Origin of the sequence: Cryptosporangium japonicum (assembly GCF_039524755.1) — a bacterium.
Lineage (GTDB): Bacteria > Actinomycetota > Actinomycetes > Mycobacteriales > Cryptosporangiaceae > Cryptosporangium > Cryptosporangium japonicum.
In genome coordinates this window covers 1-100,990 of record NZ_BAAAGX010000031.1, presented here as the reverse complement: position 1 = coordinate 100,990, position 100,990 = coordinate 1, and the positions used below count along the sequence as shown (strand labels likewise).

The window sequence follows — 100,990 nt, the reverse complement described above, 5'->3', positions numbered from 1 at the left end:
AGCTTGTGGGCAGCTGTTGTATCGGGGAAGGCCGACAACGCGGCCTGGCGGCGGCTGAGCGGAGCCGCAGCCGAGCATGGACTTGCAGGACCGGGCCTAGGTGGCAGGCGCGCGCCTAGGTGACAGGTGCCCCCTGAGCGGCAGGCGCACCGTGCGCCCCCGAGCAGTACGTGCACCTGTGGGTGGCAAGTGCGCCTGCGGTGGCCGATGTGTCCGCAGGGTGGCCCGGCATCCGTGGGATCCGGTGGCGAGTCCGGCCCGGTGAGCCATGGCGAGACCTACCTGAACACTGGAGCCCACGGGAGGCCACCTACGGGTTGTTCCCGGACTGCGAGCAGACGGGATCGGGGCGCATCCGTTCGGCCAGCCCGGCCCACCGCCGGGACTGATCACCTGGAACCTGTCGACCGAGCTCGGAACTCGCCGACATGGCTCACCGGGCCGGGCAGAAACCAACCGCTCGGAGGGGGCACCGCAGCCATAGCCCCGGATAGTCGCGCGGCGGGCTGAGCACACGGCCCACCTGGAAGCCGAGGCCGAGCGTTGTCGCTCGCCGCGCAACCGAACGTCGTAGCCCCACGGTCAACCGAACCGCAGCACCACATGATCGAAGGCCGAATCGACCGCCCGACGCGTTACCGCGGCACCGCCACACGCCGTCGACGAACCCCGCCGCCGACGAACCCCGCCGCCGACGAACCCCGCCGTCGACGAACCCCGCCGTCGACTACCTCGCGACCAGGCCGCGACCACGAGCAGCCGCCCGGCTCCGCACCCCACCCCAGGCGCGCCGACGAGCTAGTCAAACGTTTGCTCTTGTGAGGGCCGAAACACGCTGCTAACGTCCCGGTCAACCGATTGACCTGGAGGCCACGTGGCCATCGCCATCGATCTCGCTGGGCGCTGTGCGCTGGTTACCGGCGCTGCTGGTGGGTTGGGGCTGGCGTGCGCCGAGACGCTGCTCGAGGCCGGGGCGCGGGTGGCCATCAGCGACCTGCCCGGCCCTCGGCTCGACACCGCCGCCGACGCTCTCGTCGCCAAGCACGGCACGGAGCACGTGCTCAAGATCCCGGCCGAGCTCACCGCCGAGAACGCGCCCGGCGCGCTGGTGGACACCGCGGTCGCGGAGCTGACGAGCCTCGACACGCTGGTCAACTGCGCGGGCATCATGGAGACGGTCCCGCTGCCCGACGTCACCGAGGCGGCCTGGCGTCGCATCATCGACGTCAACCTCACGTCGACCTTTCTGCTGACGCAGGCGGCCGCGAAAGCGATGGAGCGGGGCGCGATCGTCACGTTGGCGAGCGTCGCCGGGCGGTCGGGGCGTCCGAACGCCGTGCACTACGCGGCGAGCAAGGCCGCTCTGCTGAGCCTCACGAAGTCCGCCGCGTTGGCCTACGGGCCGGAGATCCGGGTCAACGCGGTCTGCCCGGGCGTGTTCCTGACGCCGATGTGGGACGAGATCATCGCCCACCGCGCCCGCCAGTTCGGCGCCGGTGCGGGCGAGGAGTACCTGGCGCAGGTGAAGGCCGCCTGCGCGCTGGGCCGCGACGGTGACCCCGCCGAGCTCGCCGCGGTCGTGTTGTTCCTGGTGAGTGACCTTGCCTCGTTCGTGACCGGCCAGGCGGTCAACGTCGACGGCGGACTGGAGATGGACTGATGAGCGCGCCCACCCACGACGCTTCCACCCCGGGAAGCACTCCGGGCGCCACCGCTTCGGCGACGCCCCCCGAAGCCACCGCAACCGACCCGAACACCGCACCCGACCCCACCGGCACAGAAAACGCGACCGCCCCAGAAACCGCGACCGCCCCAGAAACCGCGACCCACAGCGCGCCCCCACTCTCCGGCGCACGCCCAGGACCGTTCCGGCTTCTCACCGCCCTCTACGCCGACACCGCGATGGCCGAGATCTTCGGCGAGGCCGCCACCATCGACGGCTGGCTCCGCGCCGAGCTGGCGCTCACCAAGGCCGAGGCCCAGGTCGGCGTCGTCACCGCGGCCGACGCCGACGCGCTCGCCGCGATCAGCGCCACCGACCGCATCGACCGCGACCAGCTCTGGGAGCAGGCCCGCAACGTCGGCTACCCGGTGCTCCCGCTCGTGCGTCAGCTCGCCGGCCAGCTCCCGGAGGGCCCCGACGGGCACATCCACTGGGGCGCCACCACGCAGGACATCATGGACACCGGCCTGGTGCTCCAGCTCGTCGCGGCCGGCGACCGCATGATCGCGCTGCTCACCGAGTTCGGCGACGCGCTCGCGGCCCAGACCGAAACGCACAAGAACACGGTGACGGCGGCGCGGACCCACGCCCAGCAGGCGGTCCCCACCACGTTCGGCACGAAGCTCGCGGTCTACCTGGCCCAGGTCACCCGCGACCTCGCGCGCGTCCGGAGAGCACGCGAGGAAGTCAGGACGCTCTCCCTCTACGGCGCCGGTGGCACGTCGGCCGCGCTGGGCGAGAACGCCGCCGCGGTACGCCGCCGGATGGCCGAAGAACTCCAGCTCGACGTCGACGACGTGCCCTGGCACGTCGCCCGCGACCGGCTCGTCGAGTTCGGCAGCGCGCTGGCCCTGGCCGCGGGCACCGCCGGGCGCATCGCCCGCGAGGTCGTCGACCTCTCCCGCACCGAGATCGGTGAGCTCAAGGAGGCCGACGGGCACCACCGCGGTGCGTCCTCGACGATGCCGCAGAAGGCGAACCCGATCTCGTCCGAGGCCATCCTCGGGTTCAGCACGTTCGCGGCGACGCTGCTCCCGGCACTGCACCGCGCGCTGGAGGCCGGCCACGAGCGGGCCGCCGGCGAGTGGCAGATCGAGTGGCTGGTGCTGCCCGAGCTGGCCTGCAGCGCGGCGAGCGCACTGGCCCTCGCCGCCGAGATCGTCCGTGACCTGCGTGTCTTCGAGGACGTCATGCGCGCGAACCTGGACGCCGACGGCGGCCTGGTGCTCGCGGAGGCGTACATGTTCAAGCTGGCGCCGCAGCTCGGCCGGGAACACGCCCACGACGTCGTGTACGACGCCGCCCGCGCGGCCCGCCAGAACGGCATGACGCTGAAGGCCGCCGTCGCCGACATCGCCGCGACGGACCCGGCCGTGAAAGCAGCGACCACAACCCCGATCACCCCCGAGCACTACCTCGGCGAGAACGAGCGGATCTGCGACGCCGCACTCACCCGGTGGGCGACCGCGAAGGAGAACCGGTGAACACGCTGCTCGACGATCTCCACCAGATGTGGCGGATCCGCCTGCTGGAGGAGAAGGTCCGCGAGCTCCGCGCGTCGAACGACATCGTGGGCTCGGTGCACCTGTCGATCGGCCAGGAGGCCGGTCCGGTCGGGGCCTGCTCCGTGCTGGGTGAGAACGACGCGCTCTTCGCGACGTACCGCGGCCACAACTGGGCCGTCGCGCGTGGCGTCCCCGTGGAGGGCATTCTGGCCGAGTTGCTGGGGCGGGCCACCGGGGTGAACGGCGGACGCGGCGGCTCGGCCTACTTCTCCGACTTCGCGCACGGTTTCCACGGCGAGAACTCGATCGTCGGCGCGGGAGCGCCACTCGCGGTCGGCGCGGCCCTGGCCGGCAAGTACGACGGCACGAACCGGGTGGCGCTCACCGTGTTCGGCGACGGCGCGATGAACCAGGGCGCGGTGCACGAGTCGATGAACTTCGCCGCCGCGCTCGACCTGCCGGTGATCTTCGTCTGCGAGAACAACAGCTGGTCGGAGCTGACGCCGATCGACGAGATGGTGCGCAACCCGATCCTGGCCGAGCGGGCCCGGGCGTACGGCATCCTCGGCGAGCGCATCGACGGCAACGACCCGTCGGTCGTCCGGGACCGGGTCGGCGACGCGATCGAGGCCGCGCGGGAAGGCGGCGGCCCGGCCCTGCTGGAGCTGATGACCCAGCGCCTGGTCGGCCACTACATCGGTGACCCCGAGCAGTACCGGCGCCCCGGCGAGCTGGAGGCGGCGAGAGAGGTCGAGCCGATCGCCGCGGCCACCCGGAAGCTCAGAGAACAAGGCACCAGCCAAGCCCGGATCGACGAGGCGGAGAGCAACGCCCGTAGCGAGGTCGAGGACGCGGCGACAGCGGCCCTCCAAGCCCCGCTCGCCGACGTCAGCACGGTCAAGGAGCACCTCTATGCGTAAGTTGAGCTACGCCGAGGCCGTGAACGCCGCGCTGCGCCGCTGCCTCGACGAGATCCCCGAGACCCTCCTCTACGGCGAGGACGTCGGCGTGCCCGGCGGTGTGCACGGCGTCTCGAAGGGCCTGCACAAGGCGTTCGGCGACCGGGTGTTCGACACCCCGATCTCGGAGTCGGCGATCCTGGGCTCGGCCGTCGGCGCCGCGATGTTCGGTCGCCGGCCGATCGTCGAGATCATGTGGTCGGACTTCTTCCTGGTCGCGCTCGACCAGGTCGTGAACCAGGCGGCGAATGTCCGCTACGTATCCAACGGCACCGTCAAAGCCCCGCTGACCATCCGCACCCAGCAGGGCAACTCCCCCGGCGCGTGCGCTCAGCACTCCCAGAACCTCGAGGCGTTTTTCCTGCACACACCCGGTATCCGGGTCTGCATGCCGAGTACACCGCAGGATGCCTACGACCTGACGCTCGCCGCCGTGCACTGCGACGACCCGACGATCGTCATCGAGAACCGGACGCTGTACCACGGCGCGAAAGCGGAGGTCGTCACCGACGGCGAGGTCCAGCCCATCGGCGGCCTCCGGAAGCGCCGGGACGGCGACGCGGTCACGGTCGTCACCTGGGGCGCGATCAGCCGGCGCGTCGAGGAAGCCGCGGAGAACGCCGAGGTCCTCGAGACCGTCTGGCTCAACCCGTTCCCCTGGGACGAGGTGATCGCGTCGGTGCGCCGCACCGGGCGGCTCGCCGTCGTCCACGAGGCGAACCGCACCGGTGGCTTCGGCGCCGAGGTGGTCGCCCGTGTCGTCGAGGCCGGTGTGCGGTTGGCCGCGCCACCGGTCCGGATCGCGGTGCCCGACATGCGGCTACCCGCCGCACCGGTGCTCGCGAACGCCCTGATCCCCGACGTCCGGAGCATCGCCGCGGCGATCAGCGACCTGGCGGCGCGCGGCTGACCGGCCGTGTAGTCAAACGTTTGACCAAACCCCCTGTGACGAGGAAAGGACCCCAGATGCGACGAGGCCTGGGCCTGAAGAGACCGATCACGTACGTGGCCCTCGCGGCATCCGTGGCCCTGGCCATGGCCGGCTGCGCGAGCGAACCGGAGAACACCGCGTCGAGCGGGTCGAAGAGCGACGGCTGCCGGATCGCCATCGACAACGGCTCCGGCACCGGGTTCCCGTTCCCGAACGCCGGCGCGCAGGGCATCGAAGAGGCCGCGAAGAGCATCGGCTGCGAGATCATCGCGAACCTGGACGGCAAGAACGACGTCCAGACCGAGGCGGCGAACGTCCAGAACATCATCGCGCAGAAGCCCGACGGCGTCGTGATGATCCCGGCCAACGCGGCCGAGGCGGCCAAGTTCGTCGACCAGTTCACCGCGGCCGGCATCAAGGTCGTCAGCTATCACAGCATCATCGGCGCCGACCGCAAGATCGACGACGTCTACCCGAAGCTGTCCGCGCTGGTCATCGAGGACGAGACCGGTGCCGGCGAGCAGACCGGGCAGGCGATGCTCAAGGCGCTGCCCAACGGCGGCAACGTCGCGGTGATCATCGGCGCACCCGGGTACGCCGAGAACACGCTGCGGGTGGAGAAGTTCAAGACCGCGACGGCGGGCAAGTTCACGATCGTCGCCGAGCAGCCGGGCGGCTGGGTCGCCGACCAGGGCCAGTCGGCCTGCGCCAGCATCCTCAACGCCCACCCCGACCTGGTCGGCATCTACGCGATCTCCGACGACATGGGTGTGGGCTGCCAGAAGGCGGTCGCGGCGGCCAAGTCCACCGCGCTGGTCTTCGGCGTCGGCGGCTCGAAGCTCGGCGTGGAGGCCATCAAGAACGGCGGCCTGACCGGGACGATCTGCTACAAGCCGGTCGACGGAGGCAAGAAGGCCGCCGAGGAACTGAAGAAGGCCATCCAGGACGAGAACTACGGCACCGCCAAGCTGGTCTTCTACGACACCCCGTCGATCGACAAGTCAAACGTCGCTGACTGCGACCCGCAGTGGTGAGCTGAGGTACCCATGGGTGAACTATTGGCGGTACGCGGAGTCTCCAAGCGGTTCCCGAACGGGACGGTCGCACTGCGGGACGTCGACCTCACGATCGCCCGTGGCTCGATCCACGGCCTCGTGGGCGCCAACGGCGCGGGCAAGTCCACCCTGTTCAAGATCATCGCCGGCGCTCACGAACCGAGCGCGGGCGAGCTGATCTGGCAAGGCACGACGGTCGATTGGTCCACTCCGGCGGCCCCCCGCGCCGCCGGAGTGGCGACGATGTACCAGCACATCCCGCTGGTGCCGACGCTGTCCGTGCTCGAGAACGTGTTCCTCGGCGAGATGTCGGGGCTGTTCCGGCGCGGCCGGCTGATGGAGCGGTACGACGCGCTCTGCGAACGGTTCGGCTATCGCGTCGACCCGAACAAGAGCGTCGGCGACCTGCCGATCGGTGAGCGCCAGATGGTCGCGGTCGCGCAGGCGCTGGCCGCCGGCGCGACCCTGATCTGCATGGACGAGCCGACGGCCTCGATGGCCTCGGCCGAGGTCGAGCTGCTGTTCCGGGCGGTCAACCGGCTCCGGGAGTCCGAGGGCACGTCGTTCGTCTTCTGCTCGCACTTCCTCGACCAGGTCCTGGAGCTCACCGACGAGGTGTCGGTGCTCCGGGACGGCCGGATGGTGTTCACAGGGGCCACCGCGGAGCTGACCGAAGAGCGGCTGGTCGACCTGATGGTCGGCCGGAAGCTCTCGGCGATGGAGAACGCGCGGATGGAGCCGGTGAGCCCGACCGCCGAGAACGTGCTGGAAGCGATCAACCTGCGCTCCCCCAGCGGCGTGGACGACGTGTCGATCACGGTGAGGGCCGGCGAGGTGATCGGCCTGGCCGGGATGCTCGGCTCCGGCCGCTCGGAGATCCTCGAGGCGATCTTCGGCGCGGACGAACGGTGCTCCGGCACCGTGAAGGTCCGCGGCCGGAACGTCGGAAAGCGCGTCGACCAGCGCGTGAAAGCCGGGCTCGCGCTCGTTCCCGAGGACCGCAACCGGCAGGGCCTGGTGGGCGGCTGGGAGATCTGGCGCAACACCACGCTGCCCGACGTCCAGAAACTCAGTAAAAAACGCATGCTGCCGGACGCCGAAGCCGAGCACGCGCGCGCCGGGCGGGCCGTCGCCGACCTGAAGGTCCGCACGCCCTCGGTGACCACGCCGGTGAGCGCGCTCTCCGGCGGCAACGCGCAGAAGGTCGTGTTCGCCAAGTGGATGTACGGCGACGCGTGCGCCTACCTGCTCGACGAACCGACGGTCGGCGTCGACGTCGGCGCCAAGGCCGACATCCTCGAGCTGGTCCGGGGGTTCGCCCGGGCCGGCAACGCGGTGGTGATCGTCTCCTCGGAGTTCGAGGAGCTGCTCGCCGTCGCCCAACGCATTCTGGTCGTTCGCGGCGGGCGGATCGTCGCCGAGCGGAACGCCCAGGACACCGATGAGGCCGAGCTGCTCGCGCTCTCGAGCGGGCTCGGCGCCAATGAAGGACGGACCGGATGAGCACTGTCAAAGAGCGGCTCGCGCCGTTCCGGCTCCAGCGCGCGGGCGTGGTCTACGCGTTCGCGTTGATCCTGGTGGTTTTCACCTCGGCCGCGGCCGGCACCGGTCGGCCGTTCTACCTGTCGGCGTTGAACAGCGCGAACATCCTCGACCAGACCGCACAGGTCGGGATCCTCGCCGTCTTCATGACGATCTGCCTGATCAGCGGCAACTTCGACCTGTCGATCGGGGCCACCGGGGCGCTGGCCGCGGGCGTCACCCTGACCGTGCTCAACAGCGGTCTCGGCGTCGGCGTGGCGCTGCTCCTCGGGCTGCTCACCGGCGTCGCGATGGGTGCGTTCAACGGCGTGTTCGTGCAGTACGTCGGCGTGAACGCGTTCATCGTCACGCTGGGGACGATGACCGGCATCCGCGGGCTGCTGTTCATCCTCACCGACGGGCGCTCGATCCAGACCACCGAGACGGGTCTCGCGGACCTGTTGACCGGCGACTGGCCGGTGAACCTCAAGGTGTGGGCCGCGGTCGTGGGCCTGGTGTTCGTCGGGGTGGGCGTCTTCTCGCTCCGCCGGGAACGGGCCGGGAAGGTCACCGACGGCCAGGGCTACTGGTACGTGATCGCCGGTGCGCTGCTGGCCGCGGTGTCGGTGATCTGGTTCCCCACCTACTGGGCACTGTCCAAGCAGGTCTGGATCTTCCTGGTGATCGTGCTCGTCGCCTGGGCGGTCCTGAAGTTCACCGTGGTCGGGCGACGGCTGTACGCGGTCGGCGGCAACGTGGAGGCCGCGCGGCTCTCGGGCATCCGGGTGGCGCGCTACAAGGTGATGCCGTTCGTGCTGAACGGGTTGTTCGCGGCGCTCGTCGGCATCCTGTACGCGTCGCGGTTCTCGGCGATCAACCCGCAGGCGCTGACCGGCATCGAGCTCACCGTGCTCGCGGCGGCGATCCTCGGCGGCACGTCGCTGTTCGGCGGGGCCGGCAACGTGCTGAAGTCGGTGATCGGTGCGCTGATCCTGTTCGTGCTGGCCAACGGGTTCGGCGTGCTGAACCTCGGCGCGAACTACCAGGACCTGATCAAGGGTGTCGTGATCATCGGTGCGGCCACGATCTACGTGCTCGCCGAGAAGCGCGGCGGCCGCCGGAAACTCACCGCGGCCGATGTACCCGCGGTCACCGCACCGGCGACGCCCGAGAAGGTGACCACCTCGTGAGCGGTCTGACCGGGCTCTGGCACTTCAGCTTCACGGTGGCGGACCTGGACGCCTCGATCCGGTTCTACCGTGACCTGCTCGGCCTGGTGCTGGTGCACGAGCAGCGCCAGGACAACGAGTACACGCGGAGGCTCGTCGGGTACTCCGACGCGGATCTCCGGGTGGCGCAGCTCGCGGTGCCACCGGCGTCGTCGACGAACTCGTCGCACGACCTGGAACTGGTGCAGTACCTGTCCCCCAGTGCGGAACCCACCGATCCGGAGCGCAACCGGGCCGGCGCCGCCCACCTGGCGTTCACGACGGACGACGCCCTCGGCACGTACGAGCGGCTGAACGCGGCGGGCGTCGAGTTCCTCTCCGCTCCGAACGAGATCACCGCGGGCGTGAACAAGGGCGGGTACACCTGCTACTTCTTCGGCCCCGACCGGGAAACCCTGGAGCTGGTCCAACCCCCGTCACGATGACGCCTTCCCGGGCCTACGACGTCTTCCCGGGGTCACCCGAGCCGTCGTAGGCCCGAGAACCCGTTCGATCTCCGCCGCGGCCGCGAGCAGGGCCTCGCCCGGCTCCGAGCGGCCGCGCACGGCACCGGCGATCGCGGCCGACAGCATCTCCGAGACCGCGGGCCAGGCCGTCACCGGCGGCGGGCTGACCACGGTGCGGTGCACCTCCTCCATCACCGCGTAACACGGGGACAGGGCCCGCACCCGCGGGTCGCGCCAGGTGGAGAGGCGCACCCCGTTCGCGCCCTCCAGCGACGTGATCACGTCCATCTCGGGGGTGGCCACGTGTCGCAGATACTCGTAGGCCCGCTCCGGGGACGAGCACCCCGCCGCCACCACCAGCACCCAGTAGATGTTCAGCGACACCCCGCCCGGCACCGGCGCGCACGCCACCGAGCCCGGCGCGCACATCGCCGCGTAGCCGGACCAGTTCACCATCATCGCCGCGCCACCGGCCGCGAACCGCTCCCCCGACGCCACGCTGTCCCACTCCAGCGAGGCCGGGTCGACGAGGTTCTCCGCGTGCAACCGGCGCAGGAACTCCAACCCGGAGACCGCTGCCGGGCCGGACGGCGAGGACAGGTCACCACCCCGGCTCCACAGTTGCAGCAGGAAGTCGTAGACGTCGTTGTGCCCGTCGGGGAGCCCGGCGAGCACCGTGCCGTGGAGCCCGGGCCGGGTGAACCACCGGGCGACGTCGAGGAACTGATCCCAGGTGACCGGCGGCGCCAGCGGGTAGCCGAACCGTGCGGCGAATCCCGCGCGCTCACCGGCGTCGGCGAAGAGGTCGGGGCGGTACAGGAGCATCATCGGACCGTCGTGGTACGGCAGGCCGTACACCCGCGATCCACGGGTCTGGAGCTGCCACATCGACGGGCTCCACCCACCGGGGTGGTCCGGGGGCAGGTGGCCCGAGAGGTCGCGGACCGCGCCGCGTTCGATCAACGCGGGAAGCCAGTCGCTGACCACGAGCGCCAGGTCCACGCGGCCGTCGAACAGCGCGTCGCCGTGGAGCACGGCCCGTTCGAGCTCCGGCAGCTCGAGCCACGAGGCCGTCAGCGCGAACCCGGCCGACTGGCGAGCGGTGGCTCTCGCGAACCCGTCGAAGGTGCGGCCCAGCAGGTGCATGGTCTTGCTCCGAGTCAATCGTTTGACCTACAGTTCGGGGACATCATGCCCCACGACGAGGGAGTCGCGCATGCCCGTGGTTGACGCGCACCAGCACTTCTGGGACGTCGATGCGCTCGAGTACGCCTGGCTCACCCCCGAGGCCGGCCCGATCCATCGCACGTTCACCTACCAGGAGCTGGAGCCGCAGCTCGACGCGTGCGGTGTGGACGCGACAGTGCTCGTGCAGGCCGAGGGCAGCTTCGCCGACACCGACTCGATGCTCGCGCTGTCCGACCGGCACCCCCGGCTGGCCGCGGTCGTCGGCTGGGTGCCGCTGCTCGACCCGGCGGCGACCGCCGACGCGCTCGAGCGGTACGGGAAGGACCCGCGGTACGTGGGCGTGCGGCACCAGGTGCACGACGAGCCCGACCCGGACTGGATCGGGCAGCCGGCGGTGCAGGAGAGCCTGGCCCTGGTGGCGGGGAAGAACCTCACCTGGGACCAGATCGCGACGATCCCGCGCCACCTGGAGCACGTGCCGTCGCTCGCCGAGCGGCACCCCGGCCTGCGCATCGTGATCGACCACCTGGCGAAGCCGCCGATCGCCGAGCACGGCTGGGAACCCTGGGCGAGCCTCCTCTCCCGGGCGGCGGAGCACCCGAACGTGTACGCCAAGATCTCCGGGCTCGACACCGCGGCGGCACCCGACTGGACCCCGGACGACCTGCGCCGCTACGTGGACCACGGGCTCGCGGTCTTCGGCGCGGACCGTCTGATGTGGGGCAGCGACTGGCCGGTGTCCGTGCTGGCCGGCGGCTACGAGCGCGCCTGGGCCGCCATCCAGGAGCTGCTGCCGGCCGAACACCGGGAGCGCGTGCTCGGCGGCACCGCGATCGACTTCTACCGCATCCCCGGTCTGGGCTGACGTGTTCGACGAACTGCAGCCGATCGTCGCGGCGACGGACCTGGGTGTCGCGGCCGAGCACCGGCGCCCGATCGCGATCGTCGGCGCCGGCGCGATCGTCGACGTGGCGCACCTGCCCGCGTACCGCCGCGCCGGGCTCGACGTCCGCGGCATCTACGACCTCGACCAGAACCGCGCTCGTGAGGTGGCCGCACGCCACGGCATCCCCACCGTGCACGGTTCCCTGGAGGAACTGCTCTCGTCCGACGTCGACGTGGTGGACGTGGCGGTCCCGGCGAACGTGCAGCCGGACATCGTCCACCGGGCGCTCGCCGCCGGGAAGCACCTGCTGTGCCAGAAGCCCTTCGCCGAGGATCTGGCCACCGCGCGGGAGATGGTGCGTGCCGCCGCGGCGGCGAACCGGAAGATCGCGGTCAACCAGCAGATGCGCTTCGAGGAAGGCATCGCGGCCGCGATCGCGATGGCCAGGGCCGGCTGGGTCGGCGAGGTCACGACGTTCAGCTTCGACGTCGACATCGTCACTGATTTCTCGTCCTGGGAGTGGCTCGCGAAGCGCGAGAAGCTCGAGGTCTGGTACCACTCGATCCACTACCTGGACTCGGTGCGTGCGCTGCTGGGCAACCCCGCGCGGGCGTACGCGGTGGGGTCGCGAACGCCGGGCCAGCGGGTCGCCGGTGAGACACGCACGATCACCACGCTGTCCTTCGCCGCTGGTGCGAACGCGATCCTGCACGTCAACCACGAGAACCGCACCGGCGACGCGCACGCCGCCTATCGCATCGACGGCTCGCGCGGCAGCATCAAAGGCACGATCGGGCTGCTCTACGACTATCCGCACGGGCGCCCGGACACCCTCGCGGTGTTCTCGGAGGAGCACACCGACGGGTGGCTGAACTACCCGGTCACGCGGCGCTGGATCCCCGACGCGTTCGCCGGGCCGATGGGCTCGCTGCTGCGCGCGATCGCCACCGACGGCGAACCGGAGACGTCGGGACGCGACAATCTCGGGACGCTCGCGCTCGTCGAGGCGCTGTATCGCGCTATGGACTCCGGCGACGCTCAGCGACCGGAAGAATCTGCGCCGTGAAACCAGGAAAACGCGTCACGCTCGCGGACGTCGCCGCACACGCGGGAGTCGACCGCTCGGTGATCTCGCGGGTGATGAACAGCGATCCGGGGCTGAACATCCGCCCGGAGACCCGCGAACGGGTGCTCGCGTCGGTGAAGACGCTGGGCTACCGGCCGAACGCGGCCGCGCGCACGCTGCGTACGCGCCAGAGCCGCACGTTCGGGCTGTTCATCCCGGACTACGCCAACCCGGTGTACGCCGAGATCATCAAAGGCGCGGAGGCCGCGGCGGCCGAGCGGGAGTGCGTGCTGGTGACCGGCTCCGGCCGGGTCGCCGGCTCGGCCCAGCCGTACCTGGATCTGCTGGCCGACGGCCGCGTCGACGGGCTGCTGCTCGCCGGCGGGGTGAAAGCGCCGGCGACGCTCGCGGCGCTCCGCGAATCACGCATGCCCTGGTTGCTGCTCAACTGGAGCATGACCGACGCCACCCGCCACATCGTCCTGGACGACGAGGGCGCCGCGGCGATGGCGGTCGAGCACCTGGTGAGCCTGGGGCACCGGCGGATCGCGCACCTGGCCGGTCCGGACGGGTCGGACACCGCGTCGCGGCGCGCGAGCGGGTACCGGGCCGCGATGCGGCTGCACGGCGCCGCGCCGGACCCGGCGCTGGCGGTGCGCGCGGACTACACGGCCGACGGCGGGTTCCACGCGATGACCGAGCTGCTCGGACGCACACCCCGCCCCACCGCGGTGTTCGTCGCGAACGTGGCGTCGGCGATCGGTGCGCTGCGGGCCGCGTACCGCTGCGGGGTGCGGGTGCCGTCCGAGCTGTCGATCGTCGCGGTGCACGACCTGCCGCTGGCCGAGTACCTGGTGCCGGCGTTGACGACGGTGCGGATGCCGCTCGAGGAACTCGGCCGGCGCGGCGTCGAGAAGCTCACCACCACTGACCCGGACACCCCGGTCGCCGAGACCGTCGGCGGCCCGATGGAACTGGTGCTCCGCGAATCGACCGCACCTCCTGGAGTGAACTGATGGCACGCGGTGTCCTCTACAGCACCCGAACCGACCCCGTGTCCGCCCCGTGGGTCACCCCCCACGTCCGCGCGTTGGCCGCGTCCACCGGGGTGGACCTCGCCTCCGTGACGGGCACCGGGGTGGGCGGCCGGATCCGCCCCGCCGACCTGCCCGCGGCCGGTACCGAGCGCGCCGCGGCGCGCTCCGTGTTCACCGTCGAGGTCGACGTCACGGCCCGGGGTGCGGGTCTGGCGCGGCTGATCAAAGCCGTGGTGGACGCCCCGCAGCTCGCCGATCGCCCGATCGTGACCCGCGTCGACGGCAGACTCGCCTACCTCCCGGGCGTCCGCGACCGGAACGAAGACGGCATCGAGAAGCTGCTCGCCGACCCGGCGTCGGCGAAGATCGACCCGGCGCGCACGCTGCTCGTGGTGACCGTGCCCGAGGCGCTGCTCGCGGTGCCCGCCTGGGAGGGGCCGGTGCTCGCCCTGGGCTCGCCGGTCCGCCGTCCCGCGGTGGTCCGCCTCCCGGGCGGCGGCGAGGGCCTCGGCGTCCGCACGCTCGCCCACCTGACGCTGAGCGTCGACGAGTACGAGACGGACGCCACCGCGTTCCTGACCGCGGTGGCGTCCGGCCTCGGTTAACGGCTGTCCGAGCCGCTCTCCTGGGCCACGGTGGCGCGTGCCGCTTCGAGGCGCGCCACCGGCACCCGGAACGGCGAGCACGACACGTAGTCGAGCCCGACCTGGTGGAAGAAGTGCACCGAGTCCGGGTCGCCCCCGTGCTCGCCGCACACCCCGACCTTGAGGTCGGGACGGGTCGCGCGCCCCTTCTCGGTGCCGATCCGCACGAGCTCCCCGACGCCGTCGACGTCGATCGTCTCGAACGGCGACACGCCGAAGATGCCGACCTCCAGGTACGTGGAGAAGAACGCCGCCTCGACGTCGTCGCGCGAGAAGCCCCACGTCGTCTGGGTCAGGTCGTTGGTGCCGAACGAGAAGAACTCCGCGCTCTCGGCGATCTGGTCCGCGGTCAGCGCCGCCCTCGGCAGCTCGATCATCGTCCCGACCAGGATCTGCAGATCGATGCCGGTCTCCTCGGCGACCTCGGCCAGCACCTTCTCGGTGTCCGCGCGGATGATCTCCAGCTCCTGCACCGAGCCCACCAGCGGGATCATGATCTCCGGCTTGGGTTCCTTGCCGAGCTTCACCAGCTGGGCCGTGGCCTCGGCGATCGCCCGGGTCTGCAGGTTGAACAGCCCCGGCACCACCAGGCCGAGCCGCACCCCGCGCAGGCCGAGCATCGGGTTGGCCTCGTGCAGCCGGTGCACGGCCTGCATCAGCCGCAGATCGTTCTCGTTCTTCTCCCCGCGCGACTCGGCCAGCGCGACACGCACCGACAGCTCGGTGATGTCGGGGAGGAACTCGTGCAGCGGCGGGTCGAGCAGCCGGATCGTCGTCGGCAGGCCGTCCATCGCGGTGAGCAGTTGCAGGAAATCCCAGCGCTGGAGCGGGAGCAGCGCCTCCAGGGCCTGGTCGCGCTGGTCGTCGTCCTCGGCCAGGATCAGCCGCTCGACGTGCTGGCGCCGTTCCCCCAGGAACATGTGCTCGGTGCGGCACAGCCCGATGCCCTCGGCGCCGAACCGGCGGGCCCGCTCGGCGTCCTCGGCGGTGTCCGCGTTGGCCCGCACACCGAGCCGGCGCTTCTCGTCGGCGTGCTTCATGATCCGGTCGACGGCCTGCACCAAGTCGTCCTCCCCGGCGGCCGCGCCCTCGAAGTACTCCACCACCGGCGAGTCGACGACCGGCACCTCACCGAGGTACACCCGGCCGGTCGAGCCGTCGATCGAGATCACGTCGCCCTCGTGCACCTCGGTGCCGTCGGGCGCCGTCAGGAACCGGCGTTTGGTGTTGACCTGGAGTTCCTCGGCGCCGCAGACGCAGGTCTTGCCCATGCCGCGCGCCACCACCGCCGCGTGCGACGTCTTGCCACCGCGGCTGGTCAGGATGCCCTGCGCCGCGATCATGCCGTTCAGGTCGTCGGGGTTGGTCTCCCGGCGCACCAGGATCACGTTCTCGCCCGACCGCGACCACTTGACCGCGGTGTAGGAGTCGAACACGGCCTTGCCCACCGCCGCACCCGGCGACGCCGACATGCCCCGGCCGAGCTGGTGCACCTTCGCCGACGTGTCGAACTGCGGGAACATCAGGTGGACGAGCTGCTCTCCGGTTACCCGCTGCACGGCTTCGTCGAGGTCGATGACCCCCTCGTCGACGAGCTGGGACGCGATCCGGAACGCGGCCGCCGCGGTGCGCTTGCCCACCCGGGTCTGGAGCATCCAGAGGTGGCCGGCCTCGATCGTGAACTCGATGTCGCAGAGGTCGCGGTAGTGCCCCTCGAGCGTCGCCATGATGTCCATCAGGCGGTCGTAGGAGGTCTTGTCGATTTTCTCGAGATCCTGCAGCGGCACCGTGTTGCGGATGCCGGCGACGACGTCCTCTCCCTGCGCGTTCTGCAGGTAGTCGCCGTAGACGCCCTGTTCACCGGTGCCCGGGTCGCGGGTGAACGCCACCCCCGTGCCGGAATCCATCCCCATGTTGCCGAACACCATCGCGACAACGTTGACCGCCGTACCGAGATCGGCGGGAATGCGCTCCTGGCGCCGGTAGAGCACGGCCCGGTCGGAGTTCCAGGAGTCGAACACCGCGTTGATGGCCGCGGTCATCTGCTCCCGCGGGTCCTGCGGGAAGTCCTCGCCGGTGTGCTCCCGCACGATGCCTTTGTAGACGTCGACGAGCTTCCGCAGGTCGCCGGCGTCCAGATCCAGGTCGTTCTGGGTGCCCTTCTCGCGCTTGATCTCCTCGATCGCGTCCTCGAACGCCTCACCCTCGATGTTCTGCACGGTCTTGCCGAACATCTGGATCAGCCGGCGGTAGGAGTCCCACGCGAACCGCTCGTTGTCGGCCTGGCGGGCCAGGCCCTCGACCGAGGAGTCGTTGAGCCCGACGTTGAGCACCGTCTCCATCATTCCCGGCATCGAGAACTTCGCCCCGGAACGGACGCTGACCAGCAGCGGGTCGTCCGGGTCTCCGAGCTTCTTGCCGCGCGCCTTCTCCAGGGCCTCCAGATGCGTGGCCACCTCGTCGTCGAGGCCGCCGGGCGTCTCGCCGGTCTCGAGGTAGACCGTGCAGGCCTCGGTGGTGATCGTGAACCCGGGCGGCACGGGTAAGCCGAGGTTCGTCATCTCGGCCAGGTTGGCGCCCTTGCCACCGAGCAGGTCTTTGAGGTCCTTGTTGCCCTCGGAGAAGTCGTAGACGTACTTCTGCTGGTCGTCCGTCATCGCGGCCTCCGTAGGGAGCGGGAGCGGGAATGGGCCGAGGTTAATGAGGGCGTACCCACCGCAGCACCCGTTGTGAGCAGTCGCACCCGACTTGGTCGGTCTGTTCCGATTCAGAGAACAGAGACGCGCAAAACCGCACGTGAAAGGCCCCACAGTTTCTCCCTGGTGGAGCCTCGCTACGCTGCGCGCGTGCAGCCGCTTCGCGACAAGGACCCGCGGCAGCTCGGTCGTTACCGGCTCACCGGACGGCTCGGTGCCGGCGGCATGGGAATCGTCTACGCGGGGGTCGCCGAGGAGGCGGACGGGCGGACGCGCCCGGTCGCGGTCAAAGTGATCCATCCGCACCTGGCCGACGCCCCGGAGTTCCGCACCCGGTTCCGGTCGGAGGCCACCCTCGCGGCGCGGGTGGCCCGCTTCAGCACGGCCGCGGTGCTCGACGTCGACGTCGAGGGCGAGCAGCCGTACCTGGTCACCGAGTTCGTCGACGGGCCGACGCTGCAGGACGTCGTGGAGGACCAGGGGCCGCTGCACGGCGGCGCTCTGGACGCGGTGGCGATCGGGATCGCGACCGCGCTGGTGGCGATCCACGAGGCCGGCATCGTGCACCGCGACCTGAAGCCCAGCAACGTGATCCTGTCGCGGTTCGGGCCGCGGGTGATCGACTTCGGCATCGCCCGCGCGGCCGACCTGGTGAGCGGGCTGACCAGCGGCCCGATCGGGTCGCCGCCGTACATGGCACCGGAGCAGTTCCGGGGGGCCGCGGTCACCCCGGCCACCGACGTGCACGCCTGGGGCGCGGCGGTGTGTTTCGCCGGCTCCGGCGTTCCGCCGTTCGGGGTGGGGCCACCGGAAGTGATGCTCTACCGGACGCTCGAGCGCGAGCCGGAGCTGGGCGAGCTCGACGCGCCGTTACGCGGCCTCGTCGCGGCCGCGTTACGCAAAGAACCGGGCGAGCGGCCGGGCACCCAGGAGTTGCTCGCCGCGCTGACGCTGCAGCGGCCGGGGGTGCTGCCGTCGGTGCCGCCGCCGGTGCGGGCCGCCGACGACGGCGCGAGCCGGGACACCGTCCACCTGAACACGCCGGACCGGTTGACGAGCGAGTTCGCGTCACTTCCCCCGACCGCCCCGTCCCCTTCGACCGCCTCATCCCCTTCGACCGCCTCGTCCTCTCCGACCGCGGATGTGGTGCCGGGCGCTGGGCGGCGACGGCGGGTGGTGGTGGGTACGGCCGCGGCGGCCGTGGTGCTGGCCCTCGTGGCCGGTGCCGGCGTGATCTGGGCGCGGTGGCCCGACCGGGAACAGCAGACGGCTCCGCCGCCGAAGCCCGACCTCACCGTCAAGCAGTACGCCGCCGACGACACCGCGACCGGCCCCGCCCCCGCCGTGCCCGGCGCCCGGCCCGGTGGCACCGTCACCGTGTACGCGCAGGCGCAGTACTGGGAACTCGACCCGGTGCAGAACCACTACCCCGACGGCATGATGGGCAGCTCCCGCCTGCTGGCCCGCACCCTCACCGGTTACCGCGAGGACGGCCTGCACGGCGTGACGCTCGTCGGCGACCTGGCCACCGACACCGGTCGCAGCACCGACGGCGGCCGCACCTGGGAGTTCACCCTCCGCCCCGGCGTCACGTACGACAACGGCGACCCGGTCACCGCGCCGGACGTCGCGAACGGCATCGCCCGCTCGTTCAGCGACCGGGCCACCGGCTTCACCTACCTGCAGCGCTGGCTGACCGGCCGGGCCGACTTCCGCTCCGTGTACACCGGCCCCACCCCGAAGGCGCCGTACCCGCCGGGCGTCGAGGCACCCGACGACCGCACGCTCCGGCTGACGTTCCCGACCCCGCACCCCGATCTCCCCACGGTCGCCGCGCTGCCCACCACCGCGGCCGTCCCGAGCGACTGGCGCTACTCCGACGCCGACCCGGTGCCGGTCACCGGCCCCTACCGTGTCGTCACGCACGAACTGCGCAAGAAGCTGACGCTGGAGCGCAACCCGGCCTGGAAGCCGGCGACCGACCCGATCCGCGTCGCCTATCCCGACCGCTACGACGTCCGCTTCCTGCCGGACCGGTCGGTGGTGACGAACCTGATGATGAGCGACGACCAGCCGAACAGCGTCCAGCTCAGCACCCTGGATCCGACCCAGATCGAGAAGGTCTACGACCGGCGTCAGACCGGCCGGCTGGTCGACGGCGTCGGCACCGGGCACCGCGACCTGTGCTTCAACTCCTCGCGGGTGAAGGACCCGGCGCGCCGCCGGGCGCTCTCGCTCGCGTTCGACCCGGAGGCCGCGCTCAACTCGACCGGCACGAACCTCGTCGGGGACTTCACCAACAGCCTGCTCTCCCCCCGGCTGCCCGGTTACCCGGTGAACCAGGACCGGACGAGAAGGTCGGGCGACCCGGCCCGGGCGCGTGATCTCCTCGGTGACGCCGAGGTGACGCTCGTCTACGCGTTCCGCGACACCCCGGACGGCAACCAGCTGGCCGTCGCGGTGAAGGAGGCGTTCGCCCGGGCGAACGTCACCGTGGAGCTGCGCCCGGTGATCGCGGAGCAGTTCCTCGCGGCCGTCGCGCGCCGGAGCAACCCGTACGACCTGTACCTGTGCGAGTACACGCCGGACTACCTGGACGGTAGCGCGATGCTCGGCCCGCTCTACTCCAGCCAGGGCATCCGTGCCGTCGGCAGCACGAACGTCAGCTACCTCAACGAGCCGTCCGTCGACGCCGAACTGGCGCGCATCGCGACGATGCCCGACCGCGCGAAGGCGGCCACGGCCTACGGGGCGCTCTCCCGCCGGATCCTCACCGAGTTCGCCCCGGCGATCCCGTACTTCGACCAGCGCCGGCTGGCCCTGCGCGGCTCGGGCGTGTCGGGGATGTTCGTGAGCACGTTCTGGGCCGTGCCCGACCTCTCTCGGGTCTGGGTCCGCGGCTGATCCGGCGATACGTTTGCCGGGTGACAACCGTGTACAAAATTCTCCGCGCCGACGAGTGGGCCGCCGCCCAGACCACCGAGCACTACGAGGGCTCCCCCGACGACCTCCGCGACGGTTTCGTCCACCTCTCCACCGCGTCCCAGCTGCCCGGCACCCTGGACCGTTTCTTCGCCGGCGAAACCGGCCTGATGCTGCTGGCCGTGAACGCCGATTCCCTGGGCGAGGATCTCCGCTGGGAGTCCTCCACCGGCGGCGACCCCTACCCCCACTACTACGGCGCCCTCCCGATGACCGCCGTCACCGAAGTAACCCCGGTCCGTTCGGACGACTGAGAACAAAGGGTTAGCCGCCGGAGACGTCGAGTTCGGCGTCGGTGGGGGCGGTGAGGGCGTCGGGGTCGTCGAGCCAGCCCTCCGGGAGCACCACGCGGCGGGCGCCGGTGGTGCGGCCGCGTGGTTCGCCGATCTCGGTCGCGGGGAACGGTGCGGCCGGGTCGAGCTTGGCCAGCAGGTCGTCGAGCTCGGCCAGGGTGCTCACCATGCCCAGCTCGCGCCGGATCGTCGACCCGACCGGGTAGCCCTTCAGGTACCACGCGACGTGCTTGCGGAAGTCGGGCAGGCCCCACGCCTCGCCCTTCCACTCCGCCAGCAGCTCGGCGTGCCGACGCATGGTGGCCGCGACCTCGCCGAGGTTCGGCCGCACCCGCTCCGGACGCCCGGCGAACGCGGCCGCGAGGTCGGCGAAGAGCCACGGGCGACCGAGGCAGCCGCGGCCGACGACCACGCCCGCGCAGCCGGTCTCGGTGACCATGCGCACGGCGTCGTCGGCCTCCCAGATGTCGCCGTTGCCGAGCACCGGCACCTCGAGCGCGGCGGCGAGCTCGGCGATCGGCTCCCAGTTCGCGCGGCCGCCGTAGAACTGCGCGGCGGTCCGGCCGTGGAGCGCGACCGCGGCCACGCCCGCGTCCTCGGCCGCGCGGCCGGCGTCGCGGAACGTGATGTGGTTCTCGTCGATGCCGATGCGCAGTTTGACGGTGACCGGGACGTTCGTGCCCGCGGTGGCGCGTACGGCACGCTGCACGATCTGCGCGAACAGCTTCCGCCGGAACGGCAGCGCCGACCCGCCGCCCTTCCGGGTGACCTTCGGCACCGGGCAGCCGAAGTTCAGGTCCACGTGATCAGCCAGGTTCTCCTGGACGACCATGTCGACGGCCCGCCCCACGACGTCGGGGTCGACGCCGTAGAGCTGGATCGAGCGGGGCTGCTCGTCGGGCGCGAACGTGATCAGGCCCATCGTCTTCGGGTTGCGCTCGACCAGCGCGCGGGTGGTGATCATCTCGCTCACGTAGAGCCCCGCGCCGTACTCCCGGCAGAGCCGCCGGAACGCCACGTTGGTGATGCCGGCCATCGGGGCCAGCACCACCGGTGGGTCGACGGTGTGCGGGCCTACGGTGAGCGGACGAGCGACGGTCGGAGCAGAAGACACGCTCTCCAGCGTCTCACGCGGTGGGCTCGGCCACCCGGTGGGCGGACGCCGGGCGGCCGATCGGCGCCGAAGACCGGCGCGCCGCCAGGCCGGTCAGCGCTCCGACCAGCGACAACGCCGCACAGGCCCAGAGCGCGGCCGAGAAACCGCTGACGAAGGTCCGCGGCGACGCGTAGCTACCGGCGGTGAGGAACGTCGCCACCACCACGGCGACGCCGAACGCGCCGCCGAGCTGGCGCATCGTGCTGTACGCGCCCGACGCGGCCCCGAGCGAGCGCGGCCCGACACCGCTCAGCGCGGCGGCCTGGGTGGCCGGCAGGGACAGGGCCACGCCGGTACCGGACACCACGAGCGGTGCGATCAACTGCCCGTACCCCAGGCCGTCGTCGACGAGGACCGCGATCCAGACCATCGCCGCCGCGTGCAGCCCCAGCCCGGCGACGACGAACGGCCGTACCCCGAAGCGCCCGATGAAGTGCCCGGCGATCGGCGGCACGAGGAACGTCGTCGCGCCCCACGGCACGCGGCGCCGACCCGAACAACCGGGAGCGGAGCACGTCGGCGGGGATCATCGGTTCGGCGGCCCGCCGCTGCCACCCGGCGAACCCGGCGACGAGCAGCACACCGGCCGCCAGCGCCGACACCACCTCGACGCTGGTCCAGCCGGCCGCGTCGCCACGCACCAGAGCCCAGACGAGGCCGAACGCCGCACCGGCCACCAGCAGCAGCGCCACCGGGCCCGAGCGCACCGGCCCGCCGGTCGGGTGGAACGGCCGTGCTCAGCAGCGCCAGCGCCAGCGGCATGACGAACGCGGCGCCGGCGCCCTGGAGCGCGCGGACCGCACCGCGGTCACGAGCCGCTGTCCGCGACGGCCGCCGGCTCCCGGCGGGGAAGCGGCCGGATCACGCCCTCGGGAAAGCCGATCAGCCCGTGGGCGAACATGCGCCGGTGCGCGATGCGCCAGCCGGTCGGCGTCCGTTCGAGCCGGTCGACGTAGCGGGCCAGTACGACCGGGTCGACGTCGGCTCCGGCGACGCCGTGCCACGCGTGCAGGTAGGAGGTGGTCTCGGCGTGGTCGGCGTCGGGGAAGGCGCGTTCGTCGACGAGCGCGCGTACGCGAACAGCACGTCGGTGACGGCGAAGCGGTCGTGCAGTTCGCGGATCGTGTCGGTGGGCATGGCTGGTCCTCTCAGGCCTGGAAGCGCAGGAAGGTGAGGTTGTCGCCGAGGGTGCGGCTCTCCTGGAGCCGCAGCGCCTTCGGAGCGCTGGTGTCGCCGAAGAGGCGGACACCCGCGCCGAGGACCGCCGGGAACACGACGAGTCGCACCTCGTCGACCAGGTCGTGCTCGAGGAGCGCCCGGCCGAGCTGATAGCTCGCGTAGACGAGGATCTCGCCGTCGACGGCCTGCTTCAGCGCCGCGACCTCCTTGGCGACGTCGCCGCGCAGCACGGTGGCGTTGGTCCAGGCCGGCTGTTCGAGCGTCGCGGAGACGACGTACTTGGGCATGGCGTTGAGCCGGTCGGCCCAGACGCCGGTGCGGGACGACCACCGGGCGCCGAACCACTCGTCGCTGCGCCGGCCGAGCAGCAGGGCCGCGGCCTCGAGCGCTTCCTCGGTCTCGACCCGGGCCCACTCCGCGAGGTCGGCACCACCGAAACGGTCGAACCAGCCACCGCGGTCGAACCCTTCCCCACCGTCGGGGTCCTGCACGATCCCGTCGAGCGTCGCGTTCGTCGAGATCACGATCTTTCCCATGGGGGTTCTCCCGTCGTGGTGTTGTCGCTACCACTGGGTAGACACCGCGGCGCCGGAAAGGGGGGCGCCCCCTTTTTCTTCCCGGCGGTGTCCATACGCGTGACGGCACGGAGGGAACGGGGAGCACGTGGAAGCGGATCTGATCACCAGGGCACGCAACGGCGACCACGACGCGTTCGGCGAACTGACCGGACCGCACCTGGCCGAACTACGGGTGCACTGTTACCGGATGCTCGGCTCGTTCCAGGACGCCGAGGACGTACTCCAGGAGACGCTGCTGGCCGCGTGGCGAGGGCTGGGCGGGTACCAGGAGCGCGCGTCGCTCCGTACCTGGCTCTACCGGATCGCCACCAACCGGTGCCTCAACGCGCGTCGGGCCACCGATCGGCGTCCGGTCGCGGAGTGGATCGTGCCCACCGCGGAGGCGCCCCAGCCGACCGGGCTGAGCGAGACGGTGTGGTTGCAACCGTTCCCGGACGCCCTGCTCGGGCCGGAGGCCCGGTACGAGCAGACGGAGACGATCTCGCTGGCCTTCGTCACCGCACTGCAGGTGCTGCCGCCGCGTCAGCTCGCGGTGCTCGTCCTGCGCGACGTCCTCGGGTTCCGGGCCGACGAGGTGGCACAGATGCTCGACTCGAGCGTCGAGTCGGTCAAGAGTGCGCTCAAACGCGCCCGGGCCGCGCTGGAGCAGCGCCGGGCGGCCGAGAACCCGCCCGCGCCGGGCTCGGCCACCGAGGACGCGATCACCGCGAGGTTCGTCGAAGCCTGGGAGTCGGCCGACGTCGAGGCGCTGGTGGCGCTGCTGACCGAGGACGTCTTCATCTCGATGCCGCCGACCCCGTTCGAGTACCAGGGCCGCGAGCTGGTGACCCGCTTCTTCGCCCGGATCTTCGCGACCGGCCGCCGGTTCGATCTGGTGCCGACGCGAGCCAACGGCCAGCCGGCGTTCGGTGCGTACCTGCGGACGCCCACCGGCGTCAGCCACGGCACCGGTCTCTACGTTCTCGACCTCGCCGGTGAACGGATCAGCGCGCTGACCCGCTTCGAGAACACCGTCCTCCCGTTCTTCGGGCTGCCCCGGTCAGTGGATCGCGACGTCCGACGCGCGTAGCGCCGCACCGCCGCGGCCGGAGCGGGTGGCCAGCACCTCGGCGACGATGCTCACCGCGGTCTCGGCCGGTGAGCGTGCGCCCAGGTCGAGCCCCACCGGGCCGTGGACACGCTCCACCGCGTCGGCGGGCACCCCGGCGGCGAGCAGGCGTTCGCGCCGCGCCGCCTGGGTGCGACGCGACCCCAGCGCGCCGAGGAACCCGCGTCCGTGGTGCAGGCCGACGCGCAGCACCTCGTCCATCGCGGGGTCGTGATCCAGCAGCACCAGCACGTCCGCCGGTCCGAACGCGGCCACCTCGGCGACCGCGTCGGACACCGTCGACACGTTCCGCGCCGACCATCCGAGCAGCTCGGCCTGGGCCGCGATCGCCGCGGCGAGCACACCCCCGCCGATCGTCACCACACTGGGCGTCGGCACCCAGGCGTCCACCAGCACATCGCCCACCACGGCCCGCCCGGTGGCCCCGGCCGCGAGCAACCGCGACGCCTCCTCGCCGGCCTCGGCGGACGAGACGACATCACCCGTGGTCAAGGACGTCGCCAGGGCCACCGGCGAGCCCTCGGCCAGCGCGGCCCACACCGAGGCGTCGGAGACCGCGTGGACGAGCACCCGGGCCGAACCCGCGCACGCCAGCCCGGCGGCCACCGCGTCCGACTCCCCCACCGGGGCGTTCACCACCGACGCCGAGCCGGACAGCGCCGCCGGCACGGCACCGGAGATCACCGGGTCGGCGACACCGCGCAACAGCTCACCGGCGCGCTCGCCGTCGTCGCGCACCGCCAGCACCTCACCGGCCGGCACCGCCCCGAAGCCGTGCACGTCCACGACGCGCGCCACCGCGACCCGGTGCCCCGCGCCCAACCACTCCGCCACCGTCCGCCCGAGTTCACGCATACGCCCATCCTGGCCCGCCCACCGCGCCGAGCGGAACCGCGAACCGCGCCCCCGCCCGCGCCCAGCTCACTCCAGGCCGCGCTTGCCCGGCGTCCAGTGGGCCGACACCTTCACCGCGCGGCGCGGCCAGCCGAGCGAGTTACGCAGGTAGTCCCGCACCTCCAGGCACGCTTTCTGCTCACCGGCCACGTACGCCACCCCCGGCGACGACGGCAGCTCCAGTGATCGCACCGCGTCCAGCAACGTGCCGGACGAGCGCCACGGCAGCGAGGCCCCGAGCGGCGGCATCTCCTCCCGCGACACGACCACGCCACGCACGGACGCCGAAGCCGGCAGCGCGGCACGCATCGCCAGCAGCGGCACGGCCCCCGTGTCGTCGCCGACGAAGAGGTGCCAGGGCGCCTCCTGATCCACGACGAACACCCCCTTCGGCGCGGTCAACGCCACCCGCGTGCCGGGCTCCGCCGACGCCATCCACCGGCTCCCCGGACCATCGGAGTGCGAGAAGCCACGCAGCACCACCGTCGACTCGCTGAGCGTCCAGAGGGAGTACGTCCGTAAGCTCAGCCCGTTCCCGAGGGCCAGCCGGACGCTCTGGCCGGGAACGTACCGCCAGTCGCCGAAGGCCGGTGCGGTCAGCGTCACCTCGTACATCGACTCTCCCAGCCGGGCCACCGCGACCACCGAAGCAGTCGTCAGGACGCGCTGGACCAAGGACTCCACCAGGTTGACCATGCGCAGCAGCGTGGACCCTAATGTGCACATGAGGTCAATCGGCGAGGTCGCCGCGGTCTGCGGGGTGAGCCCGCACCTCCTGCGGCAGTGGGAGGACGCCGGTCTGCTGGAACCGGCCCGCGAGCACGGCCAGCGGCGGTACAGCGAACTCGACGTCCGGCTGGTGCGGTTCATCCGGTTCGGACGCGAGCTCGGCCTGGGGCTGGCCGAGCTGCGTGAACTGTTCGCCACTCGCAGCGTGGAGGAGCGCGCGGTGCTGCTGAAACGGCGCAAAGCGATGCTGGAGCACCGGATCGCGGTCGCCGCGCGGCAACTCGAACTGATCGAGGAGGGGCTGGCGTGCCCCTACCCCGATGTTCGCTACTGCCCCGATCTGATCGCGCTGGCCGAGCAGCCGGAGCTGGCCGACCTGCCTAGCAGCCGATGAGCCGCTGCGCCAGGTAGCCTTCGACGGCGTCGAGACCGACCCGCTCCTGCGACCGCGAATCGCGCTCGCGGATCGTCACGGCCTGGTCCTCGAGCGTCTCGAAGTCGACGGTGATGCAGTACGGCGTCCCGATCTCGTCCTGGCGGCGGTAGCGCCGGCCGATCGCGCCGGCGTCGTCGAAGTCGACGTTCCAGTGCTGACGCAGCTTCGCCGCCAGATCGCGGGCCTTCGGCGACAGGTCGGTGTTGCGCGAGAGCGGGAGCACGGCCGCCTTCACCGGCGCGAGCCGCGGGTCGAACTTCATCACGGTGCGCTTCTCCAGCACACCCTTGGCGTTCGGCGCCTCGTCCTCGGCGTACGCGTCGAGCATGAACGTCAGCACGGTGCGGTCGACACCGGCCGCGGGCTCGATGACGAACGGCGTCCAGCGCTCGCCCTTCTCCTGGTCGAAGTAGGAGAGGTCGGCGCCGGAGGCCTTCGAGTGGGCCTGGAGGTCGAAGTCGGTGCGGTTCGCGATGCCCTCGAGCTCACCCCACTCGGTGCCGGCGAACTCGAACTTGTACTCGATGTCGACAGTGCGCTTCGAGTAGTGCGAGAGCTTGTCCTTCGGGTGCTCGTAGAGCCGGAGGCGCTCCTTGTTGATGCCCAGGTCGACGTACCACTGCAGGCGCGTGTCGATCCAGTACTGGTGCCACTCCTCGTCGGAGCCGGGCACCACGAAGAACTCCATCTCCATCTGCTCGAACTCACGCGTGCGGAAGATGAAGTTTCCCGGCGTGATCTCGTTGCGGAAGCTCTTGCCCTGCTGGGCGATGCCGAACGGCGGCTTCTTCCGCGCGGTCTGCTCGACGTTGCGGTAGTTGATGAAGATGCCCTGCGCGGTCTCCGGGCGCAGGTAGGCCAGGCCGGTCTCGTCCTCGACCGGGCCGAGGTAGGTCTTGAGCAGCCCGGAGAACTGGCGCGGCGCGGTGAACGCGCCCTTCGTGCCGCAGTTCGGGCAGTTGACGTCGGCGAGGCCGTTCGCCGGCGGCTTGCCGTGCTTGTGCTCGTACGCCTCTTCGAGGTGGTCGGCCCGGAAGCGCTTGTGGCAGCTCTGGCACTCGGTCAACGGGTCGGAGAACGTCTCCACGTGCCCGGATGCCTTCCAGACCTCGGGCGCGAGGATCACGCAGGAATCGAGGCCGACGACGTCGTCGCGACCCGTCACCATCGTCTTCCACCACTGGCGCTTGACGTTGGTCTTCAGCTCGACGCCGAGCGGACCGTAATCCCAGGACGCCCGGAGACCTCCGTAGATCTCGCTCGACGGGAACACGAAGCCCCGTCGCTTACTCAGGTTGACGATGACGTCCATACGATCGGCGGACACCGGGATTCTCCATCCGGACTGGCAGTTCGGCGGGTTGTGACGTGCCAGGCTACCCCGCCGGGTCGGGGCCGCCGCCACCCCATTTCGTCCCTGTGGATACCGAATCGACCCGGATCAGGGGCAGACCTGGGCCGTGTTTCCGGTGGCGAACGTGACGGGAAACAACTCCGAACGGGGCGGGTTGCCCTGGCGGGACACCTGCGCGGTCAGCACCCAGTTGCCGTCCTGGTCGTTGCCGACCCGGTCCTCGATCGTGTACGACACCACCTGGCCGGCGGTCTGCTCGGCCTGGGTGAACTCGTCGAGGCTGCGGTCGGAGCGGGCCTCCAGGCACAGGCGGCCGTAGGCCTGCTGGTACCGGCCGTCACGCAGGTCGCCGAGGTAGGTCTCGACCGCGTCGACGGCCGAGTTCTGCGCGTTGTCGTACGTGACGTAGAAGAGGCCGCCGACGACCGTCACGCCGCCTCCGCCGCACACCAGGAGCACCGCGCCGACCACCAGCGACACGATCAGCACGGTGTGGCTGCGCCGCGGCACCGGCGGCGCGAACGCCGGTTTCGCACCCATGCCCGGCGGGGGGCTCGGCGGTGGCGGAAGCGCGCGCAGGGCACGCTCCCGTCGCAGCTCCCGCTCCGGAACCGCCTTCGGCCCGACGCCAGGAGGCGCACCGCCGGGAGCGGGCCCCGCGGGCACGGCACCGCCGTAACCGGGCGCGCCATGACCGGGTGCCCGGTAGGGCGTGGTGCTCTCCGGGGGCGAGCTGGGGACAGGCGGGCCATACGGCGGATCGCCGGATGGTTGGCGGCCGCCGCCCCCGCTAGAGGGGGGAACCCAGGTCATGACCGTTCGCTCCGCACTCCCTCAGCCTGCCTCACCCCGACCGGAACGGATAGCCGAGGTTGCTACCCGCGCGTAACGGGCCGCTCACCGACCCGGGTGGTGTCCGCGTCGACGGCCCGGTCGGTGCGCCCGGCCGTCTCCACCGGGCCGTCCCAGCTGCCCATCAGCTCGAACGCGCTCGGCTCGTCGCTCGACTCGGCCAGCAGCGTGCTGGCGTGCACCTTCACGTCGAAGTCCGAGAGCGCACGCCGGAAGCTGCCCACCGACTCCCACTCGGTGGTCAGCGCCCAGGCCGTCGGCACGTCGGCCGAGCGTCCGATGCGTCCGCGGACGAACCCGGGGCGCGCCGCGAACGCGCCCAGCGCCGCCCTGGCCCGCTCGAGGAAGCCATCCCCGTCCGTCTCCGGCACGTCGAACCGGCTGATGACCAGCAAGGCGTCTCCTCCGAATGCCACGATGATGTCCCCCACACGCTACTCAGGAGGCAATCCCCCGTGCCCGAGCTGGGATCCCGCTCCACCACCCTCCTGACGTTCCTGCTGCGCCTGCCGCGGCTCGTGCTCGTCCTGGGGGTGGTGGCGCTCGTGCTGGCCGGCGCGTTCCTGCCCGGCGTCCTCGGTGCGCTCTTCATCGTGCTGATCGCCGCGCTCGTCGGCTGGCTCGCCTGGCTGGCCTGGGACTCGGCCGCCCCGATGGCGCGGGTCGTCCGAGCGGCGGTGGTGGCGGTCCTGCTCCTGCTCGCGGTCCTCAAGATCTGACCGAACGAGGCACAATCACTCAACGTAACAACGCAAGTACCCCCGCCTCGAGATTGACATTCGTTGTCGTCAGTAATGAGAATCGTTGTCATGTACAGCGGACCCCTCCGCGCGGCCCTCACCGCGCTGCTCGCTGTCGGCGTCGCTACGGCGGCAACCGGCTGCTCCTCCACCGACTCCAGCGCTGCCGCCGCGGACGGCAAGCTCGACGTCGTCGCCGCCTTCTATCCGTTGCAGTACGTCTCGCAGCAGGTCGGCGGCGACCGGGTGTCGGTCACCAACCTCGTCGAGCCGGGCACCGAGCCGCACGACCTCGAGCTCAGCCCGAAGCAGGTGGCCGAGGTCACCGACGCCGACGCGGTCGTCTACCTGCGCAACTTCCAGCCCGCCGTCGACGACGCGGTGGACGGCGGCGCGAAGGACAAGTCGCTCGACGTGGCGACCGTCGAGCCGCTGAAGGAAGGCTACGTGCCGCTGGAGGAGGGTGAGCTGCACGAGGACGAGAAGGGCAAGGACCCGCACGTCTGGCTCGACCCCACCCGCCTGGCCGGCATCGCGGACGCGGTGGCGAAGAAACTCGGCGCCATCGACCCGGACCACGCGTCGGAATACACGGCCAACGCCAAGGCGCTGGACACGAAGTTGGGCACGCTCGACCAGGAATACAAGACGGGCCTGGCGAGCTGTCAGGAGAAAACGATAGTCGTGAGCCACAACGCGTTCGGTTACCTCGCTGCGAGGTACGGTCTCACGCAAGTGGCGATCACCGGGCTCACCCCGGAAGAGGAGCCGTCCGCGGCCCGCCTCGCCGAGGTGGCGAACTACGCGAAGCAGAACGGGGTGAAAGTGATCTTCTTCGAGACGCTCGTCAGCCCCAAGATCGCCGAGGCACTCGCCGCCGAGGTGGGCGCGAAGGCCGAGGTCCTCGACCCGATCGAGGGCATCGAGAAGAACAGCGGCGACGACTACTTCTCCGTGATGCGCACCAACCTGACCACCCTGCGAGGCGCGTTGCAGTGTCAGTGACAGAGTCAGCCCCAGTAGCCGCCGCCGAGCACGCCACGGTCGTGCTCGGCGAGCGTCCGGTGCTCCGCGACGTCTCGCTCTCGGTCACCGCCGGTGAGGTCGTCGCCCTGCTCGGTTCCAACGGTTCCGGCAAGTCGACGCTGGTCCGGACGCTACTGGGGCTGGTTCCGCTGTCCGGCGGCTCCGTCTCGCTGTTCGGCACCCCCACCGCACGGTTCGGCGACTGGCAGCGCATCGGGTACGTGCCGCAGCGGGCCGGTGCCGCCACCGGCGTGCCGGCCACCGTGCGCGAGGTGGTCACCAGCGGCCGGCTGGCCCGCCGCGGTTTCCTGCGCTTCGCGTCCGCCGCCGACCGGGCGGCCGTGACCGACGCGCTGGAGACCGTGGGGCTCGCCGAGCGCGCCCGCGAGCGGGTCTCGACGCTCTCCGGCGGCCAGCAGCAACGGGTCCTGATCGCGCGTGCGCTGGCCGGCTCCCCCGATCTGCTGGTGCTCGACGAGCCGAACGCCGGGGTCGACGCGGCCAGCCAGCGCGCGTTCGCCGAGACCGTCGAGCGGCTGGTCGAGCGCGGCACCACGCTGCTGGTCGTCCTGCACGAAGTGGGGCCGCTGGCCGAGCTGATCACCCGGACGATCGTCCTCGACCACGGCCGGATCACCCACGACGGTGCGCCGTGGGCCGACGGGCACGTCGGCGGGTACTGGATCGACACCGATCGGCACCACGTCCACGGCAACCCGACGGCGAGCCCACATGGCGAGTGGGACGGCGTTCCCGACCACGCCGGTCCGGCCAAGGCGGTGAACCGATGAGCATCCTGCACTACGACTTCATGGTCCGCGCGCTGATCGCGTCGGTGCTGGTCGGGCTGACCGCGCCCGCGGTGGGCATCTACCTCGTGCAGCGGCGGATGTCGCTGGTCGGTGACGGCATCGGGCACATCGCGCTGACCGGTGTCGCGCTCGGCTTCCTCACCGGCCAGTCCCCGGTGATCAGCGCGGTCGTCGTGGCCGCGCTCGGCGCCGTGGCGGTGGAGCTGATCCGCTCCCGCGGCGGCGCGTCCGGCGACGTGGCGCTGTCCCTGCTGTTCTACGGCGGTATCGCCGGTGGGGTGCTGCTGATCAGCCTGGCCCCCAGCGGCGGGAACGTGAACCTGCTCGGGTACCTGTTCGGCTCGCTGCTGACCACGGCACCGTCCGATCTGATCGTGATGGGCGTGCTCGCGGTCGCGGTGCTGCTGTTCACCGTCGGGCTGCGGTCGTGGCTGTTCGCGATCTGCCACGACGAGGAGTTCGCGCGGGTGTCGGGCGTGCCGGTGCGGCTGCTCAACATCCTGCTCGCGGTCTCGGCCGCGGTCACCGTCACCGTCGCGATGCGAGTCGTCGGGGTGCTGCTGGTGAGCGCGCTGATGGTGATCCCGGTGGCCACCGCTCAGCAGGTGGCGCGGGGGTTCGTCGCGACGATGGCCGGTGCGATGGGGCTGAGCGTCGCGGTCGCGTTGACCGGCGCGGTCGGCTCGTTCTACCTGGACGTCCCGTCGGGTGCGTCGATCGTCGTCCTCGCCGTCCTGGTGTTCGTGGTCGTGACCGCGGTGGCCGCGGCCGTCCGGGTCTGGCAGCGCCGCTCCGCCGCCTCCCGGTCCTCGCTCCCGGCTCCCGCTCCGCTGCCCGACCCGGTCGCGGCCGAGCCCACCGGCGCGGGCCTCCCGGGCCGATGACCGCCGACGGCGTCGCGCCGGACGTCACGTTCACCCCCCTTCCCGGCCCCGCCGGGGCGACCCAGCCGCCGGTGGACGAGGTCGGTGGGTACACGCCGGCGGCGGAGTTGCTGCGTGCGCTGGCGTCGCCGCTGCGCATCGCGATCGTGATGCGGCTCGACCAGGGAGCGCTCTGCGTCCACGAGCTCGTCGACGCGCTCGGCGTGCCGCAGCCGCTGGTCTCCCAGCACCTGCGTGTCCTCCGCGCCGCCGACGTCGTCACCTCGCACCGGCGCGGCCGTGAGGTGGCCTACTCGCTGGCCGACTCCCACGTGGCGCACGTCGTGCGTGACGCCGTCGCCCACTCCGCACATTCCCCTACCTGATCGGTTAGGGCTGGGGACACATCGCGGTTATGGCATATGACCTGAGAGGATGGGTGGGAGCCCGTCCGGCGGGCCGGAGAGGATGCCCCAATGCAAACGAGTGTCGGCCGAACCACACGTCAGCGGACGGCAGTCATGGCATTGCTCGGCGAAGTCGAAGAGTTCCGTAGCGCACAGGAGCTGCACGAGCTGCTGCGCCGGCGCGGCGAGTCCGTCGGCCTCACCACCGTGTACCGCACCCTCCAGGCCCTCGCCGACGCCGAGGAGATCGACGTCATGCGCCCGCCGGGCGGCGAGCACCTCTACCGGCGCTGCTCCAGCGGGCACCACCACCACCTGGTCTGCCGGGTGTGCGGCCGCACCGTCGAGGTGGCCGGCCCCACCGTCGAGAGCTGGGCCAACCGGGTGGCGTCCGAGCACGGCTTCGCCGACGTGTCACACACCCTGGAGATCTTCGGTACCTGCGCCGAGTGCGCCGCCCGCGGCTGAGCCCCGGTTCGGCAGCACCACCGCTTTGCCGGTGATCCGGCCACCGACGAGCGCGTCCAGTGCCTCCGCCGCCCGGTGCAGACCAGCCGGCCACCGGGCCGGAGCAGCCGCCACATGTCGCCCAGGGCGTCACCGCCGACCGAGTCGAGCACGACGTCCACACCGCCCGGGCCACCGCGCGGATCCGGCCGGGCAGATCGGGCCCGCGGTAGTCCACGCCCCGAACCGCCGCACGACGTGGTGTTCGGCGGTCGACGCGGTGCCGAGCACGGTGGCGCCGGCCGCGACGGCGAGCTGCGTGGCCAGCGTCCCCCGCCGGAGGCGCCGAGGACGGGCACGGTCTCCCCGGAGCGCACCCGCGCCGACCGGTGGAGCAACTGGTACACCGTGACGCCGTTGGTCACCAGCACGACCGCGTCGGCCGGGTCGCGGGCGGCCGGCACCGGCACCAGCCGGCGGGCCGGTACGACCACCTGCTCGGCCCAGGCGCCGGTGCCTGTCATCGCCGCGACGCGCTGCCCGACGCGGGCACCCCGGCCTCCACGACCGTGCCGACGAGGTCGTAGCCGGGGACGAACGGGAGCGCGGGCTGACCCGGGTAGCGCCCCATCGCCATCCGCACCTCGGCCGCCATGACGCCGGCCGCCTCGACGCGTACCACCGCGTCCCGGGTACCGGGCGGGGGCAGGTCCCGGTCGTCGATCGTCAGCGTGTCGGGGCCGGTGACTTCGCCAACCGGGCCGCGCTGGTCACCGACGATTTCGACGCGATCGGCGACGCACTGGAGCGCGCGGCCGCCCGCACCGCCGGCGGCTCGCCGGAGGAACGTCTGCGTGCCGTGCTCGGCGCGTTCCGGACGTGGGCGATCGCCGAACCGCACCGGTACCTGCTGCTGTTCGGGACGCCGGTGCCCGGGTCCCGCGCCCCGGACGGGACGACCACGGCCGCCGGACGCCGGACGCGGCTGCACGGTGTGTTCAGCCTCGATCCAGGGCGCGTTCATCCCGACGCGCTTCGACCCGGCGCTGCTCTACGAGTCCGAGGTGGACACCCTCGCGACGAGCTAACGATCGTAGGGCTCGGGGGGTGGGGGGATGCGGGTGAGGGTGCGGACCGCGATCGTCGGCACGGTTTCGTTGCTGACCGGGTCGGTGTGGCGGGTGGGGTCGTAACCGCCGACCACCGTGATCCACACGTCCCGTTCGAGCGTCGCCGGCGGCACCCCGGCCAGCGCGACCTTCAGCGGGCGCCCGTCGGCGGCGCAGCAGCTCAGCACGATGCGCGTGAGATAGGCGGTGCCACTGTCGTCCACCGTGACGAACCCGGTGAGCCGCACCTGACGCCCCCGGAACGAGGCCCCGTCCTCCCAGAGCGCGCGCGTGACGTAGTCGAGCACGGAGAGCCGCACCGGGTCGCCGCCCGGCAGCGGGGGCAGGTCCGACCGGGGTTGCTGCACCGCGGCCGCGCCCTGCTTCTCCACCGCGTAGGAACCGAGCGCCGGTGGCCCGATCAGGAAGATCGTGAGCACCGGCAGGAGCAGCAGCCAGGCGACTTTCGGACCGGCGTGGGGCCGCTCCTCGCCGAACAGGTCGCGCCAGAGCGTGATCGCGCCCGCGACGACGAGCACCGCCCCGGCCGCGACCAGGTACCACCGCAGCCCCGGTTTCACGTACCGCAGGTAGACGTCGGAGAACACGGTGAGGCGGAGCAGCGCGCCGCCGATCAGCAGCAGGACGATGCTCTGCGCCTCGCGGTTCATCGGTCACTCAGCACAGCAGCACGCTCCCGACGACGACGCTGATCAGCACCGCGGTGGTGAACACCAGCGGGGCGAAGCGCAGCGCGAACCCGCGGCCGAACGTACCGGCCTGCATCGCGAAGAGCTTCACGTCGATCATCGGGCCGACGACCAGGAACGCCAGCCGCGCGGTGAGCGAGAACTGGCTCAGCGACGCGGCGACGAACGCGTCGGCCTCCGAACAGATCGACAGCAGCACCGCCAGCAGCGCGAGCGCCAGCACCGCGAGGACCGGCTGCTCGGCGAGCGCGTCGAGCCACCGGCGCGGCACCGTGACGTTCAGGAACGCGGCCGTGAGCCCGCCGACGACGAGGAAGCCGCCGGCGTGGATCGCGTCGTGCCGGACGCTCAGCCAGAAAGCCGTCCACTTCGGCATCGTGCTCAGGTCGGGACGCTGCGGTAGCCGGATCCAGTCGGTGCGGCCGAACCGCAGCCAGAGCCAGCCCACGGCCGTCGCGGTGAGCACCGAGGCGACGAACCGGGCGGCGACCATCTCGGGACGCCCCGGGAAGGCGACCGCGGTGGCGACCAGCACGACCGGGTTCACGGCCGGCGCCGAGAGCAGGAACGTCAGCGCCGCCGCCGGAGCGACCCCACGTCGGACCAGACCGCCGGCGATCGGCACCGAACCGCACTCGCAGCCGGGCAGCGCGACCCCGGCGACACCGGCGACCGGCACCGCGAGCGCGGCCCGGCGCGGGAGCGCACGGACGAAGAACGACGCCGGGACGAAGACCGCGATCGCGGCGCTGATCAGGACACCGAAGACCAGGAACGGCAGGGCCTGGACGACGATCGAGACGAAGATCGTGGCCCAGGTGCGCGCCGCCGGACTGTCGAAGGCCGCGACGAGCGGACCACGGAACACGATGACCGCGATGAGCGTCGCCGCGAGGAGCTCGACCGAGCCGAGCCGCCAGCGGCTCGCGAGAGTCGTGGGCGCCACGCCAGGAATCTATCCGCGCGTCGGGCTGGACGACGGGTTACCCACAGGCCCATAGATGAATAAGACATTCATTTTTACTGAAACCAGCGACCGCCGATCCGCCATGAGCTGCATCGCCCTCAGCCCATGGCGGTCGGCGGGTCCGCCCGGGCGCAGCGGCTTCAGGTGGGGTTTCCGTAGCCGCCGCGCCCGGATCATCACCCGGCGTCCGAAGGGCCCGCAACGAACGCCGGGGAGAGCGGACCGCGACCAGCGGCGTCCGGAGTAGCCGCCGCCGGGCGCCGATCGCGCGGTCGGGCACCAGACCGGGAACCGGTGCCCGACCGCTCTCCACCCGACGCTCCCCGGCGAGGCGTACCCCGCGACCGTCGGGCGAGACCGCCCGACATCCATAGGACCTTGCGGGATCGACGTTCGGTAGAGTGACGCAGCGTTCACTCACTTTCACCTAACGTCAGTTAATTCGCTTGCCCCAGCGTGTCTTCGACCGCCACCGGGTTCGGGATCGCGCCGCCGTACCGGCGGTCACGCGACGCGTAGACCTCGCAGGCCCGCCAGATGTTGCGCCGGTCGAAGTCCGGGAACAGCGTGTCGTCGAACACCAGCTCCGCGTACGCGGACTGCCACAGCAGGAAGTTCGAGATCCGCTGCTCACCGGAGGACCGCACGAACAGGTCGACGTCCGGAATCGACGGTTCGTCGAGGTAGCGCGCGAACAGCTTCTCGTTGACCTTCTCCGGGTTCAGCCGCCCGGCGGCCACCTCACGCGCGATCGCCGCGGCCGCGTCCGCGATCTCGGCCCGCCCGCCGTAGTTGACGCAGAACTGCAGGGTCAGCACGTCGTTCCCGCGGGTCATCTCCTCCGCGTCCTCGAGCTCGGCGATCACGCTCCGCCACAGCTTCGGACGACGCCCGGCCCAGCGGACCTTCACGCCCATCGCGTGCAACTGGTCGCGCCGGCGACGGATCACGTCGCGGTTGAACCCCATCAGGAACCGCACCTCGTCCGGCGACCGCTTCCAGTTCTCGGTCGAGAACGCGTACGCGGAGAGGTACTCGACCCCGACCTCGATGCATCCTTCGATGACGTCGAACAGCGAATCCTCGCCGCGCTTGTGACCCTCCGTACGCGGCAGGCCGCGCTGCTTGGCCCAGCGCCCGTTGCCGTCCATGATCAACGCGACGTGACGCGGCACCAGGTCGGCGGGGATCGCTGGCGGCCGCGCACCGCTCGCGTGGGGGGTCGGAGGACGCACCGGCCCACGCCGCTTGATCATCGCGAGTTCTCCCCTACGTTCGTGCGGTCCACCAGCGGCAACGAGCGTAGGCCCCGCTCCAAATGCCACTGCAGGTGGGCCGCGACCAACCCGCTCGCCTCGCGCCGGGTGGGCGGTTCGGTGCGCCCGGCGTGGTTCCAGTCGCCGTCGAGCAGCGCCACCATCAGCTCCAGCGCCTCCACCGACGGCGACGCCGAACCGGGCGGACGACAGTTGCCGCAGACACATCCGCCGGCCTGCACCGAGAACGCACGGTGAGCACCGCGCAGACCGCAGACGGCGCACTCCATCAGCGTGGGAGCCCAGCCGGCGTAACTCATCGCGCGCAGCAGGTAGGCGTCGAGCACCAGCGGGGCGTCGTGTTCGCCGGCCGCCAACGCACGCAGCGCGCCGACCGTGAGCAGGTGCAGACGCAGCGCCGGTTCCCGTTCCTCGGCGGTCAGGCGCTCGGCGGTCTCGGCGATCGCGCTCGCCGTCGTGTACCGGGTGTAGTCGTCGACGAGGTGCTTGCCGAACGGGTCGAGCGTCTCCACCTGGCTGACGACGTCGAGCGAGCGGCCCTCGTAGAGCTGCAGATCGACGTGACTGAACGGCTCGAGCCGCCCGCCGATGCGGCTCTTGGTCTTGCGGACGCCCTTCGCGACCGCCCGGATCCGGCCGTGGCGCCGGGTGAGCAGCGTGATGATGCGGTCGGCCTCACCGAGCTGCTGCACGCGGAGGACGACGCCGATGTCCCGGTAGAGGGGCAATTAGAAGCCCAACCGCCGCAGCTGACGCGGATCGCGCTGCCAGTCCTTGGCCACCTTCACGCGCAGGTCCAGGAAGACGCGAGTGCCGAGCAGCGCCTCGATCTGGCGCCGCGAGGTGCTTCCCACGTGCTTGATGCGTTCACCACCGGCGCCGAGCACGATCGCCTTCTGACTCGGCCGCTCGACGAACACGGTCGCGTGGACGTCGAGCAGGTCGTCGCGGCCCTCGCGCGGCTCCATCTCCTCGACGACGACCGCCAGCGAGTGCGGCAGCTCGTCGCGTACACCCTCCAGCGCGGCCTCGCGGATCAGCTCGGCGACCATGACCATCTCGGGCTCGTCGGTGAGCTCGCCGTCGGGGTAGAGCGGCGGGGACTCCGGCAGGTACTTGGCCAGCAGGTCGGCGAGCAGGTCGACCTGGTCGCCGGCCTTCGCCGAGACCGGCACGATCTCGGCGAACTCCCCGAGCTGGGAGACCGCGAGCAGCTGCTCGGCCAGGCGCTTCTTGTCGACCAGGTCGGTCTTCGTGACGATCGCGAGCACGTTCTTCTTCTTGAGACCGGCGATCTCGTCGGCGATGAACCGGTCACCGCGACCGACCGGCTCGTCGGCGGGCACGCACAGCGCGACGACGTCGACCTCGGACCAGGTGGTGCGCACCAGGTCGTTGAGGCGTTCGCCGAGCAGCGTGCGTGGCTTGTGCAGCCCGGGGGTGTCGACGAGGACGAGCTGCGCGTCCGGGCGGTGCACGATGCCGCGGACGGTGTGCCGCGTGGTCTGCGGCTTGCTGCTGGTGATGGCGACCTTGGTGCCGACCAGAGCGTTCGTCAGCGTGGACTTACCCGCGTTGGGCCGACCGACGAAGCACGCAAAGCCCGCATGAAAATCGCTCACGCGTTCATTCTCCCACCCGGACGGTCGGCACGATCCGCCGGAGCGCGTCCTCGCTTCCGTGAACGGTGACTCCGGCCGCGACCGCCCGGGTGAGGTCGAGCGTTCCCTGCAGCAGGCCGACGAGCACCGGGCCGGGGCCGTCGACGGTGGCGTCGGGGGTCTCGTCCGGCCGGCTCGGCGCGACGGTGACGACCCCGGCCGAGGCCGTGAGGTCGAAGCCGTCGGCGGGCGAACCGAACCGGACGGTGACGTCCGGCCCGGCCGGGTCGCCGTCCCGGGCCAGGTATCGCGCGGGCAGGCTCAGCCAGTGCGTCTGGAACTCGGCGTCGGCCGGGGCGTCCGGAACCGTCGGCGCACCCCAGCGCAGGAGCTCGCGCAGCACGCCCTCCAGCTGCTCACCTCGCTCGGTGAGGCGGTACCGGACGCCCGGCACCCGGTGCACCACGTCGTGCTGCTCGAGGTCACGCAGCCGCTGCGTGAGCAGGGTCGGCGGGACGCCGGGCAGCCCGCGCTGGAGCTCGGTGAACCGCAGCGGCCCGGAGATCAGCAGCTCACGCACGATCAGGAGGGTCCACCGGTCCCCGACGACGTCCAAGGCACGCGCCACCGCGCAGAGCTGACCGTAGGACTTCATCGATTGACAATCTCCCGGGGTTACTACATTTTTTGTAGCGTAGCCGACGACACGAGATGCGGTGGCCCGTGGACACATTTGCCGAGATCGCCGACGAGCGCCGCGCGCTGGCCGACCTGCTGTCGGGGTTGACGAGCGAGCAGCGGGCCGCGCCGAGCCTGTGCGAGAGCTGGACCGTCCACGACGTGGCGGCGCACCTGATCATGCCGCTCGAGGTGGGCATGGCGAAGTTCGCGCTCACCGCGCTGCTCTGCCGGGGGGACTTCGACCGCGCGAACGTCCGGCTCACCCGCGAGCAGGCCCGCCGGCCCATCGACGAGATCACCACGGTGCTGCGCGCCAAGGCCGGGTCGCGGTTCACGCCACCCGGGTCCGGGCCGGAGGCGCCGCTCACCGACCTCCTGGTGCACGGCCTGGACATCCGCCACCCGCTGCGGCTGGCCCGGGACGTCCCGCCGGAACGGCTGCGTACGGTGCTCGGCTACCTCACCGGCCGCGCGCCCCGGGGGTTCGTGCCCAGGAACCTGCTCGACCGGCTGCGCTTCGAGGCCGACGACCTCGACTGGGCCCACGGCCGGGGCGCGACCGTCCGCGGCCCCGCCGAAGGGCTGCTGCTGGTGATCACCGGCCGTGCGGCCGGCCTCGACCAGCTCAGCGGCGACGGCGTGCCGATCCTGCGCGAGCGGCTGTCCTGAGCCGCTAGGAGCGGGAGACCACCGTAGCCGCTAGGAGCGGGAGACCACCGTGCCCGACGGATCGGCGACCAGCACGTACGCGCTCGGCGCCAGGTCGCGGACGGCGGCGACGCCCGACGCGTCGGCCTCGCCGGCCGCGGTGACCACGGCGGCGGCCTCCAAGCCGGGAGCACCGCTCGACACCGCCATCGCCACCGCCACCTGGAGCGCGGAGAGCCCCAGCGACGGCAGCGCCACGGTGGACGCCGCGTAGGTGCGCCCGTCGGTGTCGCGCACGGCCGCACCCTCCGGGGCGCCGTTGCGTGCCCGGGTGGAGCGGGCGAGCGTGATGATCTTCGCGTCTTCCGGGTGCAGGTCAGACATCGGCGGTGTGCGTCTCCTCGGCGGGCGATTCTTCGGGCTCGGGCTCGTGCCGCCGCACCAGCACGGTGTCGATGCGGTTACGGCGCCCACCGGCGCTCTCCGCGGTCAGCTCCAGGTTCTGGATGCGGACGCTCGCGCCGGGGATCGGCACCTTGCCCAGTTCGTGCGCCAGCAGACCACCGACGGTCTCGATGTCGTCGGAGTAGTCGGGCAGGCGCACGTCGAGCAGCTCACCGAGGTCCTCGACCGGCAACCGGGCGGTGACCCGCACCGAGCCGTCGTCGAGGTTCTCCACCGGGGGCCGCTCGTTGTCGTACTCGTCGGCGATCTCCCCGACGATCTCCTCGAGGATGTCCTCGATCGTGACCAGACCGGCGGTGCCGCCGTACTCGTCGATGACGATCGCCATGTGGATGCGCCGCTGCTGCATCTCGCGCAGCAGGTCGGCCACCGGCTTGGACTCCGGCACGAACTCGGCGTCACGCATGATCTGCTCGACACGCAGCTGCCGGTCGGCCTCCGGCTGGCCCTGCACGCGCCGGACCATGTCCTTGAGGTACACCACACCGACGATGTCGTCGATGCTCTCGCCCAGCACCGGGATGCGCGAGAAGCCGCTGCGCAGCGCGAGCGACGTCGCCTGCCGGACGGTCTTCGTGCGCTCGATCCAGACGATCTCCGGGCGCGGCACCATCACCTCGCGCACGATCGTGTCGCCGAGCTCGAAGACGGAGTGGATCATCTCCCGCTCTTCGCTCTCGACCACGCCCCGCTCCTCGGCGAGGTCGACGAGTTCACGCAGCTCGGTCTCGGTGGCGAACGGACCCTCTCGGAAGCCGCGACCGGGCGTCACCATGTTGCCGACCAGGATCAGCAGCCGGGCCAGCGGGTTGAGCACGCGGCCGAGCCACCGGGTGATGCCGGCGCTGGCCAACGCCACCGGGTACGGGTGCAGCCGGCCGATCGTCCGCGGCCCGACCCCCACCAGCACGAAGCTGACGACGGTCATGCTCGCGGCCGTGACGATGCCGGCCACCCAGCCGGGACCCCAGCGGTCGATCGCGACGATGGCCACCAGCGTGGTGGCGGTGAGTTCGCAGGCCAGCCGGATCAGCAGCAGCAGGCTGACGTGCACCGGCAGGTTGCCGACCAGCGCCACCAGGTTCCCGGCGCCGCGGGTGCCCGCGCGCTGCATCTCCTCGGCACGCGCGCGGGAGATCTGGTTGAACGCGGTGTCGGCCGCCGCCACGGCACCGGCGACGACGACGAGGCCGACCGCGACCGCGAGCAGGCCGGGGGTGCTCATCAGTGGTCGGAGACGGTCGGCTTGAGCGGGATGTCGGCCACCGCCGGGATGCCGATGCTGCGCCGGTACGCGCTGACCAGGCGATTCTGCAGGCCGAACATCTCCCGCTCCTCCTCCGGCTCGGCGTGGTCGTAGCCGAGCAGGTGGAGGATGCCGTGGACGGTGAGCAGCATCAGCTCGTCGGGAGTGCTGTGGCCGGCGACCTTGGCCTGTTTCTCGGCCACGGCCGGGCACAGGACGACGTCGCCGAGGAGCGTGGGCTCCGGGCCGTCCTCGTCCGCGCCCGGGCCGCGGTCGGCGTCGAGCTCGTCCATCGGGAACGCGAGCACGTCGGTGGGGCCGGTCTTCTCCATCCAGCGATGGTTCAGCTCGGCCATGTACCCGACGTCGATCAGCAGGATCGACAGCTCGGCCATCGGGTTGACACCCATCTCGTCCAGGGTGCTCCTGGCGACGGACAGCAGCGCTGCCTCGTCCACCTCGTGGCCCGATTCGTTCGAGATCTCGATCGACATGGTCCTATCCAACACCGGGTCAGCTGCGCCGGGCGGAGCGACCACCGGCGGCGCGGCGGCCACCACCGTCGCGCGGGGCCGGCGCGTGGTCGGAGTCGTAGCGCGCGTACGCGTCGACGATGTCGCCGACCAGGCGGTGACGCACGACGTCGCTGCTGGAGAGCTCGGCGAAGTGCACGTCCTCGACGCCGTCCAGGATCTCCCGGACGACCCGGAGGCCGCTGGTGGCGCCGCCGGGCAGGTCGACCTGGGTCACGTCGCCGGTGACGACGATCTTCGAGCCGAACCCGAGCCGGGTGAGGAACATCTTCATCTGCTCGGCCGTGGTGTTCTGGGCCTCGTCGAGAATGATGAACGCGTCGTTGAGCGTGCGGCCGCGCATGTACGCCAGCGGGGCCACCTCGATCGTCCCGGCCTGCATCAGGCGCGGGATCGACTCCGGGTCGACCATGTCGTGCAGCGCGTCGTAGAGCGGACGCAGGTACGGGTCGATCTTCTCGTGCAGCGTGCCCGGCAGGAAGCCCAGCCGCTCCCCCGCCTCGACCGCCGGCCGGGTGAGGATGATGCGGTTGACCTGCTTGGCCTGCAGCGACTGGACGGCCTTGGCCATGGCCAGGTACGTCTTGCCGGTGCCGGCCGGGCCGATGCCGAAGATGATCGTGTGCTCGTCGATCGCGTCGACGTAGCGCTTCTGGTTGAGCGTTTTCGGACGAATCGTCCGCCCACGCCTCGAGATGATGTTGAGGGTGAGGACCTCGGCCGGTCGCTCGTCGCTGTTCGACTTGAGCATCGCGATCGTGCGGTTCACCGCGTCCGGGGTCAGCACCTCGCCGCGCTCGACCAGCGTCAGCAGCTCGGCGAAGAGCCGCTCGGCGAAGGCGTTGTCGGCCGGGGTACCGGTCAGCGTGATCTCGTTGCCGCGGACGTGCACGTCAGCGGCGACCGAGCGCTCGATGAGGGTCAGAATGGCGTCACCGGAGCCCAGCAGGGAGACCATCGCGTGGGCGTCGGGGACGACGATGCGGGTTTGCGCCGTGGTGGGCGCTTTGATTTCTGCCATGGGCCGGCCGGTGTGGCCGCTTCCGCCTGCTTCCGTTCTCGGGACCTGTTCTGCCCCTCAATCCTACCGGGCAGGGTCGGTGTGTGGCTCCTGAGAATCAGGCGTAAGTCTGTTGGTCCCGGGTGAAGCGGTAGGTGGCCCAGCGCATGTGGTCGACCGCGCCGTCGGGGCCGCGGAACACCTCCAGCCGCTCGCCGGCCTCGCGCCCGGACACCACGCGGAACAGGTCGGGCGCCTCGAACGCGAAGATCGCCGGCGGAGCCGCGGCCACCGCCGAGGCCGACCGCGCCTCCAGGTGGCCCTTCGTCCAGCGGAACACGAACTCGCTGCCCTCCGACCACCAGCGGCCGAGGATGCCGGCGTACTCCCGCGGCGCCGGGTCGCCGATCGTCCACGGCTCCACCCGGACCGGATCGAGCCGCAGCGACTCGGCGATCAACCGGTGCGGCGCCGCCGTGATGCCGGCGGCGGTGCCCGAGGAGCCGAGCACCGCGGCCCCGATCTCCACCCCGCGACGGCACCACACCCCGGCCAGGAAGCCGGGCATCGCGCCGTTGTGCCCGATGTCCACCGCCCGGTCGGAGCCGCTGCCCTGCGGCGCGACCTGCAGCCCCAGCCCCCAGCCGGTGTGCCAGTTCACCGGGTCGGTGACCACGACCGGCTCGTACATCTCCTCCAGCGTCGACCGGGCCACCACGGCCGGGTCGGGCTTGGCCAGGAACAGCGCCCAGCGGGCCATGTCGCCCGCGGTGCTCCAGAGCTGCGCGGCGGCCGCGGCCCCACGCAGGTCGAAGTGCGGCTCCGGGCGGGCGTGATCGGAGTAGGCGTCGACCAGATAGCCCTGGGCGGCGTCCTCGCGGGGCTGCACGGTGGTGTCGGAGAGCCCCAGTGGCGTCAGCAGACGATCGGCGAGCACCTCCGCCCACGGCGCCCCGGTCTTGGCGCTGACCAGGTGCCCGAGCAGGGCGAAGCCGAGGTTCGAGTAGTGCCACCGCCGCCGCGGGCTCAGCACGGCCTCGGCCTTCGCCACCTCCTCCAGCAGCCGGGCGTCGTCGGGGACGTCGAGGGTGTCCCAGAGGTTGCCCCACGGCTCCCGCTGGAGGCCGGACGTGTGGTTGAGGATGCTGCGGATCGTCAGCTGGCCGTGCGCGGGCAGCGCCAGGTGGGCGTCGATCTGGTCGTCGAGGTCGAGCATCCCGGCGTCACGCAGCTGCAGGACGAGCACCGCGGTGAACGTTTTGGTGACCGAGCCGATCCGGAACTGCGTCTCGACGCCGACCGGCCTTCCGCTGCCCGCGTCCCCGAGCGCGAAGCTCCACCCGGGACGGTCGGATCTGACCACCGCGGCCGCCACGGCAGGTACTCGTTCCTCGGCCTGCAGCGTGCGGATCACGCGCTCGCAGGCCGCCGTCGCCTCGCCGGTCGGTGGCATCCCGGACTCCTCTCGACCTTGAGAGAAGGGTAACCAGCCGGACGTACTGTTATGCCCGTTAACCCCAACGTGACGTACGCGCATTGACGACGGCGAGTGCCGCCACCCCCGCGGTGGACGTGCGCAGCACGGTGTCGCCGAGCCGCACCGGCACCGCCCCGGCCGCCACGAACCCGTCGAGTTCGTCGGGCGCGATGCCACCCTCCGGGCCCACGACCAGCGCGATCGTGCCGGTCCCGGCGGCCAGCGCGGTCACCGCGAGCGGCTCGGTGGCGTCCTCGTGGAGCACGAACGCGACGTCGTGCGAGGACAGCAGCTTCCGGACGTCCGCAGTGGACGCCAGATCCGCGACCCCGGGCAGCCAGAGGCGGCGGGACTGCTTCGCGGCCTCCCGCGCGGTACTGCGCCAGCGCCCGAGCGCCTTGTCGCCGCGGGCTTCCTTCCAGCGGGTGACCGACCGCGACGCCGACCAGGGCACGATCGTGTCGACCCCGGCCTCGGTCATCATCTCGACCGCGGCTTCGCCGCGATCGCCCTTCGGCAGCGCCTGCACGACGGTGACCGCCGGCGACGGTTGCGGCACCCGCTCGATGCCCCGGACGTCGAGCCGCAGCGCATCGCGGTCGGCGGCCACGACCACGCACGAGGCGCGCCCGCCGACGCCGTCGGCCAGCAGCAACGTCTCACCGGGGCCGAGGCGGCGCACCGTCGCGGCGTGCCGGCCCTCGGGCCCGTCGAGCACCGCCGGCCCGACCGGCGGCAACTCGTCTACGAGGAAGACGGGATCAGTCATGCCGACCCCTCCCTAGCGGTCGGCGCCGTCATGACTGACCGATCAACTCTGCTAGCCGGAATTCGCCCGAGCGCTCAGTCAAGCGTGTCCGTTGAACGCGTCACGGACCTTGGAAAAAAAACCGCCCTGCTGCCGCATCGGCTCCGGGCGCTCCTCACCCCGCAGCTTTGCCAGTTCGCGCAGCAGACGCTCCTGCTCGGCGTCGAGCCGGGTGGGAGTACGCACTTCGAGGTGGACGTGCAGGTCACCGCGGCCGCTGCCGCGCAGGTGCGGAACACCGCGGCCACGGACCCGGACGACGGTGCCGGGCTGGGTGCCCGCCTTGACCTCGATCTGCTCTTCGCCGTCGAGCGTCTTGAGGTTGATGTTCGTGCCCAGCGACGCGGCCGTCATCGGCAGCGAGACCCGGCAGTGCAGGTCGTCGCCCTGGCGGGTGAAGACGTCGTGCGGGCGCTCGTGCACCTCGACGTAGAGGTCACCGGGCGGGCCGCCGCCGGGGCCGACCTCGCCCTCGCCGGCCAGCCGGATCCGCATGCCGTCCTCGACGCCGGCGGGCACCTTGACGGTGAGCGTGCGGCGGCTGCGCACCCGGCCGTCACCGGCGCACCCCGGGCAGGGGTGCGGGATGACCGTGCCGAAGCCCTGGCAGGCCGCGCACGGGCGGGACGTCATGACCTGGCCCAGGAACGAGCGCTGGACGGTCTGCACCTCGCCGCGGCCGCCGCAGACCTCGCAGGTGGCCGGGTGGGTGCCGGGTGCCGTGCCGGCGCCGGAACACGTCGTGCACCGCACCGCGGTGTCGACGGTGAGCTCCTGGTTGACGCCGAACGCCATGTCGACCAGGTCGAGGTCGAGGCGGATCAGCGCGTCGGAACCGGGCCGGGTGCGCGGACGCGGACCGCGGGTGGTGGCGCCGCCGAAGAAGGCGTCCATGATGTCCTGGAAGCCCATCGTGAACGGACCGCCAGGACCGCTCGGGCCACCGCCGCCGGGCGCCATCGGGTCGCCACCGAGGTCGACCAGCTCGCGCTTGGCCGGGTCGGAGAGCACCTCGTACGCCACCGAGACGTCCTTGAACTTCTCCTGCGCCTCGGCGTCAGGGTTCACGTCCGGGTGCAGCTCGCGCGCGAGCCGGCGGTAGGCCCGTTTGATCTCCTCGGGTGTCGCGTCCCGCGCCACCCCGAGGATTCCGTAGTAGTCCTTCGCCACGTGTGTGTCCCCAACTCCGGAAGGCATATCCCTGCCCAGCCCCGCTCAGTTCCCTGCGAGAATTTCACCGACGTACCGCGCCACGGCGCGGACTGCGCTGATCGTGCCGGGGTAGTCCATCCGAGTCGGACCGACCACCCCGAGGCCTGCCAATGCGGTGTCACCAGCACCGTAGGCCGTTGTCACCACCGATATGCCCCGCAACTCTTCAACCTGGTTCTCGTCGCCGATCCGGACCCGCAACATACTCGGCGAGTCGACCTCGCCGACGAGCTTGAGGAGCACCACCTGCTCCTCCAACGCCTCGAGGATCGGGAACACCGACCCGCGGAAGTCCACCGTACTGCGGGTGAGGTTGGCCGTGCCCGCCAGGACGACCCGTTCCTCGCGCCGCTCCACGAGCGTCTCGAGCAGGACGCTGGCCACCGTCGTCAACGCCGGGCGCAGCGCGGGCGCGATCGTGTCGAGCAGCTCCTCGACCCGGGTGGGCGCGTCCGAGAGGCGCTGGCCGACGAGCGCGTTGTTCACCGCGCTGCGCAGGACGTTGACGTCGTCGTCGCTGATGCCGGACGGGAACTCGACGGTGCGCTGGTCGACCCGGCCGGTGTCGGTGATGAGCACCAGCAACAGCCGGTTGACGTTCAGCTGGACCAGTTCCACGTGGCGGACCGCGCTGCGGGTGAGGCTCGGGTACTGCACCACCGCGACCTGCCGGGTGAGCTGGGCCAGCAGGCGCACGGTGCGGGTGACGACGTCGTCCAGATCGATCGCGCCGTTGAGCAGCGTCTGGATCGCGCGCCGCTCGGCCGCCGAGAGCGGCTTGATGCCGGCCAACCGGTCGACGAAGAGGCGGTAGCCCTTGTCGGTGGGGATGCGGCCGGCGCTGGTGTGCGGCTGGGCGATGTAGCCCTCTTCCTCCAGCACCGCCATGTCGTTGCGGATCGTCGCCGGGGACACGCCCAACTGGTGCCGCTCGGCCAGCGACTTGCTGCCGACCGGCTCCTCGGTGTTGACGTAGTCCTGCACGATCGCCCGGAGGACGGCCAGCTTCCGCTCGTCAAGCGTCACGCCGTCACCTCCCCGACCGCACTGCTGGCACTCCAGTACTGAGAGTGCCAAGCATACGGGGCGGAGCGGGTCATCCGCTTCCTTCGTGCGGGGAGAATCACCTCCGCGCAGAGAAATCACTTCCAGTGACCGGGCGATTACGCGCGCACCGTCTCGTTCATTCCGGCACAGATCGCCCTGGCGATCTCGCCGAGCTGATCGACCTGCTCCGGGGTCAGCAGATCGATCAGACGCTTGCGTACCTCGGCGACGTGCGCCGGCGCGGCCGCTCTGAGCACCGCGAAGCCCTCGTCGGTGAGGACCGCCAGCGCACCGCGCCCGTCGGTGGGACAGCTCTCGCGCCGGACCCAACCGCGTTCCTCCAGACGGGAGACCGCGTGCGACAGCCGGCTCCGGGACGACAGGGACGAGTGCGCCAGTTCGCTCATCCGCAGGCTGTGCCCCGGCACATCGGCGAGCCGGACGAGGATTTCGTAATAGGTGTGGGGCATCCCGGCGTCGCGTTGCAACTGCCGGTCCAGCGCTTCGTTCAGGAGCCGGTTCGCTTCGATGTACGAGCGCCAGGTGCGCTGCTCATCGGGGCTGAGCCACCGCGTCTGGGCCACTGGTCCACCTCTGCCTTTCGCCTCCGTCACGCGGGCAACAGCCTAACCCGCTCGCCGTGTCGGATCGGTTACCCAAGTATGGGGTTCCCCCGGGTTCACGGCCGTACGCTGCCTGCGTGACCGATCCGAACGCTCCCGGGCCCTACGGGTCAGAGCCGCCGTACCCCGCCTCTGGGCCGTCCTATCCGACCTCGTCCGGCGGATCGCCCACCTCGGGTGGGGCGTACGGGACGCAGGGCCCGTACGGGGCGCCGTACGGTCAGCAGCCGCCGCCCGGGTACGGATACCCGCCGAGGCCGGTCGACGACACGAAGACGTGGCTGATGGTCGCGCACTTCGGCGGCGTGGCCGGCGTGGTGGTCGGTGGCACCGTGGCCGGCTGGGTCGCGCCGCTGATCGCCTACGTCAGCAAGGGCCCGACGAACCCCACCGTGCGCGCGCACTCGGTCGAGGCACTGAACTTCCACATCACGTGGGCGATCGCGAACGTCGTCGCGCTGGTGATCTTCTTCTGCGGCTCGGCGGTGACGTTCGGGTTCGGCGCGATCGTGCTCTGGGTGTTCCCCCTGGCCACGTTCGTGATCGCGGTGACGTTCGGGATCATCGCCGGGGTCAAGGCGTCGAACAACGAGTTCTACTCGTATCCGCTGTCGGTGAAGATCATCAAGTAAGCAGGGCGCGCACGACCGCGTCGGCCAGGAGACGGCCGCGTCGGGTGAGCACGGCCCGGCCGGTTCCGTGCGCGGCCGGATCGAGAAGGCCGTCGGTCGTCGCCTGCGTCGCGGCGGCCCGCCCGGCGGCGTCCAGCGCCGACAGCGGCAGGCCCTCGGCCAGACGGAGGCGGAGCAGCACGTCCTCCACCCGGCGGTCGTCGGCCCCGAGGACCTCGCGGGCCTGCGCCGGCGAGGTCTTGGCCGCCAGCCGGTCGGCGTAGCGCGCCGGGTGGCGCACGTTCCACCAGCGGACGCCACCGACGTGGCTGTGCGCGCCGGGGCCGACGCCCCACCAGTCGCCGCTGCGCCAGTAGAGCTCGTTGTGCCGGCAGCGGGCCGCCTCGTCCGCGGCCCAGTTCGACACCTCGTACCAGTGCAGGCCGGCCCGCGTCAGCGCCTCGTCGGCCATCAGGTACCGGTCGGCGAGCACGTCGTCGTCCGGCATCGGCAGCACGCCCCGGCCGATCTGCCGGGCCAGCCGGGTGCCGTCCTCCACGATCAGCGAGTACGCGCTGACGTGGTCCACCCCGGCGGCCACCACGGCCGCCAGCGAGGCCGCCCAGTCGTCGTCGGACTCGCCGGGTGCGCCGTAGATCAGGTCGAGGTTGACGTGCGCGAAGCCGGCCGCCCTGGCCTCCTGGGCGGCCTGCACGGCCCGGCCGGGCGTGTGCCGCCGGTCGAGCACCGCGAGGACGTGCGAGCGGGCGGACTGCATGCCGAGCGAGACCCGGGTGAAGCCTTTGCCGCGCAGCCGCGCGAACGTCGCCGCGTCGACCGACTCGGGGTTCGCCTCGGTGGTGACCTCGGCGTCGGACGTGAGCCCGAACACGTCCCCGATCCGCTCGACGACGCGCGCGAGGTAATCGGTCGGCAGCAGCGTCGGGGTGCCCCCGCCGACGAAGATCGTGTCCACCCTGGGCAGACCGCCCGGGGCGGGCGCGAGCACGGTGCCCGCGAGGTCGATCTCGGCGAGCGCGGCGGCGAGCCAGGTCTCCGCGCTGCCCACGTTCTCGCTCGGCGTGTACGTGTTGAAGTCGCAGTAGCCGCAGCGGGCAGCACAGAACGGCACGTGCACGTAAATTCCGAAGCCACGCTCGCCGAGCCGGACGAGGGCGCTCTCGGGGAGGTGGCCGTCGTCCGGGGCGGGTTGCCCGTCGGGCGGAGGTCCAGCCATTCCCCCAGTGTGCCAGCGCCGTCTCAGCGCAGGCTCACACGGACGTCGTAGGCTCAGGCCTCGGGCACTCCCACTACCCCCTGATCGTTGTTCACAAACGCGAAATCTGTTTGCGGAACGGAGGAAGGTCGGATGCGCAAAGCGGCCGTGCTGGCGGTCGTGTTGGTAGCCCTGGCCGCGGTGACGATCGTCAGCGTCTCCAGGCTCACCAAGCTGCATGTGCCCTTCCTGTCCGATACGTGCCGCAGCTACGCGTCGAACGACGTCGTGCGCCTGGCGCCTGATCAGCTGACGCACGCCGCGACGATCGTGGCGGCCGCGGCACGCCGGGATCTGCCCGAGCGGGCCGCCGCGATCGCGCTCGCCACCGCGCTGCAGGAGTCCAAGCTCCGCAACCTCGACGCCGGGGACCGCGACTCGATCGGGCTGTTCCAGCAGCGCCCCTCGCAGGGCTGGGGCACCCCCGAGGAGTTGTCCGACCCCCGCTACGCCGCCGGCGAGTTCTACGACCACCTGGTGCGGGTGCGGGGCTGGCAGAAGATGCGGCTCACCGACGCCGCCCAGGCCGTCCAGCGCAGCGCGCACCCGGAGCTGTACCAGAAGTGGGAAGCCGACGCGACGACGCTGGCCGCCGCGCTGCTCGGCGACGAAGCCGGCGCGGTCACCTGTCAGCTGCGGCGCCCACCGGACATGTCCGGCCAGCAGGCGAGCACGGCCCTGGTCGCCGAACTCGCCGCCGACCTGGGCAAACTCACCGTGAACCCGAGCGTCGACGGCGACACGCCGATCCTCACGGTCGCGGTGGGCGGCGGCGCGAAATCCCGCCTGGGCTGGCAGTCGGCCCACTGGTTCGTCGCGAAAGCGCACGAGTACGGCGTCCGGCGGGTGGCGTTCGACGGCGACGTCTGGACCGCCGACAGCGGCAAGTGGGTGCCGGACACGTCCGCGCCGGGCGAAGAGTTCGTCGAGGTCAGGATGGCGGCTGCGAGCTGAGCATCTTCCCCGCCTTCTGCCGGACCGACTCCGGCAGCTCCGGGGCCTCGAGGATCCGCGCGGCCAGCGACCGCTCCCCGGTCAGGGCCCGGAAGACCTCACCGATCGTCACGCCGTGCCCCGGGCGGTGGACCATCTCCACGTCGTCGCCGGCGCCGAGGTCACCCTCCTCGATGATCCGCAGGTAGGCCCCCGGGCGGCCTTCCTTCGTGAAGCGTTTGACCAGGTTCGGGACGTCCCAGAAGCCGGCGAACGTGCGGCACGGGATGCGTGGGCGGCTGACCTCCAGCACCGTGCTCCCGACCCGCCAGCGCTCCCCGATCACCGCGCCGGTGCAGTCGACGCCCCGGGTGGTGAGGTTCTCGCCGAACGCCCCGGGCCAGAGCTCTTTGCCGAGCTCCCGCTCCCACCAGTCGGCGTCCTCGCTCGCATAGGCGTACACGGCCTGGTCGTAACCGCCGTGGTTCCTCGTGTCGACGATCACGTCCGATTCGAGCCCGACACCGACCGCGCGAACCCGGCCCGGGTGCGGCCGCTTGTCGATTCCGGTGCTGCCCATGCTCTGGGTCCAGGGCACCACGCGCAGGGTGCCGATGTTGACCGAGACGACCTGGCTCATGGTGCGAGCCTACGGAGATACGCGAGAACTGCCAGCACACGACGGTGGTCGTCGGCGTCGATCGGCAGGTCGAGCTTGGCCAGGATGTTGCCGATGTGCTTGGTGACCGCGGCCTCGGTGACGACGAGCTTGCGGGCGATCGCGGCGTTCGAACGGCCCTCCGCCATCAGCCCCAGCACCTCCTCCTCCCGGCCGGTGAGGCGGTCGAGCGGATCGGAGCGCCGTCGCAACAACTGCCGGATGACCTCCTGGTCGACGACCGTGCCGCCGCTCGCCACCCGGGTCACCGCGTCGGCGAAGTCGTCGACGTCCCCGACCCGGTCCTTGAGCAGGTAACCGACGCCGGCGCCGTCGGCGGTGTCGAGCAGTTCGGCGGCGTAGGTCTGCTCGACGTACTGGCTGAGCACGAGGATCGGCAGCTGCGGCCGCTCGGACCGCAGCCGCACCGCGACACGCAGGCCGTCGTCGGTGTGGGTCGGGGGCATCCGGACATCGGTGACCACCAGGTCCGGATTCTGCCGGTGGGCCGCTTCGGCCAGGCCGGGGGCGTCACCGACCGCGGCCACCACGTCGTGGCCGTAGCGGGTGAGCAGGCCGACCAGGCCTTCTCGGAGCAGGACGCTGTCTTCGGCGAGAACAATCCTCACCTGACGGGGATCTCCACACGCAGCAGCGTAGGGCCCCCGACCGGGCTGACAAGAGTGAGTACTCCATCGACGACCGCGACCCGGTCCGCGAGACCCACCAGACCGCTGCCCGCGGTGGGGTTCGCGCCGCCGACGCCGTCGTCGATGACCTCGACGCTCAGACGCCCGTCGGCGATCGATCCCCGGACCTCGGCGCTGGTCGCGCGGCTGTGGCGGTCCACGTTGGCCAGTGCCTCGGTGACGACGAAGTAGGCCGCGGCCTCGATCTCCGACGCGAGCCGCCGGGGAACCTTCACGTCGACCTTCACCGGCACCGCGGTCCGACCGGCCACGTCGGTGATCGCGGGGCCGAGACCGCGGTCGGTGAGCACCTGCGGGTGGATGCCGCGGATCAGTTCGCGCAGCTCGGCCAGCGCGAGCTTGGCCTGTTCGTGGGCGTGGCCGACCCGCCCGGCGACGGCGGAGTCGGCCGGCAGGTCGAGCCGGGCCAGCCCCAGCTCCACGGTGAGCGCGACGAGCCGCTGCTGGGCGCCGTCGTGCAGGTCCCGTTCGATCCGTCGACGCTCGGCCTGGAACGCGTCGACCAGGCGGGCGCGGGACCGGGTCAGCGCCACGACCCGTTCGCCCTGCTCGGCGTCGCGTGGCGCCAGCAGGATGCGGGTGAGCTGACCGCGCCCGGCGGCCCAGGCGGTGACGACGTACGCGAGCAGGACCCCGAGCAGCAGGCCGATCGGGATCAGCGGGAGCGACTCGGCGACGGACTCGATGTGCCAGCTACCGAACATGATCGCCCCCTCGGGCGAGTTGTCGAGCACGACGAGCAGCGGACTCCCGATGAGCAGGCTCACGCTGGTGAGAGCGACCGACAACCCGATCATGTCGGCGATGCCGAGCACCCCGAGCAGGATCGTGGCGGCCAGCTCCCGCCAGGTGACGGCCTCCCGGTACCGGTGCTTGAACCAGGCCCAGGGCCCCGGCCGGGGCGGCGGCCGGTGCGGGTTGCCGATCGGCTCGGCGTCGACGAGACGCAGCCGCCACCGCTCGACCGGGCCGGTGAGCAGCCCGACGAGCGGCACGAGCGCGAGGACCGCGAGGCCGATCACGAAGAACGACAGCACCGCGCCGGTCATCACCACGACGAAGAGGGCGATGGTGACGGCCAGCCCGAGGGCGCTGCCGGAGGCGAGGTAGAGAAGGGAGCGCCAGGGCCAGGAGGAGAGGAGGAATTTTTTTGGGGGGCGGGTGAGGGCCTGCCAGGCGGTGCGGGGGTGTTGTTCGTGGTCGTGTTTGGGGGTTGGGGCGGTGAGGCCGCCGGGCCCCGGGCCGGTGAGTGTTTCGGTGGTGGCTGGCCTGGTGGTGGTTGATCCGGCGGCGGTTGGTCCGGCGGCGGTCGATCCGGCCGCGGTCGATCCGGCGGTGGTCGATCCGGCGGTGGTTGGTCCGGCGGCGGTTGGTCCGGCGGTGGTTGGTCCCGCGAAGCCGAGGCCGGGACTGCTGGGGTTGTTGCCGGGGCTGTTGGGGCTGAGTGGGCCGGATGAGCTGGCGAGGCCAGATGAGCTACCGGCGTCTGCCGAGCCAATAGCTCCGAGCGGGCCCGCCGCACCACCCGAGCCGGCCGCACCACCCAAGCCGGCCGTACCGCCCAAGCCGGCCGCACCACCCAAGCCGGCGGCACCACCGGAGCCGGCCGCACCACCGGAGCCCGCCGCACCGCCCAAGCCGAGCGGGCCAGCTGCGCCGCCGGAACCAACCGCACCGTCCCAGCCCGCCGCACCGGCGGGGTCGAGCGGGTCGGCGGCGGGGCTGGGGGCCACTGTCGCGGACTGGCCGCCGGGCGCCTGCGTGCTGGCGGCGCTGAGTGGGCCGTCGGGGTGGAGCGGGCTCGTAGCCGCTCTCGGGCCGGCCGAAGCGGCGGGGGCCGTCGCACTGGATGCGGCCCCCGAGCCGGCCGGGTCACCGAAAAGCGTCGGGTCGGGACGGGTGCCAGTCATGCCACCGACCGTAAGTGCCTCCCGCCGCGGTGTCGGTAGAGCTGGACCTACTCCTCGAGGTCGAGCCTGCTTCAGGCGGTGAGCTCCCAGGTGATCTCCGGAAGCCCGGCGTCGGTGAGCGCCTTGTTGGTGGCGCTGAACGGCCGGCTACCGAGGAACCCGCGGGGATTCATCGGGCTCGGGTGCCCCGCCTCGAGCACGACGTGCTCCGGATTCGTGACCAACGCGGCCTTCTTCCGGGCATAGCTCCCCCAGAGCAGGTACACCACGCGGTGATCGAGCGTGTTCACGGCCCGGATCGTGGCGTCGGTGAACTCCTCCCACCCCTTGTTCGCGTGCGAGCCGGGCTTGCCGCCCCGCACCGTGAGCACCGAGTTGAGCAGCAAGATGCCCTGCTGCCCCCAGGCGGTCAGCTCACCGCTCTTCGGCATCTCGGCGCCGACGTCCGCAGCCATCTCTTTGAAGACGTTGCGCAGCGACGGCGGAACCCGGTTGCCCGCACGGACGCTGAAACAGAGCCCGTGCGCCTGGTTCGGGCCGTGGTACGGGTCCTGCCCGAGGAGCAGCACCCGGACGTCGTCGGGAGCACACAGCCGGTACGCCGCGAACAGGTCGTCGACCGGCGGGTAGACGGTCTGTTCCGCGTACTCCCGCTCGACGAACCGCCCGAGTTCCGCGACCCGGTCGCGATCGAGGAACGGCGTGAGAACGGCCTGCCACGGCTCGGGCAGCAGCGCGATGAGGTCGAGTGCCATGCCCAGCAACCTAGGGCACCCCTACGACAATTCTCCGACCGCCCGAAGTAGACCTGGCTCTACCGCGAGGACACCATTCTCCCGCCGTGACCCGTGGCGTCCCGGACGGTTCGCTGGAGGCATGCTCGCCACCGACACGAACACCGGCGTCGCCGCCGCCCTGCACGGCGTCCGGAAGGTCTATCGATCACGCAGTCAGCACGTCACCGCGCTCGACGGCGTCTCGCTCGCGTTCCCTACCGGCTCGTTCACCGCGGTGATGGGCCCGTCCGGCTCCGGCAAGTCGACGCTGCTGCAGTGCGCGGCCGGCCTCGACTCCCCTACCGAGGGCGCGATCGAGGTCGCCGGTGTCCAGGTGCACAAACTCAACGAGGTGCAGCGGACCCTGCTGCGACGCGACCGGATCGGCTTCGTGTTCCAGGCGTTCAACCTGCTGCCGTCGCTGACCGCGGCGCAGAACGTCGAGCTGCCGCTGCGGCTGGCCAAGCGCCGGCCGTCCGGCAGCGAGGTGCGGAACGCGCTGGCCGCGGTCGGGCTCGCCGACCGCGCCCGCCACCGGCCCACCGAGCTGTCGGGTGGGCAGCAGCAGCGCGTCGCGATCGCCCGCGCGCTGATCACCCGTCCGGCCGTGCTGTTCGCCGACGAACCCACCGGCGCGCTGGACAGCACCACGTCACGCGAAGTGCTCGCGCTCCTGCGTGGGCTCGTGGACTCGGAGCGCCAGACGGTGGTCATGGTGACCCACGATCCGGTGGCTGCCTCCTATGCCGATCGGGTGGTTTTCCTCGCCGACGGCCGCCTCGTCGGCGAAATTGTCGGCCCCACCCCCGATGCTGTCGCTGCCCGACTCGCCCACCTGGAAGCCTGATGTTCACCCTGACGACTTTGAAGGCCCGCTGGACGGGGCTGCTCGGCACGATCGTCGCGGTCGCGCTCGGTGCGGCGCTGATCAGCGGTGCCGCCGAGCTGCTCGCCGGCGTAGGTGCGCGCGACGGGTTGTCGACCGCGCTCACGCTCTACCCCGAGGCGCCGATCGTCGTGCAGGGCACCATGCAGGACGACGGCTCGATCGTCTCGTCTCCCCCGCCGCCTCCGCCCGGCGTCGAGAAGCGGCTCGCGTCCGTCCGGGGCGTGACGGCCGCGGTCGCCGACCGTGCGTTCACCGTCCGGGTCGAGGGCGTCGGCGTCCAGGAGGGTCGGGGCTGGGCCAGCAGCAGGCTGGCCGGGGTGCGCCTGGTGTCCGGGTCGGCACCCGGCGAGGGTGAGGTGGTGCTCGGGCGTGAGGCGGGGGTCGCGCCCGGCGGTACGGTCACCGCGCGCCTGGCCGACGGCGACCACCGTCTGCGGGTGTCCGGTCTGGTCGCCGGACCGGCCGTGTACGTCTCCGACGGCGCTGCGGCTCGGTGGGGGACGGTTCGCGCCGTCGGCGTCCTCACCGATTCGGCCGATGTCGACGCGGTCGCGGTGGCCGTTCGTCGCGCCGCCGGGCCGGGCACCACGGTCCGCACCGGTGGCGACCGCTGGTTCGCCGAGCCCGATCCGGGGCGTCAGCAGCTCGACGACGCCACCGCCCTGCTCGGTATCTCGGCCGGGCTGGCGGGCTTCGTCGCGATCTTCGTGGTCGGTTCGACGTTCGCGTTCGCGGTGTCGCAGCGGCGCCGGGAGTTCGCCCTGCTCCGCCTGGTCGGGGCGCAGCCGCGGCAGGTCCGCCGCTCGGTCCACGTCGAGGCGCTGGCCGTCGGCGGGCTGGCCGCGGCGGTCGGGTCGCTGCTCGGCGTCCCGCTCTCCTCGCTCTATGCCGTGTTGTTGCAGAACGCCGACCTGGTGCCGGAGGCGTTCGCGCCACGCGCGCGGTTCTGGCCGCTCACGATCGGTTTCGGCGTCGGGTTGGTCGTCTCGATGATCGGCTCCTGGGCCGCCGCCCGTCGGGCCGGTCGCGTCCCGGCGATCGAGGCGCTCCGCGACGCCACGGTGGAACGCCGGACGATGACCGTCGGCCGGTGGATCTTCGGCGTGCTGTTCCTGGCCGGCGCGATCGCGTCGATCGTCGCGGCCTCGGCCGCCGGCGGTGAAGAGGCGATCGCGCTCACGGTCTTCGTCGGTGAGCTGTTCGTGGTGGCGTTCGCGCTGCTGGCGCCGGTGGTGATCCCGCCGGTCATCCGGGTGGTGACCGCACCGCTCGCGTCGGCGCGCGGTGCCGGCCCGCTGCTGGTGCGCCAGGGTGCGCTCACCGCGGTGCGCCGGGTCGCGTCGACGGCCGCGCCGGTGCTGGTGACGGTCGGCATCGCGGGGTCGATGATCGGGTCGATCGCGACGCTCGCCGACGCGACCGACGCCGACCTGCGGGCGCGGCTCACCGCGGACGTGATCGTGGTGCCCGGTGACGGGCCCGGGCTGAACGCCGACGTCCCGGCCGCGATCCGCGCCGCCGCGCCCGACGCCACCGTGTCGGCGTCGCTCGCGACGACCGTGTGGGAGGTCGTCCCGAAGAACTCCGACGGCGTGTACGAGGGGCACGACCTGAGCGGCTCGGCGCTGGGCGTCGACCCGGCGTCGTTGCGCCGCACGCTGGACGTCGCCGTCGTCAAGGGCTCGTTGTCCGACCTGCGGCCGGGCACGATCACGGCCTCGGAGGTCTCCGGGCTGGACGTGGGCGACACGGTACGGGTGACGTTCGCCGACGGCGTGACGGCGAAACTGCGGGTGGCGGCCATCGTGGCGTCGGTCCAGTCCTCGAGCGTGCTGCTGCCGATCGAGACCGTCCGGGAGCACGACCCCTCGGCGCTCGCGGACGCGGTGTACGTGCGTGGCGGCTCACCCGACGCGGTCCGCTCGGCGGTGGCGCCGCTCGGCGGGCTGGCCATCGACCGCACCGCGTACGCGGACATGCGCAGCGCCGAAGCCGACGAGGGCAACCAGCTCGCGCTGATCGCGTTGCTCGGCGTCGCGTTGCTCTACACCGGGCTGGCGATCGTCAACACGCTGCTGATGGCGACGTTCGATCGACGTCGGGAGCTGGCGCTGCTGCGGCTGTCCGGCGCGACTCCCCGGCAGGGGCTACGGGTGGTGGTCGCCGAAGCGGCCCTGGTGGTCCTGGTCGGGAGCGGGCTGGCGATCGCCGCGACCGTGCTCAGCCTGCTGGGTCTGACGAGCGCGCTGTCCCGGGTCGTCGGCGAGGCGACCCCGTCCATTCCGTGGGTCCCGCTGGGGGTGTCCATCGCGATCTGCCTGGTGCTGGCGGTGGCCGCCAGCGCGGCGCCGGCCTGGTCGCTGCTGCGTCGCCCGCCGGTCGAGGCCTGAGACCGATGGAGCGCTGCCGGTTCCGCGCGAGGCACGGCGCCGGCAGCGCTCGTACGGCGTCAGCTCTTCTTGCCGCCGGACTCCTTGGCGTCGCCGGTGGAGAGCGCGGCGATGAAGGCCTCCTGGGGCACCTCGACGCGGCCCACCATCTTCATGCGCTTCTTGCCCTCTTTCTGCTTCTCGAGCAGCTTGCGCTTCCGGGAGATGTCACCGCCGTAGCACTTGGCGAGAACGTCCTTGCGGATCGCGCGGATGTTCTCGCGCGCGATCACCCGGGCACCGATCGCGGCCTGGATCGGCACCTCGAACTGCTGCCGCGGGATGAGCTCGCGGAGCTTCTGGGCCATCGTCGTGCCGTAGTTGTAGGCCTTGTCCTTGTGCACGATCGCGCTGAACGCGTCGACCTGCTCGCCCTGGAGCAGGATGTCGACCTTGACGAGCGCGGCGGCCTGCTCGCCGATCGGCTCGTAGTCGAGGCTCGCGTAGCCCTTGGTGCGGGACTTCAGCTGGTCGAAGAAGTCGAAGATGATCTCGGCCAGCGGCAGCGTGTAGCGCAGCTCGACGCGGTCTTCAGACAGGTAGTCCATGCCCATGAGCGTGCCGCGCCGGGATTGGCACAGTTCCATGATCGCGCCGATGAAGTCGCTCGGAGCGAGCACCGTCGCCCGCACGATCGGCTCGAACACCTCGTCGATCTTCCCATGCGGGAATTCGCTGGGGTTCGTCACGACGTGCTCGGTCTTGTCCTCCATCACCACGCGATAGACGACGTTCGGCGCGGTCGCGATCAGGTCCAGACCGAATTCGCGCTCGAGCCGCTCGCGGATGATCTCCAGGTGCAGCAGGCCGAGGAACCCGACGCGGAAACCGAAGCCGAGCGCGGCCGAGGTTTCCGGCTCGTACGCGAGCGCTGCGTCGTTGAGCTGGAGCTTGTCGAGCGCCTCACGGAGGATCGGGTAATCCGAACCGTCGATCGGGTAGAGGCCGGAGAACACCATCGGCTTGGCCTCGGCGTACCCGGGGAGGCTCTGCTGCGCCGGCTTCGCGTTGTTGGTGACCGTGTCACCGACCTTCGACTGCCGGACGTCCTTCACACCGGTGATCAGGTAACCCACCTCGCCGACGCCGAGCGCGTCGGACGACACCGGCTCCGGCGAGATGACGCCGAGCTCCAGCAGTTCGTGGGTGGCCGCGGTGGACATCATCTTGATGCGCTCACGGGCGTTGAGCTGCCCGTCGACGACCCGGACGTAGGTGACGACGCCGCGGTAGGTGTCGTACACCGAGTCGAAGATCATGGCGCGCGCCGGGCCGTCCGCGTTGCCGGTGGGGGCCGGGAACTGGCGGACGATCTCGTCGAGCAGGTGCTCGACACCGTCACCGGTCTTGCCGGAGACCCGGAGGCAGTCCTCGGGCTCGCAGCCGATGAGCTTCGCGAGCTCCTCGGCGTACTTCTCCGGCTGCGCGGCCGGCAGGTCGATCTTGTTCAGCACCGGAATGACGTGCAGGTCGTTCTCGAGCGCGAGGTAGAGGTTCGCGAGCGTCTGCGCCTCGATGCCCTGCGCCGCGTCGACGAGGAGCACCGCGCCTTCGCAGGCCGCGAGGGACCGGGAGACCTCGTAGGTGAAGTCGACGTGGCCCGGGGTGTCGATCATGTTGAGGATGTGGGTGGTGTTGTCGACCTCCCACGGCAGGCGGACGGCCTGCGACTTGATCGTGATGCCGCGCTCGCGCTCGATGTCCATCCGGTCGAGGTACTGGGCGCGCATCTGCCGCTCGTTGACCACGCCGGTCTTCTGCAGCATGCGGTCGGCCAGGGTCGACTTGCCGTGGTCGATGTGCGCGATGATGCAGAAGTTGCGGATCAGGCTCGGGTCGGTGGATCCCGGGCGCGGCGTCGGGGGCACGCGGGTGTCCCTCTCTTCTCTGAAGGCGTTGGGTGGTGCGGGGCTGGTTGAAGCTGGCCCGGCGCACCGCTAGCGCCGGTTCGTGGTCGGCGTCCCTTCTGATTCTCCCACGCGCCTCGAATAGCCGTCTCCCGCGCCCGGAGTGGTGCGGGTTCGGCGGCTTCCGCCGACGTCGGTCGCGCGCGGCGGCAGGGCTCCTGGGCGAAGAATCGGGCTCATTCCGGCCCGAATGACCCCGATTCATGGCTCGAGCCTCGTGGGTACGAGGAGCTCGTTGGTGGGGTGCCCGGGCCGTGGGCGGAGGGTGTGACTGGGGCGACGAGAGAGGCGGCGAGTCGCAGGACCTCTAGGCCAGAGCCGTGATGCATCGGGCAGAGCCGTAACTACTGCGGCAGAGCCATGAGGCTGGGGGCCGGGTGGTGGGAACTTCGGGCGGCGCCACGGGGACTGTCGGCAGGGCTGCCGGCGTCCCCGGTGGAACTAAGGCGCTATCGACAACGCAGCGGACGCAGCGGACGCAAACTGCGGAAAGCATAGGCGTCCTCTTGCGGCGCCAGGGCGCCACGGGACTGCGGGGTGCGGGCGCCACGGGACTGCGGGGTGCGGGCGCCACGGGACTGCGGGGTGCGGGCGCCACGGGACTGCGGGGTGCGGGCGCCACGGGGCTGCGGGCACTTCAGGGCTGCGAGTGCTGCCGGGCTGCGAGTGCTGTAGGCAGACTCGGGATGTCGCCGGCGCGGCCGGGCGCAGCTGTGGGTTGCCCGAGGAGGACCGCGGGGCCGGCATGCTGCCCCGCTAGCCTGCGGGGATGTCGGCGGGGGTCGCGAGGGAGTGGCGGGCGTTTTGAACGCATCGTGGCCTAGCTGGTAGCCTGGTTATTCGCGCGGTGGGCGCGCGATGTGCGCTGCTCGACGAGAGTGTTTCGCACGAGAGCATCCCGCCATCGCCGGAACCTGCCAGCAAAACACGACCAGACCCGAGGCTTACGCGTGGCGAACATCAAGTCCCAGATCAAGCGCATCAAGACCAACGAGAAGGCGCGCCTGCGGAACAAGGCCGTCAAGTCGTCGCTCAAGACGGCGATCCGGAAGTTCCGCACCGCCGCCGACGCCGGCGACCGTGAGGTGGCTCTCACCGAGCTCCGCAACGCGTCCCGTGCGCTCGACAAGGCGACCAGCAAGGGCGTCATCCACGCCAACCAGGCCGCCAACAAGAAGTCGGCCATGGCGAAGCGCGCCGCCGCTCTCTGAGCCTGCGTGCACGGAAGGCACCGACCCCTCGGGGGCCGGTGCCTTCGTCGTTTCGCGCCCATCTCGAGGCAATGCACTACGAGGCCACCGCCCAGCCCGCTCGAACTGGACGCGCGCCCAGCTCCCTGGCCGGAGCGCCCGCCCGCTCCGAGCGGTGCCAAATGGCGCAGAACGACACAAGAACGCCACCCCAGGGAGCTCCGCGAGGGGTGAGGGAACCGCTTCGAGCGGCACCAAGAGCCACGAGGCGGAGGAAGCGCGGCCCCCGGGGCAGCCCGCGAAGGACAAGGCCAAAGAGGGACCGCTTCGGCGGAGCGTCAGATAACGCCTAGACGCGAGGCGGCACCCACGGGGATGGCGCGGCGCGCGTATGTGGCACCAAGCAGCCCACACAGCGCGAGGCGGCGCGCGGAGGCGACACCAGGCAGCTCCACACAGCGCGAGGCAGCGCGCGGAGGCGCCACCAGGCTGCTGCGCGAGGCAGCACAGCACCGCGCGAATCGGCACCGCGCGGCACCCGGCGGCACCCGCACAAAGCGACACCCCGCGACACCCGCACAAAGCGACACCCCGCGACACCCGCACAAAGCGACACCCCGCGACACCCGCACAAAGCGACACCCCGCGGCACCCGCACAAAGCGACACCCCGCGGCACCCGCACAAAGCGACACCGCCGGGCAGCGCCGCCACAGATCAGCCTCGCGAGAGGTCAGCGCCCCTCTGGATCAGCCTCTGGATCACCGGCAGGCAGCGGTGGCAGCGGCACCGTTGTGTCGGAATCCTCCGGACCGACCCGAACGATCCCCGACACCACGACATCCGACACCCCGGCCGCGAACTCCGGCCCTCCGAACTCCGCCGCCGGCCTCGCACCCCCCGAACCCAACTCCCCGGCCGCCCCTCGCCGGCCCCGAAGTGCCTCGGACGACGAACCCTCGTACCCCGACGCCTCCGAGCGCGCCCTCGGCCTCCGCGCCGCATGCGGATCCGGCAACCGCCCGGCCACCACATCGTTCAGCTTCACCATCGCCGCCACCACGGCCGGTGTCGCCAGCACGCCCCACCAGCTCACCAGGTCGGCGAAAGCCAGCAACATCGCGAGCACGATCGAGCCTTCGAAGAACAGCGCGCACAGCACCTTGCCCGGCTCGACATGACGCAGTCGGAGGATCCGCGCGTACAGCGGACGCTGCTGATCCGGTCTCGGGGCTGCTCGGAGCGCGTGGAGTAAGCGGCCCGTCACCGGACTTCCCGGGCCGAGACGATTGCGAGCACCGCCCGCTCCAGCGCGTAGTTGCGATCGTCGGCGCCGCCCTTGACGTCGGCGTTGGCGGTGGCGGCCGCGCGGGCGGCGGTGGCGAGCCCGGACGGCGACCAACCGCGGCCCTGGCGCTGCGCCCGCTCGACCTTCCACGGCGGCATCCCCAGCGTGCTCGCCAGTTGGTAGCCGCTCCCCCGCGCGCCGGCCACCCGCGCCACGCTGCGCACGCCGTCCGCGAGCGCGTCCGCGATCGGCACCGGGTCGACGCCGATGGCCAGCGCCCAGCGCAGCGCCTCCAGCGCACCGGCGGTGTCCCCGATCATCGCGGCGTCGGCGACGGTGTAGCCGCTCACGTCCGCGCGCCCGCGGTGGTACTGGCGCACCGCCTCGAGGTCGACGCGCCCTCCGGTGTCGGCCACCAGCTGGCTACACACCGACGCGAGTTCACGCAGGTCGGAGCCGACGGCGTCGATGATCAGCGACGCGACTTCCTCGCTGGCCTTCCCACCGGCCCGGCGGATCTCGTCCCGGACGAAGCCGACCTTCTCGCGCTGCTTGGTGATCTTGGCGACGGTGGTGGTCTGCGCGCCGGCCTTCTTCAGCCCGTCGCTCAGCGCCTTGCCCCGCGCCTGACCGAGGTGGGTGACGACGAGCACGATGCCGCTGCTCGGGTCCTTCGCGAGCGCGACGGCGTGCTGGAGCAGCGCGGCCGCGAGATCCTTCCCCGCGGTGTGGGCGTCGCGGGCGATGAGCACCCGCGCTTCGGCGAACAGCGACGGGCTGAACAGCTCGGGCAGCGCGCCGGGCGTCAGCTGGGTGAGGTCGAGTTCGCGGACGTCGCACTCCGGGTCGGCCGCGCGGGCGGCGGAGACCACGTCGGCGACCACGCGTCCGGCGAGGAAGCTCTCGTCCCCGAGGACGAGGTGCAGCGGCGCGAGTGGGGAGGGGGCAGCCGAGCCAGGCATGACGAACATCGTTGCACGGTGCGCGGAACGGTGCGGTCCCGCGCTTGTGCTGTGCACCATATGTCACCCCCGACGGCCACGAACCGTGGTGGAGAGCGTGCCGTCGGCGAGCGCGACCACGGCCAGATCTCCCCCCAGATCGGTACGCAACACCCGGGCGCCCTGGCGGGCCAGGTGTGCGAGGACGGCCGGGGCCGGATGCCCGTAGTCGTTGCCGGCACCGACCTCCACCAGCGCCACGCGGGCGTGCGCGGCGTCCAGGAACGCTGGATCCGACCAGGCCGAGCCGTGGTGCGGCACCTTGAGCACGTCCACCCGCAGCGGCTCACCGGCCGCGAGCACCGTCCGTTCGGCGTCGTGTTCGGCGTCGCCCGGCAGCAGGACGGAGACCGAGCGGACGTCGGCGCGCAGGATCAGGCTGTTGTTGTTCGGGTCCGACCGGGTGCCACGCAGCACGCGCTGGGGCCCCAGCACGCGGATGCCGACCGCGCCCGCGGTCAGCCGCCCACCGGCCGTCACCGACACGACGCGCACGCCGTGCCGACGCGCCTCGCGGTGCACCGCGGCCGCGCCCTCGGGCGGTTCCCGGAACGGCCCGAGCGCGATCGCACCGACGCTGCGGCCGCGGAGTACGCCGTCGAGGCCGCCGATGTGGTCCAGGTGCAGGTGGCTGAGGAACAGGATCGGGACGTGGTCGACGCCCAACCGCCGCAGGCACGCGTCGACCGGCGCCGGGTCGGGGCCGGCGTCGACGACGACCGCGGACGCGGTGCCGGCCCGGAGCACGACCGCGTCGCCTTGGCCGACGTCGCACCCGACCACCACCCAGCCCGGCGGTGGCCAGCCCGGTGCCGCCACCCGGATCGGCAGCACGGCCACGACCACCGCGGCGCAGACGACCGCGATCAACCGGCGGGGCAGGCGCCACCGGGCGGCGAAGGCGGCGGTGACCAGGAGCGCCGCGAGCAGCCAGCCACCGGCGGCGCCGCCGGGCCAGGGCAGCAGGCCGTCGGGGACGCGCGCGCCCCGCTCGGCCACCTCGACCAGCCACCACGCCGGCCACTGCCCGAGCCAGGCCAGCGCGGTGGCGAGCGGCATCACCACCGGCGCCGTGACCGCGGCGAGCAGACCGAGAACGGTGGCCGGTGCGACGGCCGGCGCCGCGAGCAGGTTCGCGGGGATCGCGGTGAGGCTGACCGTGCCGGTGAAGGCCGCGATCAACGGCGCGCAGGCGGCCTGCGCCGCGGCGGGGACCGCGAGGGCGTCGGCGGCCAGGGCGGGCACACCCCGACGCTGCAGCGCCTCGGACCAGGCCGGTGCGACGAGCAGCAGCCCCGCGGTGGCCGCGACCGAGAGCGCGAAGCCCGGTGCGGCGGCCAGCGCCGGATCGAGCAGCACGAGCAGCACGACCGAGACGCACAGCGCGGGGACGGCCGCGCGGGGACGACCCAGCGCGAGCGCGAGCAGCCCGAGCCCGCACATCGCCGCCGCGCGGACCACGCTCGGTGACGGCCGGGCCAGGATCACGAAGCCGGCGATGGCGAGGGCGGCCAGCACGGCGGACCAGCCGGGGCCGGCCCGGACACCACGCAGAGCGGCGAGCACCAGACCGGCCAGGATGGCGAGGTTCGCGCCGCTGACCGCGGTGAGGTGCGTCATGCCGGTCTGCTGGAACGCGTCGTCGACACCGGGGTCCAGCTTCGAGGTGTCGCCGACCACCAGGCCCGGGAGGAGACCGCCGGGTTTGCCGGGGAGCGACGCGCAGGCTTCTTGCAGGCCGGTTCGCAGCGAGCCGGCCGCCCGCTGCAGCCAGGGTGGGGTGCCGAGGGGCCGGGGCCGGGCGGGGGTGCGCAGCACCGCCGCGGTCAGGTCGCGGCGTTGCGGAGCGAGCAGGCGTCCGCGGTCGACGGTGACGTGTTGGCCGGGCAGGTGCCCGGCCCAGCCGGGGTGCTCGCCGAGCACGAGAACCCGGCCGGAGGTGGCGCGCCGGACCCCGTCGACGGTGACCTCCTCGGGCGACGCCGCGACCACCCAGAGCGGCGCACCGCCGCGCCGCGACGCCGCCGGGCGCGGGTCGTCGCGCACGACCAGGCGCAGCTCGACCGAGCCGGGGCGCTCCACCGCCCGGGCCAGCGCCCCGGTGTCCCGCTCCGCCAACCGCGGCGCCGCCGCCGCGGCCCCCATGCCCACGCCCAACGCCACCCCCACCAACCCCAATGCGACCGGGGACCGGCCGGTGCCCGTGGCCGCCACGGCCGCGACCACGGCCGCACCACCGGCCACGACCGCGGCCGCGCCCGGCCCGTTCCCGAGACACCACCACGCCGCCGCCCACGCCCCCAGCGCCACCCCGGCCAGGCGCAGATCCAGCGGCGCCCGCGCCACCGCACCGGCGCTCACACCCGCACCAGGGAACGGAGCTTCTCGAACCGGCTGTCGCCGATGCCGTCGACCTCGCGCAGTTGATCGACCGAGCGGAACCCGCCGTGCTCGGTGCGGTAGGCGACGATCCGCTCGGCGAGCACCGGGCCCACACCGGGCAGCGCGTCGAACTGGTCGACGGTGGCGGCGTTCAGATCGAGCGGCGAGCCGGGCTCACCGGCGGCGGGCGCACCAGGAGCGGCACCGGGCACCCCGACCGCGATCAACTCACCGTCGAGCACCTTGCGGGCCAGGTTCAGCGCGCTGAGATCGGTGCCGGGCAACGCACCGCCGGCCGCGGCCAGTGCGTCCGCGACCCGGGCACCGGGCGGCAACCGCACCAGACCAGGCCGCCGCACCCGCCCGGAGACCGCGGCCACGACCGTCGCCGACGGCGCCGCCGAGGACGACGGCGGCGGCGCATCCACGATCCGGGCCGTGTCGACCGGCTCCGTAGCCGGCCGGGCCCGCCAGGCCACGATGCCGGCCACCAGCGCGACGACGATCGCCACCACCGCGAGCGTCCACACCCCACGCCGCCCCGGCCCGAACGCCGCGCTCCGCACGCTCTCCGGCATCCACCGCCGCCACCCGCCCGCCGAGTCGAGCACCTCGGCCGGCGGCGGCGCCGGGTCGTCGAACAGCGCCCCGACGCGCGACCGCGCGATCGAAGCGTTCCGTGCGACCTCTTGGCTCCCCATATCGGCCGACCGTAGGCGCGCCCGCCCGCCTCCGAGCAGCACGAATACCCACGCTGTGCAGAACCCGGCCCGCTGTGGACAGCCGCCCACGCCATGCCGGGTGTGTTACTTGTCGCGGGTCACCGCCACGCCGACCAGGCCGGGCCCCACGTGGGTTCCGACCGTCGGCCCCACCTCGCCCACCAGCACCCGTCCCAGCCGGGGCACCCGCTCGAACAACCGCGTCCGCAGCGCCTCCGCCCGCTCCGGCGCGGCCAGGTGCTGCACCACCAGGTCGGCACCGTCGGTTCCCGCGGCGGTGACCGCCAGCGCTTCGAGCTTCGCCAGCGCCCGGGCCGACGTCCGCACCCGTTCCGCCACGACGATCTGCCCGTCCTCCACACGCAGGATCGGCTTCACCGACAGCGTCGTGCCGATCAATGCGGCCGCCGCGCTGATCCGCCCGCCCCGACGCAGGTGCTCCAACGTGTCCACGTAGAACAGCACCGTGCTGCGCTCCACCGCGGCGACGGCCGCCGCCGCCACCTGGGACGCCGATCCGCCCGCCTGCGCGACGCCCGCCGCCTCGAGCACCGCCGCCCCGAGCCCCATCGCGATCGACCGCGAGTCCACCACGGTCACCGGCCCCGGCGCCGTCGCGGCCGCCAGCACGGCCGCCTCGTACGTCCCCGACAGCCCGGCCGACAAATGGATCGAAACCACCGACGAGTAGCCCCGCGAGAACGCCGCCGAATACGCCGCACTCAACGAATGCGGCGTGGCCCGGGACGTCGTCACCGGGCCACGCCCTTGCTCCAACGCCGCCGCGACGTCGGCCGAGCTGATGTCGACGCCTTCCCGACCGGTCGTCGCGCCGATCGTGACGAACGTCGGCACGACGGTCAGGTCGTACCGGGCCACCAGGTCACGCGGGATGTCGGACGTGGAGTCCGTGACGACGGCGACGTGCGGTGCCATGCACGAACACTAGCCCCGTTCGGAGGCCTTGATCAGCTCGTCGTCGGCGGCCGGCTCGGCATCGGCGGCGGTCGACGGCTCGTCGTTGGAGGCGGCACCGGTCAGCGGACCGACGTTGTGCGCGTGCAGACGCCAGCCCCGCGTCGACGAGAGCCGCAGCTCCGTCCACCGGCAGTTGCCCAGCGCCGCGAGCTGCGCGGCCACCTCGTCGCTCCAGCCGGTCAACGCCTGCACCGCACGACGAGCCGCACCACCGTGGCAGACGACGACGAGCGTGCCGTCGACCGCGCCGAGCGCATCGGCCAGCGCGTTCCGCATCCGGGCCACGACCTCGGCCGGACGCTCGATGCCCGGCACCTCCGGCGTCTCGCCGCGCTTCCACTCGGCGTACTCGGCCGGCCACCGCTCGGCGAGCTCGGCGTGCGAGAGCCCCTGCCAGGGGCCGAACCCGGTCTCACGCAGCCGCGGATCGACGCCGATCGGGAGCCCGGTGAGCGCGGCCAGCGCCTCGGCCGTCCGGAACGCCCGCTTCAGGTCACTGCTGACGATCGCGTCCGGCGCCTCGGCCGCCAGGTACGGCGCGGCCTGGAGCGCCTGCTGCACCCCGGTGTCGTCGAGCGGGACGTCGGTCTGGCCCTGGATCCGGCCGGCGGCGTTCCATTCGGTTCGTCCGTGTCGCCAGATCAGGACCCGGCGTGCGGTCACTGCTGGTTACCGGTGTCGGCCAGCGCGGCGTCCACGAACGGAATGACCGGGCAGTCCTTCCAGAGCCGCTCGAGGGAGTAGAACGACCGCTCCTCGGCGTGCTGGACGTGGACGACGATGTCGACGAAGTCGAGCAGTACCCAACGGCCTTCCCGCTCGCCCTCGCGGCGTACCGGCTTGGCTCCCAGCCCCAGCAGCCGCTCCTCCACCGCGTCGACGATCGCCGACACTTGACGCTCGTTCGGCGCCGACGCGATGACGAACGCGTCGGTGATGACGAGCTGCTCGCTGACGTCGAGAACGACGATGTCGGTAGCGAGTTTGTCGGAGGCGGCTTGGGCGGCGGCGAGCGCCAGCTCGTTCGCGCGGTCGGAGACGGCCACGGCGGCCCCTTCCTGTAACTGACAATTCCTGATCAAGCGTCTCACGTCCCGGCGCGGATCGTCGGCGTGAGGCTGCTCGGCATCGAAACAGCAGCAGAAACGTAGCCCACGAGGTAACAAACGTCGAAAAATAAAAGGGCGCCCGGGGAAACCCGGGCGCCCTTCGGCGGAAGCTCAGCCGCGTCGCGCCAGCCGGGCCAGCGCCGAACCAACGAACAGGTAGACGACCGCCGCGATGCCCCAGTTGACGAGAACCGCCTGGTCGCGGTTATCCATCCAGAACAGGTTCTGGAACGGCGTGGTCAGCCACCGGCCGATGTCGGTCACGAAGTCCACGATCATGTTCGTCTGGTTGGCGTTCGCCAGTACGAAGAAGATCCCCAAACAGATGACTAAAACCAACGTGACGGTGATCGCCATCACCGCGCGGCCTGCGTTCCTCATTTCGACACTGCCCCCTTCTGGACAGATGAGTTGCTGAAGAAGCTCAGGCCCTCAATGCCCGTCGGCCGCTATCGGCGAAACATCCGTCCAGAGACGACAGAAGCCACTACGGGCGGTACAGCCGCCGTTTCTCGATGTACTGGACCACCCCGTCGGGCACCAGGTACCAAACCGGCAAACCCGCCCGAACCCGGTCACGGCAGCCGCTCGACGAGATCGCCATCGCGGGCACGTCGACGAGCGTTACCGCGTCCTGCGGGAGGTGCTCGTCCGAGAGGGTGTAGCCGGGCCGCGTCACGCCGATGAAGTGGGCCAGATCGAAGAGCTCGTCGACGTCCTTCCAGGAGAGGATCGCCGACAGCGCGTCCGCCCCGGTGATGAAGAACAGCTCGACGTCGGCCCCGCGCAGGCGCCGGAGATCACGCAGCGTGTCGATCGTGTAGGTCGGGCCGGGGCGGTCGACGTCGACCCGGCTGACCGAGAACCGCGGGTTCGACGCGGTGGCGATCACCGTCATCAGGTAGCGGTCCTCGGCCGGGCTGACCTTGGCGTCGTCCTTCTGCCACGGGTTGCCGGTGGGGACGAAGACGACCTCGTCGAGCGCGAAGAGGCTGGCGACCTCGCTGGCCGCGACGAGGTGGCCGTGGTGGATCGGGTCGAACGTGCCGCCCATGACCCCGACCCGCCAGGGCGGACGCCGTTCACTCATCCGAAAATCTTCGCATCTCGGCCGCGAAGACCCCGGAAGCCCGACTGGATTGGGAGCCTCGTCACGTCATCGAACCGAGCGCCTCACCGCACGTGTCCGTCGCCGGTCACCAGGTAGGAGGTGCTCGTCATCTCCGGCAGGCCCATCGGACCGCGTGCGTGCAGCTTCTGCGTCGAGATGCCGATCTCGGCTCCGAAGCCGAACTCGCCCCCGTCGGTGAAGCGCGTGGACGCGTTCACCATCACGGCCGCGCTGTCGAGCCGGGAGCTGAACCGGCGGATCGCCCGGGTGTCGGACGACACGATCGCCTCGGTGTGCCCGCTCCCCCAGCGCCGGATGTGCGCCACGGCCTCGTCCACCGACGAGACGACCCGAACCGCGAGATCCAGCGAGTTGTACTCGGTCTCCCAGTCCTCGTCGGTCGCCGGAACGGTCAGCGGCCCCGACGGCACGAGAGCCGCGGCCGCGGGGTCCACGTGCAGCGTCACCCCGGAACCGTGCAACAACGCCCCGACCGACGGCAGGAACGTCTCGGCCACCGACGAGTGCACCAGCAGCGTCTCCGCCGCGTTGCACACGCTCGGCCGCTGCACCTTCGAGTTCATCGTGATCGACGCGGCCATCTCCAGGTCGGCCGCCGCGTCGACGTAGACGTGGCAGTTGCCGACGCCGGTCTCGATCACCGGCACGATCGAGTTCTCGACGACGTTCCTGATCAGCCCGGCGCCGCCGCGCGGAATGATCACGTCGACCAGGCCGCGGGCACGCATCAGATGAGTGACCGACTCCCGGTCGACCCCGGGCACCAGCTGCACCGCGTCGGCAGGCAGACCGGCCTTCGCCGCCGCCTCCGACAGCACCCCGACGAGCGCGGTGTTCGAGTGGTACGCCGACGCCGAGCCACGCAGCAGCGCGGCGTTGCCGCTCTTCAGGCACAACCCCGCGGCGTCCACGGTCACGTTCGGGCGCGCCTCGTAAATGATGCCGACGACGCCGAGCGGCACCCGGATCTGGCGCACCTCCAGGCCGTTGGGCAGCGTGTAACCACGCACGACCTCGCCGATCGGATCGGGCAGGCCGGCCACGTCACGCAGCCCCTGCGCCATGCCGGCGATGCGCTCCTCGGAGAGCGCCAGCCGGTCGAGCATGCCCGCGGCCAGACCGGCGTCACGGCCGGCGGCCAGATCGCGCTCATTGGCCGCGAGCACCGAAGCCGAAGCAGCCACCAGCGCGTCGGCCATCGCCAGCAACGCGGCGTCCTTCTCCGCCCGGGAGAGCGGCGCGAGCTCGGCGGCGGCCTCCTTGGACCGGGCCGCGACGGCGCGGACCTCCTGCTCGGTCGTCATCGCCTGCTCCTTCGCCTAAGGATTGTTCAACAATCTTAGAGCAACGCGAGGTCGTCCCGGTGGACTACTTCGCGCCGGTACTTCGGCCCCACGTCGTGCGTCGACTTGCCGAGGATCGGCGGCAGCTCGGTGGCGTCGTAGGCCACCAGACCACGAGCCACCGACACTCCGGCCGGCGAGACGAGATCCACCGGATCACCGGCCACGAAGTCGCCACGCACGCCGGTGATGCCCGCCGACAGCAGCGACGCGCGCCGCGAGACCACGGCCTCCACCGCGCCGGAGTCGAGCAGCAGGACACCGCGCGGTGTCGTCGCGTGACGCAGCCAGAGCAGCCGGGTGGGCAGCCGCCGACCGGTCGGCGCGAAGTAGGTGCCCACGTCGGCCCCGGAAAGCGCCTCGGCGGCCCGCGCCGCCGAGGTCAGCACCACGTGCACCCCGGCTGACGTCGCCACCTCCGCCGCCGCGACCTTGCTCGCCATCCCCCCGGTGCCGACGCCCGAGGCTCCCGTGGTGCCGGCGACGACCTCGGACAAGTCCGAAGCCGACGCCACCGTCGAGACGAGAAATGACTCCGGCTTGCGCGGATCCCCCGAGTACAGCCCGTCGACGTCCGACAGCAGCACCAGCGCGTCGGCCCGCAGCAGGTGCGCCACCAGCGCGGCCAACCGGTCGTTGTCACCGAACCGGATCTCGTCGGTGGCCACCGCGTCGTTCTCGTTGACGATCGGCACCACACCGAGGTCCAGCAGTCGCTCGAAGTTGCGGCTCGCGTTCCGGTAGTGCGCCCGGCGGATCATGTCGTCCGCGGTCAGCAGCACCTGGCCGACGGTGAGGCCGTACCGCTCGAACGAGGCCGCATAGCGCGCCACCAGCAGCATCTGCCCCACCGAGGCGCTCGCCTGCTGGGTGGCCAGGTCACGCGGACGCTTGGACAACCCCAGCGGCGCGATACCGGCCGCGATCGCCCCCGACGACACCAGCACGACCTGCGCACCGGCTTTCCGCCGCTCGGCCAGCACGTCGACGAGCGCGTCGATCCGCTCGGTGGCGATCCCGCCGCCCCGCCGGGTCAACGACGACGACCCGATCTTGACGACGATCCGCTGCGCGCCCGCGACGGCCGACCTCATAGATCGTCGCCGTAGTCGTAGGTACCGCGCTCGCCGCCCTTCTCCGGGTCCTGCCCGCGCCGCCGACGACGTGCCAGCAGCCGGTCGGACGCACCGGCCCGGTCGGTGAGCGCGAGGCGCGGGTCTTCCCCACGGCGGGTCAGCAGCACCTCGGCCGCCCCGCCCAGCGTCGGCTCCCAGTCGAACGTCACGCCGCCGATCGTCACCGCGTCGCCGGCGTGCGCACCGGCCTTCGCGAGCTCCTCCTCGACGCCCAGCTTGGCCAGCCGGTCGGCCAGGTAGCCCACGGCCTCGTCGTTCTGGAAGTCGGTCTGACGCACCCAGCGCTCGGGCTTGGTGCCGCGCACGAGGAAACCGCCCTCGTCGTCCGGCACCACGGTGAACGGGGTCTCGTCCACGGCGGCCGGCCGCAGCACGATCCGGGTCGGGTCCGGCGCACCGCGGCGCGCCCGCTCCTCCTCGACGATGCCCGCGAGCGCGAACAGCAGCGGCTTGAGCCCCTCCCTGGTCACGGTCGAGACGTCGAACACCTGATAGCCGCGCGCCTCCAGATCGGGCCGGATGATCTCGGCCATCTCCCGTCCGTGCGGCACGTCGACCTTGTTGAGCACGACCAGCCGGGGCCGGTCCTCCAGGCCACCGTAGGCGGCGAGCTCGGCCTCGAGCGCGTCGATGTCGGCGACCGGGTCGCGCCCCGGCTCCTCGGTGGCGGTGTCGACGACGTGCACCAGCACCGCGGTGCGCTCGATGTGACGCAGGAAGTCCAGACCGAGCCCGCGCCCGGTCGCCGCGCCCGGGATCAGCCCCGGCACGTCAGCCATCGTGAACACGGTCTCGCCCGCGGTGACCACACCCAGGTTGGGCACCAACGTCGTGAACGGGTAGTCCGCGATCTTCGGCCGGGCCGCCGACACGACCGCGATCAGCGAGGACTTGCCCGCGCTCGGGAAACCGACCAGCCCGACGTCGGCGACGCTCTTGAGCTCCAGGACGACGTCGTGGGTCTCGCCCGGCTCCCCGAGCAGCGCGAACCCGGGCGCCTTGCGCTTCGTGGTCGCGAGCGCCGCGTTGCCCAGCCCTCCGTGGCCACCCTGGGCCACTACGTACCGGGTGCCGACGCCGGTCAGGTCGGCGAGGATCTCGCCGTCCTCGGCCTGCACCACGGTGCCGTCGGGTACCCGCAGCTCCAGGTCGGTGCCGTTCGCGCCGTACCGGTTCGCGCCCATGCCGGGGCGGCCGTTGGTGGCCTTGGCGTGCGGCCGGTAGTGGAAGTCGAGCAGCGTGTGCACCTGCGGGTCGACGACGAGCACGACGTCGCCGCCCTTGCCGCCGTTGCCGCCGTCGGGGCCGCCCAGCGGCTTGAACTTCTCGCGGTGCACGGATGCGCAGCCGTGGCCGCCATCACCGGCGGTGACGTGCAGCACCACTCGGTCGACGAACGTCGCCACGGTGACTCCTCTGTCGGATTTCGGTACCGGTCCGTCGGGGTCAACCCCGTCTGCCCGGTTGCTGTTCCTGCTCATATCGACGCTCAGCGGCGTACCACCGCGCGACGGTTACTCGACGGACACGAAAAAGGCGGGCCGGGAGGAACCCGACCCGCCTTGTTCGACGTGCTATCCGGCGGGCTCAGGCCTCCACCGGGACGATGCTGATCGTCTTGCGACCGCGCCTGCTACCGAACGTCACCGCGCCCGGAGCCAGTGCGAACAGCGTGTCGTCGCCACCGCGGCCGACCAGGTCGCCCGGGTGGAAGTGGGTGCCGCGCTGGCGGACGATGATCTCGCCGGCCTTGACGACCTGACCGCCGAAGCGCTTCACACCCAGCCGCTGGGCGGCGGAGTCGCGCCCGTTACGGGAGGACGATGCGCCCTTCTTGTGTGCCATGTCGCTAAGCCCTACTTCCCGCTCTCGATCCCGGTGACCTTGATCTGGGTCAGCGGCTGACGGTGACCCTGACGCTTGTGGTAGCCGGTCTTGTTCTTGTACTTGTGGATCTTGATCTTGGGGCCCTTGGTGTGGGCCACGACCTCACCGGAGATGGTGAAGGCCGCAAGCTTGGCCGCCTCGTGGGTGACGTTGACCTTGTCACCCTCACCATCGACGACGAGCAGAGCCGGCAGCGTAATCGCGTCACCGGGCGCGCCCGAGATCTTCTCGACCTCGACGACGTCGCCGACCGCCACCTTGTACTGCTTGCCGCCGGTCTTGACGATGGCGTACATGAGACGCGGGTCTCCTACCTGCTCTGGAAGACAATGAACTGACGTGCGTGCGTGTCTGGCCTACTAGCGCACAGACAGCGGGGGCGCGGCGAACGCGCCAACGGAAAGACTACCGTACCGAATGCGCGAACGACGAACCGAGGGTCCCGGCCCAGGTCATTCGGGTTCCGCACCCTCCGGTGGCCCGGCCGGACGCGACGCGGCCCGGCGGGCTCGCCGGGGTCGCTTGGCGGGCTCGGCCACGAGCACCACGTCCCCGTCGGTGACGACCGGCACGGTCGCCGCCCCGTTGACGACCATCTGATCGGTCGGCTTCACCGGGTCGGTGGCCGGCACGGCGTCGGCCGCGGCCGCGTGTGCCGTGCCGATCCCGCTGGTCGGAACGGTCTCGATCTCCGCGTCGGCCACGTCGTAGGCGAGGTCGCCCTCGGTCTCGGCGATCTCGTCCACGACGAGCGCGTCGTCCGCGTCGTCGTCGTCCGCGGACACCGCCGCACGGGTGCTGGCCGCGTGGATCGCCGCGACCGCGGCCACCGCCGGGGGCGCCGTCGTCGACCCGACCGTCTCGCCGCCGCCACCACCACCGCGCTTCCGGCGGCTGCGGCGGCCCTCCTTGACCTCGGCCACCGCCGGTTCGGCGTGCTGGTGGCCGTTCCCGCCGTTCCCGCCGTTGCCACCGGTCTGGCGACCGATCAACGGCTCGTTGTGGATGATGACGCCACGGCCGCGGCAGGTCTCACAGGTCTCGCTGAACGCCTCCAGCAGGCCCTGGCCGACCCGCTTGCGGGTCATCTGCACCAGCCCCAGCGACGTCACCTCGGCGACCTGGTGCTTCGTCCGGTCCCGGCCGAGGCACTCGGTCAGGCGCCGGAGCACGAGCTCACGGTTGCCCTCGAGCACCATGTCGATGAAGTCGATGACGATGATGCCGCCGATGTCACGCAGCCGGAGCTGGCGGACGATCTCCTCGGCCGCCTCCAGGTTATTGCGGGTGACCGTCTCCTCGAGGTTCCCGCCCTGCCCGGTGAACTTGCCGGTGTTGACGTCGACGACCGTCATGGCCTCGGTGCGGTCGATCACCAGCGAGCCACCGCTGGGCAGCCAGACCTTGCGGTCGAGCGCCTTCATGAGCTGGTCGTCGATGCGGTACGCCGCGAAGACGTCGGTCTCGGCGGTGTGGTGCACGAGCCGCTCGGCCAGGTCGGGCGAGACCTCGCGGACGTAGGACTCCACCTCCGGCCACGCCTCGGACCCGGACACGACGAGCTTGGAGAAGTCCTCGTTGAAGACGTCCCGGATGACCCGGATGACCAGGTCGGGCTCGGCGTTGAGCAGCGCGGGGGCGCCGCCCTTCGTCGACTTCTCCTTGATCGCCTGCCACTGCGCCTCGAGCCGCTCGACGTCGTGCGTCAGCTCGGCCTCGCTGGCGCCCTCGGCCGCGGTGCGGATGATCACCCCGGCGTTCTCCGGGACGATCTTCTTGAGGATGTCCTTCAGACGCTTGCGCTCGGTGTCGGGCAGCTTCCGGCTGATACCGGTCATCTGCCCTTCGGGGACGTAGACCAGGAACCGGCCCGGAAGGCTGACCTGGCTGGTCAGGCGCGCACCCTTGTGCCCGATGGGGTCCTTGGTGACCTGCACCAGAACCGAGTCGCCGCTCTTCAGCGCGACCTCGATCTTGCGCGGGCGCCCCTCCATGCCGGCGGCGTCCCAGTTCACCTCACCGGCGTAGAGCACCGCGTTGCGGCCCTTGCCGATGTCGACGAACGCGGCCTCCATGCTCGGCAGCACGTTCTGCACGCGGCCGAGATACACGTTGCCCGCGTACGAGGTGGAGCTGGCCTTCGTCACGTAGTGCTCGACCAGGACGTCGTCCTCGAGCACCGCGATCTGGGTGCGGTCGCCGATCTGGCGGACGACCATGACCCGCTCGACGGCCTCGCGCCGCGCCAGGAACTCGGCCTCGGTGAGCACCGGGGGACGGCGCCGGTTGCTCTCCCGGCCCTCCCGGCGACGCTGGCGCTTGGCCTCCAGCCGGGTCGAGCCCTTGACGCCCTGGACCTCGTCCTCGATCGAACGGGGCGGCGCGGGCGGAGCCGGCTGACGCACCTTGACCACGGTGTTCGGCGGGTCGTCGCTGGAGACCTCGGCGTCACCGGCCCCCCGGCGACGACGGCGGCGACGGCGACGGCTGGTGCCGCCGTCCTCGTCGGAGTCGGCCGCGCCGTCGGCGGCCTCGTCGTCCGCGTCGTCGGTCTCGTCGGACGCGGTGGCGTCGGGCTCGTCCTCCGCGGACGGCTCGTCGGAGTCGGCCTCGCCGGCCTCCCCGCCGTTCTCGCCGCGGCCTCGGCCCCGGCCACGGCGACCGCGGCGACGACGACGGCGGCTGTCGTCGCCGTCCTCGTCGTTGTCGCCGTCGGCGTCGGTCTCGGCGGCGGTCTCGTCGCCCGTGATGTCGTCGGTGTCGTCGAGCTCGTCGGTCGGCTCGGTCTCGTCCTCGATCGGCTCCGGCTCGGGCGCGGGCTCGGGTGCCCGGAACGGCACCGAGGCCGGGTCGGGCGCCATGAAGGTGACCATCGGGGCCCGGCGGACGCGGGTGCGGTGCGTGGACGGCGGCTCTGCCGCGTCCGCGCCGGCCGCGAACGGGGTGTCGGCGGTGCGCCGGCCCGGTTCCGCGGTCACCGCGTCCGCGGAGACGTCGTTCGGTGCCGACGCCACGAGCGTGTCGTCGGTCGCGGCGGCCGTCTCGGGCGCGTCGGCCTCGGGGGTGGCCGCCGTGGTGGCCTCGGGGTTGGCCGCGGCGGCGCCGGCGGACCGGCGGCGACGGCGTGAGGTCGGCGCGGGCGTCTCCTCCACCGCAGCGGCCTCGTTCGGCGCCTGCTCGGCGGGGGCCTGCTCGGCGGGGGCCTGCTCGGCCGGGGCCGGCCCGGCCGGGGTGGTGACCTCGGCGGTCTCGGTCTCGGTCTCGGCGCTGGTGGCGCGGCGGCGACGGCGGGTGCGCGGCGGGGTGACCTCGACGGCCACGTCGGGCGGGGTCGGGTCGGCCGGTGCGTCCGCGGCGGCGGGCTCGGCCGGGGTTCCGGCGGCGGACTCGGCCGGGGTTCCGGCGGCGGACTCGGCCGGGGTTCCGGCGGCGGACTCGGCCGGGGTTCCGGCGGCGGACTCGGCCGGAGCCGCGGCGGCCGGTGCGTCGCCGGTGCCGGCGGCGGCGCTGGTTTCCGCGCTGGTGGGCGCGGTGCCGGCGACGGCGGCGCTGGTTTCCGCGCTGGTGGGCGCGGTGTCGGTGGTGGGGTCGGCGGCGCGGCGGCGCGAGCGGGTGGCTCGGCGGCGCGGCGCTGGCTCGGCGGCGCCGGGCTCGTCGGCGCGGGGCTCGTCGGCTATGGGAGCGGGCACCACGGGCCACGCCGGGTCGGCGAGGTCGGCCGCGTTCGTGTCGTCCGCGGGCGCGGGTGACGGCGCGATCACCGCCGCCGGCACCGCCTCGGCCGGAAGATCGGGGGCGGTCGACGGCGGCTCGGCCGGCGGACCGGCCGGCCGGCGTGCGGCGCGCCGCCGTGCGGGGCGCGCGGCCGGTTCCGGGGTCGGCGACGCGTCGGCGCCGGTCGAGCCGGCGGAACTGTCACTATTCGTGCGACCGGTGGTCTGTTCGGTGGGGATGTCCCCCGCCGAACCGGCCCCGGTCGGCTCGTTGTCGAGCATCCGGGCAAGTCTCCCGTCCGCCCCCGGGCGCGTGTCCGCGGCCACTCAGGGGCGTGTCGTATCGGTGCTGTCAAGCGGTAACCGGAAATCCGATGACCGCCGAGTCTCTTATTTGCGCCGGTTAGGTCGACGCGCCGATGGCGAGCCCGCCGCGGTCGGCCTCGAGCGGATCGTCGATCCGGCCTTCGGCGGTGAGGGCTCCCTGCGCCAGACGTGTGGCGCGGGGTGGCTCCGCCGGGTCCAGATCGGCGCTGGCAACCACGTGGCGCAGACCGGTCAGGATGTCATCGGGTCGCACGGCGGGTGTCGTATGCCGTACAACGCAAATGATTATCGCACAGGGGACGCCCGCGTCAGCCGTGGACACTCCCAGCTGAGCCTCGGTGGCGGTGGAACCCGTCGTCCCGGCCGGCCCCACCTCCTCGGTCACAACCACGCTGACCAGCGCAGATCGCACGTCGATCGTCCGCTGACCGCTTTTTGTCCGGCGCTCGACCGGAACCGTCTCGGCGGCCAGCAACGCAGCCACGGCCGACTGCGCCCGAGCGGTGCTTACCCGCGGGAGCTCGATTCGCCACTCGGAAGCGTCGATCCGGTCCGGCAGCGACCCGCCGGCGGCCTCCACCGCCTCCAGGATGTCGATGCCGGGCGGCAGCGCCCGGTCGAGCGTCTGACGCAGCTGCTCGACGTCGACGACCTTCGCGAGGCCGATCTCCAAATACTCCGCCTCGCTGGCGACGCCGGTCGGTGCCGCGCCGACATAGGAGACCTTCGGGTGCGGGCTGAACCCGGCCGAATACGCGATCGGTACGCCGCCACGGCGGAGCGCCCGCTCGAACGCGCGGGCGAAGTCGCGGTGCGAGGTGAATCGGAGCCGGGCACGTTTGGTGTACCGGAGCCGGACTCGCTGGACGACTGGTGGCGGCGGCGGACCGTCGGGCATTCGAGACAGGGCGGGCTCCTTCAGCTGTTAACTACCGTTAGCGGCAGAAGCCGCTTCCCGGTGGGGCCGATCTGGATCTCGGTGTCCATCGTGGGACAAACGCCGCAGTCGAAGCACGGCGTCCAGCGGCAGTCGTCCTGCTCGACCGAGTCGAGCGCGTCCTGCCAGTCGTCCCAGAGCCACTCCTTGTCCAGACCGGAGTCGAGGTGGTCCCAGGGTAGGACCTCCAGCTCTTCGCGCTCCCGGGTGGTGAACCAGGCGAGGCTCACCCCGAGCGGCTCGAGCTCCGTCTTGGCGGCGTCGATCCAGCGCTCGTAGGAGAAGTGCTCGTGCCAGCCGTCGAACCGGCCGCCGTCCTCCCAGACCTTGCGGATGACCCGGCCGACCCGGCGGTCACCGCGGCTGAGCAGGCCCTCGATCAGGCTCGGCTTGCCGTCGTGATAGCGGTAGCCGATGGCCTTGCCGAGGCCGCGGTCGGCGTTGATGGCCTGACGCAGCTTGCGCAGCCGGTCGTCGACGACGTCGGGGTCCTCCTGCGCCGCCCACTGGAACGGCGTGTGCGGCTTCGGGACGAACCCGCCGATGCTGACCGTGCACCGGATGTCCTTGCGACCCGCGGCCTGCCGACCGGCCCGGATGACGTCGTGCGCCATCTCGGCGATCTCGAGGACGTCCTCGTCGGTCTCGGTCGGGAGCCCGCACATGAAGTAGAGCTTCACCTGCGTCCAGCCGGCCGAGTAGGCCGCCGTGACGGTGCGGATCAGGTCGTCCTTGCTGACCATCTTGTTGATGACGCGACGCAGGCGCTCGCTGCCACCCTCGGGCGCGAACGTGAGCCCCGAGCGGCGGCCGTTGCGGGACAGCTCGTTCGCGAGGTCGATGTTGAACGCGTCGACCCGGGTGGACGGCAGGGACAGCGACGTGCTCGTGCCCTCGTACCGGTCGGCCAGGTCTTTGGTGACCTCGGCGATCTCGGAGTGGTCGGCGCTGCTCAGGCTCAGCAGCCCGACCTCCTGGAAGCCGGTGGCCTTGAGCGACGCGTCGACCATCTCGCCGATGCCGGTGATCGAGCGCTCGCGCACCGGGCGGGTGATCATCCCCGCCTGGCAGAACCGGCAGCCCCGGGTGCAGCCCCGGAAGATCTCGACGCTGGCGCGCTCGTGCACGGTCTCGGCCAGCGGCACCAGCGGCTGCTTCGGGTACGGCCAGGCATCGAGGTCCATCGTCGTGCGCTTGCGGATGCGGAACGGCACGTCGGCCCGGTTGGGCACCACCCGCTGGATGCGGCCGTCGGGCAGGTAGTCGACGTCGTAGAAGCGCGGAACGTAGACGGCCTCGGTGCGGGCCAGGCGCAGCAGCACCTCGTCGCGACCGCCAGGGCGACCCTCGGCCTTCCAGTCGCGAATGACGTCGGTCATCTCGTTGACGGCCTCTTCGCCGTCGCCGAGCACCGCGGCGTCGATGAAGTCGGCGATCGGCTCCGGGTTGAACGCGGCGTGACCGCCGGCGAGCACGATCGGGTGGTCCTCGGTGCGGTCCTTCGCGTTGAGCGGGATCCGCGCGAGGTCGAGCGCCGTGAGCAGGTTGGTGTACCCGAGCTCGGTGGCGAAGGAGACACCGAGGACATCGAAGGCCTTCACCGGACGATGGGCGTCGACGGTGAACTGCGGGACGTCGTTCTCACGCATGAGCTGCTCGAGGTCGGGCCAGACCGCGTAGGTGCGCTCGGCGAGCGCGTCGGGCCGCTCGTTGAGGATCTCGTACAGGATCTGGATGCCCTGGTTGGGCAGGCCCACCTCGTAGGCGTCGGGGTACATGAGCGCCCACCGCACCGGGTGGGCGTCCCAGTCCTTGATCGTGGAGTTCAGCTCGCCACCGACGTACTGGATCGGCTTCTGCACCTTGGGGAGCAGGGTTTCGAGGCGAGGGAAGACCGACTGGACGCTCATAGTGCCTCCAGGGTACTGGTGCCCGCGGGGCGCCCATGACCACCATCACGTCTTCGGGCGGATGACGATGGCCTTCTTGATCGTTACAGTCGATGTGGGCGCAAGGAGCGCCCGGAAGAGTAGGAGTGCGACATGTTTTTCTCCGGTACCGCCGCGAACGCCCTGGTGCGTGCACGGTCGGCCCGGCACGCCCGGGACGCCTGGGCCCGTCTCGTCGATGAGAAGGGCGAGCGCCGCGCTTTCGCGGAGCTGGCTTCACACGCCGGTGGTTCTGACGCCGCCGTGCACACCCTCGTTCGGCACGGCATCGAGACCGACCTCGACTGACGCCGGCCGGGACCTCCCCGAGACCGTACTCACCAACGAGCTGTCGAATCGGGTGACGGCGACGAAGCTCCCCTCGCCACTGTAGGTGGGGCGCCACAGTAGACAGCAAAGGCCCATAGCGGAGCAGCTATGGGCCTTTTGTATGTGTTCAGGGAGTAGCGCTGTCGCTCGGGGTTGGTTCACCGGCGGCGCTCGGGGTGACCGTGACGTAGACGGGCGACGGTGAGACCGAGATCTTCACGTTGACGTCGGGCGCCGGTTCGCCGCGCAGCGGGATGCCGACGACCGAGCCGAGCAGGCACGACACGATCGCGATCACGAGGCCGGCGCCGGTGAGGCCGAGCAGCATCATCTTCGTGAAGATCGGTTGGGTGGCGCTGGGGCCCGGGTCCGGGGGTTCGAGCGAGGCTCCGCGGGGGCGGTCGGGCGACCAGGCCGAGGGGATGTCGCCGGTGACGTTCCAGCCGACGGGTGCGGTGGGGCCGGCGGCCGCGCCGCTGACTGGTGCCACGCCGCCCATCGGTCCGGCCGGGCCTGCACCGGGGACGGCTCCGCCGACCGCCGCCCCGCCGACCGCCGCCCCGCCTACCGCTGCTCCGCCTACCGCCGCTCCGCCGACCGCTGCGGGGCCGCCGTAGATCGGGGCGGTGGTGCCGGGGCCGTTCGCCGGGCCTGGGCCGGGGACGCCGAAGGGTCCGGCCGGGCCGGGGCCCACCGGGGCTGCGCCGCTCGCGGGTCCGGCGCCGTAGACCGGGGCCGCGCCGCCGACCGAGGCCGCACCTCGACCGGGCGCCGTGCCGCTCACCGGGGCCACTCCCCCGACGGCGGCAGCACCCCGGCCGGGTGCCGAGCCGCTCACCGGGGCCACGCCACCCACCGAAGCCGCACCCCGGCTAGGGGCGGTGCCGCTCACCGGCGCCACACCGCCGACCGAAGCCACACCGCCGACCGAAGCCGCACCCCGGCTGGGTGATGTGCCGCTCACGGGGGCGACGCCGCCGACCGAGGCCGCACCTCGGCCCGGTGCGGAACCACTCACCGGGGCGACGCCGCCGACCGAGGCGGCGCCGCTTACCGAGGCGGCGCCGCGGGTGGGGGCCGCTCCGCTGACCGGGGCCACTCCGTTCACGGAGGCCGCGCCGTAGACGGGGGCCGCGCCGCTCACCGGAGCGACGGACGCCCGCCCGCTGCGCTCGACCGGGCCGCGCTCGCCGGTGTCACGGTCCCGCGGGCCGGCGCTGCGGCCTCGTCCGCCGGTGTCCCGGATCGCGTCCCGGTCAGCGGGCTCGCGGGTGCCGCGATCCCGGCCGCCGGTGTCCCGGGCCCCATCTCGGCCGCGGGGCTCACGGGTGCTGTAGCCGCGGTCTCCGGTGTCCCGGGCACCAGACTCACGCGCCTCACGCGCACGAAACTCCCGGCTACCGGACTCCCGACTACCGGACTCCCGGCCACCGGACTCACGGCCGCCCGATTCACGGCCGCCCGACTCACGGCCACCCGGTTCACGGCCGCCCGAATCGCGGCTGCCGGACCCCCGGCCACTGGGCTCGCGGCCACCGGGATCACGGCCGATCGGCTCGTGGCTGTCAGGATCACGCCGGCCGGATTCGCGTCTACCGGACTCACGCCGGCCCGGTTCACGGCTGCCCCGCTCACGGCCTCGGAGCTCGCGAGGATCAGGTTCAAGAGGCTCGAGCTCATAAGGATCGCGCTCCTGAAGATCGCGCTCGCGACGATCCGGGTCGCGCGGATCGGGTTCCCGCAGATCCCGCCCGTGCAGAGCGGGGTCGTGGATCCCGTCCCGGTCGGTGGAGTCCCGCCCGCGGAACGCCTCCCGGTCGGCAGGCTCGCGACTCGCACGCTGGCGGGGCACCGATGCGCTCGCCCGCCCCGAGCGGCCCGGATCTCGAGCCTCCCAAGCCGGATCGAGGTCACCGGTCGACCAGCCCGTGTCATCCGCGTCACGCCCGGAACGAGGCTCGCGCTCGCCACCCGACCAGCCGGAATCATCCGCCCCACGCCGCGAGCGCACCCCGGGCTCACCGCTCGACCAACCCGCGTCATCGGGATCACGCCGCGAACGAACCTCGGGCTCGCTAGCCGACCAGTCCTCATCCGCATCATGCCGCGACCGGACCTCGGGCTCGTACCCCTCCGGCTCGTATCCCCGGGCTTCCGCGGCCTCCCGGGCCCGCCGGGCAGCGGCCCGCCCACCCTCGATCGGCCGCGTCGAATCGTCGCCACCACGCCGGGACGAACGCCCGCGCTCCTCCTCGTACGGCTCTTCCCGCCGACGCGACGACTCGTCATACGGCGACTCGTACGGAGACTCGTACGACGACTCGTACGAAGACTCCTCGTACGAGTCATCGCGCCGCCGCGAACGCCCCGGTTCGGGATACGGGTCCTCGTCGTAGCGAGCCCGCCCCGGCTCCCCGGAACGCGACCGGCCGTCGTCCCACGCATCCGGCTCGTCGACCGGCCCCAGCACCCGATGGCCGGCGGTGTGCAGATAGTCCAGGTAGTAGTCGCCGTCGTCCGGGTGCCTGCCCCGTTCGTCCGGTCGGTTACGTCGCTGCTCGATCCGCTGGATCAACCCGGTCCGCGACACGTTCCCCGGCTCGTCCGGCGATTCCGAAACCCCCGAACCCTCCGATAACGCCCCGGGCTCGGCCGGACCTCCAGCCGCCCACCCCACCGAACGCGGGTGAGGCGATCCGTCCGAGGGCGGGTAGTCGCCGGTCATGACCATCCTTGCTATCAGGTACGGGAAGGGACCTCAGCGTCCGTTGTTACCCCCTGTGCAAACGTAGCCGACCGAAAACTCGGGAGAACCCCTAAGACCCAATCGAAAACCACCAAGAGTAAACATGGGGTCCGATGTCGACGCTCAGGGCCGCACCCGGTCCTGTCCCACCGGCGTGTGAGGATCGCAGCATGGGCCGTACCGTCGGATTCGTCCTCGGGGGAGGTGGCGTCCTCGGCGCGGTCGAGGTCGGCATGGTCCGCGCGCTCTACGGCGCCGGCATCTACCCCGATCTTGTCGTCGGCACCTCGATCGGCGCGCTGAACGGCGTCGTGATCGCCGCGGTGCCGCCCCGCGAGGCCGAGGAGCGGCTCACCGAGCTCTGGTCCTCCACCGCCGCCAAGGACGTCTTCCGCGCGAACGTCGCCCGCCAGTTCGGTCAGCTCGTCCGCAGCGGCACGCACGCGCACTCGGCCCAACCGTTGCGCGCGCTGCTCGAGCCGATCAAGGACCTGAACTTCGAGGATCTCCCGACGATGTTCCAGTGCTGCGCCGCCTCGATCGAGCGCGCCGCCGAGCAGTGGTTCAGCGAGGGCCCGCTCGTCGACGCCGTGCTCGCCTCCTGCGCGGTGCCCGGGTTGCTGCCGCCGGTGAAGATCAAGGACGAGCACTATCTCGACGGCGGCCTGGTCAACAGCATCCCGGTCAGTCGCGCGATCGAGCTCGGGGCCGACCGGGTGTTCGTCCTGCAGGTGGGGCGGATCGAGCGGCCGCTGCAGGCGCCGACGAAGCCGTGGGAGGTGGCGATGGTCTCGTTCGAGATCGCCCGCCGGCACCGGTTCGCGCGCGACATGGCGTCGCTGCCGAGCGACGTCGAGGTGCACGTGCTTCCCACCGGGTTGTCCACCGACGTCGCCAACCCGCTCGCCTACCGGTCGTTCCACCGGATAGAACCGCGGATCGAGAGCGCGTACCGCGCCAGCGCGGCCTATCTCGCCGAGAACGGGCTGGTCTAGACGATGCCGATCCCCCGGTGGTTCCGTCGCGTCGTCGTGGCTCCGGCCTTCGCCGGCATCCTGTTCGGGCTGCTGCTCACGATGCCGCTCTGGTTGATCGTGGTCGGCCTGGTCTCGATCGGCTTAAAGGGGCGACGCCGGCTCCTCCGGGTCGTCTGGCTCGTGGCCGTGTACATGGTGATGGAGCTCGTCGTCCTGATCGAGCTGTTCGGCTTGTGGCTGGCGGCCGGGTGCAGCGCGCAACGCGTGCGCAGCCCGAAGTTCCAGCTCCGGCACTACCAGCTGGTCGGGTGGGTGCTCCGGATCGCCTCCAAGCAGGCGGGCCGGGTGCTCAAGCTCCACATCCGCACCGACGGCCCCGACCCGGACGCGCATCCGGGGCGCCCGTTGCTCGTGCTCTGCCGGCACGCGGGTCCCGGTGACTCGTTCCTGCTGACGAACGCGCTGATCAACAAGTACGCGCGCGAGCCACGCATCGTCCTCAAAGACACGATGCAGTGGGATCCGGCGGTCGACGTTCTGCTCAACCGGCTGCCGAGCCGGTTCATCTCACCGAACCCCGGCGCCAGCGGCGACGCGGTCGAGGCCCAGATCGCCGCGCTGGCCACCGGTCTGGACGAGAACGACGCGTTCGTGATCTTCCCCGAGGGCGGCAACTTCACCCCGAACCGCCGCACGAAGATCATCGCGAGTCTCAAGAAGCGCGGTCTGCACAAGGCCGCCCAGCGCGCCGAGGAGATGATCCACGTGCTCGCGCCGCGCCCCGGCGGCGTCGTGGCCGCGCTCAAGGCCGCGCCGGAGGAGGCCGACGTGCTGCTCGTCGCCCACACCGGACTGGACCACATGCTGACGGTGGCCGACGTGTGGCGTGAGCTGCCGATGGACAAGACGATCACGATGCGGTTCTGGCTGGTCCCGGCGGCCGAGGTTCCCCGCGGCGACGCCGAGCAACAGGTCGAGTGGCTCTACCGTTGGTGGGAACGGATCGACGACTGGATCGAGGAACATCGTCCGTCCGGTTGACGTACGGTTTCCTTCGTGACTCTCGATCCCTCCGTAACGGCGTCCTCACTCGCTGATGAGCTGCTCGAGCTGGTGTGTCAGTCCGACCCTCTCGGCGCGTCGCTCCTGGGCCTGCCCGGTCACGACGACGGCCTGGCCGACATGACGCTGGCGGCCGAGGAGCGCTACGGCGCCCTCTTCGGTGACCTGGCCGATCGTGCCGCCGCGCTGGAGGTCACGAGCGAGACCGACCGGCAGACCCGGGACTTCGTGGCGCACGTCGCGCGCACCACCAGAGAGGTCTCCGACCTGCGCACGGTCGAGTGGACGATCACCGACTTCTTCGTGGCGCCCGCCGCCACGCTGATCGACCTGCTGCCCCGCGTTCCGCTGGTGACGCCGGAGAAGGCCACCGGTTTCCTGGCCCGGCTCGGGCAGTTCCCCACGTACTTCGCCGCGGTCGCCGAGCGTCACCGGGAAGGTGTCGCGGCCGGTCGGGTGCCGATCGCGTCGCTGGTGCAGGCCGCGATCGACCACCTCGACCGTGTGCTCGCCGACGAGAACCTGTCCGGCCTGCGGGTGGCCGGCGGCCCCGGCGTCGCCGACGAGGAGGCGTTCGCCGCCGAGCGCGACCGGTTGCTCGCCGAGGCGGTGGTTCCCGCCCTCACCACCTACCGGGACGTGCTGCGCGACGAGATGCTGCCGGCCGGCCGGCCCGACGACCGGGTGGGGCTCACGTACCTGCCCGGCGGCGAGCACATCTACGCGACGCTGGCCCGCAAGCACACCTCCACGAACCGCACGCCGGAGGAGCTGCACCAGGTCGGTCTGCAGATCATCGGCGCGCTGGAGGCGGAGTACGCCGAGACCGGCCACCGGGTGTTCGGCACCAGGGACCAGACCGAGATCTTCCGGCGGCTGCGTACCGACCCGGCGCTGCGCTACGCCGACAGCGAGGAGATGCTCGCGCAGGCGCGGTCCGCCGTCGACCGGGCGTGGGCGGCCGCGCCGGGCTGGTTCGGGCGCCTGCCGTCGACCGAGTGCGTCGTGGAGCCGGTTCCGGCGGCCGCGGCGCCGGGCGCTCCGCCGGCCTACTACCTGCCGGGGGCCATCGACGGGTCGCGGAAGGGCACCTACTTCCTCAACACCTATGCGCCCACCGAGCGGAACCGGCACCTGGCCGAGGTCGTGGCGTTCCACGAGGCCGTGCCGGGGCACCACTTCCAGATCTCGCTGGCCCAGGAGCTCACCGAACTGCCGCTGGCGCGGCGGCTGCTCAACGACACCGCCTACGCCGAGGGCTGGGGCCTGTACTGCGAGCGCCTGGCCGACGAGATGGGCCTGTACTCCGACGACGTGGCGCGTCTCGGCGTGCTGGCGACCGATTCGTGGCGGGCCGGGCGGCTGGTCGTCGACACCGGCATCCACGCGATGGGGTGGTCGCGGCAGCAGGCGCTGGACTGGATGCTCACGCACACACCGGTCTCGGAGAAGGAGTGCGCGACCGAGATCGACCGGTACATCGCGTATCCCGGGCAGGCACTGTCGTACATGGTCGGTCGGCTGGAGATCCAGTCGCTGCGGGCCAGGGCCGCGAAGGAGCTCGGTGACGCCTTCGAGCTCTCGGCGTTCCACGACGTGATCCTGGCCGGCGGTTCGCTCCCGCTGGCCGTCCTGGGCGACGTCGTCGACCGCTGGATCGCGGCGTCCCGCACCGCCTAGGGGAACGGGGTGCGGGGCCGTCGCCCCGCACCCCTCGCGTCACAGCGCGTTGATCGCCCGGCCCAGGAGGGCCAGCTTCTTCGTGTACTGCACCGGGTACACCCCGGCCGGGTCCGCGGGGCGGTCCGCGTCGACGTACCGGTACCCGAGGTTCGAGTGCACGGACACGATGTACGAGCGGAACGGCTTGCCCGGCAGCGACTTCACGATGCCCGCGTCGTTGCCCGACGTGTCAGCGAGCCCGGTCTTGTGCGCGAACGTCACGGTCGCCGCCGCGTTGCACGGCCGCACGTCCTGCCCGTAGTTGCGTCCGGCCACGGTCACCACCCCGGTCGCCGGGTCGATCCACCGCGACGGCGTCACCTGCGGAATGCCCGGCGGCGGGTAGGCGCGCCCGCAGTAGTTCGTGGTCGACAGCACCTGGTTGAGGCCCTGCTCGTGCAGCTTCCCGAGCAGGTACGACCGCGACGACGCACTGAGCACCGACGCGTTCACCGGCGTCCCCGACGGCGTCTTCCAGAGCGTCCCCGGTGAGCCGTTGAAGAGCAGGAGCAGTTTCGCGGTGTCGATCGAGGTCATCGTGACCGCGTTCGCCCACGTGCCGCCGGTGTTGGGGTTCGTGCCCTTCACCCGCAGCGTCGGCAGCCCGAGGTCGACGAACTGCTGGTTGAGCCCGTCGATCTTGCCGCGGTCGTGCATCAGCTTGATCAGCGCGCACGTCGACGGGTTCGACGACACCGTGATCATCTCGTCGAACAGCTGAGTGATCGACGTCGCCGCCCGCGCGCCGCCGCAGAGCGAGCTCGGCGTGCCCACCGGCGTGTAGGCGTAGGTCTCGGCGAGGGTCAGCTCGCCGGCGTCGACCATCCGCAGGATGCCGAACGCCACCATCAGCTTCAGCACCGACGCGGGGTAGGGCGACATGTAGTCGACCGGTGCGTTCTCCCGGCCGGGAACGATGTCGACAGTGCCCTGGGCGCCGTTGTCCCAGGTGGCGTCGTCCCATTGACGCCAGCGCACCTGGTCGGTGGTCAGGTTCGCGTCGAGCGGGATGATCTTGCCGTTCGGGTACTGCGGGCTCAGGATGACGTCCGCCGCGGCGATCGGCCGTCCGGCCCGGTCGAGCTTGATGACCGTCGCGTCGAGCTGCGGCGTCTGGTGGATCGGGGCCGCGGCGGCGGCGAGCGTGGTGGGCGCCGCCGACCGGCCCTTGTCGTCGGGCGCGAGCTCGGTGCGGTAGAGCTCCTTGGCCGCGCTCGTCGACGGCGGCACCGTGTCGAGCACCTCGGCGAACTTCTGTCCGTCGACGGCCTTCTGGAGTGCGGCGGCCAGCCGCGCGTCGGCGGCCGGGGAACGCCCTCCGCTGCTTTCCTCGGCCGCGACCGCTACACCTCCCCCGTTGATCACCAGCGCGCCGAGTAGGACGGCGACGCCCCATTGGCGACCTCGCATCGGTTCTCCTCACTTATATGGACGTTGAGCGTCCACATAAGTGAGTAGGAGGCCGTCGGTAGCACCGTTTAAGACACCTTTAATGCTTCGCCCAGCAGTACAGCCGGTGCTCCGCGTCGACGTGACCGCACAGCCGCCGCAGCTGGTCGGTGGTCTCCAACAGGGTGTCCTCGTCGATCTCGGTGAGCCCGCTCCAGAGCGCGACCGCGTCGTCCCACTCCATCTCGGGGTCGCCGTCGGCACCCTGGATCGCGGCGACCACAAAATCGTCGATCGCGATCACCCAGGGCCCGCTGTCGCCGCCGTCGTGCACCACCTCGCCGGGCCCCTTCGCCAGCAGCGCCTCGTACTCCTCGGTGCTGAGCACCTCGACCAACGCCAACAACACCACGGCCGGGTCGACGCCGGGCAGGTCGGCGGCCGTCGCGGACGGCAACTGGCCCACCGGGCCGCGGCCCAGGTCGAGCGAGGCGATCCGGTCGGGAGAAGCGACGAAGTATTCGAAGTCGGCGGCCACGGCGATTACTGTACGACCGCCTACCTGGTGGCCGTCCGGTAGCGGCGCACGGCCAGCGGGACGCAGGCCACCAGCAGCGCCAGCGACCAGCACACCGCGCTGAGCACCGGGTGCCGCAGCGGGAGCGAGTCGCGGTGCGGCGGCACCGGGTTGCCGAACAGCGTCCGTACGGCGGCCACCGTCGACGCGACCGGGTTCCACTCGGCGAGCGGGCGCAGCCAGCCCGGTAACCCCTGCGACGGCACGAACGTGTTGGCCAGGAACGTCAGCGGGAAGATCCAGGCGAATGTCGCGTTGTCGGCGACCGTCACCGTCCGGGCCAGCAGCCCGATGTACGCGCCGACCCAGAGCATCGCCGCCGCGAGCAGCACCAGCCCGTACGCCGCGGCCGCGTGCAGCAGATCGGTGCGGATGCGCCAGCCGACGACGTACCCGAGGGCGCTCATCGTCGTGAGCGCGAGCACGGCGCTCAGCATCGTCGCCAGGACGTGCCCGCTGAGCGCGGCCGACCGGGCCATCGGGAGCGACCGGAGCCGATCGATGAAGCCGGTCGTGCGGTCGGTGGCGACCGCGACCGACATCGCCGTGCACATCATCGCCATTGACTGGGTGAAGATGCCCGGCATCAGGAACTCCCGATAGTTGCCGCCGCCCGGCAGCACCACCGCGCTCCCGAACACGTACGCGAACAGCACGACGAACACGATCGGCAGCAGCAGCCCGGCGATCGCCTCCTCCGGCACCCGGACCACGTGCAGCAGGTGCCGCTGGGCGACGACGAGCGTGTCCGACCCCACCCTCCTCATACCGCCACCGCCGTCAGCTGCAGGAACACCTCGTCGAGCGTGGACCCGCGCAGGCCGATGTCGGCGAGCGCGACACCGTTCGTATCGAGTTCACGCACTACTCCGACCAGCGTGCCGACGCCGCTCGCCGGCGCCGAGATCCGGAGCGTGTCCCGGTCGACGATCGGTTCGGCGCCGGTCACGTCGCCCACCGCTGCGGCCGCGGCCACGAGGTCGTCCGCGTGGACGACGACCACGTCGATCCGTTCGCCCGACACCTGGGACTTCAGCGCGGCCGGGCTGCCCTCCGCGACCACCCGGCCGTCGTCGATCACCGCGATCCGGTCGGCCAGCCGGTCCGCCTCCTCCAGGTACTGGGTGGAGAGCAGCACGGTGGTGCCGTCGGCGACCAGCTCCCGGATCAGGTCCCACATCACCGAGCGGTTCCGCGGGTCGAGTCCGGTCGTCGGCTCGTCCAGGAACAGCACCTCCGGCGTGACCAGCAGGCTCGCGGCCAGGTCGAGCCGGCGCCGGGTACCGCCGGAGTAGGTGCGCACGAGTTTGTCGGCGACCGTGGTGAGGTCGAACCGTTCCAGCAGCTCGTCGGCCCGGCGCCGGGCCGCGGTGCGGGAGAGGCGCGACAGCCGGCCCACCAGCCGGAGGTTCGCGCGCCCGCGCCGGCCCTCTACTGGCACTTCCGCAACAAGCAGGACCTGCTCGACGCGGTGGCCGCCCTGCTCGGCGCCGAGCAGCGCGGTCTGACCGGTACGTCGCCGAGCGACGGTCAGCCGTGGTCGGAGTGGCTGGAGAAAACCCTGCTCGACGCCAGGGACGGCCTCCTGGCCCATCGCGACAGCGCACTGATCGTCGCCGGGAACCGACCGACCGCCGACGCACTGCCCGGGGTGGAGGCCGAGTTGTCGGCGTTGACGGCGATCGGGATCTCCCCCGCCGACGCGCTGCTGTTCACGCTCGCGTCGGGCTACTTCCTCATCGGTGGCGTGCTGGAGCGGCAGCTCACCACGTCACGCGAGAGTTCAGCGGCGGAGGCCGAAGTGTTCGAGCACATGCAGGACACGAGCCGCCACCCGACGCTCGCGGCGGCGGTGGCCGAGCTCACCTCCGGTCCGCCGCCGGACGACGGGGTCGCCGCGCTCGACGACGCGGTGTTCCGGTTCGGGCTCGGGCTGATGATCGACGGGCTCCGTGTGCGTCTGGCACGAACTGAGGATCCGCTCGAGGCCTGAAGGCACCAGAGTTCTCCCCGGTACGCTGACCACTCGTCTTACGGGGAGTTCCGAACCATGCAGCCAGGCCCGCCCTACGGCCCTCCGCCCTACTACCCGCCGGCGACGCCGTACGGGGCCGGCCCGTATCCGGCGCCGCACCCGGCCTACGGTCCCCCGCCCGCCGGGGTGCGCACGGTCCGGACGTCGAGGACCTCCGCCTCGATCGCGCTGCCGCTGGTCGGCCTGCTCATCGTGGGGATCGTCTGCCCGTCGCTGCCCTGGGTCGACGCCGGTCCGGAGACGTTCAACCTCTGGAACATCATGGGCAACCTCTGGGACGTCGGCGGCGACGCGATGAAAACCTGGAGCAACCAGTACTTCGGGTACGTGTGGCTGGTCATCGCCGTCTGGGCGTTCTTCCTCTCGATGGCGGGCACCACCGACAACGCCGGCTGGCGCATCACCTACGGGGTCATCTACGTCCTGATCGGGCTGGCGTTCTTCGGGTCGACGGTGTTGTCGCTGCTCCTGGTGGGGGCGGCCGCCGGGGCGATGGGCAGCGAGTTCAACACCGAGGGCACCGGGTTGGCCGTCGGCGTGTTCGGCGTGATCCTGTTGGTGGCGTTCGTGGTCTACGTCGGCGTCGCGATCCTGCTGTTCAAGCTCAAGGGCGCCGGCTACCGGGTGCTGGCCGGGCTGGGCCTGCTCAGCTTCGCCGCGGTGCACTTCTCCGCGCTCGCCTCGCTCCCCGAGGGCACCGAGCTCGAACCCGGCGCCTACCTCAGCATCCTCGGCTACCTACTGTGCGCGGTCGGCTGCTTCATCGGCCCCCGGTACTCCTACGTCTACCGACCGCTCTGACCGGCGGCGGAAGAGCAGGAGGATCGCGCCGCCGGCGAGCAGGCCCCAGAACGCGGCGCCGACGCCGGCGAGCGTGACGCCCGACGCGGTCACGACGAACGTGACGACCGCCGCCTCCCGCCCGCCGGACAGCGAGCCGGCCGAGGTCAGCGCGGCCGTCAACGCGGCGCCGAGCGCGGCCAGCAACGCCAGGCCGGCGACGGCCTCGATCAGCACCGGCGGCGCCAGGACGACGAGCGCGGTGGCCAGCCCGGCGCCGAGCCCGAGCAACGCCATCCCGGCCCCGGCGGTGACCGACGCGATCCACCGCCGCTCCGGATCGGGGTGGGCGTCGGGCCCGGCGGCCAGCGCGGCGCTGATCGCCGCGAGGTTGATCGCGTGCCCCCCGAACGGCGCGGCGAGCGCGCTGCCCAGCCCGGTGGTCACGAGCGCCGGGCGCAGCGGCGGCCGGTACCCGTAGCTGGCCATCACCGCCATCCCCGGCACGTTCTGCGCGGCCATCGTCACCAGGAACAGCGGCAGCGCGATGCTCACCACCGCGCCGAGCTGGAACGTCGGCGCGGTGAGCACGACGGCCGGCCGCAGCGTGGCGTCCAGGCCCTCGTCGAAGCGCGTGATCGCGACCCCGGCCGCGGCCACCACCAGCGCGGCCGGCACCGCCCAGGCGCGGGCGAACCGCGTCAGCAGCGCCCAGACGACGATCACCGGTAACGCGAGCGCCGGCGTCTCCACGACCGCGCGCACCGGCGAGAGGCACAGGTCGAGGAGCACGCCGGCGAGCATCGCGCTGGCCACCGGCGCCGGTATCGCGGCGATCCAGCGGGCCAGCGGCGCGAACAGGCCGGCGACGACGACGAGCACCGAGGCCACCAGGAACGCGCCGACCGCCGCCGGGAACCCGCCGTCGATCGCGCCGGTGGAGACGAGCAACGCGGCGCCCGGCGTCGACCAGGCGATCGTGATCGGCATCCGGTACCGGCGAGCCAGGTAGATCGCGCTGACGCCGGTGGCGACGCACAACGCGAGCAGGCCGGACGACGCCTGGGCCGGATCGGCGCCGACCGCGCGCAGACCGGCGACGACCACCGCGAACGAACTGGCGAACCCGACCAGCGCCGTCACCACCCCGGCCAGCACCGGCTGCCACGACCCCCGCATTTCTCCTCCTCAGTGGCCGTTCCATAAACGGAACGCTCCGATGCGCCAGGATAGCCCCATGGCGGACGATCCCCCAACCCCGTTCACCCCGGCCCCCCGAGCGGGGGCACTGGGGGAAGACCCGGCTGCGGTTGGCCGTCGCCTGCGGGCCCTGCGCGAAGAGCGCGGGATCTCGCTCTCCGAGCTGTCGCGCCGGGCGGGTGTCGGCAAGGCCACGCTCTCCGGCCTGGAGACCGGCGTACGCAACCCCACGCTGGAGACGCTCTACGCCGTGACCGGCCAGCTCGGCGTACCACTCGCGGCGGTGCTGAGCCCACCGGCGGCGGGTGGTCCCCACGCGGCCGCGCCGGTGGTGCGGGGCGCGGCGGGCGAGGCGACGCTCCTGGAGGTGATCGAGGGGCCGGACGCGACGTACGAGCTCTACCGGATCCGCATCCGGGCCGGCGCGACCCAGGTCTCCCCCGCGCACGGCGCCGGGGTCACCGAGCACCTCACCGTTTTCCGGGGCGACGCCACCGTCGGACCGGTCGAGGCTCCGCAGCAGGCCACGGCGGGGTCGTACATCCGTTTCCACGCGGACGCGCCCCACTTCTACGCCGCGGGCGCCGACGACTTCGAGGCTGCCCTGATGATCCGCTCACCCCGAGCGTCAGGTTGAGGCCCAGGCGATCTGGTACGAGCGGGTGGTGTCGCTGGTGCGGCCGGTCACCAATACGCCGCGCTGGGCACCCCGCCCGGTCAGCTGCAGCGAGGACCCCGACCCGAGCGGAAAACTGAGCGGCGCGGAGAGCATCGCGCCGCACTGCTGGTCGAGGCTGCGCGTCGCGAACAGCAGGTTGTCGATCTCACCGGCGTCCTCGATGGGACCCTCGGCCGGGCGGAACAACCGCCCGACGAACCCCCCGGCGCCGTTGCCGGACAGCACCCACCACCGGGTGGCGCCCAGGCCGGTCGACGGCACGCTCGACGCGATCCGGAACGACCCCTCGGCGGCCGGATTGTCGGACGCGAACGTGATCCGGATCGCGTTGCCGTCACCCCGCAGCGGCGCCTCGATACGCAGGACCGCCGGCATGCGGAACGTCTTGGTGCTCGCCCGGCACCCCGCGTCGCTGCCGGAGATCGTCACGCTGGCCGTGCCGGCCCAGCGACCGGTGGGCACCGGTACCGGGCTCGGCGACGCGGTCGGGCTCCCGGTGGCCTCCACCGACTCCGGCGGCGGGCCGGGCGCGATCGCACCCTGCTGGGACTGCTCGTTCGAGCCGCCCGACGACGTCGGCCACGCGGTGGGGTCCTGCGGCAACGGGCCGCGCTCGGCGACCTGCACCGGGCCGCCGTCGGCACGCATCTGCCCGATCTGCCAGCCGGTGAACGTGAGGCCGACCGCAAGCACGACGGCGACGAGCATGATCCCGCCACCGGTGCTCTTACCGACCCCGAGTCGCCATTCCCCCCACACGCACCTAATACTACATAACGCCCGAAATGGGCCGTACACCAGAAAGTGCACGGCCCATCGACTCAGTGCTTGGCGACGCCCACCCGGATCGGGGAGCCCTCGCCCACCTCGGTCTCGTGCGCCGCGTCCGCCACCGGACCGAACTCGACCACCGACGCCAGCACCTCGGCGGCCACGAACTCCTGGTGGTTCCGGACGGCGTCCACGACGTCGTCGGGCGCCTCGAGCCGGAGCGCGATCCGGTCCGACACGTCCAGACCGGCGTCCTTGCGTGCCTGCTGCACGGCCCGGACGACGTCACGCGCCACACCCTCGGCCAGCAGCGCCGGCGTCAGGTCCGTGTCGAGCACGACCACTCCGACGTTGCCGGGCAGCGCGGCCGACCGGTCCGGCTCGGTGGGCACGAGCTTGAGGTCGTACTCACCCTCCAGCAGCTCCACGCCGCCCGCGACCACCCGGTCCCCGGCGGTCCAGTCGCCGGCCTTCACCGCCTTGATCACCCGCTGCACGTCCTTGCCGAGGCGCGGCCCCAGCGCCCTGGGCACCACGGTCAGCACGTTCGAGCAGGCCAGGTCGACGTCCGGCTGGAGCAGCACCTCCTTGACGTTCACCTCGTCGGCGAGCAGCTCGCGGAACGGCTCGAGCGCCTCGGCGTCCGGAACCGCCACGGTCAGCGACGCCAGCGGCAGGCGCACCCGCAGCTTCTTCGCCTTCCGCAGCGAGAGCGCCGACGACGCCACGTCACGCACCCGGTCCATCGCGGCGACGAGCGCGGCGTCGGCCGGGAGCTCGGACGCCACCGGGTAGTCGCGCAGGTGCACCGACCGGCCGCCGGTGAGCCCCTGCCAGACCTCTTCGGTGAGCATCGGCAGCAGCGGAGCGGTGAGCCGCGTGACGGTCTCGAGCACGGTGTAGAGCGTGTCGAACGCGTCCGCGTCGCCGGCCCAGAACCGGTCCCGCGACCGCCGGATGTACCAGTTCGTCAGCGTCTCGAAGAAGCTCCGGACACCGGCGCACGCACCCGAGATGTCGTAGACGTCGAGCGACTCGGTGGTGTCCGAGACCAGGTCACGCAGCTTGGCCAGCACGTACCGGTCGAGCACGTTCGCCGAGTCGGTCCGCCGCGTGGCCTCGTACCCGGCCGCGTTCGCGTACAGGGTGAAGAAGTAGTACGCGTTCCACAGCGGGTTGAGCACCTGGCGGACGCTGTCCCGGATGCCGCTCTCGGTGACGACGAGGTCCCCACCGCGCAGGATCGGCGACGACATCAGGAACCAGCGCATCGCGTCGGCGCCGTAGACGTCGAACATCTCGTAGACGTCCGGGTAGTTCCGGCGCGACTTGCTCATCTTGGTGCCGTCGTTGCCCAGCACGATGCCGTGCGAGACGCAGGTGGTGAACGCCGGGCGGTCGAACAGCGCCGTGGCCAGCACGTGCAGCGTGTAGAACCAGCCGCGCGTCTGCCCCATGTACTCGACGATGAAGTCGCCCGGGTAGTGGTTCTCGAACCACTCGGTGTTCTCGAACGGGTAGTGCACCTGGGCGAACGGCATCGAGCCCGACTCGAACCAGCAGTCGAGCACCTCGGGCACGCGGCGCATCGTCGACTTGCCGGTCGGGTCGTCGGGGTTCGGCCGGGTCAGGTCGTCGACGTAGGGCCGGTGCAGGTCGTCCGGGCGCACGCCGAAGTCACGCTCGAGCTCGTCCAGCGAGCCGTACACGTCCACCCGCGGGTAGTTCGGGTCGTCGGACTTCCAGACCGGGATCGGCGCACCCCAGAACCGGTTGCGGCTGATCGACCAGTCCCGGGCGTTCGCGATCCACTTGCCGAACGAGCCCTCCTTGACGTGGCCGGGCACCCAGGTGATCTGCTTGTTCAGCTCGACCATCCGGTCGCGGAACTTCGTCACCTCGACGAACCAGCTCGACACCGCCTTGTAGACCAGCGGCGTGTCGCAGCGCCAGCAGTGCGGGTACGGGTGCTCGTACGAGTCCTGCCGCACGACCACACCGCGGTCGCGGAGGTCACGGCTGATCGGCTTGTTCGCCTCGAACACCTGCAGCCCCTGGTACGGCGGCACCAGCGCGGTGAAGCGGGTGTGCTCGTCGACCGTGACGATCGTCGGGATGCCGTTGGCGTTGCAGAGGTTCTGGTCGTCCTCACCGAAGGCCGGCGCCATGTGCACGACGCCGGTGCCGTCCTCGGTGGTGACGAAGTCGCCTTCGAGGACCCGCCAAGCGTTGCCCACGTCCTCCCGGCCGGTGAGGAAGTCGAAGAGCGGGGTGTATTTCAGCCCGGCCAGCTCGGCGCCGGTGACCGTGCCGACCTGCTCGTAGCCTTCGAGTTCCTTCTCGTAGGCGCCCACCCGGGCCGCCCCCAGGATCACGGTCTCGGTGCCGTTGGAGAACTTCGCGTACTCGAACGTCGGCCCCACCGCGACGGCCAGGTTGCTCGGCAGCGTCCACGGCGTGGTCGTCCAGACCCAGAGCTTCTCGCCGGTCTCCAGCTCGAACGCGACCGTCACCGCCGGGTCCTGCCGGGACCGGTAGACGTCGTCCATCCGGGTCTCGGTGTTCGACAGCGGGGTCTCGCAGCGCCAGCAGTACGGCAGCACTTTGAAGCCCTCGTAGACCAGGCCCTTGTCGAACAGGGTCTTGAAGGCCCAGAGGACGCTCTCGGTGTAGCTGGTGTCGAGCGTCTTGTAGTCGTTCTCGAAGTCGACCCAGCGCGCCTGGCGGGTGACGTAGCGCTCCCAGTCCTGGGTGTAGCGCAGCACCGACGCCTTGCAGGCGTCGTTGAACTTCGCGATGCCCAGGTCGAGCACCTCGGCCTTGGTGGAGATGCCCAGCTGACGCTCGGCCTCCACCTCGGCGGGCAGCCCGTGGGTGTCCCAGCCGAAGCGGCGCTCGACGTGCTCGCCCTTCATCGTCCGGTAGCGCGGCACCAGGTCCTTCACGTACCCGGTGAGCAGGTGGCCGTAGTGCGGCAGGCCGTTGGCGAACGGCGGGCCGTCGTAGAAGACGTACTCGTTGCTGCCGTTCTCACCGGCCGGACGGTTCTCGATGCTCGCGGCGAAAGTGGCGTCGCTGCTCCAGTGGTCGAGCACTCGCTGCTCGATCTCGGGGAACGACGCGGCAGCCGGCACCGGCTTCTTCGGGTCGTTCTGCGGATACGCCATGATCGGACGCTTCCCTTCGCACACGGTCTCGGACTTCCTCGTGTGCGAGGACGAGCGCGAGCGCCCGCGGTACCACCTCGCTTGGTCTCCGGAGAGACCCGCTCTGTTCTCGGCTGTGACGGGCCTTACCCGTCCGGTTCTACTAGGTCCTGGAGACCGTTCTTCCGGAGGCTCACCGGTGATGGCCGGGTCGATGCCTATGCATCAATGCTACCGCGCGCTGTCACATTCCTTTTTCCCGGCTCGTCCAGACCCCATGAGCGAAAACAACGTCATCATCGAGCCCCGGTTGGCCGCGGCGAACCTCGTCCCGGAGGGTTACCGGGCCGTTCTCGCACTGGAGAAGTACGTCGCGAGCAACGTCGAGCCCGTGGTGTTCGAGCTGGTCAAGCTCCGCGCCTCGATGCTCAACGGCTGCTCGTTCTGCGTCGACATGCATTCGCGGGACGCGGCGAAGGCGGGCGAGGACAGCCGGCGGCTGTTCGCGGTGGCGGCCTGGCGCGAAGCCCCGTTCTTCACCCGGCGGGAGCGGGCCGCGCTCGCGCTCACCGACGCGATGACCCGGCTGGGTGAGCACGGCGTGCCCGACGACGTCTACGACGAGGCCGCCGCCGTCTGGGAGGAGAAGGACCTGGCCAACCTGATCCTGGCGATCGGCACGATCAACCTCTGGAACCGGCTCGCGATCACCTCGCACACCCCGCCCCCGCTGGAGGTCTGAACCCGTCTGACGTGGTGCGGGAGGGGAGCGGCGGGAATCGGCGGGCGATCGTGCTGGTTGGTGCCGGTAGAGTGGCGTCCGGAACGACGGAATCGGCCGGCGCGCTCGCCGGCTGGGTGTGAGGCACGCAATGTGGCGGGCCCGGACGCGAGGTTTCGTCACCGCGCGCCAGCGCCGCCGCCCTAGCCGGGCGTTCCGTCATCTGGAAGGACTTCCTTGCTCTCAGCTGAGCAGTCGCACTCCCCTGCCCGCACTTTCCTTGACCTCGGGGTTCCGCCCGTCGTCGTCGACGCACTGGCCGCGGAAGGCGTCACCACGCCGTTCCCGATCCAGACCGCGACGCTGCCGGACACCATCGCCGGTAAGGACGTCCTCGGGCGGGGTCGCACCGGCAGCGGTAAGACGCTGGCTTTCGTACTTCCGGTGGTCAGCCGCTTGGCGGCCGCCAAGGCACCGCGCCGGGCCGGTCGCCCGCGCGGGCTGATCCTGGTTCCGACGCGTGAACTGGCGACGCAGGTGCACGCCGTGCTGCGCCCGCTGGCCGACGCCGCTCGCCTGAGCACGACGACCATCTTCGGCGGCGTCGGCCTGGGCAAGCAGATCAGCGTGCTGGCCGGCGGCATCGACCTGCTGGTGGCCTGCCCCGGGCGGCTCGAGGAGCTGATCCGGATGGGGCACTGCGACCTCGGCGGCATCGAGATCACCGTGCTCGACGAGGCCGACCACATGGCCGACCTCGGCTTCCTGCCGTCGGTGAAGCGCCTGCTCGACCGCACGCCGGCCGACGGCCAGCGGCTGCTGTTCTCGGCGACGCTCGACAACGGCGTGGACGTGCTCGTGCGCCGCTACCTGCACAAGCCGGTGACGCACTCGGTCGACCCGGCCGTCGCTCCGGTCGCGACGATGGAGCACCACGTGTTCCAGGTCGCCTCCGACACCAAGGCCGACGTGGTGCGCCAGCTCGCCTCCGGGCGGGACCGGTCACTGCTGTTCACCCGGACGAAGAGCGGCGCCCGCCGGCTCGCCAAGTCGCTGACGGCGGCCGGGGTGCCGGCCGTCGACCTGCACGGCAACCTGGCCCAGAACGCGCGTGAGCGCAACCTCGCCGCGTTCACGTCGGGCGCGGTCAAGGTGCTCGTGGCCACCGACATCGCCGCCCGCGGCGTGCACGTGGACGACGTCGCGCTGGTCGTCCACGTCGACCCGCCCGCCGAGCACAAGGCGTTCCTGCACCGGTCGGGCCGTACGGCACGGGCCGGGGCCAGCGGCGTGGTCGTCACGATCGCGACGCCGGACCAGCAGTCGGACGTCCGTACGCTGGCCCGCCGCGCGGGCATCGCACCGAAGACGGTCGCGGTGAGGCCGGGCGCGGCGGAGATCCTCGAGCTCACCGGCCCGCCGGCCGAGCCGGTGGCACCGCAGGCCCCCGTGCAGGCGGCCGCCTCCGGGCGCGGTCGGGGCGGCGCGAGCGCCGACTCCCGCGGCGGGCGCGCGGGCGAGAGCCCGGCCGGCGCCGG

Annotated in this window: 94 protein-coding genes and 2 pseudogenes; 37 read left to right on the top strand and 59 right to left on the bottom strand. The window is 71.8% G+C overall.

Annotated features, from left to right (window positions below; all coding sequences use genetic code 11):
- The first annotated feature begins 874 nt into the window (after positions 1-874).
- The 8 genes from ABD437_RS34480 to ABD437_RS34445 are packed head-to-tail and all read left to right on the top strand — an operon-like array spanning position 875 to position 9,348.
- Complete coding sequence (locus ABD437_RS34480; protein ID WP_344653162.1) at positions 875-1,660, top strand: SDR family NAD(P)-dependent oxidoreductase; 786 nt, start codon at positions 875-877, stop codon at positions 1,658-1,660.
- Positions 1,660-3,207 (top strand): lyase family protein, encoded by a 1,548-nt coding sequence (locus ABD437_RS34475; RefSeq protein ID WP_344653161.1) that lies wholly within the window; start codon positions 1,660-1,662, stop codon positions 3,205-3,207. The genes ABD437_RS34480 and ABD437_RS34475 overlap by 1 nt, the downstream gene beginning before the upstream one ends.
- Positions 3,204-4,148 (top strand): thiamine pyrophosphate-dependent dehydrogenase E1 component subunit alpha, encoded by a 945-nt coding sequence (locus ABD437_RS34470; protein ID WP_344653160.1) that lies wholly within the window; start codon positions 3,204-3,206, stop codon positions 4,146-4,148. Before ABD437_RS34475 ends, ABD437_RS34470 begins: the two co-directional genes overlap by 4 nt.
- Positions 4,141-5,097 (top strand): alpha-ketoacid dehydrogenase subunit beta, encoded by a 957-nt coding sequence (locus ABD437_RS34465; RefSeq protein WP_344653159.1) that lies wholly within the window; start codon positions 4,141-4,143, stop codon positions 5,095-5,097. Before ABD437_RS34470 ends, ABD437_RS34465 begins: the two co-directional genes overlap by 8 nt.
- Before the next feature lie 56 nt (positions 5,098-5,153).
- Positions 5,154-6,152 carry a sugar ABC transporter substrate-binding protein gene (locus ABD437_RS34460; protein WP_344653158.1) on the top strand — a complete coding sequence of 333 codons (999 nt, stop codon included), beginning with the start codon at positions 5,154-5,156 and terminating at the stop codon, positions 6,150-6,152.
- Between the two features lie 12 nt (positions 6,153-6,164).
- Positions 6,165-7,676, top strand: coding sequence for a sugar ABC transporter ATP-binding protein (locus ABD437_RS34455; RefSeq protein WP_344653157.1), 1,512 nt, complete (start codon positions 6,165-6,167; stop codon positions 7,674-7,676).
- Positions 7,673-8,884 carry an ABC transporter permease subunit gene (locus ABD437_RS34450; RefSeq protein WP_344653156.1) on the top strand — a complete coding sequence of 404 codons (1,212 nt, stop codon included), beginning with the start codon at positions 7,673-7,675 and terminating at the stop codon, positions 8,882-8,884. The genes ABD437_RS34455 and ABD437_RS34450 overlap by 4 nt, the downstream gene beginning before the upstream one ends.
- Positions 8,881-9,348: a VOC family protein gene (locus ABD437_RS34445; RefSeq protein WP_344653155.1), complete on the top strand. Its 468-nt coding sequence runs from the start codon at positions 8,881-8,883 to the stop codon at positions 9,346-9,348. Before ABD437_RS34450 ends, ABD437_RS34445 begins: the two co-directional genes overlap by 4 nt.
- Here the strand turns inward: ABD437_RS34445 and ABD437_RS34440 are convergent.
- Complete coding sequence (locus ABD437_RS34440; RefSeq protein ID WP_344653154.1) at positions 9,340-10,515, bottom strand: extracellular solute-binding protein; 1,176 nt, start codon at positions 10,513-10,515, stop codon at positions 9,340-9,342. The two genes, ABD437_RS34445 and ABD437_RS34440, sit on opposite strands and share 9 nt — an antisense overlap.
- A 70-nt stretch (positions 10,516-10,585) precedes the next feature.
- Between ABD437_RS34440 and ABD437_RS34435 the strand changes: the two genes are divergently transcribed.
- Genes ABD437_RS34435 through ABD437_RS34420 form a run of 4 tightly spaced genes read left to right on the top strand, consistent with a single transcriptional unit; the run spans position 10,586 to position 14,151 of the window.
- Positions 10,586-11,422 (top strand): amidohydrolase family protein, encoded by an 837-nt coding sequence (locus ABD437_RS34435; protein ID WP_344653153.1) that lies wholly within the window; start codon positions 10,586-10,588, stop codon positions 11,420-11,422.
- Position 11,423: 1 nt separating this feature from the next.
- Complete coding sequence (locus ABD437_RS34430; RefSeq protein WP_344653152.1) at positions 11,424-12,509, top strand: Gfo/Idh/MocA family protein; 1,086 nt, start codon at positions 11,424-11,426, stop codon at positions 12,507-12,509.
- Positions 12,506-13,525 (top strand): LacI family DNA-binding transcriptional regulator, encoded by a 1,020-nt coding sequence (locus tag ABD437_RS34425; RefSeq protein ID WP_344653151.1) that lies wholly within the window; start codon positions 12,506-12,508, stop codon positions 13,523-13,525. The genes ABD437_RS34430 and ABD437_RS34425 overlap by 4 nt, the downstream gene beginning before the upstream one ends.
- Positions 13,525-14,151, top strand: a complete 627-nt coding sequence (locus ABD437_RS34420; RefSeq protein ID WP_344653150.1) for an E3 binding domain-containing protein — start codon at positions 13,525-13,527, stop codon at positions 14,149-14,151. The genes ABD437_RS34425 and ABD437_RS34420 overlap by 1 nt, the downstream gene beginning before the upstream one ends.
- Here the strand turns inward: ABD437_RS34420 and ppdK are convergent.
- Positions 14,148-16,847 carry a pyruvate, phosphate dikinase gene (ppdK, locus tag ABD437_RS34415; protein ID WP_344653149.1) on the bottom strand — a complete coding sequence of 900 codons (2,700 nt, stop codon included), beginning with the start codon at positions 16,845-16,847 and terminating at the stop codon, positions 14,148-14,150. The genes ABD437_RS34420 and ppdK overlap by 4 nt on opposite strands.
- A gap of 189 nt (positions 16,848-17,036) precedes the next feature.
- Between ppdK and ABD437_RS34410 the strand changes: the two genes are divergently transcribed.
- Together ABD437_RS34410 and ABD437_RS34405 are read left to right on the top strand one after the other, a co-directional pair.
- On the top strand, positions 17,037-19,790 hold the full coding sequence (locus ABD437_RS34410; protein ID WP_344653148.1) for an ABC transporter substrate-binding protein: 2,754 nt from the start codon (positions 17,037-17,039) through the stop codon (positions 19,788-19,790).
- A gap of 20 nt (positions 19,791-19,810) precedes the next feature.
- Entirely contained in the window at positions 19,811-20,122 is a 312-nt protein-coding gene (locus ABD437_RS34405) for a DUF952 domain-containing protein (RefSeq protein ID WP_344653147.1), read from the top strand.
- A 10-nt stretch (positions 20,123-20,132) separates the two neighbouring features.
- On the opposite strand, the gene dusB is transcribed toward ABD437_RS34405, so the two are convergent.
- The 4 genes from dusB to ABD437_RS34390 form a co-directional block, all read right to left on the bottom strand.
- Positions 20,133-21,284, bottom strand: a complete 1,152-nt coding sequence (dusB, locus tag ABD437_RS34400) for a tRNA dihydrouridine synthase DusB (RefSeq protein WP_344653167.1) — start codon at positions 21,282-21,284, stop codon at positions 20,133-20,135.
- Positions 21,285-21,288: 4 nt separating this feature from the next.
- Complete coding sequence (locus ABD437_RS34395; RefSeq protein WP_344653146.1) at positions 21,289-21,798, bottom strand: MFS transporter; 510 nt, start codon at positions 21,796-21,798, stop codon at positions 21,289-21,291.
- Positions 21,799-22,125: 327 nt separating this feature from the next.
- The gene (locus tag ABD437_RS43150) at positions 22,126-22,566 is read right to left on the bottom strand and encodes a nuclear transport factor 2 family protein (protein WP_425558305.1); all 441 of its coding nucleotides are present in this window, start codon (positions 22,564-22,566) and stop codon (positions 22,126-22,128) included.
- Positions 22,466-23,032 (bottom strand): dihydrofolate reductase family protein, encoded by a 567-nt coding sequence (locus ABD437_RS34390; RefSeq protein ID WP_344653145.1) that lies wholly within the window; start codon positions 23,030-23,032, stop codon positions 22,466-22,468. The genes ABD437_RS43150 and ABD437_RS34390 overlap by 101 nt, the downstream gene beginning before the upstream one ends.
- Positions 23,033-23,159: 127 nt before the next feature.
- Between ABD437_RS34390 and ABD437_RS34385 the strand changes: the two genes are divergently transcribed.
- Positions 23,160-24,143 carry a sigma-70 family RNA polymerase sigma factor gene (locus ABD437_RS34385; protein WP_344653144.1) on the top strand — a complete coding sequence of 328 codons (984 nt, stop codon included), beginning with the start codon at positions 23,160-23,162 and terminating at the stop codon, positions 24,141-24,143.
- On the opposite strand, the gene ABD437_RS34380 is transcribed toward ABD437_RS34385, so the two are convergent.
- A complete protein-coding gene (locus tag ABD437_RS34380) occupies positions 24,114-25,037 on the bottom strand; it encodes an XdhC family protein (protein ID WP_344653143.1) in 924 nt (307 codons plus the stop codon). The two genes, ABD437_RS34385 and ABD437_RS34380, sit on opposite strands and share 30 nt — an antisense overlap.
- A 66-nt stretch (positions 25,038-25,103) precedes the next feature.
- Positions 25,104-25,772 carry a siderophore-interacting protein gene (locus ABD437_RS34375; RefSeq protein WP_344653142.1) on the bottom strand — a complete coding sequence of 223 codons (669 nt, stop codon included), beginning with the start codon at positions 25,770-25,772 and terminating at the stop codon, positions 25,104-25,106.
- A gap of 28 nt (positions 25,773-25,800) precedes the next feature.
- Here ABD437_RS34375 and ABD437_RS34370 point away from each other — a divergent pair, with 28 nt between their 5' ends.
- Positions 25,801-26,199 carry a helix-turn-helix domain-containing protein gene (locus tag ABD437_RS34370; protein WP_344653141.1) on the top strand — a complete coding sequence of 133 codons (399 nt, stop codon included), beginning with the start codon at positions 25,801-25,803 and terminating at the stop codon, positions 26,197-26,199.
- Here ABD437_RS34370 and ABD437_RS34365 read toward each other — a convergent pair.
- The 3 genes from ABD437_RS34365 to ABD437_RS34355 all read right to left on the bottom strand — a co-directional run bounded on the left by ABD437_RS34365 (position 26,186) and on the right by ABD437_RS34355 (position 28,863).
- Positions 26,186-27,553 (bottom strand): glycine--tRNA ligase, encoded by a 1,368-nt coding sequence (locus ABD437_RS34365; protein ID WP_425558307.1) that lies wholly within the window; start codon positions 27,551-27,553, stop codon positions 26,186-26,188. The two genes, ABD437_RS34370 and ABD437_RS34365, sit on opposite strands and share 14 nt — an antisense overlap.
- A gap of 129 nt (positions 27,554-27,682) precedes the next feature.
- Entirely contained in the window at positions 27,683-28,135 is a 453-nt protein-coding gene (locus ABD437_RS34360) for a hypothetical protein (RefSeq protein ID WP_344653140.1), read from the bottom strand.
- A 335-nt stretch (positions 28,136-28,470) separates the two neighbouring features.
- Entirely contained in the window at positions 28,471-28,863 is a 393-nt protein-coding gene (locus tag ABD437_RS34355) for an antibiotic biosynthesis monooxygenase family protein (RefSeq protein WP_344653139.1), read from the bottom strand.
- Positions 28,864-28,902: 39 nt separating this feature from the next.
- On the opposite strand from ABD437_RS34355, the gene ABD437_RS34350 reads away from it, so the two are divergent.
- The 6 genes from ABD437_RS34350 to ABD437_RS34325 all read left to right on the top strand — a co-directional run bounded on the left by ABD437_RS34350 (position 28,903) and on the right by ABD437_RS34325 (position 32,763).
- A complete protein-coding gene (locus tag ABD437_RS34350) occupies positions 28,903-29,166 on the top strand; it encodes a DUF6703 family protein (RefSeq protein ID WP_344653138.1) in 264 nt (87 codons plus the stop codon).
- A gap of 90 nt (positions 29,167-29,256) precedes the next feature.
- Positions 29,257-30,192: a metal ABC transporter substrate-binding protein gene (locus ABD437_RS34345; RefSeq protein ID WP_344653137.1), complete on the top strand. Its 936-nt coding sequence runs from the start codon at positions 29,257-29,259 to the stop codon at positions 30,190-30,192.
- Complete coding sequence (locus ABD437_RS34340) at positions 30,183-31,004, top strand: metal ABC transporter ATP-binding protein (protein WP_425558304.1); 822 nt, start codon at positions 30,183-30,185, stop codon at positions 31,002-31,004. The genes ABD437_RS34345 and ABD437_RS34340 overlap by 10 nt, the downstream gene beginning before the upstream one ends.
- On the top strand, positions 31,001-31,909 hold the full coding sequence (locus tag ABD437_RS34335; protein WP_344653136.1) for a metal ABC transporter permease: 909 nt from the start codon (positions 31,001-31,003) through the stop codon (positions 31,907-31,909). The genes ABD437_RS34340 and ABD437_RS34335 overlap by 4 nt, the downstream gene beginning before the upstream one ends.
- Positions 31,906-32,274 carry an ArsR/SmtB family transcription factor gene (locus ABD437_RS34330; protein ID WP_344653135.1) on the top strand — a complete coding sequence of 123 codons (369 nt, stop codon included), beginning with the start codon at positions 31,906-31,908 and terminating at the stop codon, positions 32,272-32,274. Before ABD437_RS34335 ends, ABD437_RS34330 begins: the two co-directional genes overlap by 4 nt.
- Before the next feature lie 90 nt (positions 32,275-32,364).
- On the top strand, positions 32,365-32,763 hold the full coding sequence (locus ABD437_RS34325) for a Fur family transcriptional regulator (RefSeq protein ID WP_344653134.1): 399 nt from the start codon (positions 32,365-32,367) through the stop codon (positions 32,761-32,763).
- Positions 32,764-32,792: 29 nt separating this feature from the next.
- On the opposite strand, the pseudogene ABD437_RS43145 reads toward ABD437_RS34325, so the two are convergent.
- The 8 genes and pseudogenes from ABD437_RS43145 to ABD437_RS34290 all read right to left on the bottom strand — a co-directional run.
- Positions 32,793-33,266, bottom strand: a pseudogene (locus ABD437_RS43145) (zinc-binding dehydrogenase); the annotation flags it as partial.
- The gene (locus ABD437_RS34320) at positions 33,263-33,643 is read right to left on the bottom strand and encodes an alcohol dehydrogenase catalytic domain-containing protein (RefSeq protein WP_344653133.1); all 381 of its coding nucleotides are present in this window, start codon (positions 33,641-33,643) and stop codon (positions 33,263-33,265) included. The pseudogene ABD437_RS43145 and the gene ABD437_RS34320, both read right to left, overlap by 4 nt.
- A 183-nt stretch (positions 33,644-33,826) precedes the next feature.
- The gene (locus tag ABD437_RS34315; protein WP_344653132.1) at positions 33,827-34,522 is read right to left on the bottom strand and encodes a TIGR03943 family putative permease subunit; all 696 of its coding nucleotides are present in this window, start codon (positions 34,520-34,522) and stop codon (positions 33,827-33,829) included.
- Positions 34,523-34,529: 7 nt separating this feature from the next.
- Positions 34,530-35,507 (bottom strand): permease, encoded by a 978-nt coding sequence (locus ABD437_RS34310; RefSeq protein ID WP_344653131.1) that lies wholly within the window; start codon positions 35,505-35,507, stop codon positions 34,530-34,532.
- A gap of 458 nt (positions 35,508-35,965) precedes the next feature.
- A complete protein-coding gene (locus ABD437_RS34305; RefSeq protein ID WP_344653130.1) occupies positions 35,966-36,784 on the bottom strand; it encodes an isoprenyl transferase in 819 nt (272 codons plus the stop codon).
- Complete coding sequence (gene recO / locus ABD437_RS34300; protein ID WP_344653129.1) at positions 36,781-37,533, bottom strand: DNA repair protein RecO; 753 nt, start codon at positions 37,531-37,533, stop codon at positions 36,781-36,783. The genes ABD437_RS34305 and recO overlap by 4 nt, the downstream gene beginning before the upstream one ends.
- Positions 37,534-38,427: a GTPase Era gene (era, locus tag ABD437_RS34295; protein ID WP_344653128.1), complete on the bottom strand. Its 894-nt coding sequence runs from the start codon at positions 38,425-38,427 to the stop codon at positions 37,534-37,536. It abuts the gene before it with no gap.
- Between the two features lie 4 nt (positions 38,428-38,431).
- A complete protein-coding gene (locus ABD437_RS34290) occupies positions 38,432-39,061 on the bottom strand; it encodes a winged helix-turn-helix transcriptional regulator (protein WP_344653127.1) in 630 nt (209 codons plus the stop codon).
- A 68-nt stretch (positions 39,062-39,129) separates the two neighbouring features.
- On the opposite strand from ABD437_RS34290, the gene ABD437_RS34285 reads away from it, so the two are divergent.
- On the top strand, positions 39,130-39,756 hold the full coding sequence (locus ABD437_RS34285; protein ID WP_344653126.1) for a maleylpyruvate isomerase family mycothiol-dependent enzyme: 627 nt from the start codon (positions 39,130-39,132) through the stop codon (positions 39,754-39,756).
- Between the two features lie 30 nt (positions 39,757-39,786).
- Here ABD437_RS34285 and ABD437_RS34280 read toward each other — a convergent pair whose 3' ends face one another.
- The 9 genes from ABD437_RS34280 to ABD437_RS34240 form a co-directional block, all read right to left on the bottom strand.
- The gene (locus ABD437_RS34280) at positions 39,787-40,119 is read right to left on the bottom strand and encodes a cytidine deaminase (protein WP_344653125.1); all 333 of its coding nucleotides are present in this window, start codon (positions 40,117-40,119) and stop codon (positions 39,787-39,789) included.
- A complete protein-coding gene (locus ABD437_RS34275) occupies positions 40,112-41,425 on the bottom strand; it encodes a hemolysin family protein (protein ID WP_344653124.1) in 1,314 nt (437 codons plus the stop codon). Before ABD437_RS34275 ends, ABD437_RS34280 begins: the two co-directional genes overlap by 8 nt.
- A complete protein-coding gene (gene ybeY / locus ABD437_RS34270; RefSeq protein WP_051571948.1) occupies positions 41,425-41,940 on the bottom strand; it encodes an rRNA maturation RNase YbeY in 516 nt (171 codons plus the stop codon). The genes ABD437_RS34275 and ybeY overlap by 1 nt, the downstream gene beginning before the upstream one ends.
- Positions 41,941-41,959: 19 nt before the next feature.
- Positions 41,960-43,000: a PhoH family protein gene (locus tag ABD437_RS34265; protein WP_344653123.1), complete on the bottom strand. Its 1,041-nt coding sequence runs from the start codon at positions 42,998-43,000 to the stop codon at positions 41,960-41,962.
- Between the two features lie 97 nt (positions 43,001-43,097).
- Positions 43,098-44,432, bottom strand: coding sequence for a serine hydrolase domain-containing protein (locus tag ABD437_RS34260; RefSeq protein WP_344653122.1), 1,335 nt, complete (start codon positions 44,430-44,432; stop codon positions 43,098-43,100).
- A 58-nt stretch (positions 44,433-44,490) separates the two neighbouring features.
- Positions 44,491-45,225 (bottom strand): 16S rRNA (uracil(1498)-N(3))-methyltransferase, encoded by a 735-nt coding sequence (locus ABD437_RS34255; protein WP_344653121.1) that lies wholly within the window; start codon positions 45,223-45,225, stop codon positions 44,491-44,493.
- A 78-nt stretch (positions 45,226-45,303) separates the two neighbouring features.
- The gene (dnaJ, locus tag ABD437_RS34250) at positions 45,304-46,434 is read right to left on the bottom strand and encodes a molecular chaperone DnaJ (RefSeq protein ID WP_344653120.1); all 1,131 of its coding nucleotides are present in this window, start codon (positions 46,432-46,434) and stop codon (positions 45,304-45,306) included.
- 45 nt (positions 46,435-46,479) lie between these two features.
- A complete protein-coding gene (gene hrcA, locus ABD437_RS34245; RefSeq protein WP_344653119.1) occupies positions 46,480-47,502 on the bottom strand; it encodes a heat-inducible transcriptional repressor HrcA in 1,023 nt (340 codons plus the stop codon).
- Between the two features lie 137 nt (positions 47,503-47,639).
- Positions 47,640-48,107, bottom strand: coding sequence for a MarR family winged helix-turn-helix transcriptional regulator (locus ABD437_RS34240; protein WP_344653118.1), 468 nt, complete (start codon positions 48,105-48,107; stop codon positions 47,640-47,642).
- Positions 48,108-48,223: 116 nt separating this feature from the next.
- Here ABD437_RS34240 and ABD437_RS34235 point away from each other — a divergent pair, with 116 nt between their 5' ends.
- Positions 48,224-48,778: a DUF4870 domain-containing protein gene (locus tag ABD437_RS34235; RefSeq protein ID WP_344653117.1), complete on the top strand. Its 555-nt coding sequence runs from the start codon at positions 48,224-48,226 to the stop codon at positions 48,776-48,778.
- Here ABD437_RS34235 and hemW read toward each other — a convergent pair.
- Entirely contained in the window at positions 48,771-49,994 is a 1,224-nt protein-coding gene (gene hemW / locus ABD437_RS34230; protein ID WP_344653116.1) for a radical SAM family heme chaperone HemW, read from the bottom strand. The genes ABD437_RS34235 and hemW overlap by 8 nt on opposite strands.
- Before the next feature lie 132 nt (positions 49,995-50,126).
- On the opposite strand from hemW, the gene ABD437_RS34225 reads away from it, so the two are divergent.
- Complete coding sequence (locus ABD437_RS34225) at positions 50,127-50,987, top strand: hypothetical protein (protein WP_344653115.1); 861 nt, start codon at positions 50,127-50,129, stop codon at positions 50,985-50,987.
- On the opposite strand, the gene ABD437_RS34220 is transcribed toward ABD437_RS34225, so the two are convergent.
- From ABD437_RS34220 to ung, 4 genes and pseudogenes are all read right to left on the bottom strand, one after another.
- Positions 50,965-51,606, bottom strand: coding sequence for an MOSC domain-containing protein (locus ABD437_RS34220; protein ID WP_344653114.1), 642 nt, complete (start codon positions 51,604-51,606; stop codon positions 50,965-50,967). The two genes, ABD437_RS34225 and ABD437_RS34220, sit on opposite strands and share 23 nt — an antisense overlap.
- Positions 51,603-52,253: a response regulator gene (locus ABD437_RS34215; RefSeq protein ID WP_344653113.1), complete on the bottom strand. Its 651-nt coding sequence runs from the start codon at positions 52,251-52,253 to the stop codon at positions 51,603-51,605. The genes ABD437_RS34220 and ABD437_RS34215 overlap by 4 nt, the downstream gene beginning before the upstream one ends.
- A pseudogene (locus ABD437_RS34210) lies at positions 52,250-53,521 on the bottom strand (sensor histidine kinase); the annotation flags it as partial. The gene ABD437_RS34215 and the pseudogene ABD437_RS34210, both read right to left, overlap by 4 nt.
- A 794-nt stretch (positions 53,522-54,315) precedes the next feature.
- Entirely contained in the window at positions 54,316-54,999 is a 684-nt protein-coding gene (gene ung, locus ABD437_RS34205) for a uracil-DNA glycosylase (RefSeq protein WP_344653112.1), read from the bottom strand.
- 121 nt (positions 55,000-55,120) lie between these two features.
- Here ung and ABD437_RS34200 point away from each other — a divergent pair, with 121 nt between their 5' ends.
- The gene (locus ABD437_RS34200; RefSeq protein ID WP_344653111.1) at positions 55,121-55,867 is read left to right on the top strand and encodes an ABC transporter ATP-binding protein; all 747 of its coding nucleotides are present in this window, start codon (positions 55,121-55,123) and stop codon (positions 55,865-55,867) included.
- Positions 55,867-58,299, top strand: a complete 2,433-nt coding sequence (locus tag ABD437_RS34195; RefSeq protein WP_344653110.1) for an FtsX-like permease family protein — start codon at positions 55,867-55,869, stop codon at positions 58,297-58,299. Before ABD437_RS34200 ends, ABD437_RS34195 begins: the two co-directional genes overlap by 1 nt.
- Positions 58,300-58,358: 59 nt before the next feature.
- Here the strand turns inward: ABD437_RS34195 and lepA are convergent, their stop codons facing one another.
- Positions 58,359-60,206 (bottom strand): translation elongation factor 4, encoded by a 1,848-nt coding sequence (gene lepA, locus ABD437_RS34190; protein WP_344653109.1) that lies wholly within the window; start codon positions 60,204-60,206, stop codon positions 58,359-58,361.
- Positions 60,207-61,195: 989 nt separating this feature from the next.
- Between lepA and rpsT the strand changes: the two genes are divergently transcribed.
- Complete coding sequence (rpsT, locus tag ABD437_RS34185; protein ID WP_035849289.1) at positions 61,196-61,456, top strand: 30S ribosomal protein S20; 261 nt, start codon at positions 61,196-61,198, stop codon at positions 61,454-61,456.
- A 711-nt stretch (positions 61,457-62,167) separates the two neighbouring features.
- Here the strand turns inward: rpsT and ABD437_RS34180 are convergent.
- From ABD437_RS34180 to ABD437_RS34100, 17 genes are all read right to left on the bottom strand, one after another.
- Positions 62,168-62,596, bottom strand: coding sequence for a hypothetical protein (locus tag ABD437_RS34180; RefSeq protein ID WP_344653108.1), 429 nt, complete (start codon positions 62,594-62,596; stop codon positions 62,168-62,170).
- A 101-nt stretch (positions 62,597-62,697) separates the two neighbouring features.
- On the bottom strand, positions 62,698-63,684 hold the full coding sequence (gene holA, locus ABD437_RS34175; RefSeq protein WP_344653164.1) for a DNA polymerase III subunit delta: 987 nt from the start codon (positions 63,682-63,684) through the stop codon (positions 62,698-62,700).
- Positions 63,685-63,747: 63 nt separating this feature from the next.
- Positions 63,748-66,084, bottom strand: coding sequence for a ComEC/Rec2 family competence protein (locus ABD437_RS34170; RefSeq protein WP_344653107.1), 2,337 nt, complete (start codon positions 66,082-66,084; stop codon positions 63,748-63,750).
- The gene (locus ABD437_RS34165) at positions 66,081-66,806 is read right to left on the bottom strand and encodes a ComEA family DNA-binding protein (protein WP_344653106.1); all 726 of its coding nucleotides are present in this window, start codon (positions 66,804-66,806) and stop codon (positions 66,081-66,083) included. Before ABD437_RS34165 ends, ABD437_RS34170 begins: the two co-directional genes overlap by 4 nt.
- Before the next feature lie 105 nt (positions 66,807-66,911).
- On the bottom strand, positions 66,912-67,763 hold the full coding sequence (locus tag ABD437_RS34160) for a DegV family protein (RefSeq protein WP_344653105.1): 852 nt from the start codon (positions 67,761-67,763) through the stop codon (positions 66,912-66,914).
- Between the two features lie 9 nt (positions 67,764-67,772).
- Complete coding sequence (locus ABD437_RS34155) at positions 67,773-68,468, bottom strand: histidine phosphatase family protein (protein WP_344653104.1); 696 nt, start codon at positions 68,466-68,468, stop codon at positions 67,773-67,775.
- Positions 68,465-68,851: a ribosome silencing factor gene (gene rsfS / locus ABD437_RS34150; protein ID WP_344653103.1), complete on the bottom strand. Its 387-nt coding sequence runs from the start codon at positions 68,849-68,851 to the stop codon at positions 68,465-68,467. Before rsfS ends, ABD437_RS34155 begins: the two co-directional genes overlap by 4 nt.
- 174 nt (positions 68,852-69,025) lie before the next feature.
- Positions 69,026-69,271 (bottom strand): hypothetical protein, encoded by a 246-nt coding sequence (locus ABD437_RS34145; protein ID WP_035849281.1) that lies wholly within the window; start codon positions 69,269-69,271, stop codon positions 69,026-69,028.
- Between the two features lie 130 nt (positions 69,272-69,401).
- Positions 69,402-70,004, bottom strand: a complete 603-nt coding sequence (gene nadD / locus ABD437_RS34140; protein WP_344653102.1) for a nicotinate-nucleotide adenylyltransferase — start codon at positions 70,002-70,004, stop codon at positions 69,402-69,404.
- Between the two features lie 83 nt (positions 70,005-70,087).
- Complete coding sequence (locus ABD437_RS34135) at positions 70,088-71,350, bottom strand: glutamate-5-semialdehyde dehydrogenase (RefSeq protein WP_344653101.1); 1,263 nt, start codon at positions 71,348-71,350, stop codon at positions 70,088-70,090.
- Between the two features lie 35 nt (positions 71,351-71,385).
- The gene (gene proB, locus ABD437_RS34130; RefSeq protein ID WP_344653100.1) at positions 71,386-72,483 is read right to left on the bottom strand and encodes a glutamate 5-kinase; all 1,098 of its coding nucleotides are present in this window, start codon (positions 72,481-72,483) and stop codon (positions 71,386-71,388) included.
- On the bottom strand, positions 72,480-73,931 hold the full coding sequence (obgE, locus tag ABD437_RS34125; protein WP_344653099.1) for a GTPase ObgE: 1,452 nt from the start codon (positions 73,929-73,931) through the stop codon (positions 72,480-72,482). Before obgE ends, proB begins: the two co-directional genes overlap by 4 nt.
- Before the next feature lie 181 nt (positions 73,932-74,112).
- Complete coding sequence (rpmA, locus tag ABD437_RS34120) at positions 74,113-74,370, bottom strand: 50S ribosomal protein L27 (protein ID WP_344653098.1); 258 nt, start codon at positions 74,368-74,370, stop codon at positions 74,113-74,115.
- Between the two features lie 11 nt (positions 74,371-74,381).
- Entirely contained in the window at positions 74,382-74,708 is a 327-nt protein-coding gene (rplU, locus tag ABD437_RS34115) for a 50S ribosomal protein L21 (protein WP_344653097.1), read from the bottom strand.
- A 156-nt stretch (positions 74,709-74,864) separates the two neighbouring features.
- On the bottom strand, positions 74,865-78,407 hold the full coding sequence (locus tag ABD437_RS34110) for an Rne/Rng family ribonuclease (RefSeq protein WP_344653096.1): 3,543 nt from the start codon (positions 78,405-78,407) through the stop codon (positions 74,865-74,867).
- Positions 78,408-78,528: 121 nt separating this feature from the next.
- On the bottom strand, positions 78,529-79,350 hold the full coding sequence (locus tag ABD437_RS34105) for a TIGR03936 family radical SAM-associated protein (RefSeq protein ID WP_344653095.1): 822 nt from the start codon (positions 79,348-79,350) through the stop codon (positions 78,529-78,531).
- A 20-nt stretch (positions 79,351-79,370) separates the two neighbouring features.
- On the bottom strand, positions 79,371-81,299 hold the full coding sequence (locus ABD437_RS34100) for a TIGR03960 family B12-binding radical SAM protein (protein ID WP_344653094.1): 1,929 nt from the start codon (positions 81,297-81,299) through the stop codon (positions 79,371-79,373).
- A gap of 132 nt (positions 81,300-81,431) precedes the next feature.
- Here ABD437_RS34100 and ABD437_RS34095 point away from each other — a divergent pair, with 132 nt between their 5' ends.
- Complete coding sequence (locus ABD437_RS34095; RefSeq protein WP_344653093.1) at positions 81,432-81,626, top strand: hypothetical protein; 195 nt, start codon at positions 81,432-81,434, stop codon at positions 81,624-81,626.
- A gap of 148 nt (positions 81,627-81,774) precedes the next feature.
- Here the strand turns inward: ABD437_RS34095 and ABD437_RS34090 are convergent, their stop codons facing one another.
- The gene (locus tag ABD437_RS34090) at positions 81,775-82,137 is read right to left on the bottom strand and encodes a hypothetical protein (RefSeq protein ID WP_344653092.1); all 363 of its coding nucleotides are present in this window, start codon (positions 82,135-82,137) and stop codon (positions 81,775-81,777) included.
- Between the two features lie 2,426 nt (positions 82,138-84,563).
- Between ABD437_RS34090 and ABD437_RS34085 the strand changes: the two genes are divergently transcribed.
- From ABD437_RS34085 to ABD437_RS34075, 3 genes are read left to right on the top strand one after another with little or no spacing between them, the layout of a single operon-like run.
- Positions 84,564-85,388, top strand: a complete 825-nt coding sequence (locus ABD437_RS34085) for a patatin-like phospholipase family protein (RefSeq protein WP_344653091.1) — start codon at positions 84,564-84,566, stop codon at positions 85,386-85,388.
- Positions 85,389-85,391: 3 nt separating this feature from the next.
- Positions 85,392-86,411 carry a 1-acyl-sn-glycerol-3-phosphate acyltransferase gene (locus ABD437_RS34080; RefSeq protein ID WP_344653090.1) on the top strand — a complete coding sequence of 340 codons (1,020 nt, stop codon included), beginning with the start codon at positions 85,392-85,394 and terminating at the stop codon, positions 86,409-86,411.
- A 15-nt stretch (positions 86,412-86,426) separates the two neighbouring features.
- Positions 86,427-88,112 (top strand): DUF885 domain-containing protein, encoded by a 1,686-nt coding sequence (locus tag ABD437_RS34075; RefSeq protein ID WP_344653089.1) that lies wholly within the window; start codon positions 86,427-86,429, stop codon positions 88,110-88,112.
- Between the two features lie 39 nt (positions 88,113-88,151).
- Here the strand turns inward: ABD437_RS34075 and ABD437_RS34070 are convergent, their stop codons facing one another.
- The 4 genes from ABD437_RS34070 to ABD437_RS34055 all read right to left on the bottom strand — a co-directional run bounded on the left by ABD437_RS34070 (position 88,152) and on the right by ABD437_RS34055 (position 91,714).
- Positions 88,152-89,564 carry a serine hydrolase gene (locus tag ABD437_RS34070; protein ID WP_344653088.1) on the bottom strand — a complete coding sequence of 471 codons (1,413 nt, stop codon included), beginning with the start codon at positions 89,562-89,564 and terminating at the stop codon, positions 88,152-88,154.
- Positions 89,565-89,643: 79 nt separating this feature from the next.
- Positions 89,644-90,081: a hypothetical protein gene (locus ABD437_RS34065; protein ID WP_344653087.1), complete on the bottom strand. Its 438-nt coding sequence runs from the start codon at positions 90,079-90,081 to the stop codon at positions 89,644-89,646.
- A gap of 20 nt (positions 90,082-90,101) precedes the next feature.
- Positions 90,102-90,887, bottom strand: a complete 786-nt coding sequence (locus ABD437_RS34060; protein WP_344653086.1) for an ABC transporter permease — start codon at positions 90,885-90,887, stop codon at positions 90,102-90,104.
- Positions 90,884-91,714 carry an ATP-binding cassette domain-containing protein gene (locus ABD437_RS34055; protein WP_344653085.1) on the bottom strand — a complete coding sequence of 277 codons (831 nt, stop codon included), beginning with the start codon at positions 91,712-91,714 and terminating at the stop codon, positions 90,884-90,886. Before ABD437_RS34055 ends, ABD437_RS34060 begins: the two co-directional genes overlap by 4 nt.
- On the opposite strand from ABD437_RS34055, the gene ABD437_RS34050 reads away from it, so the two are divergent.
- Entirely contained in the window at positions 91,601-92,113 is a 513-nt protein-coding gene (locus ABD437_RS34050) for a TetR/AcrR family transcriptional regulator C-terminal domain-containing protein (RefSeq protein WP_344653163.1), read from the top strand. The genes ABD437_RS34055 and ABD437_RS34050 overlap by 114 nt on opposite strands.
- Before the next feature lie 57 nt (positions 92,114-92,170).
- A complete protein-coding gene (locus ABD437_RS34045) occupies positions 92,171-92,956 on the top strand; it encodes a hypothetical protein (RefSeq protein ID WP_344653084.1) in 786 nt (261 codons plus the stop codon).
- Here ABD437_RS34045 and ABD437_RS34040 read toward each other — a convergent pair.
- Complete coding sequence (locus ABD437_RS34040; protein WP_344653083.1) at positions 92,894-94,114, bottom strand: benzoate/H(+) symporter BenE family transporter; 1,221 nt, start codon at positions 94,112-94,114, stop codon at positions 92,894-92,896. The two genes, ABD437_RS34045 and ABD437_RS34040, sit on opposite strands and share 63 nt — an antisense overlap.
- A gap of 58 nt (positions 94,115-94,172) precedes the next feature.
- Between ABD437_RS34040 and ABD437_RS34035 the strand changes: the two genes are divergently transcribed.
- Complete coding sequence (locus ABD437_RS34035; RefSeq protein ID WP_344653082.1) at positions 94,173-94,772, top strand: helix-turn-helix domain-containing protein; 600 nt, start codon at positions 94,173-94,175, stop codon at positions 94,770-94,772.
- Here ABD437_RS34035 and ABD437_RS34030 read toward each other — a convergent pair.
- Positions 94,764-95,573: a hypothetical protein gene (locus ABD437_RS34030; RefSeq protein ID WP_344653081.1), complete on the bottom strand. Its 810-nt coding sequence runs from the start codon at positions 95,571-95,573 to the stop codon at positions 94,764-94,766. The genes ABD437_RS34035 and ABD437_RS34030 overlap by 9 nt on opposite strands.
- 62 nt (positions 95,574-95,635) lie before the next feature.
- Positions 95,636-98,752: an isoleucine--tRNA ligase gene (ileS, locus tag ABD437_RS34025; protein WP_344653080.1), complete on the bottom strand. Its 3,117-nt coding sequence runs from the start codon at positions 98,750-98,752 to the stop codon at positions 95,636-95,638.
- Positions 98,753-99,008: 256 nt separating this feature from the next.
- Between ileS and ABD437_RS34020 the strand changes: the two genes are divergently transcribed.
- Positions 99,009-99,473: a carboxymuconolactone decarboxylase family protein gene (locus tag ABD437_RS34020; RefSeq protein WP_344653079.1), complete on the top strand. Its 465-nt coding sequence runs from the start codon at positions 99,009-99,011 to the stop codon at positions 99,471-99,473.
- 216 nt (positions 99,474-99,689) lie between these two features.
- The coding region (locus ABD437_RS34015) for a DEAD/DEAH box helicase (RefSeq protein ID WP_344653078.1) at positions 99,690-100,990 on the top strand (1,301 nt) is incomplete at its 3' end.

Coding starts and splice junctions, on each gene's coding strand:
- ABD437_RS34475 (WP_344653161.1), top strand. CDS start 1,660: ATGAGCGCGCCCACCCACGACGCTTCCACCCCGGGAAGCACTCCGGGC.
- ABD437_RS34465 (WP_344653159.1), top strand. CDS start 4,141: ATGCGTAAGTTGAGCTACGCCGAGGCCGTGAACGCCGCGCTGCGCCGC.
- ABD437_RS34460 (WP_344653158.1), top strand. CDS start 5,154: ATGCGACGAGGCCTGGGCCTGAAGAGACCGATCACGTACGTGGCCCTC.
- ABD437_RS34455 (WP_344653157.1), top strand. CDS start 6,165: ATGGGTGAACTATTGGCGGTACGCGGAGTCTCCAAGCGGTTCCCGAAC.
- ABD437_RS34450 (WP_344653156.1), top strand. CDS start 7,673: ATGAGCACTGTCAAAGAGCGGCTCGCGCCGTTCCGGCTCCAGCGCGCG.
- ABD437_RS34440 (WP_344653154.1), bottom strand. CDS start 10,515: ATGCACCTGCTGGGCCGCACCTTCGACGGGTTCGCGAGAGCCACCGCT.
- ABD437_RS34435 (WP_344653153.1), top strand. CDS start 10,586: ATGCCCGTGGTTGACGCGCACCAGCACTTCTGGGACGTCGATGCGCTC.
- ABD437_RS34420 (WP_344653150.1), top strand. CDS start 13,525: ATGGCACGCGGTGTCCTCTACAGCACCCGAACCGACCCCGTGTCCGCC.
- ppdK (WP_344653149.1), bottom strand. CDS start 16,847: ATGACGGACGACCAGCAGAAGTACGTCTACGACTTCTCCGAGGGCAAC.
- ABD437_RS34390 (WP_344653145.1), bottom strand. CDS start 23,032: ATGGGAAAGATCGTGATCTCGACGAACGCGACGCTCGACGGGATCGTG.
- ABD437_RS34380 (WP_344653143.1), bottom strand. CDS start 25,037: ATGCGTGAACTCGGGCGGACGGTGGCGGAGTGGTTGGGCGCGGGGCAC.
- ABD437_RS34375 (WP_344653142.1), bottom strand. CDS start 25,772: ATGGTCAACCTGGTGGAGTCCTTGGTCCAGCGCGTCCTGACGACTGCT.
- ABD437_RS34370 (WP_344653141.1), top strand. CDS start 25,801: ATGAGGTCAATCGGCGAGGTCGCCGCGGTCTGCGGGGTGAGCCCGCAC.
- ABD437_RS34365 (WP_425558307.1), bottom strand. CDS start 27,553: ATGGACGTCATCGTCAACCTGAGTAAGCGACGGGGCTTCGTGTTCCCG.
- ABD437_RS34360 (WP_344653140.1), bottom strand. CDS start 28,135: ATGGGTGCGAAACCGGCGTTCGCGCCGCCGGTGCCGCGGCGCAGCCAC.
- ABD437_RS34345 (WP_344653137.1), top strand. CDS start 29,257: ATGTACAGCGGACCCCTCCGCGCGGCCCTCACCGCGCTGCTCGCTGTC.
- ABD437_RS34335 (WP_344653136.1), top strand. CDS start 31,001: ATGAGCATCCTGCACTACGACTTCATGGTCCGCGCGCTGATCGCGTCG.
- ABD437_RS34330 (WP_344653135.1), top strand. CDS start 31,906: ATGACCGCCGACGGCGTCGCGCCGGACGTCACGTTCACCCCCCTTCCC.
- ABD437_RS34325 (WP_344653134.1), top strand. CDS start 32,365: ATGCAAACGAGTGTCGGCCGAACCACACGTCAGCGGACGGCAGTCATG.
- ABD437_RS34315 (WP_344653132.1), bottom strand. CDS start 34,522: ATGAACCGCGAGGCGCAGAGCATCGTCCTGCTGCTGATCGGCGGCGCG.
- ABD437_RS34305 (WP_344653130.1), bottom strand. CDS start 36,784: ATGATCAAGCGGCGTGGGCCGGTGCGTCCTCCGACCCCCCACGCGAGC.
- ABD437_RS34290 (WP_344653127.1), bottom strand. CDS start 39,061: ATGAAGTCCTACGGTCAGCTCTGCGCGGTGGCGCGTGCCTTGGACGTC.
- ABD437_RS34280 (WP_344653125.1), bottom strand. CDS start 40,119: ATGTCTGACCTGCACCCGGAAGACGCGAAGATCATCACGCTCGCCCGC.
- ABD437_RS34275 (WP_344653124.1), bottom strand. CDS start 41,425: ATGAGCACCCCCGGCCTGCTCGCGGTCGCGGTCGGCCTCGTCGTCGTC.
- ybeY (WP_051571948.1), bottom strand. CDS start 41,940: ATGTCGATCGAGATCTCGAACGAATCGGGCCACGAGGTGGACGAGGCA.
- ABD437_RS34265 (WP_344653123.1), bottom strand. CDS start 43,000: ATGGCAGAAATCAAAGCGCCCACCACGGCGCAAACCCGCATCGTCGTC.
- ABD437_RS34260 (WP_344653122.1), bottom strand. CDS start 44,432: ATGCCACCGACCGGCGAGGCGACGGCGGCCTGCGAGCGCGTGATCCGC.
- ABD437_RS34255 (WP_344653121.1), bottom strand. CDS start 45,225: ATGACTGATCCCGTCTTCCTCGTAGACGAGTTGCCGCCGGTCGGGCCG.
- hemW (WP_344653116.1), bottom strand. CDS start 49,994: ATGGCTGGACCTCCGCCCGACGGGCAACCCGCCCCGGACGACGGCCAC.
- ABD437_RS34225 (WP_344653115.1), top strand. CDS start 50,127: ATGCGCAAAGCGGCCGTGCTGGCGGTCGTGTTGGTAGCCCTGGCCGCG.
- ABD437_RS34220 (WP_344653114.1), bottom strand. CDS start 51,606: ATGAGCCAGGTCGTCTCGGTCAACATCGGCACCCTGCGCGTGGTGCCC.
- ung (WP_344653112.1), bottom strand. CDS start 54,999: ATGGCACTCGACCTCATCGCGCTGCTGCCCGAGCCGTGGCAGGCCGTT.
- ABD437_RS34200 (WP_344653111.1), top strand. CDS start 55,121: ATGCTCGCCACCGACACGAACACCGGCGTCGCCGCCGCCCTGCACGGC.
- ABD437_RS34195 (WP_344653110.1), top strand. CDS start 55,867: ATGTTCACCCTGACGACTTTGAAGGCCCGCTGGACGGGGCTGCTCGGC.
- holA (WP_344653164.1), bottom strand. CDS start 63,684: ATGCCTGGCTCGGCTGCCCCCTCCCCACTCGCGCCGCTGCACCTCGTC.
- ABD437_RS34165 (WP_344653106.1), bottom strand. CDS start 66,806: ATGGGGAGCCAAGAGGTCGCACGGAACGCTTCGATCGCGCGGTCGCGC.
- ABD437_RS34160 (WP_344653105.1), bottom strand. CDS start 67,763: ATGGCACCGCACGTCGCCGTCGTCACGGACTCCACGTCCGACATCCCG.
- ABD437_RS34145 (WP_035849281.1), bottom strand. CDS start 69,271: ATGGCGATCACCGTCACGTTGGTTTTAGTCATCTGTTTGGGGATCTTC.
- nadD (WP_344653102.1), bottom strand. CDS start 70,004: ATGAGTGAACGGCGTCCGCCCTGGCGGGTCGGGGTCATGGGCGGCACG.
- ABD437_RS34135 (WP_344653101.1), bottom strand. CDS start 71,350: ATGACGACCGAGCAGGAGGTCCGCGCCGTCGCGGCCCGGTCCAAGGAG.
- proB (WP_344653100.1), bottom strand. CDS start 72,483: ATGAGGTCGGCCGTCGCGGGCGCGCAGCGGATCGTCGTCAAGATCGGG.
- rpmA (WP_344653098.1), bottom strand. CDS start 74,370: ATGGCACACAAGAAGGGCGCATCGTCCTCCCGTAACGGGCGCGACTCC.
- rplU (WP_344653097.1), bottom strand. CDS start 74,708: ATGTACGCCATCGTCAAGACCGGCGGCAAGCAGTACAAGGTGGCGGTC.
- ABD437_RS34110 (WP_344653096.1), bottom strand. CDS start 78,407: ATGCTCGACAACGAGCCGACCGGGGCCGGTTCGGCGGGGGACATCCCC.
- ABD437_RS34105 (WP_344653095.1), bottom strand. CDS start 79,350: ATGCCCGACGGTCCGCCGCCGCCACCAGTCGTCCAGCGAGTCCGGCTC.
- ABD437_RS34100 (WP_344653094.1), bottom strand. CDS start 81,299: ATGAGCGTCCAGTCGGTCTTCCCTCGCCTCGAAACCCTGCTCCCCAAG.
- ABD437_RS34095 (WP_344653093.1), top strand. CDS start 81,432: ATGTTTTTCTCCGGTACCGCCGCGAACGCCCTGGTGCGTGCACGGTCG.
- ABD437_RS34085 (WP_344653091.1), top strand. CDS start 84,564: ATGGGCCGTACCGTCGGATTCGTCCTCGGGGGAGGTGGCGTCCTCGGC.
- ABD437_RS34080 (WP_344653090.1), top strand. CDS start 85,392: ATGCCGATCCCCCGGTGGTTCCGTCGCGTCGTCGTGGCTCCGGCCTTC.
- ABD437_RS34070 (WP_344653088.1), bottom strand. CDS start 89,564: ATGCGAGGTCGCCAATGGGGCGTCGCCGTCCTACTCGGCGCGCTGGTG.
- ABD437_RS34060 (WP_344653086.1), bottom strand. CDS start 90,887: ATGAGGAGGGTGGGGTCGGACACGCTCGTCGTCGCCCAGCGGCACCTG.
- ABD437_RS34055 (WP_344653085.1), bottom strand. CDS start 91,714: ATGGGCCAGGAGGCCGTCCCTGGCGTCGAGCAGGGTTTTCTCCAGCCA.
- ABD437_RS34045 (WP_344653084.1), top strand. CDS start 92,171: ATGCAGCCAGGCCCGCCCTACGGCCCTCCGCCCTACTACCCGCCGGCG.
- ABD437_RS34040 (WP_344653083.1), bottom strand. CDS start 94,114: ATGCGGGGGTCGTGGCAGCCGGTGCTGGCCGGGGTGGTGACGGCGCTG.
- ABD437_RS34035 (WP_344653082.1), top strand. CDS start 94,173: ATGGCGGACGATCCCCCAACCCCGTTCACCCCGGCCCCCCGAGCGGGG.
- ileS (WP_344653080.1), bottom strand. CDS start 98,752: ATGGCGTATCCGCAGAACGACCCGAAGAAGCCGGTGCCGGCTGCCGCG.
- ABD437_RS34020 (WP_344653079.1), top strand. CDS start 99,009: ATGAGCGAAAACAACGTCATCATCGAGCCCCGGTTGGCCGCGGCGAAC.